This is a genomic window from Burkholderia sp. NRF60-BP8, from assembly GCF_001522585.2.
Lineage (GTDB): Bacteria > Pseudomonadota > Gammaproteobacteria > Burkholderiales > Burkholderiaceae > Burkholderia.
In genome coordinates this window covers 2,727,614-2,838,772 of sequence record NZ_CP013373.1, presented here as the reverse complement: position 1 = coordinate 2,838,772, position 111,159 = coordinate 2,727,614, and the positions used below count along the sequence as shown (strand labels likewise).

Below are 111,159 nucleotides of genomic sequence, written 5' to 3'. Positions count from 1 at the left end.
CACCTGATCGAAGCGGCGGTCGAATCGTATCCGCACATTCCGGTCGTGATGCACCAGGATCACGGCCAGTCGCCGGCGGTCTGCACGGCCGCGATCCGCAGCGGCTTCACCAGCGTGATGATGGACGGTTCGCTCGAAGCCGACGGCAAGACGGTCGCGTCGTACGAGTACAACGTCGACGTGTCGCGCAAGGTCGTCGAGATGGCGCACTCGATCGGCGTGACGGTCGAAGCCGAGCTCGGCGTGCTGGGCTCGCTCGAGACGATGAAGGGCGACAAGGAAGACGGCCACGGCGCGGAAGGCACGATGACCCGCGAGCAGCTGCTGACCGATCCGGAGCAAGCCGCCGACTTCGTGAAGCTCACGCAGTGCGATGCGCTCGCGATCGCGATCGGCACGTCGCACGGCGCGTACAAGTTCTCGAAGAAGCCGACGGGCGACATCCTGTCGATCCAGCGCATCAAGGAAATCCACGCGCGCATCCCGAACACGCACCTCGTGATGCACGGTTCGTCGTCGGTGCCGCAGGAACTGCTGGCCGAGATCCGCGAATTCGGCGGCGACATGAAGGAAACCTACGGCGTGCCGGTCGAGGAAATCCAGGAAGGCATCAAGCACGGCGTGCGCAAGATCAACATCGACACCGACTTGCGTCTCGCGATCACCGGCGCGATCCGCCGCTACCTGTTCGAGAATCCGGGCAAGTTCGATCCGCGCGACTACCTGAAGCCCGCGCGCGAAGCCGCGAAGAAGGTCTGCGTCGACCGTTACCTCGCGTTCGGCTGCGAAGGCCAGGCCGGCAAGATCAAGCCGGTGTCGCTCGACAAGATCGCCGAGCAGTACAAGTCGGGCGCGCTCGCACAGGTCGTGCGCTGAGACTGTAGTACGATTGCCCCGCCCGGTTCTGCCGCCGGGCATGGGCGGGCCGCCAGGCCGGCCGGATCCGGTCCGGCCCCGGCGGCCGTTCCGTCCGGCCGAACGAGGGCCGGCCGGCAGCCGTCCGGGCGCTGCGCCCGCCGGTTCGCCGACGCATTGCAAGACCGCCGTTCCCGCCTGCCGCGGGGAACGGCGTTTCCCTTTTTGTTTGGCTCCTTATCTGCGAAAAGACGATGTCTACCCTTTACGAATCCACGCTCCGCTCGCTGCCGCTCCTCGGTCGCGGCAAGGTTCGCGATAACTACGCGGTCGGCAACGACAAGCTCCTGATCGTCACGACCGATCGCCTGTCGGCCTTCGACGTGGTGATGGGCGAGCCGATTCCGAACAAGGGCCGCGTGCTGAACCAGATGGCGAACTTCTGGTTCGACAAGCTCGCGCACATCGTGCCGAATCACCTGACGGGCGACGCGCCGGAAGCGGTCGTCGCGGCTGACGAGGTCGAGCAGGTGAAGGGCCGCGGCGTGGTCGTCAAGCGTCTCGAGCCGATCATGATCGAAGCGGTCGTGCGCGGCTACCTGGCCGGCAGCGGCTGGAAGGAATACCAGGCGTCGGGCGCCGTGTGCGGCGTGCAGCTGCCGGAAGGCCTGCAGAACGCGCAGAAGCTGCCCGAGCCGATCTTCACGCCGGCCGCGAAGGCCGAGATGGGCGAGCACGACGAGAACATCACGTTCGAGGAAACCGAGCGCCGCATCGGCACCGAGCTGGCCGCGACGATCCGCGACATCTCGATTCGCCTGTACAAGGAAGCGGCCGATTACGCGGCGACGCGCGGCATCATCATCGCCGACACGAAGTTCGAATTCGGCCTCGACAACCACGGCAAGCTGTACCTGATGGACGAAGTGCTGACCGCCGATTCGTCGCGCTTCTGGCCCGCCGATCAGTACGAAGTCGGCACGAACCCGCCGTCGTTCGACAAGCAGTTCGTGCGCGACTGGCTCGAGGCGCAGCCGTGGGGCAAGACGGCGCCGGCGCCGGCTCTGCCGGCCGACGTCGTCGAGAAGACGGCCGCGAAGTACCAGGAAGCGCTCGAGCGCATCACGGGCCAGGCGCTCGCCTGACGGAGCTTTGCATGGGACCGGAGTCAGTGCTGAAGCACTCGCTCCGGTCGACAGGAACACACGAAATGAATGAAAAGCAAACTGCCCACACGCACAGCGCGCCGCTCGTCGGCGTGCTGATGGGTTCGAGTTCCGACTGGGACGTGATGAAGAACGCGGTTGCGATCCTGCAGGAATTCGGCGTGCCGTACGAAGCGAAGGTCGTGTCCGCGCACCGGATGCCCGACGAGATGTTCGACTATGCGGAGAAGGCGCGCGAGCGCGGGCTGCGCGCGATCATCGCGGGCGCCGGCGGCGCCGCGCACCTGCCCGGCATGCTGGCCGCGAAGACCACGGTGCCGGTGCTCGGCGTGCCGGTCGCGAGCAAGTACCTGAAGGGCGTCGATTCGCTGCACTCGATCGTGCAGATGCCGAAGGGCGTGCCCGTCGCGACGTTCGCGATCGGCGAGGCCGGCGCCGCGAACGCCGCGCTGTTCGCGGTGTCGATCCTGTCCGGCAACTCGGTCGACTACGCGAACCGGCTCGCGGCGTTCCGCGTGCGCCAGAACGAAGCCGCGCACGCGATGGTGCTGCCGCCGCTGGCATGACGGCATGGCGCGCGGCCGCACGATGCGGCCGGCGCCGGATTTTCCTACTGCGGCGGGCATTTCCGCGTTCCGCCGCGACCGACCACTGACATGACCGCAACTCCTGATTCCGTTTCCCCGATCCTGCCCGGCGCGTGGCTGGGCATGGTCGGCGGTGGCCAGCTCGGCCGCATGTTCTGCTTTGCCGCCCAGTCGATGGGCTATCGCGTCGCCGTGCTCGATCCCGATCCGGCGAGCCCCGCCGGCGCGGTCGCCGATCGCCATCTGCGCGCGGCGTACGACGACGAAGCCGCACTCGCCGAACTGGCGGACCTGTGCGAGGCCGTATCGACGGAATTCGAGAACGTGCCGGCCGCGAGCCTCGATTTCCTCGCGCGCACGACGTTCGTCGCGCCGGCCGGCCGCTGCGTCGCGGTCGCGCAGGACCGGATCGCGGAGAAGCGTTTCATCGAGGCGTCGGGCGTGCCGGTCGCGCCGCACGTCGTGATCGAATCGGCGGCGGCGCTCGCCGCGCTCGACGATGCCGCGCTCGACGCGGTGCTGCCGGGCATCCTGAAGACGGCCCGCCTCGGCTACGACGGCAAGGGCCAGGTGCGCGTCGCCACCGCGCAGGAAGCACGCGACGCGCATGCCGCGCTCGGCGGCGTGCCGTGCGTGCTGGAGAAGCGCCTGCCGCTGAAATACGAGGTGTCGGCGCTGATCGCGCGCGGCGCGGACGGCCGCTCGGCCGCCTTCCCGCTCGCGCAGAACGTGCATCACGACGGCATCCTCGCGCTGACGGTCGTGCCGGCGCCGGCGGCCGATGCCGCGCGCGTCGAAGAGGCGCAGCAGGCGGCCGTGCGGATCGCCGATACGCTCGGCTACGTCGGCGTGCTGTGCGTCGAGTTCTTCGTGCTGGAGGACGGCTCGTTCGTCGCGAACGAAATGGCGCCGCGCCCGCACAACTCCGGCCACTACACGGTCGATGCGTGCGCAACGAGCCAGTTCGAGCAGCAGGTGCGCGCGATGACGCGCATGCCGCTCGGCAACCCGCGCCAGCATTCGCCGGCCGCGATGCTGAACATCCTTGGCGACGTGTGGTTTCCCGACGGCGCGGCAGCCGATGCCGTCACGCCGCCGTGGGACGCGGTCGCCGCGATGCCGGCCGCGCACCTGCACCTGTACGGCAAGGAAGAAGCGCGCGTCGGCCGCAAGATGGGCCACGTGAACTTCACGGCCGAGACGCGCGACGAAGCCGTCGCTGCCGCCAACGCGTGCGCGCAACTGCTGCGCGTGCCGCTCGACTGAGGCGCGGGCCGATGTCCATCGATCTCCCGAAGCACGTGACGCCCGCGCAGATCGACGCGGCCGCCGCGTTGCTCGACGCGGGCCAGCTCGTCGCGTTTCCGACCGAAACCGTCTACGGGCTCGGCGGCGACGCGGCGAATCCCGAGGCCGTCGCGCGCATCTATGCGGCGAAAGGGCGGCCCGCGAACCATCCGGTGATCGTGCATCTGCCGCCCGGCGGCGATCCGGGCTACTGGGCCGACGATCTGCCGGCCGACGCGCACGCGCTGATCGATGCGTTCTGGCCGGGGCCGCTCACGCTGATTCTGAAGCGTCATGCGCGTATTCCGGATGCCGTGAGCGGCGGGCAGGATTCGGTCGGGCTGCGCTGTCCGTCGCATCCGGTCGCGCAGGCGTTGCTGGCCGCGTTTAGCGCGCGGCGCGGCGGCCACGGCGGCGTGGCCGCGCCGTCCGCGAACCGGTTCGGCCACGTGAGCCCGACGACCGCGCAACACGTGCGCGACGAATTCGGCGATACCGTGCACGTGCTCGACGGCGGCGCATCGGAAGTCGGCATCGAGTCGACGATCCTCGATCTGTCGCGCGGCTTCCCGGCGCTGCTGCGCCCGGGCCACGTGACGCCTCGGCAGATCGCCGACGTGCTCGGCCGCGCGCCGAAGCTGCCGGACGGCAGCGACGCGACCGCGCCGCGCGCGTCGGGCACGCTGAAAGCGCATTACGCGCCGCGCACGCCGCTCGCGCTGCTGCCGTTCGACGCACTCGAGCCGCTGCTCGCGGCCGCGCAAACCGACGGCGAGCGCGTCGCGCTCGTCGCCCGCGCGTCGCGGGCGGGGCGCTGGGCGCAGGCCGACGGCGTGCATTTCGTCGCGGCACCGGAAGACCCGCAGGCCTATGCACGCGACCTGTACGGGATGCTGCGGGCGCTCGATCGCGCGCAGGTCGCGCGCATCCTCGTCGAAAAGCTGCCCGAGACCGTCGAATGGATCGCGGTCAACGATCGCCTCGGCCGCGCGGCGGCGGCATTCGAAGCGCGCGACTGACGCGCGCAGGCGCCTGCCGAATGAAAAACGCCCGACCGGCGAACCGGTCGGGCGTTTTCGTTTGGGTGCGTGGCCGGCGGCTTACTTGCCGACGCCGGATTTCGCGATCTGCTGTTGGACGTATTGCGCGAACAGCGCGTGCAGGTGCGTCGTCGGGTGGACCGTGTCGGCGAACATGTAGGTCTGGTCCGCGTTCGCGACCGTGTACGTCTGCGGCGAGCAGAACAGCGACGAGCCGAACGCGGTCGCATTCGCGACGCCGTACTGCGTGGCGGCCTGCACCATCGCCTTCAGGTTGCACGCGGTGTCCGTATTCGACACGCTGAAGCCGTTCGCCTGGTAGTTGGCCGCGATGCCGTCCTGCCACGTGAACGAATCGACCACCACGTACTTCGTCGGGTCGACCTTCAGCGCGGCGAGCGTGCCGACGAGCGTCTTGTTGAACAGCCCCGACAGTTGCGTGAACGCGGCCTGCGTGCTCGCGCCGCCTTGCAGCGCGAGCGGCGTGCCGCCGATGTCCGGCACGTTCGCGACGAACACGTGCGTCGCGCCCGCCGCGACGATCTGCTGGACGATCCCGCCCAGCTGCTGCGCGGCCAGGCCGATCGCCTGCGCCGCCGCGAGTTGCGCGGCCGGCGTGTTGCCTTGCGCCTGCGCGACCTGGGCCTGGTAGAAGATGTCGTTCGCGCCGCCGTTGATCAGCACGATCTGGCCGGCGTTGAAGCTGCCGTGCTGCGTCAGGTACTGCTTGACCTGGTCGGCGATCGGCGTCGTCGTCGCCTGGGCGTAGTCGGGGTTCGGCACGCTGGCGTCCGCATGGCCGATGCCCGGCTGCAGCGTCACGCGCGAGCCGCCTTGCGCGTAGCCGAGGCCGCCCGTCGCCTGCAGCGGAATGCCGAAGCCGCCCTGGTTCGCGGGCTGCAGCGTGTCGCCGTAGTACTGGGCGACGTCCTGCGTCCAGACCTGGCCCGGGTTGGTCGTGAAGCGGCCGCCGCCGAAGCCGAGCTTGATCTGCGAGTAGGTGCCGACGTCGGACAGGCTGTCGCCGAACGACACGATCTGCATCTTCACGCCCGACGGCGGCGTGTTCGACGCGCTGCTGCCGTTGTTGTCGTCGCCGCCGCCGCATGCGGCGAGCAGCGCGAGCGCGGCGCCGGCGATCGCGACTTGCGCGGTGCGCAGCATGCGCCGGCGCGTGCGGGAAGGTGCGTGTTGTTGTGTCTGCATCGTTCGATCTCCTCGTAGATATGGCCCTGATGTGTTTCTCATCTGCCGCGTGCCTGCTCGGTTCCGGGCTGCGCGGCGGCCGTTGGCTGAAACGGTTTATCGGTCGCGCGCAACCGCTTGCGGCACGGTGCGCGGATCCGGGTTCGCGGCCTCGGCGACCTGCGCATGATAAGCGCTCGCCCATTCGGGCGGGCCGAAAATCGCGCGCAGCTTGTTGCGCCATCCGCCGACGCGCCACGCGTCGGACGCCATCGCCGCCCACTCGTGGAACGTCGCGACGAGCGGGTTGTTCGAGCCGAGCCGCTCGACGATTCCGTAACGCGGCGGATCGTCGGGCGTTTCCTCGACATAGCTGCCGAACAGGCGATCCCAGATCACGAGGACGCCTGCGTAATTGCGGTCGATGTAGCGCGCGTTGCGTGCATGGTGCGCGCGGTGGATCGACGGCGTGTTCAGCACGTATTCGAGCCAGCCGAGCTTGCCGATCGCCTGCGTGTGCACGAAGAACTGGAACGCGAGGTTGATCAGCACGATGCCGACGATCTGTTGCGGCGGAAAGCCGACGAACGCGAGCGGCAGCCAGAACAGCCACATGCCCGCGATCGGGTACATCAGGCTCTGGCGGAACGCGGTCGAGAAATTCATCCGTTCGGACGAGTGGTGCACGACGTGCGCGGCCCACAGCCAGCGCACGCGATGGCTCGCGCGATGAAACACGTAGTAGAGGAAGTCCTGCGCGACGAACAGCACCGCGAACGACAGCCAGCCGTCGTGCCACGTGTAGACGCGATAGTGGCGGTAGCAGTACGCATAGACGGGAATCACGAACAACCAGGCGATCTTGTCGGCGCCCTGGTGCATCAGCGCGAGCGCCGCGTTGCACAGCGTGTCGCGCCACGCATAGATGCGGTCCTGCGCGCGGGTGCGGGCGAAGTGCCAGGCCTCCCACGCGATGCAGAGCAGGAAGACGGGCGCCAGCGCGAGCAGAAGCAATTCGACGTCGAATCGCATGGGCGTGTCTCCTTCGTTCCCCTGCAAGCCATGAGGCCGGGCGTGTGGCCCGTTGTAGATATCGGTCAGGCCAACAGCCTACGCAATCGCCACGCGCTAGGCGAGGGGGCAGCGTAGAGGGTTCCCTCAGAGGATAGGGTTTCTACGGAACCCGTACTGCACGGGGCCGGGCGGTGCGGCCCCGTTTTGCGGGCGCGGCGCGCGCACGGGGCGTCGCGCGACGGTGGCGCGGGCGTTTCAAACCGCGCGGCGCGAGATTTTCGCGGGCGACGCGGTGCGTGGGGCGCGTAGGCCGCCCTGTCGCGACGGCCCGCTGCGCGCTGCATGCCGCACGTTGCACGCCGCACGTTGCACGCCGCACGGATCGTCAGTGCGCGCCCGCGTAGATCCACTCGAGCAGCGTGTCGTGCGCGGCGCGCGCGCCTTCCGCGTGATCGTTGTTGATGAAGCTGACGACGACGTAGCTCTGCCCGTCCGCCCCGGCGACGTAGCCGGCGATCGCGCGCACGTCGCGCAGCGTGCCGGTCTTGATGTGCGCGTTGCCGAGCACGCCCGCGTTGGTGAGGCGGTTCTTCATCGTGCCGTCGATGCCTGCGATCGGCAGCGAATCGACGAACGCCTGCGCGACGGGGCTCGCGTTCGCGGCCTGCAGCAGCGCGGCGAGCGACAGCGCGCTCACGTGCTCTTCGCGCGACAGCCCCGAGCCGTTCTCGAGCACGAGGTCGGGCATCGCGATGCCGTTTTTCTGCAGAAACGCCTGGATCGCGCGGCTCGACTGCTCGGGCGTCGCGGGCGGCTTGCCGCTGACCGCGCCGATCGTGAGGAACAGGTTGCGCGCCATCACGTTGTTGCTGAACTTGTTGATGTCGTAGACGATGCTGCCGAGCACCGGGCTGTGATGCACGGCGAGCGGCCGCGCGGTGGCGGGCACTTTGCCCTCGCTCACGGGCCCCGCGATCGTGCCGCCGTCCTGTTGCCACAGCGCGAGGAAGCCGCGGGCGAAGAACGTCGTGTGATCGAGGATCGCGAGGTTGGTCGTGTGCGCGCCGCAGCGCAGCGGGTAGTCGCCGGCGAACGATGCGGTCATGATCCCGCCGCCGGCCGTCAGCGTCGGGCGCGCAGCCGCGGCGGCCGCGCTGCACGAACCCGAGCCTTCGACGAGCTGGTTGTCGATCGACAGGTTCGCGAGCGGCGGCAGCACGTCGACGGCGACCTTGCCGTCATCGCCCGGCGTGACCGTGAACGACACGGCCTTGAATGCATACAGCAACGGATCGGGGCCGACGTTGTACGGCGCGCTGACATCGTCGTCGAACGACGGCAGGTCGCGCGTCGACGCAGCGAAATAGCTCTTGTCGAGGACGAGGCCGCCGGCCACGCGCTTGACGCCCGCCTTGCGCAGCTTGTCGACGAGGTCGATCAGTTCTTCGGGCACGAGCTTCGGATCGCCGGTGCCCTTGATGTACAGGTTGCCTTGCAGCGTGCCGTCGGGGTCGACCGTGCCGTCCGTGTACGCGGTCGTGCGCCAGCGGTAGTCGGGGCCGAGGATCGACAGGCCCGCGAAGGTCGTCACGAGCTTCATCGTCGAGGCCGGCAGCATCGGCCGGCTCGCATTCCATGCGATCAGCGGTTGCGGATCGCCGACGCGCTCGACGACGACGCTCATCGCCGACGCCGGCACCTTCGCGCGCTGCAGCGCGACGAGCACGGTTGCCGGCAGGCCGGCCGCGCGCGCGGCCGGCGACACGACGGCGGTCTTGCGCGCTTCCTTGTGGGACTTCTTGCGGGCCTGCGCGGACGGCGCGAACGCGAGGGCCGTGCACGTGGCGACGACGGCGGCCGCCCGCAGACAGACGCGGGCGCGGGGGACGAACCGGGCGGAAAGATCGGAAATCGGCATGGGCGAATACGGGAAAAGCAGGGGGCTCGGGCAGGACGCGCGGGGGCGCCGAAGCGCACATTGTAGAGACAAGTCGGGGCTGGCCCCTTGCAATCCGCCTTACTGTTGCATTGCACGGTGCCGCGCACGCGATGCGCGGCGCTACAATGGTCGCCGTGTTTGACTCGCCCATGGATGCCTGTCCCGATGCGGATTCTGCTTGTCGAAGATGATCGAATGATTGCCGAGGGCGTGCGCAAGGCGCTGCGCTCGGACGGCTTCGCGGTCGACTGGGTGCAGGACGGCGACGCCGCGCTCACGGCGCTCGGCGGCGAGACGTACGATCTGCTGCTGCTCGATCTCGGCCTGCCGAAGCGCGACGGCATCGACGTGCTGCGCACGCTGCGCGGGCGCGGGCTGGCGTTGCCGGTGCTGATCGTCACCGCGCGCGACGCGGTCGCCGATCGCGTGAAGGGGCTCGACGCCGGCGCCGACGATTACCTCGTCAAGCCGTTCGATCTCGACGAGCTGGGCGCGCGCATGCGCGCGCTGATCCGCCGCCAGGCCGGGCGCAGCGAGTCGCTGATCCGCCACGGCGCGCTCACGCTCGATCCCGCGTCGCACCAGGTGACGCTCGACGGCACGCCCGTCGCGCTGTCCGCGCGCGAGTTCGCGCTGCTCGAGGCGCTGCTCGCGCGGCCGGGCGCGGTGCTGTCGAAGAGCCAGCTCGAGGAGAAGATGTACGGCTGGGGCGAGGAGATCGGCAGCAACACGGTCGAGGTCTATATCCACGCGCTGCGCAAGAAGCTCGGCTCGGACCTGATTCGCAACGTGCGCGGGCTCGGCTACATGGTCGTCAAGGAAAGCTGACGCGTGCGGTCGATTCGTCATCAATTGCTGATCTGGCTGCTCGCGATCGTCGTCGCGGGCGTGGGCATGGCGGGCTGGCTCATCTACCGGCAGGCGCTCGCCGAAGCGAACGAGCTGTTCGACTACCAGTTGCAGGAAATCGCCGCGGCGCTGCCGTCGGAGCCGTTCTCGCAGGTATTCGGCTCGCGCACCAACGGCGACGAAGGCATCGTGATCCAGATCTGGAATCGCAACGGCGTGCTGATGTACTTCTCGCATCCGCGCGCGCCGATCGCGCCGCGCGCGGAGCTCGGCTTCTCGACCGAGCGCACCGATCGCGGCGAGTGGCGCGTGTACGGCGCGATCGTCGGCGACAACGTCGTGCAGCTCGCGCAGCCGTTGTCGGTGCGCAACCGGCTGGCGGCGAACGTCGCGCTGCGCACGCTGTGGCCGCTGATCGTGCTGCTGCCGTTCCTCGGCGCGGCCGTGTGGGGGATCGTCGGGCGCGGGCTCGCGCCGCTCGCGCGCGTGACGCGCGCGGTCGAGGCGCGCCGGCCGGAAGCGCTCGATGCGCTGCCCGACGCGCGCCTGCCGCTCGAGGTGCAGCCGCTCGTGCGGGCGCTGAACGGGCTGCTCGCGCGGCTGTCGGCGGCGCTCGACACGCAGAAGGCGTTCGTCGCCGACGCCGCGCACGAATTGCGCACGCCGCTCGCGGCCGTGCAGATCCAGGCGCAGCTCGTCGCCCGTGCGAAGGACGATGCGTCGCGCCGCGAGGCGATCGCGGATCTCCAGGACGGCGTGTCGCGCGCGACACGTCTCACCGAGCAACTGCTCGCGCTCGCGCGCGCCGAGCCGGACGGCGCGACGATGCGCGAACCGGTCGACCTGCAGGCGCTGCTCGCCGAATGCGTGGCCGCGCATGCGCCGCTCGCGCAGCGGCACGACATCGATCTCGGCTTCGAGGAAACGTGTGCGGCGAGCGTCGTCGCGGACGTCGGCGCGCTGCGCGTGATGTTCGGCAACCTGCTCGACAACGCGGTGAAGTACACGCCGGACGGCGGCCGCATCGACGTGTCGCTGACGCGCGACGCGGCCGGCCGCGCCTGCGTGCAGATCGCCGACAGCGGGCCGGGCATTCCGGCGGCCGAGCGCGAGCGCGTGTTCGACCGCTTCTATCGCGACAGCACGGCGCGCGCGCGCACCGACGTGTCGGGCAGCGGGCTCGGGCTCGCGATCGTCAAGCGTGTGGCCGCGCAGCAGGGCGCGACGGTGTCGCTCGGCGATGCGGCCGCGGGCGGCCTGCTCGTCAGCGTCGTGTTCCGCGATGCCGAGATGCCGGCCCCGGCGCCGCAGCCTTCCGAATCCGTCTGAAGGGGGCGTCCGGCGAGGGCGGCGCGGGCCGGGTGCCGGCAGCCGCTTAAGCCCCGCTTAAGGCTGATTAAGCCTCCTTTAAGTCAGGGTCGTTACGCTGCGTCCTAACAAAGAGGAGGTCCTACGATGAACACCCGATTCCTTGCGCGCGGCACCGTCGCGGTCGCCGTGGCGGCTGCCCTGTCGGCCGGCTATTTCGCCGGCACCCGCCGCGCCGATCCGCAGATCATCACGCCCGCGCAGGCGGCCGCATTGATGCCGGCCGAAGCCGCGGCCAAGACCGGCATTCCCGATTTCTCCGGGCTCGTCGAGACCTACGGCCCGGCGGTCGTGAACATCAGCGCGAAGCATGTCGTGAAGCAGGTGTCGCGGCGCGCGCCGCAACCGCAACTGCCGATCGATCCGAGCGACCCGTTCTACCAGTTCTTCAAGCACTTCTACGGCCAGGTGCCGGGCATGGGCGGCGACGCGCAGCCGGACGACCAGCCGAGCGCGAGTCTCGGGTCGGGCTTCATCGTCAGTTCCGACGGATACATTCTCACCAATGCACACGTGATCGACGGCGCGAACGTCGTCACGGTCAAGCTGACCGACAAGCGCGAATACAAGGCGAAGGTCGTCGGCTCCGACAAGCAGTCCGACGTCGCCGTGCTGAAAATCGACGCGAGCGGCCTGCCGACCGTGAAGATCGGCGACCCGGCGCAGAGCAAGGTTGGCCAGTGGGTCGTCGCGATCGGCTCGCCGTACGGCTTCGACAACACGGTCACGTCGGGCATCATCAGCGCGAAGTCGCGTGCGCTGCCGGACGAGAACTACACGCCGTTCATTCAGACCGACGTGCCGGTGAACCCCGGCAACTCCGGCGGCCCGTTGTTCAACCTGCAGGGCGAGGTGATCGGCATCAACTCGATGATCTACTCGCAGACGGGCGGCTTCCAGGGCCTGTCGTTCGCGATCCCGATCAACGAGGCGATCAAGGTGAAGGACGAGCTCGTGAAGACGGGCCACGTGAGCCGCGGCCGCCTCGGCGTCGCCGTGCAGGGGCTGAACCAGACGCTCGCGAGTTCGTTCGGACTGCAGAAGCCGGACGGCGCGCTCGTCAGCTCGGTCGACGCCAACGGTCCGGCGGCGAAGGCCGGCCTGCAACCGGGCGACGTGATTCTGTCGGTCAACGGTTCGCCGGTCGCCGATTCGACGTCGCTGCCCGCGCAGATCGCGAACCTGAAGCCGGGTTCGAAGGCCGACCTGCAGATCTGGCGCGACAAGTCGAAGAAGTCGATCAGCGTGACGCTCGGCGCGATGTCCGATGCGAAGCTCGCGTCGAACGACGGCGGGCCGGTCGAACAGGGCCGCCTGGGTGTCGCGGTGCGTCCGCTGTCGCCGCAGGAGCGCAGCGCCAGCAACCTGTCGCACGGGCTGATCGTGCAGCAGGCCGGCGGGCCGGCCGCCAACGCGGGCATCCAGCCGGGCGACGTGATCCTCGCGGTCAACGGCCGCCCGGTCACGAGCCCCGAGCAGTTGCGCGACGCGGTGAAGGGCGCGGGCAACAGTCTTGCTCTGCTGATCCAGCGCGATAATGCACAGATCTTCGTGCCGGTCGACCTGAGCTGACCGGCCACGGCCGACGGCCGGTGTGGCCGGCCGCGGCGGGCGCCGTCGCCGTGCGACCGCGTGACGCTGCGCCCGTATGTGTTCCGACCCCAAGGAGAGAGCCATGCAATATCTACGCAACGTGTCCCGATTTGCCGTCGCCGCGGCGCTGACCGCCGGCCTCGCGACCGGCGCGTACGCGCAGTCGGACGGTCTGCCCGCCGCGAGCCAGCAAGGCGATGTCAGCTACGTGTCGGGCGGTATCGGCAAGGACCAGTCGACGGCATTCCAGCGTAACGAGGCGTCGTGGCCGCTGGCGCTGCGCTTCACCGGCAAGGGCGGCGAATTCCTGGCCGACGTCCATGTGCGGATCGTCGACGGCAAGGGCACCGAGGTGCTGGCGACCGACGCGCGCGGGCCGTACATGCTGGTGAAGCTGCCGCCGGGGCGCTATACGGTGCATGCGTCGTACCAGGGCAGCGACGAATCGCGCGCCGTCACGGTCGGCGCGAAGGGCGGCGCGAAAGCCGCGTTCCAGTGGAGTGCGCAGTAGCCCGCCGCGCGCGGCCCGGGGCCCGGGCGCGCACTCGGACGAAGTTTCGCCCATAATGAAAGCCACGGCATGCGTGCCGTGGCTTTTTCGTTTCCTGCCCCGGCCTGGCGGCCGCCCGAAGGAGAAACGATGTCCGATGCAGCCGACCCTCGACTCGAAATCGTGCCGAACCGCCATCGCGTGCGCGTGATTCATCGCGGCATCACCTATGCCGATTCGCACGGCGCGCTGACCGTGCGTGAAGCGGGGCTCCCGGACATCCATTACCTGCCGCGCAGCGACGTCAACATGCGCCGGCTCGTGAAATCGGGCGTCACGTCGGCCTGCCCGTTCAGGGGGCAGGCCGTGCATTTCGACTTGCAGACGGAAGACGGCGTGATCGAGAACGCCGCATGGAGTTACGAAGAACCGAACGAGGCGGCGGCCGTGCTGGCGCACTACGTCGCCTTCGATGTCGCACGGGTCGACAGTCTCGTCGAGACGTCCTGATGCGGCGTGCGTTCATCGGGGAGGCGTCATGGAACTGAACGACACGTTACGCGTACCGCTCGCGCCGCCTGTCGTGCGGGATGCGCTGGAGGATCTCGCGCTGTTGCGGGCGAGCTTCGATCATTGCGAATCGTTCGTGAAACTCGCGCACGGCGAGTTCGCGCTGACGATCACGGTGCCGCTCGGTCCGCTGCGCGCCCGCTACGACGTGCGCGCGCATGCGGCCGCCGAGCAGGGCGACGCGGAAGGGCGGCCGCGCCGCGTGCTCAACTTCAAGGCGCGGGCCGACGGCCTCGGCGCACTGCGCGGCCAGGTCGAACTCGCACTGATGCCGGATGACGATGCGAGCGCCACGCGAATCGAGTACGTGGTCTGGGCGACGGCGAGCGGGCCGCTCGCCGAACTGCCGGGGCGGCAGATCGACAATGCGCTGCGCGAATGGACCGACACGTTCTTCCGCGAGTTCGGGGCGGTCGTGCAGGCGAAGCACGGCCTCGCGCCGAATCGCGCGAACTCATCCGCGCAGCGACGCCAGCACGTATTTCTGCGGCCGGCATCGCTGGTGGCCGCGACGAAGCGTGCGCTGCCGCCGCATCTCGGCGGCGCGCTGAGCGGGCGGGCGGCGAGCGCGCTCCGGCATCGCGATTCCGGCACGATACCCGTGTGGGCCTGGGCGGCGATGATCGTGTTCGTCGCGCTGCTGCTTTACGCGGCACGCTGGTTCAACGGCGGCTGACCGGCCGCCCGGCGCCGCGTCGCGGCCTGCCCGCCGCCCGCGCGGCGGGCGTCACCGTCCGGCGCCGGCTCCGGCGCCGCGAAATTCCCTTCGATACGCAGACGGCGACGTGCCGAGCGCGCCCGCGAAATGCTGGCGCAGCGACACGCTCGAGCCGTAGCCGGCCGCCTGCGCGATCGCGTCGATCGATTGTCCGGTGGTTTCGAGCAGATGCCGCGCGCGCGCGAGCCGCTCGGCCTGCAGCCACGCGGTGACGGTCGTGCCCGTCGCCTGGCGGAAGTGGCGCGTGAACGTGCGCCGGCTCATCAGCACGCGCTCGGCGAGCGAATCGACGCTGTGCGCGGCGTCGAGATGGGCGCGCACCCAGTCGAGCAGGCCCGCGAGCCGCGCATCGCGCGGATGTGCGGCGACCGGCTGCGGCACGTACTGGGCCTGGCCGCCCTGCCGGTGCGGCGGGATCACGAGGCGGCGCGCGATCCGGTTCGCGGCGTCCGAGCCGAAACGCCGCCGCACGACGTGCAGGCAGCAGTCGAGCCCCGCGGCGGTGCCGGCCGACGTCGTCAGGTTGCCGTCGTCCACGTACAGCACGTCGGGATCGAGTTTCACGCGCGGAAAGCGCCGGGCGAAATCGTCGGCCCACGCCCAGTGCGTGGTGGCCGGGCGGCCGTCGAGCAGGCCGGCCGCGGCGAGCACGTAAGCGCCGAGACACAGGCCGACGAGTTCGGCGCCGCGCGCGGCGACCGCGCGCACGGCATCGAGCAGCGCGTCGGGCGGCGCTTCGTCGGGGTCGCGCCAGGAGGGCACGATGACGATGTCCGCATCGTCGAGCGCATCGAGCCCGTACGGCGCGGCGATCGTGAAGCCGCCCGTCGTCGCGAGCGGGCCGCGCTCGGCCGAGCAGACGCGGAACGCGAACGCGGGCGACGCGTCCGCGTCGCGCTCCTTGCCGAACACGACCGACGGCACCGACAGGTGGAACGGGCTGATGCCGTCGTACGCGATCACGGCGACGACGGTCGGAACGGATGGGGCGGGCGACGCGGCGGCGAGCATGGCGGCTCCGGAAAAGCGATGGCCCGATTTTATCGAAGAATGGCTATCGGGCCACTATCGGCGCCCGCCACGCGGCCCGACAATGCGTCGCATCGCACTGCTGGCCGCCCCGCTCCGGGGCGGGGCAGCGCCGCCGATCAGGAGCCCGCCATGTCGAACGCCGTCCCGCATTCCGCTTCCCGTCCCGCTTTCCGCCGCGCACTGATCGTGATCGACGTGCAGAACGAATACGTGACGGGCAACCTGCCGATCGAATATCCGCCGCTCGACGTGTCGCTCGCGAACATCGGCCGCGCGATCGACGCCGCGCACGCGGCCGGCGTGCCGGTGATCGTGGTTCAGCACGTCGCGCCGGCCGGCGCGCCGATCTTCGCGCCCGGCACCGACGGCGTCGCGCTGCACGCGGTGGTCGCCAGCCGGCCGTACGCGCATCGGATCGAGAAGGCGCAGGCCAGCTCGTTCGCCGGCACCGATCTCGCCGCGTGGCTCGACGCGCACGGCATCGACACGCTCGCGGTGGCCGGCTACATGACGCACAACTGCAATGCGTCGACGGTCTATCACGCGGCGCATGCGGGGCTGAAGGTCGAGTACCTGGACGATGCGACGGGCGCGCTGCCTTACGAGAACGAAGCGGGCGCGGCGAGCGCCGAGGAGATTCACCGCGCATACGCGGTGGTGTTCCAGTCGAATTTCGCGGCCGTGATGTCGACCGACGCGTGGATCGCGGGGCTGGCCGGCGCGCCGATGCCGGCGCGCGATTCGGTGGCCGCGTCGAACCGGCGGGCTCGCGCGCATCGCGCGAAGGCGGCCTGACCCGGCACGGCGACGGGGCGCGCCCTACGCCACGGTCAGTCGCGGTCCTTCAGCATCGCCGGGCTGTAGCGCAGCATGTCGAAGCAGCCGTCGACGAGCTTTTCCGCATGCTGCTCGGCGTCGATTTCGTCGGGCAGCATCAGCATGTCGCGCACGAACCCGCTGACGAGCGTGTGCAGCATCAGCGCCGCGCGCCACGTATCGAGCCGCTCCGGCAGCAGCTTGCGCTCCACGGCCACCGCGAGATCGGCGTCGATCATGTGCAGCGCCTCGCTCATCCCCGCGCGGTTGCGTTGCAGCAGCGGCTCCATGTCCGCGACGTACTCGCACTTCATGAACAGGATGCTGAACACGCGCCGCAGCTGCGGGTCGCGCTGCACGCCGAGCAGGCACCAGATCAGGATCTGGCGCACCTTGTCGAGCGGATTGCCGCCCGGCGCGTCGAGCGGTATCCGCTTCAGTTCGTCGATCGGCAGGAGCACGCGGTCGAACATCGCATCGAACAGTTCGCTCTTGTTCGCGAAATGCCAGTAGATCGCGCCGCGCGTCACGCCGGCGTGCTGGGCGATGTCCGCGAGCGACGTATGCGATACGCCTTTCTCGAAGAACACGTGTTCGGCGGCGTCGAGAATGCGATTGCGCGTCTCGAGCGCCTCCTCCTTGGTACGTCTGACCATGTGCAGGCCTGATTGGATCGATCGTCGGTGAATATAGGGTCCGCAACCCCTCGTCGCCGTCATGCAGACCGGCTATGCTTGCTGCTGGTAACAATCTGTAAGACGGGGCAGCCGGCGGAGTACAAACGGGCTTTTTACATACATTCGTGAATGTATATACAATACCACCCTACGATCGAATGACCCAAGTGGCAATCAGTTAATATCCCACTCTGCTGATTCCCGCCCTAGTATCAGTCCGCAGTTCGCGGCATCCCCGTCGGCACGGAGGTCTCGTGCCGACGTGCTGTATCTAGCAGTCCAGTAATTCAGGTGTTCGATCTGCGCCGCGAGGCGCATCCGTGTTGCGCTCCTGGCGGGCGCGTCACTTATTCCATTGGTTATACACAGAGGTCGCTCCATGCGCGTCGAACGGGTTCCATACCGCTTAATCACTGTCGCGACGGCCGCCGTTTTCCTGGCCGCGTGCGGGAAAAAAGAATCGGCACCGCCGCCGCAAACGCCGGAAGTCGGCGTCGTCACCGTCCAACCGCAAGCCGTGCCGGTCTTCACCGACCTGCCGGGCCGTACCAGTGCATTCCTCGTCGCGCAAGTGCGTGCGCGGGTCGACGGCATCGTGCTGCGCCGTGAATTCACCGAAGGCACCGACGTCAAGGCCGGCCAGCGCCTCTACAAGATCGATCCGGCGCCGTACATCGCCGCGCTGAACAGTGCGAAGGCGACACTGGCGAAGGCGCAGGCGAACCTCGTCACGCAGAACGCGCTGGTCGCGCGCTACAAGGTGCTGGTTGCCGCGAACGCGGTCAGCAAGCAGGACTACGACAACGCGGTCGCCACGCAAGGGCAGGCCGCGGCGGACGTCGCGGCCGGCAAGGCGGCGGTCGACACCGCGCAGATCAACCTCGGCTATACGGATGTCGTGTCGCCGATCAGCGGCCGCGTCGGCATCTCGCAGGTGACGCCGGGCGCATACGTGCAGGCGAGCCAGGCGACGCTGATGTCGACGGTGCAGCAGCTCGATCCGGTGTACGTCGACCTCACGCAATCGAGCCTCGAGGGGCTGAAGCTGCGTCAGGACGTGCAGAGCGGGCGTCTGAAGACGAGCGGCCCGGGCGCGGCGAAGGTGTCGCTGATCCTGGAAGACGGCAAGACCTACTCGGAGCCGGGCAAGCTGCAGTTCTCGGACGTGACGGTCGACCAGACCACCGGCTCGGTGACGATCCGCGCGGTCTTCCCGAACCCGGGCCGCGTGTTGCTGCCGGGGATGTTCGTGCGTGCACGGATCGAGGAAGGCGTGAACGAGAACGCGTTCCTGGTGCCGCAGATCGGCGTCACGCACGACCAGAAGGGCCAGGCGATCGCGATGGTGGTGAACGCCAGCAACAAGGTCGAGCCGCGTCCGTTGAAGACCACCGGCATGCAAGGGCAGAACTGGATCGTCGAAGGCGGTCTGCAGGCGGGCGATCACGTGATCGTGCAAGGCGTCGACAAGGTGCGCCCGGGCGCGACCGTGAAGACGGTCCCCGCGCAGCTCGCTCCGGCGGCCGATGCCGCCTCGGGTGCCGCTGCCCCCGCCGCGCCGGCCGCCGCCGGATCCGGCGCCGCTGCCGCTTCCGGTGCCGCCGCATCGGGCGCCGCGCCGGCGAGTGCTGCCGCTGCCTCGAGCGCGCAATAACAGGGAGCCTGTTTCATGGCAAAGTTTTTTATCGATCGCCCGATCTTCGCGTGGGTGATCGCCATCATCCTGATGCTGGCCGGGGTTGCGGCGATCTTCACGCTGCCGATCGCGCAGTATCCGACGATCGCGCCGCCATCGATCCAGATCACCGCGAACTACCCGGGCGCTTCCGCGAAGACGGTGGAAGACACGGTGACGCAGGTGATCGAGCAGCAGATGAGCGGTCTCGACAACTTCCTGTACATGTCGTCGACGAGTGACGACTCGGGCAACGCGACGATCACGCTGACCTTCGCGCCGGGCACCAACGCCGACATCGCGCAGGTCCAGGTGCAGAACAAGCTGTCGCTCGCGACGCCGGTTCTGCCGCAGGTCGTGCAGCAGCTCGGTCTGTCGGTCACGAAGTCGAGCAGCAGCTTCCTGCTGGTGCTCGCCTTCAACTCCGAAGACGGCAGCATGAACAAGTACGACCTCGCGAACTTCGTGGCGTCGCACGTGAAGGATCCGATCAGCCGGCTGAACGGCGTCGGTACCGTCACGCTGTTCGGCTCGCAGTACGCGATGCGGATCTGGCTCGACCCGAACCGCCTGACCAACTACGGGCTCACGCCGGTCGACGTCAGCTCCGCGATCACCGCGCAGAACGTGCAGATCGCGGGCGGCCAGATCGGCGGCACGCCGGCGAAGCCGGGCACCATGCTGCAGGCGACGATCACCGAATCGACGCTGCTGCAGACGCCCGAGCAGTTCGGCAACATCCTGTTGAAGGTCAACCAGGACGGCTCGCAGGTTCGCCTGAAGGACGTCGCGCAGATCGGCCTCGGCGGCGAAAACTACAACTTCGACACGAAGTACAACGGTCAGCCGACCGCGGCGCTCGGTATCCAGCTCGCGACCAATGCGAACGCGCTCGCGACCGCGAAGGCCGTGCGCGCGAAGATCGACGAGCTCGCACCGTTCTTCCCGCACGGCCTCGTCGTGAAGTACCCGTACGACACGACGCCGTTCGTGAAGCTGTCGATCGAGGAAGTGGTCAAGACGCTGCTCGAAGGTATCGTGCTCGTGTTCCTCGTGATGTATCTGTTCCTGCAGAACCTGCGGGCGACGATCATCCCGACGATCGCGGTGCCGGTCGTGCTGCTCGGCACGTTCGCGATCATGTCGATGGTCGGCTTCTCGATCAATACGCTGTCGATGTTCGGCCTCGTGCTCGCGATCGGCCTGCTGGTCGACGATGCGATCGTGGTGGTCGAGAACGTCGAGCGCGTGATGGCCGAGGAGGGGCTGTCGCCGAAGGAGGCGACCCGCAAGGCGATGGGCCAGATCACCGGCGCACTCGTCGGCGTGGCGCTCGTGCTGTCGGCGGTGTTCGTGCCGGTGGCGTTCTCCGGCGGTTCGGTCGGCGCGATCTATCGTCAGTTCTCGCTGACGATCGTGTCGGCGATGGTGCTGTCGGTGCTGGTCGCGTTGATTCTGACGCCGGCGCTGTGCGCGACGATCCTCAAGCCGATCCCGCAGGGCCATCACGAAGAGAAGAAGGGCTTCTTCGGCTGGTTCAACCGCACGTTCAACAACAGCCGCGACAAATACCACGTCGGCGTGCACCACGTGATCAAGCGCTCGGGCCGCTGGCTCATCATCTATCTGGTCGTGATCGTCGCGGTCGGGCTGCTGTTCGTGCGCCTGCCGAAGTCGTTCCTGCCCGATGAGGACCAGGGCCTGATGTTCGTGATCGTGCAGACGCCGTCGGGCTCGACGCAGGAAACGACCGCGAAGACGCTCGCGAACATTTCGGACTACCTGCTGAAGGACGAGAAGGACATCGTCGAATCGGCGTTCACGGTCAACGGCTTCAGCTTCGCGGGCCGTGGTCAGAACTCGGGTCTCGTGTTCGTGCGCCTGAAGGACTACTCGCAGCGTCAGCATGCGAACCAGAAGGTGCAGGCGCTGATCGGCCGGATGTTCGGGCGCTACGGGAGCTACAAGGACGCGCTCGTGATTCCGTTCAACCCGCCGTCGATTCCCGAACTCGGTACCGCCGCCGGCTTCGACTTCGAGCTGACGGACAACGCCGGTCTCGGCCACGACGCACTGATGGCCGCACGTAACCAGTTGCTCGGGATGGCGTCGAAGGATCCGACGCTGCAGGGTGTCCGTCCGAACGGCCTGAACGATACGCCGCAGTACAAGGTCGACATCGACCGCGAGAAGGCGAATGCACTGGGCGTGACGGCGGATGCGATCGACCAGACGTTCTCGATCGCGTGGGCGTCGAAGTACGTGAACAACTTCCTCGACACCGACGGCCGGATCAAGAAGGTGTACGTGCAGGCCGACGCGCCGTTCCGGATGACGCCGGAAGACATGAACATCTGGTACGTGCGCAACGGGTCGGGCGGGATGGTGCCGTTCAGCGCGTTCGCGACCGGTCACTGGACGTACGGTTCGCCGAAGCTCGAGCGCTACAACGGCGTGTCGGCGATGGAAATCCAGGGTCAGGCCGCACCGGGCAAGTCGACCGGCCAGGCGATGGCCGCGATGGAAACGCTCGCGAAGAAACTGCCGGTCGGTATCGGCTATTCGTGGACGGGGCTGTCGTTCCAGGAAATCCAGTCCGGCTCGCAGGCGCCGATCCTGTACGCGATCTCGATCCTCGTCGTGTTCCTGTGTCTCGCGGCGCTGTATGAAAGCTGGTCGATCCCGTTCTCGGTGATCATGGTCGTGCCGCTCGGCGTGATCGGTGCGCTGCTCGCGGCCACGATGCGCGGCCTCGAGAACGACGTGTTCTTCCAGGTCGGCCTGCTGACGACCGTGGGCTTGTCCGCGAAGAACGCGATCCTGATCGTCGAGTTCGCGCGCGAACTGCAACTGACGGAGAAGATGGGGCCGATCGAGGCCGCGCTGGAAGCCGCGCGCCTGCGGCTGCGTCCGATCCTGATGACGTCGCTCGCGTTCATTCTCGGCGTGATGCCGCTCGCGATCAGCAACGGCGCGGGCTCGGCGAGCCAGCACGCGATCGGCACGGGCGTGATCGGCGGGATGATCACGGCGACGTTCCTCGCGATCTTCATGATCCCGATGTTCTTCGTGAAGATCCGCGCGATCTTCAGCGGCGAGAAGGAAGACGTCGACGAGGCGCTGCGCCTGGCTCAGGAGCACTCGCACCACGAAGAGAAGCCGGGCAACGGCGACGAAGGCAACAAGGGACAGTGATGATGCAAAAACACGCTTTGACTGCAATCGCAGTCGCGCTCCTTGCCACGGGGTGCACGATGGCGCCGCATTACAAGCGGCCCGACGCGCCCGTCGCGCAGGCGTACCCGGCCGGCGGCGTCTACGCGACGCAGCCGGGCGCGGCCGGCGCGCGCAGCGCGAACGGCCAGGCGGCGACCGCCATCGGCTGGCGCGAGTTCTTCGTCGATCCGCGCCTGCAGCGGCTGATCGAGATCGCGCTGAAAAACAACCGCGACCTGCGCGTGTCGGTGCTGAACATCGAGGCGGCGCGTGCGCAGTACCAGATCACGCGCGCGGGGCTGTTCCCGACGCTCGACGGTACGGGCACGGGCAACATCCAGCGCTATCCGGCCGGGGTGTCGCAGACGGGCCAGCCGCTGATCTCGCGCGTGTACAACGTCGGGCTGTCGGCGTCGTGGGAACTCGACCTGTTCGGCCGCGTGCAGAGCCTGAAGGATCAGGCGCTCGCGCAGTACCTGTCGACGTCGTACGCGCGGCAGGCGTCGGAGATCTCGCTGGTGTCGCAGGTGGCGGATCAATACCTGACGCTGCTGTCGACCGACGATCTGCTGAAGGTCACGGAAAACACGCTGAAGACCGCGCAGGCGTCGTACGACCTGACCAAGCTGCAGTTCGACAACGGCACGGGCTCCGAGCTCGAGTTGCGTCAGGCGCAGACGGTGGTCGAGACGGCGCTCGCGAACCAGCAGGCGCAGGCACGTGCGCGCGCGCAGGCGCTGAACGCGCTGGTGCTGCTGATCGGCGAGCCGCTGCCGGACGATCTGCCGGCGGGCCTGCCGCTCGATGCGCAGAACCTGCTGACGGACGTGCCGGCCGGGCTGCCGTCGGATCTGCTCACGCGTCGTCCGGACGTGATGCAGGCCGAGCAGACGCTGCTGGCCGCGAACGCGAACATCGGCGCGGCCCGCGCGGCGTTCTTCCCGAAGATCTCGCTGACGGCCGCGTTCGGCACCGCGAGCCCGACGCTGGGCGGCCTGTTCAAGGCCGGCACGGCGGCGTGGTCGTTCGCGCCGAACATCGCGCTGCCGATCTTCGAGGGCGGCCAGAACATCGCGAACCTCGATCTCGCGAACGTGCAGAAGCGCATCGAGATCGCGAACTACGAGAAGGCGATCCAGTCGGCATTCCGCGAAGTGTCGGACGGCCTGGCCGCACGCGGCACGTACGACCAGCAGATCGCGGCGCTCGAGCGCAACGAGCACGCGCAGCAGCGTCGCTTCGACCTGTCGGACCTGCGTTACAAGAACGGTGTGGACAGCTACCTGTCGGTGCTGACCGCGCAGACGGATCTGTACTCGGCGCAGCAGTCGCTGATCAGCGCGCGTCTGGCGCGCTGGACGAATCTGGTCGATCTGTACCGCGCACTGGGCGGAGGCTGGATCCAGCGCGCGGGCGAAGCGCCGCGCGCGCCGGATGCGCCGGTCGATTACGACAAGGCGGCCGCTCCGGCGCCTGCGTCGGCAACGGCGACGAACGGCTAAGCACGGAGAAGGGCGGGCGCGGTATGCCGCGCCTCGCTTCGAAGTGGCCGTATGCGAAAACGAAAACGCTGCGGACGAAAGTCCGCGGCGTTTTCTTTTGCGCGATCGAATCGTGCGGGAAGAATGGCGTCGACGTCGTGACGATGCGTGCGTCGCGTCGCATTGCGTTCGTGCCATCACACCGATCACGTCGATCACACCGATCACACCGTCAGTCGGCATGGCGCATCGTGCATCCGGCGACTTGCCTGCCCGCGTGAAGTGCGATCGCCCGGCACCGTGTCGGGTCCTGCACCCCGAAACAAAAACGCCACGGCATGCCGTGGCGTTCGTCGTTACCGCTTCGCGCCGTCGTCCGGCGCGGCGCGATCAGTGGTGCGCGTCGGCGGGACGCCCATCGAAGTCGTGTCCGGCGCGCCGAATTTCGCAGCGTGCATCCTTTTCGCCTTTCACGCCGTTGAACACGATGTTCAGGATCACGGCCGTGGCCGATGCGAGCAGGATGCCGCTGTGCAGGATCGGCGCGAGCGCCGGCGGCAGCTTCGAGAAGAAGTGCGGCGACACGACCGGCACGAGGCCCATGCCGACGCTCACGGCGACGATGAACAGGTTGTGCGAGTTGTTCACGAAGTCGACCTTCGACAGCACCTTGATGCCGTTCGCGGCGACCATCCCGAACATCACGATGCCTGCGCCGCCGAGCACGAACGGCGGCACCGACGCGACGACCTGCGCCATCTTCGGGAACAGGCCGAGCAGCACGAGGATCACGCCGCCCGTCGCACACACGAAGCGGCTCTTCACACCCGTCACGCCGATCAGGCCGACGTTCTGCGAGAACGACGTATGCGGGAACGAGTTGAAGATGCCGCCGATCAGCGTGCCGAGGCCGTCGACACGCAGGCCGCGCACGAGGCGCTCCTGATTGACCGGGCGATCGACCATGTCGCCGACCGCGAGGAACATGCCGGTCGATTCGATGAACGTGACGAACATCACCGTGACCATCGTCACGATCGACAGCGGATCGAAGTGCGGCAGGCCGAAGTGGAACGGCATCACGAAGCCGACCCACGGCGCATGCGCCACGCCGTCGGTGTTCACGCGGCCGATCGCGAACGCGATCACGAAGCCGGCGATGATGCCGAGCAGCACCGAGATGTTCGCGATGAAGCCGCGGCCGAACTTGTTGATCAGCAGAATCAGCGTGAGCACGAGCAGGGACAGGCCGAGATAGACCGGGCTGCCGTACTCGGGGTTGCCGACGCCGCCGGCCGCCCAGTTGATGCCCACTTCCATCAGCGACAGCCCGATCACGGCGATCACCGTGCCGACGACCACGGGCGGGAAGAACCGCAACAGCTTGCCGATCATCGGCGCGAGCACGATGCCGATGATGCCGGCGGCGATGGTCGAGCCGAAGATGTCGAGAATGCCGAGGCCGGGGTTCGTGCCGATCGCGATCATCGGGCCGACCGCCGCGAACGTGCAGCCCATGATGACGGGCAGGCGGATGCCGAAGATCCACAGGCCGAGCGTCTGGATCAGCGTGGCGATGCCGCACGAAAACAGATCGGCGCTGATCAGGAACGCGATCTGGTCTTTCGGCAGCTTGAGCGCCGCGCCGACGATAAGCGGCACGGCGACGGCGCCGGCGTACATGACGAGGACGTGCTGCAGGCCGAGCGTTACCAGCTTGCCGGTCGGCAGCACCTCATCGCACGGATGGACCGTGTTCGATTGCATCTGTCTCACTCCATGATCTTGTTTTCGGGGTGATACGAAGTTATTCGGAATGAGTCCATGCAACAAGAGCACTGGGTTCTATTCCGCTCTTTGCTGGTTCGATATGCCATTTCGGCATGGAGCAGGGGATCGATCATCGGGAAACTGCCGCGGGAGTGAGGTGTACCGGTTTTATAGCGCTTCAAAATAGCGCCGGCCCCCATGTCAAATATGGGTCGCTTTATGGTGTGTATCGGGCGGGCCGCATAGTGGCAAAAAGCGGGGTGCGGAAATCGCGCCGGGTTAACCCGCGAACGGCCGCTTTCGCGTGCAAGGTGCAGCCCGGTGGAACGCCGCGACCCGACCGCATTTTCGATGCGTCGAAGCGACGGCCAAAAACGGGGCGCGCGTCGCGATCCCGTTATCATCGATATCCGTTCATACGACTCCCCTTCACGTCATGCGCCTGCTCGGAATCGACCTCGGCACCGGCTCCATCAAACTCGTCACGCTCGATGCCGACGGCGTCGAGCGGGCGGTGGCGAGCGAGCCTTATGAGTTGTCGTCGCCGCAGCCCGGCTGGGCGGAAATCGCGCCCGACACGTGGTGGCAGGCGCTCGTGCGCGCGGCCGCGCGGCTGCCGGCCGACGAGCGTGCGCAGGTGGCGGCGATCGGGTTTTCGGGACAGATGCATGGCGTCGTGCTGATCGACGCGGCCGGCCAGCCGGTGCGGCCCGCGCTGCTGTGGCCCGACACGCGCGCGGCGCGCGAGGCGGATGCGGCCGGCTGGCCGGCGTCCGGATCGTCCGTCGCATCGAACCCCGTGGCGCCCGGCATGGCGGGCCCGCTGTTGCGCTGGCTGGCGACGCACGCACCCGATGCGCTGCATGCCGCGCGCTGGGCCGTGCAGCCGAAGGACTGGCTGCGCATCGCACTCGGCGGCGACGTGGCGGCCGATCCGAGCGACGCGTGCGCCACCGCGCTCGCCACGCCCGACGGTGCGTGGGATATCGCGTTGATCGACGCGCTCGGCCTGCCGGCCGACCGCTTCGCGCCGGTTCGTGCGTCCACCGCGCGCGGCGGCGTGCTCGGCGCGCAGGCCGCCGCCGCGCTCGGCCTGCCGGCCGGCGTGCCGTTGGCGACGGGCGCGGCCGATACCGCGTGCGCGGCGCTCGGCAGCGGGCTGGCCACGGCAGGCGATGCGCTGCTGACGACCGGCAGCGGCGGGCAGATCGTCGTGCTCGCGGATGCGCTGCCGCCCGCGCGGCGCGGCTTGCATCGCTATCGTGCGGCGGCGGGCGGCGGCTATTACACGATGGCGGCGATGCAGAACGTCGGGCTCGCGCTCGAAGCCGTGCGCGGCTGGCTCGGTTACGCGCGATGGGCCGATGCGTATGACGACGCGTTCGCGCAGCCGGCGTCCGAACGGCTGTGCTTCCTGCCGTACCTGACCGGCGAGCGCTCGCCGTGGATGAACCCCGATGCGCGCGGCGGCTGGCTCGGCCTCGGGCTCGGCGATACGCGCGGCGCGATGATGCGCGCCGCATTCGAAGGCGTCGCGTTCGCGTTGCGCGCGGGGCTCGATGCGATCCGCGACGCCGATCGCGGCGACGCGGTGACGACGCTGCGCCTCGCGGGCGGCGGCTCGGTCGATCCGCGCTGGCGGCAGTTGCTCGCCGACGCGCTCGGCGCATCGCTGCAGGCGATCGACTGCCCGAACGCCGCGACGCGCGGCGCCGCGCTGCTCGCAGGCGTCGCGATCGGGCATTGGCGCGAGGATGCGTTGCACACGCTGGCGCCGAGCGCGTCGCCGGTTGCCGCGCCGCATGACGACCGCCTGCTGGCTGCACGCCACGCGCGCTTCGTCGATCTGTACGCGCGCACGGATGCATGGTTCACGACGGGCGTTTAAACTCGGGCACTTGTTCTTTTGCGCCAGCGATGACGCATCCTGGCAAGCCGGCGACCGTTTCTCGCACGCGACGCGCGGCGGGAGCAGCCATCATGGCGAGCACGAGATTCTTGCGCCGTGCCACGCGCGGCACGGCTTCGACCGCTTTGCACGAAACCCCGGCAGGCGCCGGCACGCCGGCTCGGGCCGATCTCACAGACACACAGGAGTGACACGATGAAAACGAAAGCCGCGATTGCATGGAAGGCCGGTGCGCCGCTGACGATCGAGGAAGTCGATCTCGAAGGGCCGCGCGCCGGCGAAGTGCTGATCGAGGTGAAGGCGACGGGCATCTGCCACACCGACTACTACACGCTGTCGGGCGCCGATCCGGAAGGGATCTTCCCGGCGATTCTCGGCCACGAAGGCGCGGGCGTCGTGGTCGACGTCGGCCCCGGCGTCGGCACCGTGCGCAAGGGCGACCACGTGATTCCGCTCTACACGCCCGAATGCCGCGAATGCAAGTTCTGCCTGTCGCGCAAGACCAACCTGTGCCAGAAGATCCGCGCGACGCAGGGCAAGGGGCTGATGCCGGACGCGACGTCGCGCTTCTCGCTCGACGGCAAGCCGCTGTTCCACTACATGGGCACGTCGACGTTCTCGAACTACATCGTCGTGCCGGAGATCGCCGTCGCGAAGGTGCGCGAGGACGCGCCGTTCGACAAGATCTGCTACATCGGCTGCGGCGTGACGACGGGCGTCGGCGCGGTCGTGTACTCGGCGAAGGTCGAGGCCGGCGCGAACGTCGTCGTGTTCGGCCTCGGCGGGATCGGCCTGAACGTGATCCAGGGCGCGAAGATGGTCGGCGCGGACAAGATCATCGGCGTCGACATCAACCCGAAGCGCGTCGAGCTCGCGAAGAAGTTCGGGATGACGCACTTCATCAACCCGAACGAAGTCGAGAACGTCGTCGACCACATCGTGCAGTTGACCGACGGCGGCGCCGACTACTCGTTCGAATGCGTCGGCAACGTGAAGCTGATGCGTCAGGCGCTCGAGTGCACGCACAAGGGTTGGGGCCAGTCGTTCATCATCGGCGTGGCCGCGGCCGGCGAGGAAATCAGCACGCGTCCGTTCCAGCTGGTGACGGGCCGCGAATGGAAGGGCTCGGCGTTCGGCGGCGCGCGCGGGCGCACCGACGTGCCGAAGATCGTCGACTGGTACATGGAAGGCAAGATCAACATCGACGACCTGATCACGCACACGCTGCCGCTCGAGCGGATCAACGAAGGCTTCGACCTGATGAAGGCCGGCGAGTCGATCCGCTCGGTCGTGCTGTACTGACCGGGGGCATACCGCCATGCTCGAACTCGTTTCCTCGCATGCGTGCCACGGCGGCGAGCAGCGTTTCTACCGTCACGATTCGGCGGCCATCGGCCTGCCGATGAAGTTCTCGGTGTATCTGCCGCCGCAGGCTGTGCACGGGCGCGTGCCAGCGCTGTTCTATCTCGCGGGGCTCACGAGCACCGACGAGACGTTCGCGATCAAGGGCGGCGCGCAGCAGTACGCGGCGCAGCACGGCATCGCGCTCGTGATGCCCGACACGAGCCCGCGCGGCGCGGGCGTGCCGGGCGAGACCGATGCGTGGGACTTCGGCGTCGGCGCGGGCTTCTACGTCGATGCGACCGAAGCGCCGTGGTCGACGCATTACCGGATGGAGTCGTACGTGACGGGCGAGCTGCACGAGCTCGTCGCGGCCGAGCTGCCGATCGACGGCGCGCGGCTCGGGATCTTCGGCCACTCGATGGGCGGCCACGGGGCGCTGACGCTCGCGTTGCGTCATCCGGGCCTGTACCGGTCGGTGTCGGCGTTCGCGCCGATCGCCGCGCCGACGCGCTGCCCGTGGGGCGAGAAGGCGTTCACGGGCTACCTGGGCGCCGATCGCGAAGCGTGGAAGGCGCACGACGCGAGCGAGCTGGTCGCGCGCGCCGATGCACCGAAGTTCGCGGACGGCATCCTGGTCGATCAGGGGCTCGCCGATCAGTTCCTCGCGAACCAGTTGAACCCCGACGTGTTCGAAGCCGCGTGCGCGAAGGCCGGCCAGCCGCTGACGCTGCGCCGCCATCCGGGCTACGACCACGGTTACTACTTCATCTCGACGTTCATCGCGGATCACCTCGCGCATCACGCGCGCGTGCTGGCGCGGTGAGTATCGGCGCAAGCCGGTCACGCATCCGGTTCGCATGAAAAAACGCCGGCGCTGCCCTCGGGCACGCCGGCGTTTTCATTGGAATCGGGCGGCGAGCGCCGCGCCGCGATCAGTTGCGCCGCAACAGGCTCGCGCCGTACACGAGCGCCGACAGCGCGGTGATCCAGAAGCTCGTCGGCCAGTCGGTGTGATACGCGAGCACGATGCCGACCCACGCTTCGAACAGCGCGAACAGCGCGGCGAGCAGCACGCCCGTCGACAGGCGCGTCGACACGTTCTGCGCGGCCGCCGCCGGCCCCACCAGCAGCGTGAACACGAGCAGCACGCCGACGATCTGCGTCGCCGCCGCCACCGCGAGCGCGCACACCGCGAGGAACAGCATCGACACCGTGCGCAGCGACACGCCCTTGGCTTCGGCCAGCTCGGGCTGCAGCGACGCGAACAACAGCGGCCGCGCGATCAGCGCGAGCGCGACGAGGCTCACCGCGCCGATGCCGGCGAGCACCGCGAGCGTGTCGCGGCTGACCGCGAGCACGTTGCCGAACAGCAGCGCGGTGACCTGCGTCGCGAACGACGTGTAGAAGTGCAGGAACAGCAGGCCGAAGCCGAGCGCGCCGGACAGGATCACGCCGATCGCGACGTCGCGGCCCGCGAGCCGTTCGCCGAGCGCGCCCATGCCGATCCCGGCCGCGAGCGTGAAGCCGACCATCCCCCAGATCGGCGAGAGGCCGAGCAGCACCGCGCCCGTCGCGCCGGTGAAGCCGACGTGCGACAGCGCGTGGCCGGCGAAGGTCTGCCCGCGCAGCACCAGGAAATAGCCGACGATGCCCGCGAGCACCGCGACGATTCCCGACGCCGCGAAGGCGTTGATCATGAAGTCGTATTCAAACATCGTGCGAATGCCCGGGATGGGCGTGTCCATGGTGATGATGGCCGTGGCCGCCGCCACCGCCGTGCGAATGATCGTCGTCCTCGTGTTCGTGATCGTGCTTCTCGATCTCGACGTCGCCCGACATCACGAAGATCTTGCCGTTCACGCGCATCACGTCGATCGGCGATCCGTAGAGCCGCGACAGCACGGGCTTCGTGATCACCTCGTCGACGGTACCGAGCGCCGCGACGCCGTTGCCGAGATACAGCACGCGGTCGAGCGCGTTCAGCAGCGGATTCAGTTCGTGCGCGGAGAACAGCACGGTGATGCCGAGCTCGCGCTGCACGTTGCGCACGAGTTCGACGACGCCGCGCTGGTGGTTCGGATCGAGGCTGATCAGCGGCTCGTCGAGCAGCAGCAGCTTCGGGTTGCCGAGCAGGCATTGCGCGAGCAGCAGCCGCTGCCGTTCGCCGCCGGACAGTTCGGACAGCGGCCGGCGCGCGAGCGACGCGCCGCCGACGAGGTCGAGCACGCGATCGACGTCGCGGCGCGTGGCCGCGTTCGTGTGCGGCAGGCCCCAGCGGTGGCCGTCGGCGGCCATCGCGACGAAGTCGTAGCCGCGCATCCGTCGATTCGCGAGGCCGCTCCTGATCTGCGGCATGTAGCCGATCGACGCGTTGCCGCGCACGACCGGCACGCCGCCGACCGACAGCGTGCCGGCCGACACGGGGATGAGGCCGAGCACCGCGCGCATCAGTGTCGTCTTGCCGGCACCGTTCGGCCCGAGCACGCCGACGAATTCGCCGGGCTCGATCGAGAAACTCACGTCGCGCAGGATCGTGCGGCCGCCCAGTTCGAGCGTGACGCGATCGACGGCGAGGGCGTGGGGAGTGACGGTCATGTCGTTACGGTCGTCCGTTACTTGCCGGCCGAAAGCGCGTTGCCGAGCGCGTCGAGCTGGCCGGCCATCCATTGCTGGAAGGTCTTGCCGGCCGGCTGCGTCTCGGTGACGCTGACGGTCGGCACGCCGCCGTCGCGCGCGATTTTCAGCATGCGCTTGGTCATCGGTTCTTCGGCCTGGCTGTTGTAGATCAGCACGCGCACCTGCTTCTTGCGCAGGTCGCCCTCGAACGCGGCGACGTCCTGCGCGCTCGCCTCGGTGTCGTTCATCGTCGCGAGCTGGAAGCGCTGGTTGCGCATGTCGAGGCCGATCGCGTCCGACATGTAGCCGAACACGGGCTCGGTGGCCGTCACGGGCACGCCCTTGTACTGCGCGCGCAGCGCGGCGACCTTGTCGTCGACGGGCTTCAGCGACGCGACGAACTTCTGCAGGTTCGCGTCGTACTCGGCCTTGTTCGCCGGGTCGGCACGGCCGAGCTCGGCCGCGATCGCGCGTGCGGCCACGGGCATCGTCGCCGGGTCGTACCACAGGTGCGGGTTGTCGCCGGCCTTCTTGCCGACGAGATCGGCGACGACGATCGTCGCGCGCTTCGCCTGCTTCGACGCGCCGAGCAGCTTGGCCATCCACGGATCGTAGTTCGCGCCGTTGTAGATCACGACCTGCGCGTGCTGGAGCGCGCGGGCGGTCTTCGGGCTCGCTTCGAACAGGTGCGGATCCTGGTCGGGATTGCTGAGGATGCTCGTGACCGCGACGTGGCGGCCGCCGATCTGCGAGGCGACGTCGCCGTAGAAATTCTCGGCGGCGACGACGTTGACGGTCGCGGCCTGCGCAAGCACGGGCGCGGCGAACGACAGCGTGGCGACGGCGGCGGCCAGCCAGCGGACAGGCGACAGGGCGCGCCGCGGCGCGCGCTTCAGGGCAATGGACATGGAACTCCTCGTTGGAAGGGCGGCGCGTGCGCCGCGCGAGTCGGCGTCAGCGCTGCGCGGGCTTGCGCTTGCAGTGCCCGCACAGGCCGCTCAGCTCGACGACTTGGTGGTGGACTTCGAAACCGTGCGCGGGCCCGCTCGCGGACAACTGCTTCGCGAGGTCGCCGCCGGGAATCTCGACGGTGTCGCCGCACGCATCGCAGATCAGGAACTGGCCTTCGTGCGGCACGCCGATCTCGCAGCAGGCGAAGAACGCGTTCTTCGATTCGATCCGGTGGATGAAGCCGTGCTCGACGAGGAAATCCAGTGCGCGATAGACGGTCGTCGGCGGCACGCGGCCGCGCTGCGGTTCGAGTTCCGCGAGCAGGTCGTACGCGCCGATCGGGCGCTGCGCGGCCAGCACGCGTTCGTAGACCTGGCGGCGCAGCGGCGTCCACGCGAGCCCGTGCTCGGCGGCGAATGCGTCGGCCCGGGACAGCCGGGCGTCAATGGACGATGAGGTAGCCATGGCGTGAAGCAGGCGCTGAAACAAAGTACAGCGATGATATAACGTATCGCCGCGCCATGCAGCGCGAATTCCGTTTGACGCCCTTGCTTCCCGCCGTCGCTGCGTCCCCTTCACCGTCGACGCCACTGCGCCGCACCGTGCGCCTCCGCGCCTTGCCGTGCGGGCGCGGCGGGGCATCGCCGTGCGCGGCCGTGCCGCAGCGCGTCATAGAAAGCCGTCGCGTCGTCTTGACAGCGCGTATCGCGTATCCGATCATTCGATCACCGCTAGAGCAATTGATCGGTCCGCGAGCGTTCGCTCACCTCGCGGCCGTCGTGCAACAGAACGAACCGGAGACAACCAGTGAGACTGGCAGACAAGGTCGCGATCCTGACGGGCGCCGCAAGCGGCATCGGCGAGGCGGTCGCGCAACGCTATCTGGACGAGGGCGCGCGCTGCGTGCTGGTGGACCTGAAGCCTGCGAGCGGCTCGCTCGCACGGCTGATCGAGGCCAGCCCCGGCCGCGCGGTGGCCGTCACGGCCGACGTCACGCGCCGCGACGACATCGCGCGGATCGTCGCGACGGCGGTCGAGCGCTTCGGCGGCGTCGACATCCTGTTCAACAACGCGGCGCTGTTCGACATGCGCCCGATCCTCGACGAATCGTGGGACGTGTTCGACCGGCTGTTCTCGGTCAACGTGAAAGGGCTGTTCTTCCTGATGCAGGCCGTCGCGCAGCGGATGGTCGAGCAAGGGCGCGGCGGCAAGATCGTCAACATGTCGTCGCAGGCCGGCCGTCGCGGCGAGGCGCTCGTGTCGCACTACTGCGCGACCAAGGCCGCGGTGATCAGCTATACGCAGTCGGCCGCGCTCGCGCTCGCGCCGCACCGGATCAACGTGAACGGCATCGCGCCGGGCGTCGTCGACACGCCGATGTGGGAGCAGGTCGATGCGCTGTTCGCGCGTTACGAGAACCGGCCGCTCGGCGAGAAGAAGCGGCTCGTGGGCGAAGCCGTGCCGCTCGGCCGCATGGGCGTGCCGGGCGACCTGACGGGCGCTGCGCTGTTCCTCGCGTCGGCCGACGCCGACTACATCACCGCCCAGACGTTGAACGTCGACGGCGGCAACTGGATGAGCTGACATGCCGCCGCTCGCACGCGCAACCCCGGCGGCTTCGCTGCACGCGGCCGCCGCCGCACGAGGACACGCCTGATGGCCGAGATCGTCGTCGCCGGCGAGCTGCTGGCCGAATTCGTCGCCGCCGAGCGCGGCCAGGGCTTCGATACGCCGGGCCTGTTCGCCGGACCGTTCCCGAGCGGCGCGCCGGCGATCTTCGCCGATCAGGCCGCGCGGCTCGGCGCGCGCGTCGCGTATGCGGGCTGCGTCGGGCGCGACGCGTTCGGCGACGCGATCGTCGCGCGGCTCTCACGCGACGGCGTCGACGTCGCGCGCATCCGCCGCGTCGCCCGTCCGACCGGCACCGCGTTCGTCGCGTATCGCGACGACGGCTCGCGCAGTTTCGTCTTCACGTTGTCGACCAGCGCGGCCGCGTGCGTCGATGCGTCCGACGTCGACACCGCGATGTTCGACGGCTGCCGCTATTTCCACGTGATGGGCTCGTCGCTGACGAGCGAATCGGCGATCGCGGCGGTGCAGCGCGGCGTGATCGAGGCCGCGCGCGCCGGCGCGAAGGTGTCGTTCGATCCGAACGTGCGGCCCGAGATGCTGAGTTTCCGGCCGATGCGCGCGGCGCTCGACGAGATGCTCGCCGCGTGCCACCTGTTCCTGCCGAGCGAAGCCGATTTGCCGTTCTTCTGCGGGCCGCAGCCGGCCGAGCGCGCGATCGCGGGCCTGCTCGCGACGCATCCGCTGCTCGAGCGCGTCGTGCTCAAACGCGGCGCGGCCGGCAGTGTCGCGTTCGACCGTGCGAGCCGCATCGACGCGCAGGCTTATCCCGTCGACGAGCTCGATCCGACCGGCGCCGGCGACTGTTTCGGCGGCACGCTGGTCGCGAGCCTCGTCGCGGGCCTGCCGATCGATGTCGCGTTGCGCCGCGCGAACGCGGCGGGCGCGATCGCGGTCACGCGGCGCGGCCCGATGGAAGGCAACAGCAGCGCGACCGAGATCGACCGTTTCCTGACCGAACGAGGTATCGCATGTCCGGCCTGACGACCGTTGCCGAACGCACGCGCACCGCGCACGCGGACACCGTGCTGCGGATGATCTTCGACGCGAACCGCGCCGACGCGCAGCGCGGCATCTATTCGATCTGCAGCGCGCACCGGCTCGTGCTGGAGGCCGCGTGCGAAACCGCGCGCACCGACGGCTCGCCGCTGCTGATCGAGGCGACCTGCAATCAAGTGAACCATCTCGGCGGCTACACGGGCATGACGCCGGCCGATTTTCGCCGCGACGTCGATGCGATCGCCGCGCGCTGCGGGCTCGCGCCGTCGGCGCTCGTGCTCGGCGGCGATCATCTCGGCCCGAACCCCTGGCGGCATCGCCGCGCGGCCGACGCGATGCGCGAGGCCGGTGCGATGGTCGCCGCGTATGTCGAAGCCGGGTTCGAAAAGATCCATCTCGATGCGAGCATGGCGTGCGCGGACGACCCGGCGCGGCTCGACGATCGCACGATCGCCGCGCGCGCGGCCGAGCTGTGCCGCGTCGCGGAAGACGCGGCGGCGCGCGCCGGGATCGCGCCCGTCTACGTGATCGGCACCGAGGTGCCGACGCCGGGCGGCGAAGTGGCCGGCGACGGCGATGCGGACGGCGCCGCGATCGCGCGGATCGCGGTCACGCGCAGCGACAGCATCGCGGCGACGCTCGACGCGCATCGCCGTGCATTCTCGGTGGCCGGGCTCGACGACGCGTGGACGCGCGTCGTCGCCGTCGTCGCGCAGCCGGGCGTCGACTTCGACGATCGCCACGTGCTCGACTACGACAGCGCCAAGGCCGCGTCATTGGGCGCGAGTATCCTGCAGACGCCGCGCCTCGTGTTCGAAGCGCATTCGACCGACTACCAGACCGAAGCCTCGCTCGCCGCGCTGGTGCGCGACCACTTCGCGGTGCTGAAGGTCGGCCCCGCACTGACGTTCGCGCTGCGCGAGGCGCTGTTCGCGCTGACGTTCATCGAGGACGCGCTGATCGACGACGTCGCGCAGCGCTCGCGCCTGCGCGACGTCGTCGACGCCGCGATGCGCGCGCAGCCCGAGCACTGGGCGCCGTACTACCGCGGCGACGAGACCGCGCAGCGGCTCGCGCGCCAGTTCAGCTACAGCGACCGCATCCGCTATTACTGGCTGCAGCCGGCCGTCGCGGCCGCGGTCGAGCAACTGTTCGACAACCTCGCGCGGCAGCCGGTGCCGGAGACGCTCGTCGCGCAATGGCTGCCGGACGTGTACGCGGCGTGCCGTGCGGGCGGCCTCGCGAAGGAACCGCGCGCATGGGTGCGCCACCGGATACGCGACGTGATCGCGCACTATGCGCGCGCGTGCGGGATGCAGCGGCCGGCATGACGGGCCGCGAAGGAAACGATGCAACACCGACGCAAGACCGACGACATTTCGAACAATCCCAGGAGACATGCCATGCAACGAAAGATGCTCGACGCCGCCGCACGCTGTTTCGCCGGAGCCGCGCTCGCGACGGCGGCCTGCGCGGCGTCCGCCGGCACGCTGACGATCGCGACGCTGAACAACCCCGACATGATCGAGTTGAAGAAGCTGTCGCCGGCGTTCGAGAAGGCGAACCCCGACATCAAGCTGAACTGGGTGATCCTCGAGGAGAACGTGCTGCGCCAGCGCGCGACCACCGACATCACGACCGGCAGCGGCCAGTTCGACGTGATGGCGATCGGCACCTATGAAACGCCGCAGTGGGGCAAGCGCGGCTGGCTCGCGCCGATCACGGGGCTGCCGGCCGACTACGACCTGAACGACATCGTGAAGACCGCGCGCGACAGCCTGTCGTACAACGGCCAGCTCTACGCGCTGCCGTTCTACGTGGAAAGCTCGATGACGTTCTACCGCAAGGACCTGTTCGCGGCGAAGGGGCTGAAGATGCCCGACCAGCCGACCTACGACCAGATCGCCGAATTCGCGGACAAGCTCACCGACAAGTCGAAGGGCACCTACGGGATCTGCCTGCGCGGCAAGGCCGGCTGGGGCGAGAACATGGCGTACGTGTCGACGGTCGTGAACACGTTCGGCGGGCGCTGGTTCGACGAGAACTGGAACGCGCAGCTGACGTCGCCCGAATGGAAGAAGGCGATCAATTTCTACGTGAACCTGCTGAAGAAGAACGGCCCGCCGGGCGCGAGCTCGAACGGCTTCAACGAGAACCTGACGCTGACCGCGTCCGGCAAGTGCGCGATGTGGATCGACGCGACGGTCGCGGCCGGGATGCTCTACAACAAGCAGCAGTCGCAGGTGGCCGACAAGATCGGCTTCGCGGCCGCGCCGGTCGCCGTCACGCCGAAGGGCTCGCACTGGCTGTGGGCGTGGGCGCTGGCCGTGCCGAAGACGTCGAAGCAGCAGGACGCCGCGCGCAAGTTCGTCGCGTGGGCGACGTCCAAGCAGTACATCGAGATGGTCGGCAAGGACGAGGGCTGGGCCTCGGTGCCGCCGGGCACGCGCGCGTCGACGTATCAGCGCGCCGAGTACAAGGCCGCCGCGCCGTTCTCGGATTTCGTGCTGAAGGCGATCGAGACGGCCGACCCGAACGATCCGTCGCTGAAGAAGGTGCCGTACACGGGCGTGCAGTACGTCGGGATTCCTGAATTCCAGTCGTTCGGCACGGTGGTCGGCCAGTCGATCGCGGGCGCGGTCGCGGGCCAGATGTCGGTCGACCTGGCGCTCGCCGCCGGGCAGGCTGCCGCCGACCGCGCGGTGCGGCAGGCCGGCTACAAGAAGTAACGCGCAAGCCGTCGCGCGGCTCGCATCGTGCGCCGTGGCGCACGGCGCGAGCCGGCGCAGCCGACAGGCGGGCAGGCCGTTCGCGCCCGCGCATCAACCGGAGGGACTCCGATCATGCGTCACCTGCGTCTTCCCCTGAGTCACGCGCCGTCGGTCGGCGACGCGTCGTCGCCGCCCGGTGCGCCGCGCCGGGCGCGCGGCGGCGCGAGCTGGCTCGTGTCGCCGTCCGTCGCGGTGCTGCTGCTGTGGATGTCGATTCCGCTCGCGATGACGATCTTGTATTCGTTCTCGCGCTACAACCTGCTGAACCCGGACGTGAAGGGCTTCGCCGGGCTCGACAACTACCGTTTCCTCGCGACCGATCCGTCGTTCCTGCCCGCGATCTGGCACACGCTCGTGCTGATCGGCGCGGTGCTCGCGATCACCGTGGTCGGCGGCGTGCTGATGGCCGTGCTGTTCGACCGCAAGTTCTACGGGCAGGGCATCGCGCGCCTGCTCGCGATCGCGCCGTTCTTCGTGATGCCGACGGTGTCCGCGCTGATCTGGAAGAACATGATCCTGCATCCGGTGTACGGGCTCGTCGCGAACGCGATGCGCGCGCTCGGGATGACGCCGATCGACTGGTTCGCCGACTACCCGTTGACGGCCGTGATCATCATCGTCGCGTGGCAGTGGCTGCCGTTCGCGTTCCTGATCCTGTTCACCGCGATCCAGTCGCTCGACCAGGAACAGAAGGAAGCCGCGCGCATCGACGGCGCCGGCCCGGTCGCGATGTTCTTCTACATCACGCTGCCGCACCTGAAGCGCGCGATCGCCGTGGTCGTGATGATGGAGACGATCTTCCTGCTGTCGATCTTCGCGGAAATCTATACGACGACGGGCGGCGGCCCCGGCGACGCGACGACCAACCTGTCTTACCTGATCTATGCGCTCGGCCTGCAGCAGTTCGACGTCGGCCTCGCGTCCGCGGGCGGCATCATCGCCGTCGTGGTCGCGAACGTCGTGTCGTTCTTCCTCGTGCGGATGCTCGCGCGCAACCTGAAGGGGGAGTACGAGAAATGAGCGACCTGACCTTCGAAGGCCGGCGCACGCCGGCCGTGTTCGACCTCGTGCGGCGCGCGCTGCCCGGCACGCTCGCATGGCTGATCGCGCTGCTGCTGTTCTTCCCGATCTTCTGGATGGCGATCACCGCGTTCAAGACCGAGCAGCAGGCGTATGCGTCGACGCTGTGGTTCATGCCGACGCTCGACAGCTTCCGCGAGGTGTTCGCGCGCAGCAACTATTTCGCGTTCGCGTGGAACTCGGTGCTGATCTCGGCCGGCGTCACGGTGATCTCGCTGCTGTTCGCGGTGCCGGCCGCGTATGCGATGGCGTTCTTCCCGAACCATCGCACGCAGAAGGTGCTGCTGTGGATGCTGTCGACGAAGATGATGCCGTCGGTCGGCGTGCTGGTGCCGATCTACCTGCTGTGGAAGAACTCCGGGCTGCTCGACACGGTGTCGGGGCTCGTGATCGTCTACACGCTGATCAACCTGCCGATCGCGGTATGGATGACCTTCACGTACTTCAACGAGATCCCGAAGGACATCCTCGAAGCCGGACGCATCGACGGCGCGTCGACGTGGCAGGAGATCGTCTACCTGCTGATGCCGATGGCGCTGCCGGGGCTCGCGTCCACCGCGCTGCTGCTCGTGATCCTGTCGTGGAACGAGGCGTTCTGGAGCATCAACCTGTCGAGCTCGAACGCCGCGCCGCTGACCGTGTTCATCGCGTCGTACTCGAGCCCCGAAGGGCTGTTCTGGGCGAAGCTGTCCGCCGCCTCGCTGCTCGCGGTCGCGCCGATCCTGATCGTCGGCTGGCTGTCGCAGAAGCAGCTCGTGCGGGGGCTCACGTTCGGGGCGGTCAAATGAGCGGTGCGAGTGCAGGGACGAACGTGCTGATCTGCGATTGCGACGGCGTGCTGATCGACAGCGAGGCCGTGGCCGCCGACGTGATCGTGCGCGAGCTCGACGCGCGCTGGCCGGGCGTCGATGCGCGGCCGGCCGTGATGCCGCTGCTCGGGCTGCGCATCGAGCGCGTGCTGGCGGGCGCGAGCGACGCGGTGGGGCGCGCGCTGTCGGCCGCCGACGTCGACGCGATCCGCCGTGCGGTCGAGGCGGCCGCCGTCAACGCGCCGATGGTCGACGGCATCGATGTGGCACTCGCGGCGATCGAGCTGACGACCGCCTGCGCGAGCAACAGCTATCGCGCATACGTCGAAGCGGCGCTCGCGCGCACCGGCCTCGCGCGCTTTTTCGGCGACCGGCTGTTCTGCGCGGATTCGGTCGCGCGGCCGAAGCCGGCGCCGGACGTGTATCTGGCGGCCGCGCGCACGCTCGGCGTGGCGCCCGCGAACTGCCTCGTCGTCGAGGACAGCGCGACGGGCATCACCGCGGCGGCCGCGGCCGGCATGACCGTGCTCGGCTTCGTCGGCGGCGGGCACGCATCGGCCGCGCAGATCGACGCGCTGCGCGGTATCGGCGCGCGTCACGTATTCGACGACATGCACGAGCTGCCCGGCTACGTCGCGCGCTGGCAGGCGACGGGCGCGGTGCTGCCGAACTAGCAACGATCACGCGCCGCCGGTCAGGCGACGCATCACGAACGAACGGAGACAGATCATGGCAAGCGTGCTCCTGCGCAACATCGCGAAGCGCTACGACGACACCGAAGTGCTGCGCAACGTGAACCTCGACATCGCCGACGGCGAATTCGTCGTATTCGTCGGGCCGAGCGGCTGCGGCAAATCCACGCTGATGCGGATGATCGCCGGCCTCGAAGACATTTCGAGCGGCGACCTGCTGATCGACGGCGCGAAGGTCAACGACGTGCCGAGCGCGAAGCGCGGCATCGCGATGGTGTTCCAGTCGTATGCGCTGTACCCGCACATGACGCTGTACGACAACATGGCGTTCGGCCTGAAGCTCGCGGGCGCGAAGAAGCCCGAGATCGACCAGGCCGTGAAGCAGGCCGCGAAGATCCTGCACATCGATCACCTGCTCGACCGCAAGCCGAAGCAGCTGTCCGGCGGCCAGCGCCAGCGCGTCGCGATCGGCCGTGCGATCACGCGCAAGCCGAAGGTGTTCCTGTTCGACGAACCGCTGTCGAACCTCGACGCCGCGCTGCGCGTGAAGATGCGGCTGGAATTCGCGCGGCTGCACGACGAGCTGAAGACGACGATGATCTACGTGACGCACGACCAGGTCGAGGCGATGACGCTCGCCGACAAGATCGTCGTGCTGTCGGGCGGCGCGGTGCAGCAGGTCGGCACGCCGAACACGCTGTATCACGCGCCGGCGAACCAGTTCGTCGCGGGCTTCATCGGCTCGCCGAAGATGAACTTCCTGAAGGGCACGGTCGAATCGGCCGATGCGACCGGCGTGCTCGTGCGGTTCGACAGCGGCGAGACGCAGCGTGTCGCGGTCGACGCGGCCGGGCTGCAGCGCGGTGCGGCCGTGACCGTCGGCGTGCGGCCGGAACACCTGCTGGTCGATGCGGCGACGCCCGGCGTCGCCGCGCGGACGATGGCCGTCGAATCGCTCGGCGACGCCGCGTATCTGTATGCGGAGTCGGCCGTCGCGCCGGACGGGCTGATCGCGCGGATCCCGCCGCTCGACACGTATCGCACCGGCGAGGCGCTGCGCGTGCATGCGCTGCCCGAGCACTGCCATCTGTTCGACGAGCACGGGCAGGCGTTTCGGCGGCTGAGCGCGCACGCGAAGGCGGCTTGACCGCTGCGCGCCGGTTACAGCCGCAAATGCTCGGCCATGTAATCGACGAACGCGCGCTGCTTGGGCATCGGATGGCGGCCTGACGGCCACAGTACGTAGAACGGCGTGCGGCTCGCGACGTGGTCGTCGAGCACCGCGCGCAGCCTGCCGTCGGCGAGCGTGTCGCGTACGAAGAACTCGGGCAGGCATGCGATGCCGAGCCCGCGCAGCGCGAAGCACAGGCGCGTCTCGGCATTGTTGCTGACCATCGAGACGGGTACTTCCGGCGGCGTGCCGGCGCGCGGCGCGCGCAGCGGCCAGATCTCGAGCTTGCCGCTGCTCGGGAAGCGGTAATGCAGGCAGCGGTGCTGCGCGAGATCGGCCGGCGTGCGCGGCGTGCCGTGCCGGTCGAGATAGTCGGGCGACGCGACCAGGTGCTGGCGGAAGTGGCCGAGCAGCCGCGACGACAGTCGCGAATCGGTCGGACGGCCGGTGCGCAGGACCACGTCGAAGCCTTCGTCGATCACGTCGACGATCCGGTCGCTGAAATCGATGTCGAGCTCGATCGCCGGATACGCGGCCATGAAATCGGCGAGCACCGGCAGCAGCAGCGTGCCGATCGTCGGCAGGCTCACGCGCAGCCGCCCGCGCGGCGCCTCGACGCTCTGCGTCAATTCCCGCTCGGCCGCGTCGATTTCGGCGATCACGCGCCGGCACCGTTCGAGAAAGCGCGCGCCTTCGGCCGTCAGCGTGATGCTGCGCGTGCTGCGGTGAAAGAGCCGCACGTTCAGGCGCGCCTCGAGGCGCGCGATGCGCTTGCCGACCGCCGACGCCGACAATCCGAGCGCGCGGCCGGCCGCGACGAAGCTGCGCGTTTCCGCGACCTGGACGAACACGACGAAACCGCCAAGATTTTCCATGCAGGGCCTCGATTACGGACATCGATGTCCGGAGTGTCCGGAACTCTAACCCGGTTTTTCTTCCGGCGCCGGCTCCTTACGATGGGCGTTCCTTCACTGTTCGAGGTCACGCCATGTCGTCACTGCCTGTCACCACGCACCGCAGGGAACCGGACGCCGCGCTGCGCGCGCGGCTCGACGCCGTGCTCGATCGCGCGCTGGCCGACGCGCGCGTGGTCGGCACGGTCGTGCTGGTCGCGCGCGACGGCGAATTGCGTTATGCACGTGCGGCCGGGCTGGCCGACCGCGAAGCCGGCACGCCGATGCGCGAGGACACGCTGTTCCGGCTCGCGTCGGTATCCAAGCCGATCGTGACGGCCGCCGCGATGCGGTTGGTCGCGGCATCGAAGATCGGCCTCGACGAGCCGGTCGCGCGCTGGCTGCCCGCGTTCGCGCCGACGCTCGCGGACGGCACGCCTGCCGACATCACGCTGCGCCATCTGCTGTCGCACACGGCCGGGCTCGGCTATCGCTTTCTCGAAGCGGACGCCGACGGGCCGTATGCGCGCGCGGGCGTGTCCGACGGCATGGACGGCGCCGGACCGTCGCTCGCGGAGAACGTGCGGCGCATCGCCGGCGTGCCGCTGCGGTTCGCGCCCGGCACGTCGTGGCACTACTCGCTCGCGACCGACGTGGTCGGTGCGCTGATCGAGGCGGTCGACGGCCGACCGCTCGCCGACGCCGTGGCGGCGCTCGTGACGACGCCGCTCGGGATGACCGACACGGCGCTTTTCACGCATGACGCGGCGCGCCTGGCGACGCCTTACGTCAGTACGCCCGGCGTGCCGCGCCGGATGACCGACGACGATCTCGTCCCGGTGTACGAGGGTACGGTCGGCATCCGTTTCGCACCGGCGCGCGCGTTCGATGCGGCCGCGTGGCCGTCGGGCGGCGCAGGGATGATCGCTACGGCGGGCGACTGCATGACGCTGCTCGATACGTTGCGCACCGGGCGCGACAATTGGCTCGCACGCCGCTGGATCGACGAGATGTCGCGCATTCAGCCGGGCGCGCACGACCTGCCGGACGCGCCGGGGTTCGGCTTCGGACTCGGCTTTTCCGTGCTGCATGACCCGGCGGCCGCGCAATCGCCGGAATCGGTCGGCACGTGGCGCTGGGGCGGCGCGTACGGGCATGCGTGGTTCGTCGACCGGGCGGCCGGGCTGACGGTGGTGGCGTTGACCAATACGTTGTACGAAGGGATGCACGGGCGTATTGTCACCGACGTGCGCGATGCGGTGTATGGCGTCGACGACCGGAGTGCGCAATGAGCGAGTGCGTATCCGTCTCCGAGCGCGCCGTCGATCGCGCGGCAGATCCGTCCACGCCGGCCCGTGCCCACCTGCCCGTCGCGAACCTGCTCGCGCTGGCCACCGCCGGCTTCATCACGGTGCTCACCGAAGCGCTGCCGGCCGGCCTGCTGCCGCCGATGAGCGCCGACCTGCGCGTGACCGAGGCGCTGATCGGTCAACTGGTGACCGCCTACGCGCTCGGCTCGATCGTCGCGGCGATTCCGCTCGTCGCCGCGACGCGCGCGATGCGCCGGCGCCGCCTGCTGCTCGCCGCGCTGGCCGGTTTCGTCGTGTCGAACGCGCTGACGGCCGCGTCGCCGTATTACGCGCTCACGCTTGCGGCGCGGTTCGTCGCGGGGATGTCGGCCGGGCTGCTGTGGGCGCTGCTGGCCGGGTATGCGAGCCGGATGGTCGACCCGGCGCTGCGCGGCCGCGCGATCGCGGTCGCGATGCTCGGCATACCGGCGGCGATGTCGATCGGCATTCCGGCCGGCACCGCGCTCGGCGCGACGTTCGGCTGGCGCCTCGCGTTCGCCGGTATTTCGGCCGCGGCGCTCGCGCTGATCGGCTGGATCCGCATGCGCGTACCCGACTTTCCGGGCCAGCTGGCCGGCGCGCGCGAGCCGGTGCTCGGCGTGATGACGCTGCCCGGCGTGCGCCCGGTGCTGACGGTGATGTTCGCGTACGTGCTCGCGCACAACATGCTGTACACGTACGTCGCGCCGTTCCTCGCGGGCGTGCGGATGGGGGCGCGGGTCGACGTGGTGCTGTTCGTGTTCGGCGTCGCGTCGCTCGTCGGCATCGCGCTGACGGGCGCGTGGATCGGCGCCGCGCAGCGACGCCTCACGCTCGCGAGCATCGCGCTGTTCGCGCTGGCGGCGGCGATGCTCGGCGCCGGTTCCGGGATGGCGACCGTCTATGCGGGCGTCGTGCTGTGGGGGCTCGCGTTCGGCGGCGCGCCGACGCTGTTCCAGACGGCCACCGCGAACGCGGCGGGCGAATCGGCCGACGTCGCGCAGTCGATGCTCGTGACGGTGTGGAATCTGGCGATCGCCGGCGGCGGCATCGCGGGCGGGATGCTGCTCGGCGCGACGGGCGCCGGCGCGATTCCGTGGGTGCTCGTCGCGCTGCTGGCGCTGGCGTGGGTCGGCGCGTGGCGCGCACGCCGGCATGCGTTTCCGGCGCGCGCGGCCTGAGCCGGCGGGGCGACGGCGGCGTCAGGCCGCCTTCGCGGCGAGCGCGGCGCGCGCGCAGGTTTCGTCGGTGACGAGCCCCGACAGCCAGCCGCCGCGCAGCGCGGCAATCACCGCGTCGTGTTTCTTCGGGCCGCCGGCGAACGCGATCGTCGGCCGCTTCGGCGGCGTGGCGAGCGCGACGCTCGTCACCCGCGCGCTCGTCGACACGGTGATCTGCGTGCCCTGCGCGTCGATCGGCACGCCGAGCAGTTCGGCCACCGCGCCGAGCGCGGTCATCTCGTCGCGCTCCTGTTCGGTGATGAAGCCGTCTTCGTAGAGCGGGCAGTGCGGACCGATGTTGCCGATCCCGACGAACGCGACGTCGGCCTCGCCCGACAGCGCCTCGACGATCCGGTACAGCCGGTGATTGCACCACTGCGCGCGCTCGGCGTCGCTGTCGGCGAACAGCGGCGCGGGCAGCAGGAAATGCTTGCTGCCGGTTTTCTCGGAGATGTACTGCGCGACGTCGTAGCGGTTCGACGAGCCGTCGGCCGCGATCGCGCCGACCATCGACACGAGCCGGTGCTGCGGGCGGTCGATCTGCGCGATCTGCGCGACCGCGGCCTTCAGCGTCCGGCCGCTGCTGACCGCGATCACCATCGGCCGCGTTTCGTTCAGGTAGCGCTCCATCACCTGCGCGCCGGCGACCGCGAGCTTGCGGTCGATCGCGTCGGGCGCATCGGCGTCGACGGGCACGACTTCGCACATCGCGAGGCCGTAGCGTTTCGACAGCTGCGCGCCGAGATCGAGACAGTCGGCGAGCCGATGGTCGACGCGCACGCGGATCAGGTTCTTCTCGACCGCGAACGCGACGAGGCGCTGCGCGACGGGGCGCGACACCTGCAGCTTTTCGGCGATTTCGTTCTGCGTGTCGCCCGCGACGTAATAGAGCCATGCGGCGCGCGTGGCGAGATCGAGTTTTTCTGAGGACTTGGACACGATAGCGATTCGGTTCGGATCTGGGGGGCCGCCCCGCGGACCGGCCGGCGGGCCGCATGACGGCATCCACTGTACCGCATGTCGCGCGCACGGCCGGCGGCCGGCCGCGCGAGCGCGGCGCCTACGCGAGCCGTGCGCGCGACGGTTCGTACAACGGCTGCACGTGACGATACAGCGTGCGGAATGCATCGAGGCGTTCGCGCAGCCGCGCGTGGCGGTCGGCGTCCGGTGCGTATTCGGCGCGCACCGGCGGCTTGGTCAGCACCGTCTGCGGATCGCCGCCGACGGCCAGCCAGCCGAGCCGTGCCGCGCCGAGCGCCGCGCCCGTTTCGCCGCCGCCGATCTGGCGCGTGCGCACGTTCAGCGCGTCCGCGATCAGTTGCGCCCAGAACGCGCTGCGCGCGCCGCCGCCGATCAGCGACAACCCGTCGGTTTCGACGCCGGCCGCATGCAGCGCGTCGAGGCCGTCGGCGAGGCCGAGCGTCACGCCTTCGAGCACCGCGTAGCCGAGGTGCGCGCGCTCGGTCGCGTGGGTCATCCCGAAGAACACGCCCTGCGCGTACGGATCGTTGTGCGGCGTGCGTTCGCCCGACAGGTAGGGCAGGAACAGCGGCGCCGCGGCGAGCGCGTCGGCGTCGAGCGCCGCGACTTCGGCGAGCAGCGCGGGCTCGTCGGTGCCGGTCAGCTTGCAGACCCAGCGCAGGCAGCTCGCGGCCGACAGCACGACGCTCATCAGTTGCCAGCGATCGGGAATCGCATGGCAGAACGCATGCACGGCCGACGCGGGATTCGGCATGAAGCGGTCGCCGACCACGCTCAGCACACCGGACGTGCCGAGCGACACGAAGCCGTCGCCCGCGTGGATCGCACCGATGCCGAGCGCGCTCGTCGCGTTGTCGCCGCCGCCGCCCGCGACCGGGACGGCCTCCGACAGCCCGAGCTCGCGTGCGACGTCCGCACGCAGCGTGCCGGACGGCGCGTTGCCCTCGACGATGCGCGGCATCTGCGCGCGCGTCATCCCGCACGCGGCGAGCAGCGCATCGGACCAGTCGCGGCGGGCAACGTCGAGCCACAGCGTGCCGGCCGCGTCCGACGGGTCCGACACTTTCGCGCCGGTCAGCCGGAATCGCAGGTAGTCCTTCGGCATCAGCACGCACGCGGTTGCCGCGAACACGTCGGGTTCGTGCCTGGCGACCCACAGCAGTTTCGGCGCGGTGAAGCCGGGCATCGCGAGGTTGCCGGCCAGCGCGTGGAGATCGGGCGCGCGCTCGGTGAGCAGCGCGCATTCGTCGGCGCTGCGCATGTCGTTCCACAGGATCGCCGGGCGCAGCACGCGATCGTCGCGGCCGAGCAGCACCGCGCCGTGCATCTGGCCCGACAGGCCGATGCCGCGCACCTGCGCGAACGCGTGGGGGTGCCGCTCGCGCAGCGTCGCGAGCGCCGCGAGCGTGCCTCGCCACCAGTCGTCCGGATGCTGTTCGGCCCAGCGCGGATGCGGCCGCGACACCGTGAACGGCGAGCCGGCGGTGCCGACGACCGCGCCGTCCGGGGCGAGCAGCAGCACCTTCACTTCCGAGGTGCCGAGGTCGATGCCGAGATACATGAGCGATCCGTTCCGTCAGAGAGGAGCCGCTACTTTAGCCGTGCCGCACGGCATGTGCCAAGCGGGTTCGCCCGGCTGCGCGGCCGGGCGCCGGCACGCGCGTGGTCAGCGCGCCGCGAGCCATGCGTCGACGCGCGCGAGCCCGGCGCGCAACGCGTCGAGCAGCGCCGCGTTGCCGGCCAGCGAGCCCCACAGCGCGCGGTTGGCGCACAGCGCGACGACCGGGTCGTCGGCGTCGACGATCGCACGCGCGACGCTGTCGTCCATCACGCCGTCCTGGTACGCATACGGCAGCGTGCCGCGCGCCCAGCGTTCGAGAAAGCGCAGGAACAGCGCGGGCAGCACGGCGGTGGCGACCGGCGCGGCGCCGCGCGCGAACGATTCGACGAGCGTCGGCGCGATGAAGCCGGGGATCTTCGAGAAGCCGTCGGCCGCGACGCGCTGGTTCGTGTCGAGCACGTACGGGTTGCCGAAGCGCTCGAGCACGACGTCGCGGTAGCGCGCGAGATCGAGCGGGCTCGGCGTGAGGCACGGGATCACGTCCTGCGTCACGTAGTCGTGCGCGAAGCGGCGGATCGCCGCGTCGTGCGTGCCTTCGTGGATATACGCATGGCCCGCGAGCGTGCCGGCCCACGCGATGCAGCTGTGCGTCGCGTTGAGGATGCGGATCTTCGCTTCCTCGTACGGATGGACGTCGTCGACGAGTTCCGCGCCGGCCAGCTCCCAGCGCGGCCGGCCGGCCGCGAAGCGGTCCTCGATCACCCACTGGATGAACGATTCGCCCATCACCGGGCACGCGTCGTCGACGCCGGTGGCCGCGCGCACGCGCTCGCGCACGTCGGCGGTCGGACGCGGCGTGATGCGGTCGACCATCGCGCTGGGCGTCGCGACGTTCGCATCGAACCACGCGATGAGGTCCGTTTCGCCGCGTCGCTCGAGGAATTCGCGCATCCCCGCGCGAAAGCGGGCGCCGTTGTTGCGCAGGTTGTCGCAGCTTTGCAGCGTGAGCGGGCCGGCGCCGCGCCGCACGCGTTCGGCGAGCAGCGCCGCGAGCGCACCGTACAGCGTCGTGCGCGCGCCCTGCAGGTCGGCGCCGAGATCGGCGTTCGCGAGGTCGAGCCGGTCGTGTTCGTCGAGGTAGTAGCCGCCTTCGGTGACGGTGAATGACACGATCCGGCACGCCGGATCGGCGCCGGCGTCGATCAGCGCGGCGAGATCGATCGACCACGGCAGCACGCGCGTGATCGAACGGATCGTCTCGTAGGCGCGTTCACCTTGTGGCGTGACGGTTTCGAGCGTGTACGCGCCATGTTGCGCAGCGAGCGCATCCATCGTCGCGCGCATGTCGTCGCGGATGTTGCCGACGGTCAGCGACCAGCGTTCGTCGGCCGGCACGGCCGCGTTCACGCGATGCAGATACCACGCCTGGTGCGCGCGGTGAAACGAGCCCGCGCCGATGTGCAGCAGCACGGGCGCGCGGGCGGAGGGCGAGTCGCTCATCCGGTGTCTCCTGTTCCTGCCTGTCTATCCTGTCGAATACGATCATTTGCTCTTTGTGTGAGCGAATGATCGTATTCGGGCGAACGAAAGTCAAGGCGGGGACACGGCATTTCGATGGTGCGCTGCGGCGCGGGCGGGGAGGGCGGGGAGGGCACGCGGGCAGGCAGGCGGGTAGGCGGGCAGGCGCGACGCAGCCGGCGAAAAGAGCGTCAGCACCCCTCGCGCGTGAGTGCGACGAGTTCGTCGAGCAGCTTGCCGGCCGGCCCCGGCAGGATCCCGTGGCGGCGCCGGAATGCGGTGAGCGTGCGCACCGCGACGACTTCGCGCACGGGCAGCGTGTCGATCGTGCCGGCGCGCCGTTCGGCGCCGTACATCGGCTCGGCCATCCAGCAGAGGAATCCCGCATGTGCGACCAAGCTTTTCAGCGTCGTGACCGAGCGCGTCTCGACCGCGATGTCGGGCAGCGGGAGGCCGTGTGCGTCGAAGGTCGCGCGCATGTGGTCGAACGGCGCGGTGCCCCGCGGCGGAATCGCCCAGCGCGCGTGCAGCGTATCGGCGAGCGTCGGTGCGCGGCCGAGCGCGCGCAGCGGATGGTGCGGCGCCGCAACGATATGGCTGCGGTCCTCCCAGCGGCATTCGGGAATCGCGACGATCTCGTCGGTATCGGGCCCGTGCGCGGACAGCGCAAGGTCGATCTCGTGCTTGATCAGCCCTTGCGCGAGCCGGTCCCACACGCCCTCGATGATTTCGACGCGCAGGTTCGGCCAGCGGTCGAGCACGCGGCCGACCGCGACCGGCAGCACGAGGCTCGCGATGCTGCCCACCGTGCCGACCTTGATCGTGCCCTTCGCGAATCCGCGCATCGCGTCGAGCTCCTCGCGCGCATGTTCGGCCTCGTGCTGCAGCAGCGTCGCGTGCGGCAGCAACGCCTCGCCGAACGCGGTGAGCTGCACGCCCTTCGAATGGCGCTCGAACAGCGGCGCGCCGACCTGCTCCTCGAGCCGCTTCAGGATCCGGCTCAGCGCCGGCTGCGTGACGTGCAGCGCATCGGCCGCGCGGCCGAGGCTGCCGCACGCGACGATCGTCGTGAAGGCACGCAGTTGTCGGAGATCGAAAGTCATGCCGGAACGTAATGGCTTTTCGCAGAAAATACAGTATCGGTGAATGGCTTGCGCTTCGATACTGTGGAAACCGCCAAGCCATCGAGGAGCGCCGAGCATGTCCGGCCATTCACCCCTTTCCGCCGCATCGATCACCGTTCGCGATGCGGTGATCGACTTGCTCCGCCAGTTCGGCATCGACCGCGTGTTCGGCAATCCCGGCTCGACCGAGCTGCCGATGTTCCGCGACTTTCCCGACGATTTCCGCTACGTGCTCGGCCTGCACGAAGCCGTCGTGGTCGGGATGGCCGACGGCCATGCGCAGGCCACCGGCAATGCGGCGGTCGTCAACCTGCATTCGGCGGCGGGCGTCGGCAACGCGATGGGCAATCTGTTTACCGCGTTCAAGAACCGCACGCCGCTGATCGTCACCGCGGGCCAGCAGGCGCGCGCGATTCTGCCGTTCGATCCGTTCCTCGGCGCGACGCAGGCCGCCGAACTGCCGAAGCCGTACGTGAAATGGAGCATCGAGCCCGCTCGCGCGCAGGACGTGCCGGCCGCGATCGCGCGTGCGTACCGCATCGCGATGCAGGAGCCGCGTGGCCCCGTGTTCGTGTCGATCCCGGTCGACGACTGGGACCAGCCGGCCGAACGGCTGCCGCGGCGCGACGTCAGCCGCATCGTGCGGCCCGATCCCGACGCGCTCGCGCGGCTCGGCGACGCGCTCGACGCCGCGCGGCGCCCGGCGTTCGTGGTCGGCGCGGCCGTCGATCGCGCGGGGGCGTGGGACGACGCCGTGCGTCTCGCCGAGCGGCACCGTGCGCGCGTGTACGTCGCGCCGATGTCGGGGCGCTGCAGCTTTCCCGAGGACCATCCTCTGTTCGCCGGCTTCCTGCCCGCGATCCGCGAGAAGATCGTCGCGCGGCTCGCCGGGCACGATCTCGTGTTCGCGTTCGGCGCGCCCGCGTTCACGTACCACATCGAAGGCTTCGGTCCGCACGTGCCGCCGGGCGCGACGCTCGTGCAGCTCGTCGACGATCCCGGCGTCGCCGCGTGGACGCCGTCGGGCGATGCGGTCGTCGGCAACCTGCGGCTCGCCGCGCGCGATCTGCTCGCGCGGCCCGCGCCGCCCGAGCGGCCGATGCCCGCGCCGCGCCCGGCGCACGTCCGTGTCGACACGCCCGCCGCCGGCGAGCGCATGTCGGCCGCATTCGCGCTGCAGACGCTCGCCGACGTGCGCGACGCGCAGGACATCGTCGTCGAGGAGGCGCCGAGCGCGCGGTCGGTGATGCAGGAACATCTGCCGTTCACGCGCAGCGGCACGTTCTACACGATGGACAGCGGCGGCCTGGGTTACGGGATGCCGGCCGCCGTCGGCGTCGCGCTCGCGCAGCCGGGCCGGCGCGTGATCGGGCTGATCGGCGACGGCTCGAGCCTGTATTCGATCCAGGCGCTGTGGAGCGCCGCGCAACTGAAGCTGCCGATCACGTTCGTGATCCTGAACAACCGGCGTTACGCGGCGCTGCAGGATTTCGCGCCAGTGTTCGGCTTCGGCCCGGGCGACCCGGTGCAGGGCACCGATCTGCCCGACCTGGATTTCGTCGCGCTCGCGCAAGGGATGGGCTGCCGCGGCGTGCGCGTCGCCGATGCCGCACGCCTGCGCGACACGCTGACCGATGCGCTGCGGGACGCGACGCCGGTCGTCGTCGAAGTCGAGATTGCCTGACGCGCCGCGCGCGTCTTTCCGGAGATGCCATGCAAACCGTAGCGATGCTGATCGGCGGCGAACGCCGCCACTCGTCCAGCGGCGCGACCTTCGTGCGCCGCAACCCGCTCGACGGCGAAATCGCGTCGGCCGCGCCCGCGGGCACCGTCGACGATGCGCGCGCGGCGGCCGACGCGGCCGCGCGTGCGTTTCCCGAATGGGCCGCGCTCGGCCCCGGCGCGCGACGCGCATGGCTGCTGAAGGCGGCCGCCGCGCTCGAAGCGAAACACGAGCAGTTCGTCGCCGCGATGGCGGCCGAGACGGGCGCCTCCGCGCTGTGGGCCGGCTTCAACGTGAAGCTCGCGGCGAGCGGTCTCGTCGAGGCCGCGTCGCTCACCACGCAGGTCGGCGGCGCGCTGATCCCGTCCGACGTGCCCGGCTCGCTCGCGATGGGCGTGCGGCAGCCGGCCGGCGTCGTGCTCGGCATCGCGCCGTGGAATGCGCCGGTGATTCTCGCGACGCGCGCGCTCGCGCTGCCGCTCGCATGCGGCAACACGGTCGTGCTGAAAGGCTCGGAACTGTGCCCCGTCACGCACGGGCTGGTCGTCGAGGCGCTGCAGGAGGCCGGGCTGCCGCCGGGCGTCGTCAACTTCGTGACGAACGCGCCCGACGACGCGGGCGCCGTCGTCGACGCGTTGATCGCGCATCCGGCCGTGCGCCGCGTGAATTTCACCGGCTCGACGCGAGTCGGACGGATCGTCGCCGAAGCCTGCGCGCGCCATCTGAAACCGTCGGTGCTGGAACTCGGCGGCAAGGCGCCGTTCGTCGTGCTCGACGATGCCGATCTCGACGCGGCGGTCGCCGCGGCCGCATTCGGCGCATTCGCGAATTCCGGACAGATCTGCATGTCGACCGAGCGCATCGTCGTCGACGCATCGATCGCCGATGCATTCGTCGCGAAGCTCGCCGCCAAGGCTGCATCGCTGCCGCTCGGCGACCCGCGCCACGGGCCCGTCGTGCTCGGCTCGCTGATCGACGCGAAGGCCGTCGAGCGCTGCAACGCGCTGATCGACGACGCGCTCGGGCACGGCGCGACGCTGCTGTGCGGCGGCAAGGCCGACGGCACGCTGTTTCCCGCGACGCTGCTCGATCGCGTGACGCCGGCGATGCGCATCTATGCGGAAGAATCGTTCGGCCCGGTGAAGGGCATCGTGCGCGTCGACGGCGAGGACGCCGCGATCCGCTGCGCGAACGACAACGCGTTCGGGCTGGCGTCGGCCGTGTTCAGCCGCGACGTCGCGCGGGCGCTGCGTGTCGCCGCGCGCATCGAATCGGGCATCTGTCACGTGAACGGCCCGACCGTGCACGACGAAGCACAGATGCCGTTCGGCGGCGTGAAGGACAGCGGCTTCGGCCACTTCGGCGGCCAGGCCGGCATCGCCGCGTTCACCGACCTGCGCTGGATCACCGTGCAGACGGCGGCGCGCCACTATCCGTTCTGACGAGGCCGCCGACGATGAGAATCGCGATTCTGGGCGCGGGCGCGATGGGCTCGCTGTTCGGCGGGCGGCTCGCCGAAAGCGGCGAAGCCGTCACGCTGATCGACGTGAACGATACGCATCTCGATACCATCCGTCGCGACGGGCTGCGCATCGACGACGATCGCGGCGAGCGGCGCATCCGCTCGCTGCAGGCCGTGCGGCCGGAGGCCGCGAATGCGCACGCGGCTGTCGCGCCCGACACACCGTTCGACCTGCTGATCGTTTTCACGAAATCGCTGCACACGCGGGCGGCGCTCGACGGCGTGCGCGCGCTGCTGACGGCGGGCACGTTCGTGCTGACGCTGCAGAACGGGCTCGGCAACGTCGAGACGCTGAATGCGTTCGTCCCGGTCGAGCGCATCCTGGTCGGCGTGACGACGTGGCCGGCCGATGCGGCCGGTCCCGCGCACGTGCGCTCGCACGGCGCCGGCACGATCCGCATGATGACGGCCGACGGCGTGGCGCGCCCGTTCGCGACGGCCGTGGCCGACGCGCTGTCGCGCGCGGGGCTCGCGTGCACGCTCGATCCTGACGTGTGGGCCGCGATCTGGGAGAAGGTCGCGTTCAATGCGGCGCTCAACCCGCTGTGCGCGGCGACGGGCTGCACCGTCGACCAGCTCGGCCATCGTCACGACGGTCCGCGGCTCGCGCTGGCGATCGCGGCCGAGACCGCCGCCGTCGCGCGCGCGAAGGGCATCGCGGTCGACGGCGAACGCATTGCGCGCAACGTCGAGCATGCGATCCGCGAACATCGCGGCCATCGCCCGTCGATGCTGCAGGACGTGCTCGCGGGCCGCCGCACCGAGATCGACGCGATCAACGGCAAGGTCGTCGCGGCCGCGCGCGAAGCGGGCGTCGCGGTGCCGCATGCCGAGACGCTGCTCGCGCTCGTCCGGCTGATCGACGCACGGACGAACTGAGCAGCAGGCCGGCGGCCGGCTGGCGCCGCGTGACGATACGGATGCCGCGCACGCGGGACGACGGCGTCGGATCGTGAAGGGCAGGACAGGACGCCGGCGCCGATGCATGCGCGCCGGCCGACTGCGCAGCACGAGATCCGGGCACGCGTGTGCGCCAGCCCGGACAACAGGAGACGCCATGAAAGCTATCGAATACCGTTGTCTTGCCGCGCGCCGTTCGCGCACGTTGCCGCCGACGTGCGGCGCCCGGGAGGTCGCATGAGCACGCGCGACCCACTGGACGGACGGCTGCCGCCGTCGGTCGACGTCGGCACGACGCTCGACGACGGGCCGTTCACGGCGATGCAGCGCGGCGTGGTGCTGCTCGCCGCGCTCGCGATCGTGCTCGACGGCTTCGACGGCCAACTGATCGGTTTCGCGATTCCCGTGCTGATCCGCGAATGGGGCATCACGCGCGGCGCGTTCGCGCCGGCCGTCGCGGCGGGGCTGATCGGAATGGGTATCGGCAGCGCGTGCGCGGGGATCGTCGCGGATCGCTTCGGCCGCCGCCAGGCCGTGATCGGCAGCGTGTTCCTGTTCGGCATCGCGACCTGCGCGATCGGGTTCGCGCCCGACGTCGCGACGATCGCGATGCTGCGCTTCTGTGCCGGGCTCGGGATCGGCGGCGCGCTGCCGACGGCCACCACGATGACCGCCGAATACACGCCCGCGCGGCGCCGCACGATGATGGTGACCGCGACGATCGTCTGCGTGCCGCTCGGCGGCATGCTGGCCGGCCTGTTCGCGCACGAGGTGTTGCCGCGCTACGGTTGGCGCGGGCTGTTCTTCGCGGGCGGTGCGCTGCCGCTCGTGTTCGGCTTCGTGCTCGTGCGCGCGTTGCCCGAATCGCCGCGCTATCTCGCGCGACGCCCCGCACGCTGGCCGGAACTCGGCGCGCTGCTCGCGCGGATGCAGCGGCCGGTCGCGCCCGGCACCGTGTTCACCGATACGAAGGACGCCCGCGCGCCCGGCAGCCGCGGCGGCTTCGGCGCACTGTTCGCGAGCGGCCACGCGCGCGACACGATCGCGCTGTGGTGCGCGTTCTTCATGTGCCTGCTCGCCGTGTACGCCGCATTCAGCTGGCTGCCGACGATGCTCGCGGCGAGCGGGTTGAGCGTGTCGGTCGCGGGCTCGGGACTCACCGCGTACAACCTCGGCGGCGTGGTCGGTGCGCTGCTGTGCGCGTGGGCGATCGCGCATGCGGGGTCGCGCTGGCCGCTCGCGCTGTGCAGCATCGGCGGTGCGGCGAGCGCGGTATGGCTGATGGGCGTCGATGCGAGCCGCCATACGGGCTGGCTGATCGTCGGGCTCGGCTTGCACGGGCTGTTCGTCAACGCGGTGCAGTCGACGATGTATGCGCTGTGCGCGTACATCTACCCGACGGCCGTGCGCGCGACGGGCACCGCGAGTGCGCTCGCGTTCGGCCGGCTCGGTGCGATCTTCAGCGCGTTCGCGGGCGCGATCGTGATCACGGCGGGCGGCGCGGGTGCCTACCTGACGATGCTGGCCGTTGCGATGGGCGTGGTCTGCGTCGCGCTGCTCGCGGTGCGGCGGCACATTCCGCGGCTGTCGCGCGCGCATGCGCCGCCGTGCGAAGGGGAGGAGCTCGCGCGGACGTCGTCGTGACGGCGCCCGCGCGACGGGCGTTACAGCGTGGTGCGCACGTGCCAGAGTTCGGGGAACAGCACGACGTCGAGCATCTTGCGCAGGTACGGCGCGCCGCTCGTGCCGCCGGTGCCCTGCTTGAAGCCGATGATGCGTTCCACCGTCGTCACGTGACGGAAGCGCCACTGGCGGAACGCGTCCTCGAGATCGACCAGTTCCTCGGCCATCTCGTACAGTTCCCAGTGCTGCTGCGGATGACGATAGACCTCGAGCCACGCGGCTTCGACCGTTTCGTCGTGACGCATCGGCTGCGTCCAGTCGCGATCGAGCCGCTCCGGCGCGATCGAAAACCCGCGCCGCGCGAGCAGGCGCACGACCTCGTCGTAGAACGACGGCGCCTCGAGCGTCGCGCGCACCTGTTCGAGGATATCGGGCCGGTGCGCATGCGGCTGCAGCATCTGCGCGTTCTTGTTGCCGAGCAGGAATTCGAGCTGGCGATACTGATACGACTGGAAGCCCGACGACTGGCCGAGATACGGCCGCATCGCCGAATACTCGGACGGCGTCATCGTCGACAGCACGTTCCACGCCTGCACCAGTTGCTCGAGGATGCGCGACACGCGCGCGAGCATCTTGAACGCGGGCGGCAGCGCGTCGGTGCGCACCGCATCGAGCGCGCCGCGCAGCTCGAACAGCGCGAGCTTCATCCACAGCTCGCTCGTCTGATGCTGGATGATGAACAGCATCTCGTTGTGATCGGGCGACAGCGGATGCTGCGCGTCGAGGATCGCATTCAGCGACAGGTAGTCGCCGTAGCTCATCGACTTCGAGAAATCGAGCTGCGCGTCGTGCCAGCCGCCTTCGGCGGCGTTGCCCGGCACGTGCGGCGCTTCGTGCGCGGCTTGCGCCGGCTGGGCGGCGCGTGCGCCCGAGAACGGACAGCCAGCCGGCGCGTCGCCGCCGGGGGGCTGCATATGACCAGAATTCACGACTTTCTCCAGATTTGAATGACGAACGCGCGGCGCGCGCGCCGCATGCAACTGCGGCGCGCCGCGCAGAACCGCTCAGGTCACCGCGCCGCGTTCGGCGAACTCGGGCGCCTTCCACGCGTCGGTGGCGAGGATGTCGCGCAGCGTCTCGACCGCATCCCATACGTCGGCGAAGCGCGTATAGAGCGGCGTGAAGCCGAAGCGCAGCACGTACGGCTCGCGGTAGTCGCCGATCACGCCGCGCGCGATCAGCGCCTGCATCACTTCGTAGCCGTGCGGATGCTCGAAGCTCGCCTGCGAGCCGCGCTGGTGATGCGCGCGCGGCGTGACGAGCTTCAGCGACAGGCCCGCGCAGCGTTCCTCGACGAGCGCGATGAACGCGTCGGTCAGCGCGAGCGACTTGCGGCGGATCGTCTGCATGTCGGTCTGCAGGAACACGTCGAGCCCGCATTCGACCATCGACATCGACACGATCGGCTGCGTGCCGCACAGGAAGCGCGCGATGCCCGGATCGGGCGCGAAGCCCGGCTGCATCGCGAACGGCGCGCGATGGCCCCACCAGCCCGACAGCGGCTGCGAGAAATGCGCGAGATGGCGTTGCGGCACCCACACGAACGCGGGCGAGCCGGGGCCGCCGTTCAGGTACTTGTACGTGCAGCCGACCGCGCCGTCCGCGCGTGCGCCGTTCAGGTCGACCGGCACCGCGCCGGCCGAGTGCGCGAGATCCCACAGCATCAGCGCGCCCGCGTCGTGGACGAGCTGCGTGACGGCCGGCATGTCGTGCATGTAGCCGGTGCGGTAGTTCACGTGCGTGATCATCGCGACGGCCGTGTCGGCGCCGAGCGCGTCGGGCAGGTCGGCCGGATCGTCGATCAGGCGCAGCTCGTAATGGCCGCCGAGCTGCTCGATCAGTCCTTGCGCGATGTACAGATCGGTCGGGAAGTTCGAGCGTTCCGACACGATCACGCGGCGCTCGGGCGCACGCTCGGCCTGATGGCGCAGCATCGCCGACAGCAGCTTGAACAGGTTGATCGAGATGGTGTCGGTGACGACCGTCTCGCCGGGCGCGCCGCCGATCAGCGTCGCGAGCTTGTCGCCGAGGCGGCGCGGCAGCGCGAACCAGCCGGCCGTGTTCCAGCTGCGGATCAGGCCTTCGCCCCATTCGGCGCCGATTACCTGCTGCGCACGGGAAGCCGACGCGCGCGGCTGCGCGCCGAGCGAGTTGCCGTCGAGGTAGATCACGCCGTCGGGCAGCGAGAACTGGTCGCGCAGCGGGGCCAGCGGGTCGTCGCGGTCGAGCGCGAGCGCGTCTTCACGGGTCTTGATCATCATGATGTGAGGTCGTAAGTCGGGTAATCAGGAAGCCCGCGCGGGCAGCGCGCGCAGCACCGCGCGCACGGGGCTCGCGTCGAGCGTCGCGAATTTCAGCGGCAGCGCGATCAGTTCGTAGTCGCCGGCCGGCACGTCGTCGAGCACGATCCCTTCGAGGATCGCCATCCGGTGCGCGCGCACGCGGCGATGCGCATCCATCGTCTTCGATTCCTGCGGGTCGAGCGACGGCGTATCGATGCCGATCAGCTTCACGCCGTGCGCGGCGAGCAGGTCGACGGTGTCGGGCGCGACCGCGCAGAAGTCGCTGTCCCATTGCTCGACGCTGGCGTGCGCGTACGTACGCAGCAGCACGCGCGGCGGCACGCCGTCGAGCGCGGCCGCGACGTCGGCCGGCCGCACGACCGGCGATGCGCCGATGCAATGGATCACGCGGCACGGGCCGAGATAGGTGTCGAGCGGCACCGCGCCGATCGGCGCGCCGTCGGCGTCGTAGTGCAGCGGCGCGTCGCAGTGCGCGCCCGTGTGCGGCGACAGCGTCAGGCGTGCGACGTTGACCGGCGAACCGGCCTCCATCCGCCACACGCGTTCGACGGAAACCGGCGTATCGCCCGGCCACACGGGGGTGGCGGGGCTGACGGGCGGCGAGATGTCCCAGAGTGTGTCCATGGCATGACGAATCGTGAGTCGATCCTTCGAATGATAGGTGGACGCTCGCAGAAAGTGCTTGCGAAATAAACATGGACAATCCGCCGGATTGGCAGATAATTCGACTCAGAGGGAAAACGGGGACCAAAAATGCACGCGATCACGCTCGATGCCACCGACTGCCGGATTCTGGCGGTACTGCAGGAGGAGGGCAGAATCAGCAATCTCGACCTGGCCGAACGCATCTCGCTTTCGCCATCCGCCTGCCTGCGCCGCATGCGTCTGCTCGAGGAGCAGGGCGTGATCGAGCACTATCGCGCGTGCCTGAGCCGCGAGAAGCTCGGCTTCGAGCTCGAGGCGTTCGTGCAGGTGTCGATGCGCAACGAAGAGAATCAATGGCACGAGCGCTTCGCGGAAGCGCTGCGCGAATGGCCGGAGGTGGTCGGCGCGTTCGTCGTGACGGGCGAGAGCCACTATCTGCTGCGCGTGCTCGCGCACAACCTCAAGCACTATTCGGATTTCGTGCTGAACCGGCTCTACAAGGCGCCGGGCGTGATGGACATCCGTTCGAACATCGTGCTGCAGACGCTGAAGGACGAAGCCGGCGCGCCGGTCGGCCTGGCGCGCACGGGGGCGATCAAAGCGGTGTGAGGCCGTGGAAGCCGCCGCCGTGGAACACGAGCGGCGGTGCCGTTTCCGATACCGCGCGCACGCCGCAGCGTTCCACTTCGCCGACGAAGATTACGTGGTCGCCTTCGTCGTAGCGGCTGCGGTTGTGGCATTCGAACCACGCGAGCGCGCCGTCGAGCACGGGCATTCCCGAGTTGCCGGCCGCGTGCGCGATTCCTTCGAAGCGGTCGCCCTTGTAGGTCGAGAAGCGTTTGCACAGGTCGAGTTGCGACGCCGCGAGCACGTTCACCACGTAATGGCTGTTGCCGCGGAACACGGGCGTCGACGCCGATTTGTGCGCGAGGCTCCACAGCACGAGCGGCGGATCGAGCGACACCGAATTGAACGAGCTGGCGGTGATGCCGATCAGCTGGCCGGACGGCGCCTGCGTGGTGATCACCGTCACGCCCGTCGCGAACTGGCCGAGCGCCTGCCGGAAGGCGGCCGAGTCGAAATCCGGCGGATTGGCGTGGCTCATCGGGCGGCCATCCGGAACGGGACGGGCGGGCGCGACACGCCACGGGTGTGACGGGCGCGGCGGACGAAAGGCGACGAAGCGGTCGATGAAGAAGGGGTGCGCATGGCCCGATTTTAGCGGAATCGGGGCCGCCGGGCCCGCTCGGGCGGCGCGGCGCGACGGGAGGGTGACGTAGCGAACACTGCGGCGCGCGGCCGGCGGCGCCGTTCTGTCGCGTTTTTCAGCGGTGCTGCCGCTCATGCCGACGCCGTGCCGTCCCGCCCGGCATCGCCGCCCGTGCTATCGCGCCGCCGCCAGCCCGAGCGACAACGCGCCCGTCACGATCAGGCTCGACGCCCATACCGCATCCAGATTGAACCAGCTCCGCGACACGAACTTCAGCCCGAGATAGCGGTACACGAGCCACGCGAGCCCGCCGCCGGCGGCGATCATCGCGGCCGCGTGCACGGCCGCGACGACGAGCGCCATGCCGAGATGCGCATCGACGAGCGCCGCGGCCGCGCGATGGCCGGCATCCCGGTCGAGCCCGCACAGGCCGAGGTAGATCGGCACCAGCATCAGCCCCGCGCCGTGCGCGAGTGCGACCGCGAACGACCACAGGCCGAGCCGCGCCGGCGGAATCCGCGCGAGCGCCCGCGGATGCCGGCGCCGGATCAGCAGCCCTGCGCCGAAGCCGATCACGAGTGCGCTCGCGCCGATCCGGATCGCCGACTGCCAGGCGAGCAGCGCCGCAAGCAGCCCGAACGGCAGCATCACCGCGAAGACGGCGAGCGCATGACCGAGCGCGAGATAGCCGAGCGCGGCGACGAGCGCGGCGCCGCGGCGCGTCATCAGCGCGTTCGACACCGCGAGCGGCCAGCCCATCGCCGGGTTCAGCCCGTGATAGACGCCGCTCGCGAGCACGGCCGCCCACCACGCGAACGGCACGTGAAGGCCGGCGCTCAACGCTTGACCGACGGATAGCAGAACGAATCGGTCGAGCAGTCGCCGCCTTCGAGCCGGATCTGGTGCGCGCGGTAACCGTCGGGGAATTCGACCCAGTAGTCGTCGGCGAGCGTCAGCCCGCCGTCCGGCCCCGCGTGCGCGAGCACCTGCGCGGCCGGCACGCCGTCCGGATAGAACTGATCGTCCCACGTCGAATAGAGCGAGTTGGTCCAGTACACGCGCCGGCCGTCGCGGCTGATCTCGACCATCTGCGGGCCGCCCGCGAACGTGCGGCCGTTCGGGTGCGGCGCACGGCGCGCGATGCCGCCGATGCGTACCGACCCGGCCAGCACCGGGTGGTGCGGATCCGACACGTCGTACTGGCGCATTTCGCCGGTGCCCCAGCACGACACGTACAGGAACCGGTCGTCGAGCGACAGATCGATGTCGGTCACGAGCGGCGGCACCGCGCCGAATCCTTGCAGCAGCGGCGGCAATGCGTCGGCGGCGGCCGGCTCGGCCGGGATCGTCGCGGTCTTCTTCGCATGGAACTTGCCGCCTTCGCGCCACCAGGTCCAGATCGAGCCTTCGAGATTGGTCGTATCGACCACGACGCCGACGAATCCGTATTCGCGCACCGGGTCGTGCGCGGGCCGCACCTCCAGCGCCATCTGGTGCTGCGCGCCGAGATCGATCGTCTGCACGTTGCGGCGCGCGCGCAGGTCCCAGAAATGCAGCCGGTGCCCGTACTTGTTCGCGAGCAGATCCTCGGGGACGATCCCGTTCTCGAATTGCGGCGGCAGCGCCCATTCGCTCGACACCATGTAGTCGCGCGGCAGGTTCCACCAGAAGTCGTAATGCTTGTCCTGCGGGCCGCGGTCGATCTCCCAGCGGCCGAGCACGTCGAAGGTCTCGCAATCCATGATGAAGATGCCGGGCGCGCCGTCGGTGCCGTCCTTGCCCGCGCCGCCGAGCGTGCTCACGTAGATGCCCTCGGGGCCGCAATGCACGGTGTGCGGCCGCGAGTAGCCGGTCTTCGCGAAGATCTCGTCGGGCTCGATGATCTTGTGGATGCGTGCCTGCGTCGGATGCGGCTTCGTGTCGATCACGTAGATGCGCGACGAGCGCAGGCCGGGGATGATCAGGAAGCGGCGCTCGAGGAACGCATGGCCGGTGAGCGGCGACAGCGACGACGAACACGCGTTCCAGCCGAAGTGGTGAAACTCGTCGCCGGTGTTCGGCATCGTCACCGTATGCACGATCTTGCCGTACGTCGACGAACCGGGCTTCACGTCGATCACGGCGAGCGCGTCGGGTCTGGAAAAATCGGGGCTCAGCAACAACGTATATGCGAATGCTTCGGCCGGCGCCTGCATCGCGAGCTCGGGCGAAGCGTGAAACGTCGGGTCGGGCCGCATGCTCATGGTGATGTCCTCTCGATGGTGTCGGATCGTGGGCGCACGGCCGTCGTCCGTTGCGTGCGTGCGGGCTGCGATTGCCGCGCGACGCGCATCATGCCGGCGGAGCGCTCGGCGAGCAGGCACGCGTCGGCGGCGCGCGCGATGCCGTGCATCAGGTCGTGAAAGCGGGAAAAGGCGAAAGGCTGGCGCGCGGCGCCCGCGGTGAAACGGGTACGCGCGATCGCGATGGCGCGATCGACGTATCGGCGACCGGGCCCGCGACGCAGGCGATGTCTGTTAAGGCGTGCATATCGATGTTCCGGCAGATGGGGTTGGCATCGGGGGCGGGCATGCATCGGACGCTGCGCGTTCGCGACAGGTTGGCCGTCGCGTGCGCGTGCCTAAGTGTAGACGAGAAATCCGCGGCGGGTCGCGTGCGGCGCCTGGCCGATCTGCCAGGTTCGCGCGCGAGTGAGATACTTGACGAAGTGCCGTTGCCGTCCGCGTCGCGGGCGGGCGACGGCGACGCGAAACGGTGGCGCCGGCGCCTGCGCGCCGGCTGCCGTCATCCACGAGGGACTGATTTCATGGGGAACGAGATGCTTGAAACCGCGACGCTCGGAGGCGGGTGTTTCTGGTGCACGGAGGCCGTGTTTCTCGACGTCGACGGCGTGACGGCCGTCCAGTCGGGTTACGCGGGCGGCCATACGCGCAATCCCGGCTATCGCGACATCTGCGAGGGCGACACGGGGCACGCGGAAGTCGTCAACGTGACGTTCGATCCGGCGCGCATCGGCTATCGCGAGATCCTCGAGATCTTCTTCGCGACGCACGATCCGACCCAGTTGAACCGGCAGGGCAACGACGTCGGCACGCAGTACCGGTCGGTCGTGTTCACGCATTCGGATGCGCAGCGCGACACGGCGCTCGACGTGATCCGCGAACTCGAGCGCGAACAGGTGTTCGGTCAGCCGATCGTCACGCAGGTCGTGCCGCTCGACGGCAACTACTGGCCGGCGGAGGACTATCACCAGAACTATTACGCGCGCAACCCGGGGCAGGGTTATTGCTCGGTCGTGATCGGGCCGAAGCTCGCGAAGTTCCGGCAGAAGTTCTCGCACCGGCTGAAGTCGCTGCGCGGCGCGTAAGCGCGGGCATGGCCGGCGCAAACCGGCGTCACGCCGCCTCGTTGCGCCACTGCGCGCACGCGGCGGCGATTTCGCGTGCGAGCGCGATGCACGACAGCGGCGCGGAGCCTTCCGCCTTGTTGTTGATCGTGATGATCACCGGCTGCCCGGCCAGCGCATAGCGCGCAGCCAGTTCGGCGAGTGCCGAGCGCGTGGCCGGATCTTCGTCGACGAGCTTGTCGAACGGCTCGTATTTCGCTTTCGCCTGTTCGTACTTGAAGCCGCCGTGCAGGCTCCAGCGCACGATCAGCGGGCCCGGCGCGTCGCCGTCGAGCAGCGCGAGCGCGGCGGCCTGGCGCAGCGGGTCGGGCATCCGCGCGTGCAGGCCGACGCAGTAGCGCACGCCGAGCGCGGCCAGCGCACGGATGAAGCGCGGCGTGAGCAGGCTCGCGTCGCGGATCTCGATCGCGTAGCGCGTGCCGTCGGCGTCCGGCGGCAGCGGCGGCAGCGCCGCGAAGAACGCGGTGAGCCGGTCGATCAGTGCGGCCGGCTCCGCGAGCAGTTGATCGGGCAGCGGCGAGAACTGGAACACGAGCACGCCGGCTTTGCGGCCGAGCCCGTCGAGACAGGGCTGGACGAATTCGCGGGTCGCGAGCGGCGCATCGAGGAAGGTCGGGTTCGGCCCGGACGGCTCGCCGCGCCGGCCGCGGATCACCGCGTCGGTCACCGCGGCCGGCGCTTTCACGACGAAGCGGAAATCGTCGGGCACCTGTTGCGCGTAGCGCAGATAGTCGGCCACCGACAGCGGCCCGTAGAACGACCGGTCGAGGCTCACGCTCCTGAGCAGCGGATGGGCGCCATACGCTTCGAGCCCTTCGCGCGACAGCTTCGTCTGCGCGAAATCGCCGTCGTAGACGATGCCGTTCCAGCCGGGGAAATACCACGACGACGTGCCGAGCCGCACGTTCGGCGGCAAGCCGGCCGCGACGTCGGCCACGTCCGCCGAGACCGGCGCGGGCGGCACGCCGCGCTGGCGGCGGCCTTTTTTCGGCGCGGCGGCCGGCGGGGACGGTTCGTCCCACAGCAGGCCGGACGACGGGGCAGGCGTGTCGTCGGTCGCGGGGCGGGAAGTCGTGCGGGCGGGCGGCGCCCGTGGCGCGTCCTTTGGTGCGCCCGGCGTCACGTGCTCATTGGGGCCGGCGGGGCGAGCGCCGTCCGCGGGCGATGCGCGTGGGGCGTGCGTCGGCACGCCGAACAGGTCGAATTGTCCGTCGGCGTGCGACTCGTTGGCGTCGTCGTGCTGCTGTCGTTGCGGCGGCGCCTTGCGCCGCGTCCTGCCGTCACCCATGCATGCCCAGCGTGAGGCGCCGCCTAGCGCGGCAGCGCGTGTTCGTACATGTAGCGCCGCGACCACGGCAGCGTTTTCGCGCTGCGTCCGGCCTTGCGGCACACGATCTGGAAGATCGACACGTCGTCGTGCTCGAACGCATACGCGCAGCCGGCAAGATACACGCGCCAGATCCGGAATTTCTCGTCGTCGACGAGCTTTCTCGCTTCTTCGGCTTTCGCTTCGAAGTTTTCCGTCCAGATATCGAGCGTGCGCGCATAGTGCCGGCGCAGGCTTTCGACGTCAACCGCCTCGAGCCCGCCGCGCTGCGCCGCTTCGAGCGCCAGGCTGATGTGCGGCAGCTCGCCGTCCGGGAACACGTAGCGATCGATGAATTCGCCGCCGCCGAGCGCCGTTTCGCCGCTTTCCGCGTCGGTCGACGTGATCCCGTGGTTCATCGCGATGCCGTCGTCGGTCAGCAGCTCGCGGATGCGCGAGAAATAGAGCGGCAGGTTCTTGCGGCCCACGTGCTCGAACATCCCGACGCTCGTGATGCGGTCGAACTGGCCTTCGATCTCGCGGTAATCCTGCAGACGAATCTCGATCCGGTCTTCGAGTCCCGCGGCCTTCACGCGCGCGGTCGCGAGGTCGAACTGGTTCTGCGACAGCGTCACGCCGAGACACGTCGCGCCGAACTTCTGCGCGGCGCGCAGCACGAGCGCGCCCCAGCCGCAGCCGATGTCGAGCAGACGCTGCCCGGGCTCGAGCCGGATCTTCGTCAGGATGTGGTCGATCTTCTTGATCTGCGCGGTGGCGAGATCCTCGTCGCCGTTCTCGAAGTACGCGCACGAGTACACCATGTTCTCGTCGAGCCACAGCTGGTAGAACTCGTTCGAGACGTCGTAGTGATACTGGATCGCCTTCTTGTCGGTGCTCTTCGTGTGATTGAAGTAGCGCTTCACGCGGGCGAGCTTGCTCGCGCTCGTCACGGTGCTGCGCGCGAGCGAGTAGCCGATGTTGATGATGTCCGACAGCTTGCCTTCGATGTCGATCTTGCCCTTCACGTACGCCTCGCCGAGATTGTCGAGACTCGGTTCGAGCAGCAGCGGCAACGCCGATGCGCTGTTTACCTTCAGCGTGACCTGCGGCGCGCTGAAGGTGCCGAAATCGAGTTGTTCGCCGTTCCACAGCACGAGGCGCGCCGGTATGTTCGCCTTCGCCCGTACTTCGTCCGCCCACTGTGCCAGCTTCTTTTCCCAGAACATTTGGATTCTCCGTTTGTTCGTTGAATCGAATACAGCCAAGTATCTTGACCGGCGTCCGCCGCTTGCCGCGCGGGCGCCCGGATGCAACACGAGACACGGCCGGCACGCGCCGGCGGCGCGCTTACGGCGACAGGCGCGAGATCGTCCAGCCCGACGCCGCCGCGGCGTCGCGCGTATAGAGCAGGCGGTCGTGCAGCCGCGACGGGCGCCCCTGCCAGAACTCGATCGAGTCGGGCACGAGGCGGTAGCCGCCCCAGTGCGGCGGGCGCGGCGGGTCGTCGCCGTAGCGCTCGCTGACGGCCCGTTCGCGCGCTTCGAGCGTCGCGCGGCTGTCGATCACGGTGCTCTGCTCCGACGCCCATGCGCCGATGCGCGAGCCGAGCGGGCGCGACGCGAAATAGCGGTCGCTTTCTTCCGCGCTGGTTTTCTCGATCCGGCCTTCGATGCGCACCTGGCGTTCGAGCTCGATCCAGTAGAACAGCAGCGCGGCTTGCGGATGCACGGCGAGATCGTGGCCCTTGCGGCTTTCGTAATTGGTGAAGAAGACGAACCCGCGTTCGTCGACGCCCTTGATGAGCACGATCCGGGCCGACGGCCGGCCGTCGGCGCCGACGGTCGCGAGCGTCATCGTGTTCGGCTCGGGCAGCTTGGCGGCGAGCGCCTCCTTGAACCAGCGATCGAACTGGGCGAAGGGGTCGGGGGCGGCATCGGCCTCGTCGAGCGAAGCACGCGAATAGTTGATGCGGAGATCGGCGAGAGTCGTCATGTTATGCAAACGCTTCAATCGAGGGCCAGTATAGCGAACGCACGAGAATCGTGCGTGCACAGTGGCGCGTGCGAGCGGGGAGTTCAGGCAAAATAGAGGGCTGCACGACTTACGTTTTCCTTGCTGCCATGTCCTCCGCCGATGCTGTCCCGCCCAGTTCTTCCGATCTTACCCCGACCCCGGAAATCCGGCTTGACGTGGATCGCGCGCGGCGTTTCGGCGGCGTCGCGCGCCTGTACGGCGCGCCGGCCGCCGCTGCGTTCGAGCGGGCGCACGTCGCGGTGATCGGGATCGGCGGCGTCGGGTCGTGGGCGGCCGAGGCGCTCGCGCGCAACGCGGTCGGCACGCTGACGCTGATCGATCTCGACAACGTCGCGGAAAGCAACACGAACCGGCAGGTCCATGCGCTCGACGGCAATTACGGCAAGCCGAAGGTCGACGCGATGGCCGAGCGGATCGCGCTGATCGACCCCGCGTGCCGCGTGAACCGCATCGAGGATTTCGTCGAGCCCGACAACTTCGACGCGCTGCTCGGCGGCGGTTTCGACTACGTGATCGACGCGATCGACAGCGTGCGCACGAAGGTCGCGCTGATCGCATGGTGCGTCGCGAAGCGGCAGCCGTTGATCGTCGTCGGCGGCGCGGGCGGCCAGCTCGATCCGACGCGCATCCGCATCGACGATCTCGCGCTGACGATCCAGGATCCGCTGTTGTCGAAGGTGCGCGCGCAGTTGCGCAAGCAGCACGGTTTTCCGCGCGGGCCAAAGGCGCGTTTCAAGGTCAGCGCCGTGTATTCGGACGAGCCGCTGATCTATCCGGAAGCGGCGGCCTGCGACATCGAGGACGGCGCGGAGCCGTCCGCGGCCGCGCACGTCGCGGGGCTCAACTGCGCGGGCTTCGGTTCGAGCGTGTGCGTGACCGCGAGCTTCGGGTTCGCGGCCGCCGCGCATGCGCTGCGGGCGATCGCGGCACAGGCGGCCGGCTGAGCGCGCGGCGCGCGGGCAGGGCAAGACGATGCCGCGGCGCGGGTGACGTGCCGCGCGCGATACGGCGATACGGCCGGGCCATCGCGGCCCGGCCGGGCGCGCATCAGTTGAGCGCCATGCTCAGCTTGCGTCGCCACGCGGCGACGAGGTCGGGGCGATCGCCGGCCAGTTCGAACACCGAGATCATCGTGCGGCGGCCGAGGTCGTCGCCGTAGGCGCGATCGCGCGTCACGATTTCCAGTAACTGTTCCAGCGCGCCTTCGTACGCGCGTCGCGCGATCAGGCTCTGCGCGAGGTCGAAGCGCGCGTCGAGATCGGCCGGGTTCGCCGCGATGCGCGCTTCGAGCGCGTCGGTCGGCGGCAGGTCGGCCGTGGCGTCGAGCGCGTCGAAACGGGTCTTGATCGCCTGGTAGCGCGGGTCGCCGTTCTGCACGGTTTGCGGCGACAGGCGTTCGGTTTCCGCGCGCGCGGCGTCCACCTCGTTGCGCGCGAGCTGCAGCTCGATCAGGTCGAGGCGCGCGTCGTCGTAGCCGGGGTTCAGCGCGAGCGCCGCTTCGAGGTGCGCGCGCGCATCGTCGAAGCGCTGTTCGGCCATCGCGTACTGCGCGGCGCGGCGCTCGGCTTCCTCGGCGGCCGGCAGCAGCCGGTCGAGGAACGCGCGTAACTGGCCTTCGGGCAGCACGCCGACGAACTGGTCGACCGGACGCCCGTCGGCGAACGCGATCACGTGCGGGATGCTGCGCGTCTGGAAGTGCGCCGCGAGTTCCTGGTTCTCGTCGACGTTGACCTTCACGAGCTTCCAGCGGCCTGCGTAGTCGGCTTCGAGCTTTTCCAGCAGCGGGCCGAGCGTCTTGCAGGGGCCGCACCACGGCGCCCAGAAGTCGACCAGCACGGGCATGTCCAGCGACGCCTCGATGACGTCTTTCTCGAATGTGGCAAGCGTGGTGTCCATGGCGTTCTCTTCCGTTCGAATATCGTCAGGATGGGGGTGGCGCGCCGCTTTTTCAACGCGGCTTCGATTCGGGCAGCGGAATCCACTCGGTTTCGCCCGGCACCTTGCCCATCTCCTGGCGCGTCCAGGCCGCTTTCGCACGCTCGATCGCGTCGCGGCTGCTCGCGACGAAATTCCACTCGATGAAGCGTTCGCCGTCGATCCGGTCGCCGCCGAGCAGCATCGCGCGTGCGCCGCGGCCGCTCGTCAGCGTGACCGTCGCGCCCGGTGCGAGCACGGCCATCCGTTCGGCCGGCACCGGCGTACCGTCGATCGCGAGCTCGCCGTCGACCACGTAGACCGCGCGCTCCTCGTGCGACGCATCGAGTTCGAGCCGGCCGCCGGCCGCGAATTCGGCCGCGACGTACAGCGTGCGCGAGAACGTCGTCACGGGCGAGCGCAGCCCGAACGCGTCGCCGGCGATCACCGTCAGCGACACGCCGTGTTCGTCGCGCTTGGGCAGCGTGTCGGCCGCATGGTGCTCGAACGACGGCTCGGTCGTCTCGTGCGCTTGCGGCAGCGCGACCCAGGTCTGGATCCCGTGCACGGTGTGGCCGCTGGCGCGCTGCGCGTCCGGCGTGCGCTCCGAGTGGACGATCCCGCGGCCGGCCGTCATCCAGTTCACGTCGCCCGGCACGATTTCCTGCCGCGAGCCGAGGCTGTCGCGGTGCAGGATCGCACCGTCGAACAGGTAGGTGACCGTCGCGAGCCCGATGTGCGGATGCGGGCGCACGTCGAGCCCCGTGCCGGCCGGCAGCACGGCGGGACCCATGTGATCGAAGAAGATGAACGGGCCGACGAGGCGTGCGGCGAGCGCGGGCAGCGTGCGGCGCACCTGCAGGTTGCCGATGTCGCGCACGTGCGGCTTGAGCAGGGCTTTGATCGAGTCGGTCATGGCGGGCCTCGTGGGAACGGCTGGATTGCCGGTCATTGTACTGGCGGCGCGGCGGCGCGCGTGACGGGAACGCGAAACGCGCGCGGTGCGATGCGGCCGCGGCAGGCATGCGTCGTGCGGTATCCACCGCGTTGCACAAGCCGCTGCACGGGCCGATGCGCGCGTCGCTGCGCGCGCCGCTGCGCATGCCGCTGCGCACGCCGCCGATTCCATGCGCGCCGCGCGGGTATCGGGCCGGACCGCGAAACCCGGTAGACTGACCGGCTTCACGACAACGATTCGACAATCGAAGGAGACGCCGATGATGGCCCCCAAGGACTTGCTGCTCGCACTGGTCGTGATCCTGGCGTGGGGCGTGAACTTCGTCGTGATCAAGGTCGGCCTGCACGGCATGCCGCCGATGCTGCTCGGCGCGCTGCGCTTCACGCTCGCGGCCGTGCCCGCGGTGTTCTTCGTGCGCCGGCCGCAGATTTCGTGGCGGCTGCTGATACTGTACGGCGCGACGATCCAGCTCGGCCAATTCGTGTTCCTGTTCACCGGCATGTACGTCGGCATGCCGGCCGGCCTCGCGTCGCTCGTGCTGCAGTCGCAGGCGTTCTTCACGCTGGTGTTCGCGATGCTGTTTCTCGGCGAGCGGCTGCGCGTGCAGAACCTGATCGGGCTCGCGATCGCCGCGGGCGGGCTCGTCGTGATCGCCGCGCAGGGCGGCCGCACGATGACGCTCGCGGGCTTCCTGCTGACGATCTGCTCGGCCGCGATGTGGGCCGTCGGCAATATCGTCACGAAGAAGGTCGGGCGGGCGAACCTCGTGTCGCTCGTCGTGTGGGCGAGCCTCGTGCCGCCCGTGCCGTTCTTTCTGCTGTCGCTGTGGTTCGAAGGGCCGCAGCGGATCGCGACCGCGCTCGCGGGCCTGGACGGCGCGTCGATTTTCGCGGTCGTCTATCTCGCGTTCGTCGCGACGCTGCTCGGTTACGGGTTGTGGAGCCGCCTGATGTCGCGCTACCCGGCCGCGCAGGTCGCGCAATTTTCGCTGCTGGTGCCGATCGTCGGGCTCGCGTCGTCGGCGCTGCTGCTCGACGAGCATCTGACGCAAGCGCAGCTGATCGGCGCCGCGCTCGTGATGGGCGGGCTCGCGGTGAACGTGTTCGGCGGGAAACTGCTGAGCCGCGTCGCGGCGTCGTGACGCGCCGGCACGCGCTGCGTGCCGGCGGCAGGGAGCGGGCGGCGCTCAGGCCATCCGGTTCTTCGCGAGCGGCGGATTCGCGGCGAAATAACGCTTGATGCCGCGGAAGATCGCGTCGGCCATCTCGTCGCGATAACTGTCGTCGTTGAGCCGGCGTTCTTCGTCCGGGTTGCTGATGAATGCGGTTTCGACGAGGATCGACGGAATGTCGGGCGCCTTCAGCACCGCGAACCCGGCCTGCTCGACCGAGCCCTTGTGCAGCTTGTTGATCCCGCCCACTTCCTTCAGCACGTAGTTGCCGTAGCGCAGCGAGTCGCGGATCTGCGCGGTCGTCGACATGTCGAACAGCGCGCGGTTCACTGCCGCGTCCGCCGTCTTGATGTTGATGCCGCCGATCAGGTCCGACGAATTTTCCTTGTTCGCCATCCAGCGCGCCGCGGCGCTCGTCGCGCCGTGGTCGGACAGCGCGAACACCGACGAGCCGCGCGCGGACGGCGTCGTGAACGCGTCCGCGTGGATCGACACGAAGAGATCCGCGCCGACGCGACGCGCCTTCTGCACGCGCACGTTCAGCGGCACGAAGAAATCGGCGTCGCGCGTCATCATCGCGCGCATGTTCGGTGCGGCGTCGATCTTCGCGCGCAGCTTCTTCGCGATGTCGAGCGCGATGTGCTTCTCGTACGTGCCGGCGCCGCCGATAGCGCCCGGATCCTCGCCGCCGTGGCCCGGGTCGATCGCGACCGTCAGCAGGCGCACGGTGCCGCCCTTGCCGGATTTCGGCGCGGTGAACTTGTAGGTGTCGCCGTCGTCGTCGCTGTCGTCGCGGCGCGCGATGACGGGCGGCGGCTTGACGGCCGGCTTCGCGGGCGTCGACGGCGTGCCGGCGGCCGGCGGCGCATGCGGCGTGGCCGGCGTGTTCTGCGCGAAACGCTGGAAGAATGCGTCGCTGTTGTCGCCCGTGGCGGGCGGCGGCGTGCCCGGGCCGGCCAGCGCCGGCGGCGGCTGCATCTGCTGCGCGCGCGCGGTGTCGTTGAGCGCCTGTTCCTTGCGTTCCGTCTGCGCGATCAGGTCGGACAGCGGATCGGGCGCGACGGCCGGATACAGGTCGAACACGAGCCGGTACTTGTACGTGCCGACGGGCGGCAGCGTGAACACCTGCGGCTTCACCGAGCCTTTCAGGTCGAACACCATCCGCACGACGTGCGGCTGATACTGGCCGACGCGCACCGACTGGATCTGCGGATCGTTCGGCGCGATCTTCGATACGAGGTCGCGCAGCGCCTGGTCCAGGTCGAGGCCGCTCAGGTCGACGACGAGCCGGTCGGGACCCTGCAGCAACTGTTGGCTATTCTGCAGCGGCTGGTCGGATTCGATCGTGACGCGCGTGTAATCGCGCGCGGGCCACACGCGCACGCCGAGCACCGACGACGCGTGCGCGAGTCGCGGCGCGACGAGACCGAGCACCAGCGTCGACGCCCCCGCGCGCAGAATTTGACGGCGCCGCCAGTTGTGCGTCGCGGTGGCCGCCGATTCGATCGAGCGGAACGGTTTGATCAACATCTTTCGAGACATGCCTTTCCTGAAGCGCTGTACGCACGGACGGTGAGGGCGCGGCCGTCGCCGTCCACGTCGAGCGAGAAAACCAGATCGGGCACGCCGAGCAGGGCGCCCGCCCGTTGTGGCCATTCGACGAGGCAGATCGCGCTGGAATTGAAATATTCGCGAAAACCTGCATCGGACCATTCGGCCGGATCGTTGAATCGATACAGATCGAAGTGATAGACCTCGAGTTCCCCATCGCTGCGTTCGAGCGCGTACGGCTCGACGAGCGTATAGGTCGGGCTGCGCACGCGCCCCGAGTGGCCGAGGCCGCGCAGGATCGCGCGCACGAGGGTCGTCTTGCCCGCGCCGAGATCGCCGACCAGCTGGACCTGCAGCCCGTCGAACGCATGGGCGCGGTCGAGCTCGATGCGTGCAGCGTCGAGCGCGTGCGCGAAACGCGTGCCGAAGGCCTCGGTTGCCGCTTCGTCGGCGAGCGCGATCACGCGTTCCGCGAGCGGGGCGGGCAACGTGGGCTGAGGCGGTTGGCTGGACGTGGCTGGCATTCTCGTAAAATAGTGCGATGAACCGACTACCGGAACGCGCCGCATCCGACAGGCCTTCGACTCGTGACGAAGGCGCGGCGCCGTGCGCGCTCGACGATGCGGCGTTGACTGCGCTCGCCGCTCGCATCAGGGCGTGGGGGCGCGAATTGGGTTTCGGGGCGATCGGCATCAGCGATACCGATCTCTCGGATGCCGAAGCAGGCCTCGCCGCCTGGCTGGAAGCCGGATACCACGGCGAAATGGATTATATGGCCAAACATGGGATGAAACGCGCGCGGCCGGTCGAACTTGTGGCCGGTACGCGACGCGTGATCTCCGTGCGGCTCGCCTATTTGCCGGCCCAGACGCGCGCCGACGGGGCGTCCGGCGGCGCGCCCGGTGCGCTCGTCGCGCACGACTGGCGCGCGCGCGAACGGGCGCGGCTCGACGATCCGCAGGCGGCCGTCGTGTCGATCTATGCGCGCGGCCGCGACTATCACAAGGTGCTGCGCAACCGGCTGCAGACGCTCGCGGAGCGCATCGAACACGAGATCGGCGGGTTCGGCTACCGCGTGTTCACCGATTCGGCGCCCGTGCTCGAAGTCGAGCTCGCGCAGAAGGCCGGGGTCGGCTGGCGCGGCAAGCACACGCTGCTGCTGCAGCGCGATGCCGGCTCGCTGTTCTTTCTCGGCGAGATCTACGTCGACCTGCCGCTGCCGACCGATGCGCACACGTCGCCCGACACCGCGCCCGAGACGCCCGGCGCGCATTGCGGCAGTTGCACGCGCTGCCTCGACGCGTGCCCGACCGGCGCGATCGTCGAGCCGTACCGCGTCGATGCGCGCCGCTGCATTTCGTATCTGACGATCGAACTGAAAGGCAGCATCCCCGAGCCGCTGCGGCCGATGATCGGCAATCGCGTGTACGGCTGCGACGACTGCCAGCTCGTGTGCCCGTGGAACAAGTTCGCGCAGGCCGCGCCCGTCGCCGATTTCGACGTGCGGCACGGCCTCGACCGCGCGACGCTCGTCGAGCTGTTCGCGTGGGACGCCGACGCGTTCGATACGCGGATGCAGGGCAGCGCGATCCGGCGCATCGGCTACGAAAGCTGGCTGCGCAATCTCGCGGTCGGGCTCGGCAATGCGCTGCGCGCCGGCACGGACCGGCTCGACCGGCCCGCGCGCGACGCGATCGTCGCCGCGCTGCGCGCGCGGGCCGACGATCCGTCGCCGGTCGTGCGCGAGCATGTCGAATGGGCGCTGCGAGCCGCGTGAAGGCGGCGTAAAGTGTCGTCGGCGCGCGGTCAGGGCCGCGCGCATCCCCCGGTCAGGAGAAGGCAATGTTCAACGCAGTCATCGACGCGCCGTTCGGCAAGGTCGGCATCCGCACCGATGCCGCGGTGGTGCGCGAGATCGTCTATCTGCCCGAGTCGATGAAGTCGGTCGAGCCGGATTCGGCGCTCGCGAAACGCGCGGTCGAGCAGATCGAACGTTATTTCGAGCGCGCGTCCGCCCGCTTCGACCTGCCGCTCGCCGACGTCGGCAGCGCATTCCAGCACCGCGTGTGGGACGTGATCAGCGCTATCCCGCCCGGTACGGTGCTGACCTACGGCCAGGTCGCGAAGCAGATCGGCAGCGCGCCGCGCGCGGTCGGCCAGGCGTGCGGCGCGAACTACTTCCCGCTCGTGATTCCGTGCCATCGCGTCGTCGCGGCGGGCGGCCTCGGCGGGTTCGCGAACCACGACGACAATGGTTATTACCAGCAAGTGAAGCGCTGGCTGCTGACGCACGAGGGCGTGCCGTACCGATGAGCGAACCGCTGATTTCCCCCGAAGCCGACGGCGATGCCGTCGCGGCGTCGCCCGCGCTGCGCGCGAGCCGCGCGTCGATCGACGTGTTCTGCGATGCGCTGTGGCTCGAACACGGGCTCGCGCGCAACACGCTCGATGCGTACCGGCGCGACCTGGCGCTGTTTTCCCAATGGCTGGCCGCGACGCACGACGCGCCGCTCGACTCGGCCGACGAGGCGATGGTGACGGGCTACATCGCCGCGCGCAGCGACGGCAAGGCGACGTCGTCGAACCGGCGCCTGTCCGTGTTCCGCCGCTATTACGGCTGGGCCGTGCGCGAGCATCGCGCGAGCGCCGACCCGACGCTGCGGATCACGTCCGCGAAACAGGCGGCCCGGTTTCCGTCGACGCTGTCCGAGGCGCAGGTCGAGGCGCTGCTCGGCGCGCCCGACATCGGCACGCCGCTCGGCCTGCGCGATCGCACGATGCTCGAGCTGATGTATGCGAGCGGGTTGCGCGTGAGCGAGCTCGTGACGCTGAAGACGGTCGAGGTCGGCCTCAACGAAGGCGTCGTGCGCGTGATGGGCAAGGGTGCGAAGGAGCGGCTCGTGCCGTTCGGCGAAGTCGCGCACGGCTGGATTGAACGCTACCTGCGCGACGCGCGGCCGGCGCTGCTCGGCGCGCGCGCGGCCGACGCGCTGTTCGTGACCGCACGCGGCGACGGGATGACGCGCCAGCAGTTCTGGAACATCATCAAGCGGCACGCGCAGCAGGCCGACGTGCGCGCGCACCTGTCGCCGCACACGCTGCGGCATGCGTTCGCGACGCACCTGCTGAACCACGGCGCCGACCTGCGCGTCGTGCAGCTACTGCTCGGCCACAGCGACATCTCGACCACGCAGATCTATACGCACGTCGCGCGCGAGCGGCTCAAGACGCTGCATGCGCAGCACCACCCGCGCGGCTGACGCGCGACGCGTGCATGCGACGCGACGCGGCACGCGCGCCGATGCGGGCTCACCCGTGTGCGGTGGCCGCGTCAGACCAGTTCGCGCAGCCGGTGCTTGAGCACCTTGCCGGTCGACGCGGCCGGCAGGGCAGCGAGTACGCGGATATGCGCAGGGCGTTTGTAAGCCGCGAGCCGGTCCGCGCACCATGCGTGCAATGCCGCGTCGTTCGCCGTCGCGCCCGGCACCAGCTCGACGAACGCGAGCACTTCCTCGTTGCCTTCGATCGCGCGGCCGATCACGGCCGCCTGCACGACGTCCGGATGCGCGTTCAGCACCTGTTCGACCTCGACCGGATACACGTTGAAGCCCGAGCGGATGATCAGCTCCTTGCTGCGGCCCGCGATCGTCACCGCGCCGTCCGCGTCCTGCCGCGCGAGATCGCCGGTGCTCAGCCAGCCGTCCGGCGACACGGCCGCGCGCGTCGCGTCCGCGTCGCGGTAGTAGCCGAGCATCACGTTCGGCCCGCGCACGCGGATCTCGCCGACTTCGCCGCGCGGCACGTCGGCGCCGTCCGGCGCGACGATCCGCAGGTCGACGCCCGGAATCGGCACGCCGACCGAACTGTCCGTGCGCGGCGCGTCGAGCGGCGTCTGCGTGATCGTCGGGCTGCTTTCGGTCATCCCGTATCCGTTGTGCAGCGGCACGCCGTACAGGCGCTCGACGCGCGCCTTCAGGTTCGCGTCGAGCGGCGAGCCGCCCGAATACGCGAAGCGCAGCCGCGGCGCGCGCCATGCGTGACCGTGCGTGTGCAGGTGTTCGAGCAGCTTCGCGTGCATCGCGGGCACGCCCTGGAAGATCGTGACGCCTTCGTCGGCGAGCGCGACGCGGACGGCTTCCGGCGAGAAGCGCGGCGCGAGCCGTAGCGTCGCGCCCGCGTACAGGCTGCCCAGGCACACCGACGCGAGCCCGTATACGTGGGACACGGGCAGCACCGTGTAGGCGACGTCGTCGGGCGACACGCGGCGCAGCGTGCTCGACGTCGCCGCGATGAACAACAGGTTGCGGTGCGACAGCATCACGCCTTTCGGCATGCCGGTCGTGCCCGTCGTGTAGATCAACGCCGCGCATTGCTCGGCGCCGTCGGCGGCCACCGGTTCGGCGGGCGCGCCCGCATCGACCCGATACGACCACGCGCCGATGTCGACCGGCAGCGCGCCGGCGGGTGTGGCGCCGAGCCGCTCGGCATGGGCGCGCGCATCGGGGGAGACGTCCGTCGTGAACGCGACCAGCTTCGGGCGCGCGTGCGCGGCGATCGCGTCGAGCTCGGCGGCCGACAGCCGCGCGTTCGACAGGAGCGCCCACGCGTCGAGGCGCGCGGCCGCGAACATCAGCACGATCTGCGCGACGCAGTTTTCCGCGACGATCATCACGCGGTCGCCGCCTTGCACGCCGAGGCTCGCCAGCCGTGCCGCCGCCGCTTCGATGGCCCGCGCCAGCTCGCCGTACGACAGGCGGCGCGCATCTTCGATCAGCGCCGGATGCGCAGGCGCTTGCGCGGCCCGATGGGCGGGCACGTCGGCGATGCGACGCGGCAGCGCGGCGAGCAGCGCATCGACGTCGAGCGATTCGGATGAGCGGCGAGGCGAGGACATGGCGTCTCCAGAAGAGGGGCCGGCGGCGGCCGACGATATTTGCGAACGATCGTGCCATGGCTGAGCGCGCGCCACAATCGGCCAATCGGGCAATAGCGCTTCGCGATGTCCGCAACGATGACGCGTGCGATCGTCGTCGCGATGCGGCGGGCCGCCGGCGGGAAAACGGGCCGCGAGTATAGCGTCGGCGCGGGCATGCCATCGCGCGCGCCGATCGTTCGCCATTAAAATGCCGCCATGAGCAAATCCAGACACGTGTCCGAAACCCCCGCGACCCAGTTGCTGCGCCGCCACGGCGTCGCATTCGGCGAGCATCCGTACGAATACGTCGAGCACGGCGGCACCGGCGAATCGGCGCGCCAGCTCGGCGTCGACGAGCATCGCGTCGTGAAGACGCTCGTGATGGAAGACGAACACGCGAAGCCGTTGATCGTGCTGATGCACGGCGACCGCACCGTGTCGACGAAGAATCTCGCGCGGCAGATCGGCGCGAAGCGGGTCGAGCCGTGCAAGCCCGAGGTCGCGAACCGCCATTCGGGCTATCTCGTCGGCGGCACGTCGCCGTTCGGCACACGCAAGGCGATGCCCGTCTACGTCGAGGCGACGATCCTCGAATTGCCGACGATCTACCTGAACGGCGGCCGGCGCGGCTACCTCGTCAGCCTCGCGCCGGCGGTGCTCACGTCGCTGCTCGGCGCGCAGCCCGTGCAGTGCGCGAGCGTCGACTGAGGGTTTCACCTTCGTGGCAGTCCGCGCCCGTTCGGTAGAATGGGCGCCGTTTCGGCGTGCCGGCTTGCCGCGCACCGCCGTCCCTTTCCCGATACGTTGAAAGAAGAGTTCCCCGCATGCAGATCCTGCTCGCCGCCCTCGTTGCCTACCTGATCGGTTCGGTGTCGTTCGCCGTCATCGTCAGTTCCGTGATGGGCCTGGCCGACCCGCGCTCGTATGGATCGAAGAATCCCGGCGCGACCAACGTGCTGCGCAGCGGCAACAAGAAGGCCGCGATCCTGACGCTCGTCGGCGACGCGTTCAAGGGCTGGATCGCCGTCTGGCTCGCCCGGCGCTTCGGCCTGCCCGACGTCGCGGTCGCGTGGGTCGCGATCGCGGTGTTCCTCGGCCATCTGTACCCGGTGTTCTTCCGCTTCCAGGGCGGCAAGGGCGTCGCGACCGCGGCCGGCGTGCTGCTCGCCGTGCACCCGGTGCTCGGGCTCGCGACCGCGCTGACCTGGCTGATCGTCGCGTTCTTCTTCCGCTATTCGTCGCTCGCGGCGCTGGTGGCGGCTGTGTTCGCGCCGGTGTTCGACGTGTTCCAGTTCGGCACCGGCCATAACCCGATCGCCTGGGCCGTGCTCGCGATGAGCGTGCTGCTCGTGTGGCGTCACCGCGGCAACATTTCGAAGCTGCTGGCGGGGCAGGAGAGCCGGATCGGCGACAAGAAGAAGGCGGCCGCGGACGGCGGCGCGCAGGACGGCGGAAAAGCCTGAGAACGCGCGGCGCTTGCCGCGCGCCGCGCGCGCCGCGTAGGCGGGGCCCGGCCGGACGACGCGACGGGCCGGCGGTCGGTCAGTCGCGGAAGTTGTTGAAGTCGAGCGGCGTGTCGGTCACGTCCTTGCGCAGCATCGCGATCGTGCTTTGCAGGTCGTCGCGTTTCGCGCCCGAGATGCGCACCGCGTCGCCCTGGATGCTCGCCTGCACCTTGATCTTGCTGTCCTTCACGAGGCGCACGATCTTCTTCGCGAGGTCGCCCGTCACGCCTTTCTTCACGGTGACGATCTGCTTGACCTTGTCGCCGCCGATCTTCTCGACCTTGCCGTAGTCGAGGAAGCGCACGTCGACGTTGCGCTTGGCCAGCTTGCCGATCAGCACGTCCTTGACCTGGCCGAGCTTGAAATCGTCGTCGGCGAACAGCGTCAGTTCGCGTTCCTTCTGCTCGACGCGTGCGTCGGAGCCCTTGAAGTCGAAGCGCGTCGAGATTTCCTTGTTCGACTGCTCGATGGCGTTCTTCACTTCGATCATGTTCGCTTCGGAAACGACGTCGAACGATGGCATGGCATTCTCCCTTGAGATGCGGGCGCCCGGCTCGCGCGCGGGCACTCGCTATAATTGCGGACTGTTTGCCATTTTACCGATGCCCCTCCGTTTGCCCAAGGCCGGCCATGCGCCGCCCGGGCCGACGTGACCGCGAATGCCGATGCCTCCTGACGATTCCGCCCTGTCGCTGCTTCCCGACCATCCGCTCGCCGCGCACAACACGTTCGGCATCGCCGCGCGCGCGCGTTTCGCCGCGCGCATCACCCGGGCGGCCCAGTTCGAGGCGCTGCATCGCGACCCGCGGGTCGCGAACCTGCCGCAGCTCGTGCTCGGCGGCGGCAGCAATATCGTGTTCACGCGCGATTTCGACGGCGTCGTGCTGCTCGACGAGATCGCGGGCCGCGGCGTCGTGCGCGAGGACGACGACGCGTGGTACGTCGAGGCCGGCGGCGGCGAGAACTGGCACGCGTTCGTCGCGTGGACGCTCGAGCACGGGATGCCGGGCCTCGAGAATCTCGCGCTGATCCCGGGCACCGTCGGCGCCGCGCCGATCCAGAACATCGGCGCGTACGGCCTCGAGATGAAGGCGTATTTCGATTCCCTGGTCGCGGTCGAGCTGGCGACGGGGCGCCGCGAGCGTTTCGACGCCGCGCGCTGCGCGTTCGGCTATCGCGACAGTTTCTTCAAGCGGGAAGGGCGCGGCCGGTTCGCGATCGTCGCGGTGACGTTCCGGCTGCCGAAGCAATGGGCGCCGCGGCTCGGCTATGCGGACGTCACGCGCGAACTCGACGCGCGCGGCATCGCGCCCGATGCGGCGACGCCGCGCGACGTGTTCGACGCGGTCGTCGCGATCCGACGCGCGAAGCTGCCCGACCCGCTGGTGCTCGGCAATGCGGGCAGCTTCTTCAAGAATCCGGTGATCGACGCCGCGCAGTTCGATGCATTGCGCGCCCGCGCGCCGGAGATCGTGTCGTATCCGCAGCCGGACGGGCACGTGAAGCTCGCGGCCGGCTGGCTGATCGACCGCTGCGGCTGGAAGGGTCGCGCGCTCGGGGCGGCGGCCGTGCACGACCGCCAGGCGCTCGTGCTCGTCAATCGCGGCGGCGCGACCGGCGCCGACGTGCTCGCGCTGGCGCGGGCGATCCAGGCCGACGTGCGCGCGCGGTTCGGCGTCGAGCTGGAGGCGGAGCCGGTCTGTCTGTAACGCAGTGCGCGCGCCGGTTCGGGTGCATCCAAACGAAAAGCGCCGATCGTCGACCGGCGCTTTTTTACGCGTGCGCGTTGCGGCGCGTCAGTGCTTGAGGCGGCCGAGCAGCAGGAACTCCATCAGCGCCTTCTGCACGTGCAGGCGGTTTTCCGCTTCATCCCACACGACGCTTTGCGGGCCGTCGATCACGCCGGCCGTCACTTCCTCGCCGCGGTGCGCGGGCAGGCAGTGCATGAAGAGGGCATCCGGATTCGCATGGCCCATCATTTCCTCGTCGACGCACCAGTCGGCGAATGCCTGCTTGCGCGCCTCGTTCTCGGCCTCGAAACCCATGCTCGTCCATACGTCGGTCGTCACGAGATCGGCGCCCTTGCACGCTTCGTTCGGATCGTCGAACACCTCGTAGAACGGCGCGCTGTCGGGCGACACGAGCTTCATGTCGAGCGCGTAGCCGGGCGGCGTCGACAGGCGCAGCTTGAAGCCGAGGATCTGCGCGGCTTCGATCCACGTGTACAGCATGTTGTTCGCGTCGCCGACCCACGCGACGGTCTTGCCGGCGATCGGGCCGCGGTGCTCGTAGTACGTGAAGATGTCGGCGAGCACCTGGCACGGGTGATATTCGTTGGTCAGGCCGTTGATCACCGGCACGCGGGAGTTCTGCGCGAAGCGCGTGATCACGTCCTGCTCGAACGTGCGGATCATGATGATGTCGACCATTCGCGAGATGACCTGCGCGGAATCCTCGACGGGTTCGCCGCGGCCGAGCTGCGTGTCGCGCGTGCTCATGAAGACGGCGTGGCCGCCGAGCTGGAAGATCCCGGCCTCGAACGACAGGCGCGTGCGCGTCGAGCTCTTCTCGAAGATCATCGCGAGCGTGCGGTCGTGCAGCGGGTGATAGGTCTCGTAGTTCTTGAACTTGCGCTTCAGGATACCCGTGCGTTCGAGCACGTACTCGTAGTCTTCCAGCGAGAAATCCTTGAACTGCAGGTAGTGACGAATGGTTTTGGCGGTCATGAAACGAAATACGGCGGGTCTCACCCGGCAGCGAGGCCGGACGGCGCCGCCGTCGGGTGTGGATAACTCAAAGCAGCATAAAGGATTTTCCGTGCTTTGACGAGCCGTGGCGCGACGCGACGCGGGATCGCCGCGTACGGCCGGCGGCGCGGGAGCGGGGGTGTCGGGACGACGCGCGATGGCGCGCTGCGGTATAATCCGAAAGTTTTCTCCAGCCCGGCAGGCAAGGCTTTTCGCGCTCTGCCGGACACAAGCCGTGCGCTGCACACATCCGGTGCAGTCCACCGGCGGCGCGCCTCGACGCCCCGTTTTCGGGATATCGATCGGCTCGTGCCGCCGACCCTCCAGCTTTGTGTTCGCGTACCCAGGCGCCGTTGCCTGGGCATCGCCGGGCCGTCACTTGGGTAACCACATGGCTGAAACCCCTCCGACCGAATTTTTCATCCAGGGCATCACGAAAGACGGGAAAAAGTTTCGCCCGAGCGACTGGTCGGAACGCCTGGCCGGTGTGATGGCCTGCTTCGGGCCGGGGGCGAGCGGGCCGAATGCGCGTCTCAAGTATTCGCTGTACGTGCGCCCGACGATGCTCGGCGACCTGAAATGCGTGATCCTCGATTCGCGGTTGCGCGACATCGAGCCGATGGCGTTCGATTTCGTGCTGAATTTCGCGAAGGACAACAACCTCGTCGTGACCGAGGCGTGCGAGCTGCCGGACTACAACACGAAGAAGTGAGTGATGTCGACGGGCGAGGGCGCGTGCCGCGCCCGCCCGGACGAATGCCGCCGCCGTGCGTGATGCGCAGGCGACAGGCAACAAAAAAACCCGCATTCGCGGGTTTTTTTGCGATCGCAGGAAACAGGAGCGCCCGCGCTAGCGGGCGCACCAGATTTACGCTGCTGCCTGCAGGCCCTTGACGGCTGCGGCCAGGCGGCTCTTGCTGCGAGCGGCCTTGTTCTTGTGAACGATCTTCTTGTCGGCGATCGTGTCGATCGTCTTCACGGCAGCCTTGAACAGTTCGGCAGCCTTTGCCTGGTCGCCGGCTTCAACGGCCTTGCGAACCGACTTGATCGCGGTACGGAATTTCGAGCGCAGCGCCGAGTTGTGCGAATTTGCCTTCGCGGCTTGGCGGGCGCGCTTGCGTGCTTGTGCGGAGTTAGCCATGACGGTTCCTTATCCTGTCCTGTTTCCAGAGCTTGGAGCCTAGACGGCCAAGCGCTGCTTTTCGATCCGTCCCCTGAGAGCGATTGCCCAGGGGCGCATAAAAAACGGTGATTTTACCGGAGCCGACCCATGGAAACGTCAGGCGCAACGCATGTGGCAAGCCCAGAAACGGCGGATTATAGCAACAAAATCAAGCGCGTGGCAAGTTTGGCGTCGCCCACGCATGCCGGGCAGGTGCGGCGGGTGCGCTTTTCGGCATCCGGCCATGCCGTGCCGCGCAACGTCCGTATAATAAGCGCCCCATGAATCTATTCCGAGCCCTGCTGACGGTCAGCGGCTTCACGCTGCTGTCGCGCGTGACCGGACTGGCCCGCGAGACGCTGATCGCCCGTGCGTTCGGCGCCAGTCAATACACCGACGCGTTCTACGTCGCCTTCCGTATTCCGAACCTGCTGCGCCGCCTGTCCGCCGAAGGCGCGTTCTCGCAGGCGTTCGTGCCGATCCTCGCCGAATTCAAGAACCAGCAGGGGCACGATGCGACGAAGGCGCTCGTCGACGCGATGTCCACCGTGCTCGCGTGGGCGCTGGCCGCGCTGTCGGTCGTCGGGATCGCCGGCGCGTCGTGGGTCGTGTTCGCGGTCGCGTCCGGCCTGCACGGCGACGGCCAGGCGTTCCCGCTCGCGGTCACGATGACGCGGATCATGTTCCCGTACATCGTGTTCATTTCGCTGACCACGCTCGCGTCGGGCGTGCTGAACACGTACAAGAGCTTCTCGCTGCCCGCGTTCGCGCCGGTGCTGCTCAACGTCGCATTCATCGCCGCGGCCGTGTTCGTCGCGCCGCACCTGAAGGTGCCGGTCTACGCGCTCGCGTGGGCCGTCATCGTCGGCGGCGTGCTGCAGTTTCTCGTGCAGTTGCCGGGCCTGAAGAAGATCGACATGGTGCCGCTGATCGGCCTCAACCCGCTGCGTGCGCTGCGTCATCCGGGCGTGAAGCGCGTGCTCGCGAAGATGGTGCCCGCGACGTTCGCGGTGTCCGTCGCGCAACTGTCGCTGATCATCAACACCAACATCGCGTCGCGGCTCGGGCAGGGCGCCGTGTCGTGGATCAATTACGCCGACCGCCTGATGGAATTCCCGACGGCGCTGCTCGGCGTCGCGCTCGGCACGATCCTGCTGCCGAGCCTGTCGAAGGCGCACGTCGACGCCGATTCGCACGAATATTCGGCGCTGCTCGACTGGGGGCTGCGCGTCACGTTCCTGCTCGCGGCGCCGAGCGCGCTCGCGCTGTTCTTCTTCGCGACGCCGCTCACCGCGACGCTGTTCAACTACGGCAAGTTCGACGCGCATACCGTCACGATGGTCGCGCGCGCGCTCGCCACCTACGGGATCGGCCTCGTCGGCATCATCCTGATCAAGATCCTCGCGCCGGGCTTCTATGCGAAGCAGGACATCAAGACGCCCGTGAAGATCGCGATCGGCGTGCTGATCGTCACGCAGCTGTCGAACTACGTGTTCGTGCCGCTGATCGGCCACGCGGGCCTCACGCTGAGCATCGGTGTCGGCGCATGCCTGAACTCGCTGCTGCTGTTCCTCGGGCTGCGCAAGCGCGGCATCTACCAGCCGTCGCCGGGCTGGCTGCGCTTCTTCGTGCAGCTCGTTGGCGCGGCGCTCGTGCTCGCGGGCCTGATGCACTGGTGCGCGATCAGTTTCGACTGGACCGGGATGCGCGCGCAGCCGCTCGATCGCATTGCGCTGATGGCTGCGTGCCTCGTGCTGTTTGCTGCACTATATTTCGGTATGTTGTGGGTGATGGGCTTCAAATACGCTTACTTCAGAAGGCGCGCCAAGTGACGACCGCAATGACCCGCGTCCTCGACTACTTCAGCACGCTCGTGGCGGACGACGACAGTCTGCCCGTGACGGAAGCCGCGCTGTCGTTGGCGCAGGACGCGTATCCCGACCTCGACCTGCAGGGCACGCTGGCCGAACTCGACATGCTGGCCGCGCGGCTGCGCCGGCGGCTGGCCGACGATACGGACCTGAAGGGCCGCGTCGCCGCGCTGAACGACTTTTTCTTCCGCGAGCTCGGCTTCGCGTGCAATCACAACGATTACTACGACCCCGATAACAGCCACCTGAACGCCGTGCTGAAACGGCGGCGCGGGATCCCGATCTCGCTGTCGGTGCTGTACCTGGAGCTCGCCGAGCAGATCGGCGTGCCGGCGCGCGGCGTGTCGTTCCCCGGTCATTTCCTGCTGCGCGTGACGCTGCCGGACGGCGACCTGATCATCGATCCGACCAACGGCCATTCGCTGTCCGAAGCCGAGATGGTCGAGATGCTCGAGCCGTACGTCGCGCGCGCGGCCGGTGCGGTCGACAGCGCGTTGCGCGCGCTGCTGCAGCCCGCGACGAGCCGCGAGATCATCGCGCGGATGTTGCGCAACCTGAAGACGATCTACTTGCAGACGGAACGCTGGCAGCGGCTGCTCGCGGTGCAGCAGCGGCTCGTGATCCTGTTGCCCGAGCAGCTCGACGAAGTGCGCGACCGCGGCTTCGCATATGCGCGGCTCGACTACCTGCGTCCCGCGCTCGAGGATCTCGAGCAGTATCTCGGCGAGCGGCCGGAGGCGGAAGACGCGACCGTCGTCGAGTCGCAGGTCAGCGAATTGCGGCAGCGGATGCAGCGCGACGGCGAAGATTGAGGCGCTCGCGCGCCGCCGCCGGCACACGGAAAAAACGCCCGCATCGCGGGCGTTTTTTTCTTGCGCGCGTGCGGCGACGTCGGCCGCATCCGGATCGCGCCGTCGGCACGACCCGCGCGTTCGCCGATCGTACGGGGTGCCACAGCGCAGCGGCGACACGTACGCGGTCGTGCACGTCGCAGTAGCCAAAAAAAACCGCCCGGAACGGGCGGCTTGCGGGTGCGCGACGCGCGGCTTACTTCAGTGCGGCAAACGCGCGCTCGCGGATTTCGTCGACGGTGCCGAGGCCCGAGATCTTGCGATACTGCGGCGCCTTCAGGCCGTTCTCCTCGCCGCGCTGCGCCCAGTCGCCGTAGTACGTGATCAGCGGCTTGGTTTGCGCTTCGTACACTTCGAGACGCTTCTTGACGGTTTCTTCCTTGTCGTCGTCGCGCTGGATCAGCGGTTCGCCCGTCACGTCGTCGTGGCCTTCGACCTTCGGCGGGTTGAACTTGACGTGGTACGTGCGGCCCGATGCCGGGTGCGTGCGGCGGCCGCTCATGCGTTCGATGATTTCCGAGAACGGGACGTCGATCTCGAGCACGTAGTCGATCGCGACGCCGGCTTCCTTCATCGCGTCAGCCTGCGCGAGCGTGCGCGGGAAACCGTCGAACAGATAGCCGTTCGCGCAGTCGGATTCCTTCAGGCGTTCCTTGACGAGGCCGATGATCAGCGCGTCCGGCACGAGCTTGCCGGCGTCCATGTAGCCCTTCGCCTCGACGCCGAGCGGCGTGCCGGCCTTCACGGCCGCACGCAGCATGTCGCCCGTCGAGATTTGCGGGATGCCGAATTTTTCCTTGATGAAGTTTGCCTGGGTGCCCTTTCCCGCGCCGGGCGCGCCCAACAGGATCAAACGCATGGTGATATCTCCAAGTATGTAGATTCGTGTGGCGAGACACGAAGGCGTCGGCGACGGCGGGCGCGGGGCTTGCCCGGCGCGCGGCGGATCGGTCTGATGCGGCGCGTCGGCCAGGGCGACGCGCGGCTGCCGGCAAGGCCACGGGCGGGGTCAAGCGAGGACGCGCTGGTCGCGGACGGCTCGCACAATCGCCTGATTATGCCACGGGTTATTTTGAACCCGGCTGAAAAAGGGCCTGCACGCGCGCGAGATCGGCGGGCGTGTCGATGCCGGCTTCGGGCGCGGACTCGGTGATCAGCACCGCGATGCGCTCGCCGTGCCACAGCGCGCGCAGCTGTTCGAGCTGCTCGGCCTGTTCGATCGGCGCCTGCGCGAGTGACGGATAGGTGCGCAGGAAACGCGCGCGATACGCATAGAGGCCGATGTGTCGATAGACCGGGAAAGCCGCTGCCGGCATGGCCGCGACGTTCGGCCAGTGCGGCTGATAGGCGTCGCGGCTCCACGGAATCGGCGCGCGCGAGAAGTACAGCGCGACGCTCTGCGCGTCGAGCGCGACCTTCACGACGTTCGGGTTGAATACGTCGGCCGCGTCGTGGATCGGGTGAGCCGCGGTCGCGATCGCGCACGCCGGATGCGCGGCCAGGTGCGACGCTACGTCGCGCACGAGCACGGGGTCGATCAGCGGCTCGTCGCCCTGTACGTTGACGACGACGGTGTCGTCGCGCCAGCCGAAGGCCGCCGCGACTTCCGCGAGCCGGTCGGTGCCGGACGGGTGATCGGCGCGGGTGAGCACCGCTTCGAAGCCGTGATCGCGCGCCGCGTCGAGCACGCTTTGCGCGTCGGAGGCGACGAGCACCTGCTGCGCGCCCGCCTCGCGCGCACGCTCGGCGACACGCACGACCATCGGCTTGCCGCCGAGATCGGCGAGCGGCTTGTTCGGGAGCCGCGTCGACGCGAGCCGGGCGGGAATGACGGCGATGAAGGGTTGCGGGTGAGTCATCGGGAGCGTTGGGAAGAACGGGGCGGGCGACGCCGGAAGCCGGTCGCCCGGCGGACTGCGGCGACCCGGCCGGGGCCGGGCCGCCGGTTTCGAATCGGTGCGCCGGGCGAGCGGCGCGGCGGTTCAGCGGCCGGCCGGGTCGACCGGCGTGCCTTCGACGGTCTGGCGCGCTTCGTCGACGAGCATCACCGGGATGCCGTCGCGAATCGGGTAGGCGAGCTTGTCCGCGTTGCAGATCAGCTCCTGCGCGGCACGGTCGTAGTGGAGCGGGCCTTTGCAGATAGGGCACACAATGATTTCAAGCAGGCGAGCGTCCACGGAGTTTCTCCACAACGAGGGCAATGAGGCGAGGGTCGAGCGCGGCTTCGACGGGGACCACCCACAGTCGGGCGTCGCGCCAGGAAGCGCCCAATTTTACTGCATCCTTCTCGGTGATCAGGATCGCATCGACGGCGTCGTCGACGAACGGATTGTCGGCGAACGCGTAATGGTCGGGCAGCGCGCGGGTCGCCGGCGCGAGGCCGGCCGCGCGCAGCGTCGCGAAGAAGCGTTCCGGCGCGCCGATGCCGGCTGCGGCGAGCACGCGTTCGTTCGCGAATTGCGACAGCGGGCGGCGCAGCGCGGGCTGGTCGAGGTGCCACGCGGCGCCGGGCGTCAGCGCGAGCGCGTAGGTGTCGGGCCACGGCGGCAGCGCGCCGCTGTACGGATCGTTGACGAGCGTCGCGTCGCGGTGCCGCGACAGCGGCTCGCGCAGCGGGCCGGCCGGCAGCAGGAAGCCGTTGCCGCCGAGCCGGTGGTCGAATACGACGAGTTCGACGGTGCGCGCGAGACGGTAATGCTGCAGGCCGTCGTCGCTGACGATCACGTCGACGTCCGGGTGCGCGGCGCGCAGTGCCTGCGCGGCCGCGACGCGGTCCGGGCACACCCATACGGGCGCGCCGGTGCGGCGCGCGATCAAGAGCGGTTCGTCGCCGGCCGCGCCCGCGCGCGACGCCGGCGTGACGGCGGTCGGCGCCTTCACGTTCGCGCCATAGCCGCGCGACACGACGCCGGGCGTGAAGCCGGCCGCGCGCAGCGCGTCGACGAGCGCGATCACGGTCGGCGTCTTGCCGGTGCCGCCGACGGTCACGTTGCCGACCACGACCACCGGCACGCCGACGTCGACCGGCTGCTTCCAGCCTTGCGCGTAAGCGGTGCGCCGCAACGCCGCGCACAGGCCGAACACGCATGCGAACGGCGTGAGCGCCCACGCGAGCGCGCCGCGCCGCTGCCATTCGCGTGTCAGACGCGCTTCGAGTCGCGCGAGCGGGCCGCCGGGCGCGCTCATCGGGCCGGGCGCGGCGCGTCGTGCGCCGCGGCGAGGGACGGATTCGTCAAGGCGGATTCTCCGTTGGGCGGCGCATGCCGCAGGGTCCGTGGAAGGCGGCACTCTAGCGCGCCGCACGCGGGGGCGGCAAGCGCGATGGGCCGCTGTAGCGTGCGGGGCCGGATCGGGTCGGGCTGTGGATAACTCTGTGAAAAACTCCCCGGTCGATTGCCTCAAACGCCCGTCCGGCGGGCATCGAATCGGATGAGAATCATTCTGAAAGCTTTAAAAAATTATAAAAATCAACGTGTTACAAAGAATTGTCTGGCTTTTTTAGCGGTTTCCGAGCGTTTTACGCGGACGAATGCCAGAGTGTGGACACCTTTGCCGTGCCCGGCGGCGAATGCGGCGGCGCTGGACGTCGCGTGCATGTCGGACTATCGTGACGCCGCCAGCATTCATCCGACCGCCCATGCTTTCCGATTCTCCTTTTTCCGCACCCGGCGCCACGCGCGGCGGCGACGAAGTGATTCCCGTTTCGGCGCTCAATCGTGCGATTTCGACGATGCTCGAGCGTTCGTTTCCGCTGCTGTGGATTTCCGGCGAAGTGTCGAATTTCACGCGCGCCGCGAGCGGCCACTGGTATTTCTCGATCAAGGACCAGCAGGCGCAGATGCGCTGCGTGATGTTCCGCGGCCGCGCGCAATACGCGGAATTCACGCCGCGCGAAGGCGACCGCATCGAGGTGCGCGCGGTCGTCACGATGTACGAGCCGCGCGGCGAAGTGCAGCTCAATGTCGAAGCGGTGCGGCGCACCGGGCAGGGGCGCCTGTACGAGGCGTTCCTGCGGCTGAAGGCGCAGCTCGAAGGCGAGGGCCTGTTCGCCCCCGAGCGCAAGCGGCCGTTGCCGGCGCACCCGCGCGCGATCGGCATCGTCACGTCGCTGCAGGCCGCTGCGCTGCGCGACGTGCTGACCACGCTCGCGCGGCGCGCGCCGCACATTCCGGTGATCGTCTATCCGGCCCCCGTGCAGGGCGCCGGTTCCGCCGAAAAGCTCGTCGCGGCCGTCGCGACCGCGAATGCGCGGCGCGAGGTCGACGTGCTGCTGGTCTGTCGCGGCGGCGGCTCGATCGAGGATTTGTGGTCGTTCAACGACGAAGCGCTGGCGCGCGCGATCGCGGCGAGCGAGTTGCCGGTGGTGAGCGGCGTCGGGCACGAAACCGACTTCACGATCGCGGACTTCGCGGCCGACCTGCGCGCGCCGACGCCGACCGGTGCGGCCGAACTCGCGAGCCCGCAGCGCGCGCTGCTGCTGCGCGAGGTCGACGACCGCCGGCGTGCGCTCGCGCGCGGCATGGCGCGCCGGCTCGAGCAGCGTGCGCAGCAGCTCGACTGGCTCGCGCGCCGGCTCGTGAGCCCGGCCGAGCGGCTGCAGCGGCAGCGCACGCACGTCGAGCAGCTCGCGGTGCGGCTGGCGTCGGCCGCAGCGCGGCCGGTGCGCGATGCACGGGCGCGTTTCGCGCTCGCGCAGCTGCGCTGGCAGCGCGCGCGGCCCGATCCGTCACAGGCGCGCCACGCGCTCGCGGGACTGTCGCAACGGCTCGCGACCGCATTGCAGCGCCGTCATGAACGCGACACGGCGCGTGTGTCAGCCTGTGCGGCGCGGCTCGAGGTGCTGAGCCCGCAGCGCACGCTCGAGCGCGGCTATGCGGCGCTGATCGATGCGCAGACGGGCCGCGCGGTGCGTGCGCCGAACGCGCTGAAGCCGCAGCGGCGCCTGACCGTGCATCTCGCCGAGGGCTCGGCCGACGTGTCGCTCGCCGACGTGCAGCCGCGCCTGACCGATACGATCTGACGTAAGCGGCGCGAGCGAAACGCGACGAACGCCGCAACGCGGGTCGCGCGACCGGGCACGAATGCTGCGCATCGTCGGGTTCGTCCTGCCGGACGTTGCGCCAGCATCGCTTTTCCGCATACCGCGGATAAATGGCCCGTGAGTTTGCGGGGATATTCGTCCTCGCCTACAATCGGACGCTCGGCAGCATTCAACACAGCCTCCCTACATACTCAACGAAGGAATCGCCATGGCTCATACGCTCCCGCCGCTCCCGTACGCTGAAGACGCACTCGCGCCGACCATCTCGAAAGAGACGATCGAGTACCACTACGGCAAGCATCATCAGGCTTATGTGACGAACCTGAACAATCTGATCCCGGGCACGGAATTCGAGAACCTGCCGCTGGAAGAGATCATCAAGAAGTCGTCGGGCGGCATCTTCAACAACGCCGCGCAAATCTGGAACCACACGTTCTTCTGGAACAGCCTGTCGCCGAACGGCGGCGGCGCACCGACGGGCGCGCTGGGCGATGCGATCAACGCGAAGTGGGGTTCGTACGACGCATTCAAGGAAGCGTTCTCGAAGGCGGCAGTCGGCACGTTCGGTTCGGGCTGGGCATGGCTCGTGAAGAAGGCCGACGGTTCGCTCGACATCGTGTCGACGAGCAACGCAGCCACGCCGCTGACGACCGCCGACAAGCCGCTGCTGACGATCGACGTGTGGGAACACGCGTACTACATCGACTACCGCAACGCACGTCCGAAGTTCGTCGAAGCGTTCTGGAACATCGTGAACTGGGACTTCGCCGCGAAGAACTTCGCGTAAGTCCGGCGCTTGCGCGCCGTCGCGGCGCGCGGCATCGAAAAAGCCCTCGTTTCGAGGGCTTTTTGTTTTTTTGTCCCGCCCGAACGCGGCGCGTGGGCCGGATCAGCCGGCCATGCCGAGCAGCCAGCCGAGCGCCGCGCTCGCGACCACGACGGCCCACGGCGGCACGCGCCAGAACACCAGCGCGACGAAGGCGACCAGCGCGGCGGCCAGGTCGCGCGGCGCGACGATCGTGTCGGTCCAGACCGGGTGATAGAGCGCGGCGAGCAGCAGCCCGACGACGGCCGCGTTCACGCCGGCGAGTGCGGCCTGCATCCGCGCGCTGCGGCGCAGACGCTCCCAGTACGGCGCGGTGCCGGCGATGAGCAGGAACGACGGCGCGAAGATCGACACGAGTGCGATCGTGCCGCCGAGCCAGCCGTTCGGCGCATCGCGCAGCGACGCACCGAGGAATGCCGAGAACGTGAACAGCGGCCCCGGCACGGCCTGCGCGACCCCATACCCGGCGAGAAACGCCGAATCGCCGACCCAGCCGGGCGCGACCACAGCCGCCTGCAGCAGCGGCAGCACCACGTGGCCGCCGCCGAACACGAGCGCACCCGTGCGGAAGAACGCGTCGACGACGGCGAGCGTATCGGAGCGCAGCGCGCGGACCGCGAACGGCAGGGCGACGAGCAGCGCCGCGAACACGGCGAGCCACAGTACGCCCGCCCGCGGCGACACGTGCAGCGGCAACGGTTCATGCGCGTCGCGCGCCAGTTGCGGCAGCAGCACGAGCCCGGCCGCTGCCGCCACGACGATCACCGCGACTTGCGTCCAGGCGGCCGGCGCGAGCAGCGCGACGCACGCGGCCGCGGCCATCAGCGTGACGCGCCGCGCATCCGGGCACAGCGTACGCGCCATGCCCCATACGGCTTGCGCGATCACCGCGACCGACACGATGCGCAGCCCGTGCAGTGCGCCCGCTTCGATCGGCGCGCCCGATGCGTGAACGCCGAGCGCGAACAGCATCATCAGCAGCGCCGATGGCAGCGTGAAGCCGAGCCACGCGGCGAACATGCCCGCATAGCCGGCACGCGCGAGACCGATCGCCATCCCGACCTGGCTGCTCGCCGGCCCCGGCAGGAACTGGCACAGCCCGACGAGATCCGCATAAGTGCGCTCGGTGAGCCAGCCGCGCCGCGTGACGAATTCCGCGCGAAAGTAGCCGAGATGCGCGACCGGCCCGCCGAACGACGTGAGGCCGAGCCGCAGGAACGCGACGAATACGGGCCACGGATGGCGCGCGGGGGCGGGAAGGGTCGACGTGTTCAAGACGGTGCGGGCGGCGGACGGAACGAGCCGCCACGATAGCGCAACTCGGCGGCCGCGGGCAGCGCATCGAGGCCGATCGAGGCCGAATGGCGGCCGTTGTGCGGCGTTCAGTGCGTGCCGTCGCCGAGCCCGCTCGCGCGGCGCAACGCGTCGATGTCCACGAGCTCGATCTCGCCGACGTGCAGCCGTACGACGCCGTCGGCCTGCAGCGCCTTCAGCAGCTGGTTGGTGGTCTGCCGCGTCAGCGACAGCATCGACGCGAGCGTCTCCTGCGACAGCCGGACGTGCGTGCGCCCGGCGCTGATGCCGCCGTAGCCTTCGGCGATCATCAGCAGTCGCGCGGCGAGCCGCTGCGCGGCCGGCATCACGCTCATCGACTCGACGGTCAGGAAGCTCAGGCGCAGCTTTTGCGCCATCAGCAGCGCGAACTGCCGCCAGTACTGCGGCGTCGCATCGAGGATCGCGAGCAGCGCGGCCTGCGGCACGTGCAGCAGCAGCGCGTCGTCGAGCGCGATGGCGTCGTGCGTGCGCGGCTGGCCGTCGAACAACGCGATCTCGCCGAACCACGTGACCGGCTCGGCCACCGTCAGCAGCGTTTCCTTGCCCTGCGGATCGACCGCACCTATCGTGAGTGAACCGGCCAGCACCGCGTACAGCCCGCACGGCGGATCGCCGCGCCGGAACAGCGCGTGGCCGGACGGCAGACGGCGCAGCGTCGCGCGGGCGATCAGTTCGGTGCGCAGCGCGGGCGGCAGCGCGGCGAACCACGGGTTCGCTTCGATCTGCGGCAGGTATGGGGCGAGCGAGGAAGGCATGGGCACGCGATGTCGGGTAGCTGACAGAGGTTCTCGGGCGTGACGCGCATCATAGCGCTCGATAACCGATCAGGAGACGCCATGAAAACCCTCGAAGACCATCTTTCCCAGTATGCGGCCTACCATCGCGACGCGCGCAACATCGCGACGCATCTGGTCGGCATCCCGATGATCGTGTTCGCGGTCGAGGTGTTGCTGTCGCGGCCGGCGATCGGCGCGCCGGCCGGCATTGCGTTGTCGCCGGCGTTGCTGCTCGCCGTCGTGTCCGCGGCGTTCTACCTGCGTCTCGACCTGCGGTTCGGGATCGTGATGACCGTGCTGCTCGCGCTCGGCCTGTGGGCCGCGCAGGCGCTGGCGCTGCTGCCGACCGCGCAATGGCTCGCGATCGGCGTCGGCGCGTTCGTGGTCGGCTGGATCGTGCAGTTCGTCGGGCATTGGTTCGAAGGCCGCAAACCCGCGTTCGTCGACGATCTGGTCGGTCTGATCGTCGGGCCGCTGTTCGTCGTCGCCGAGATCGCATTCTTCGCGGGGCTGCGCGGCGACGTGCGCCGCGAAGTCGAGCGGCGCGCGGGCCCGGTGCACGGCGGCGCGCATTCGCATGTCTGACGGGCCGGCCGGGCCGGTCTGCGTGTTCGGCGCAGGCGCGGTCGGCTGCTATCTCGGCGGCCGCCTTGCGGCGGCCGGCGCGAACGTGACGCTCGTCGGCCGTGCACGGATCGGCGACGCGATTCGTCGACACGGGCTCACGCTGACCGATCGGCGCGGCTATCGCGCGGCGCTCGCGCCGGCAGATGTCGGATTCGCGACCGATCCGGCTGCGGCGGCCGACGCGCGGCTCGTGCTCGTCACGGTGAAGTCTGCCGCCACGCGCGAGGCCGCCGCGCAACTGACCGGCGTGCTGCGGCCCGGCACGATCGTGATCAGCTTCCAGAACGGCCTGCACCACGCCGGCACGCTGCGCGACGCGTTGCCGCAAGCGACCGTGCTGGCCGGCATGGTGCCGTTCAACGTGATCGAGCGCGGGCCCGGCGCGTTTCACCAGGGTTCGGCCGGCACGCTCGCGGCCGACGCGGCGCCGGCGCTGCAGCCGTTCGCCAGCATGTTCGCGCGCGCCGGATTGTCGCTCGTGCTGCATCGCGACATGCGCGCCGTGCAGTGGGCGAAGCTGCTGCTCAACCTGAACAACGCGATCAACGCGCTCGCGAACCTGCCGCTGCGCGACGAACTCGCGCAACGCCCGTACCGGCGCTGCGTCGCATTGGCCCAGCGCGAGGCGCTGCACTGGCTGGCGCGGGCCGCGATCCGGCCGGAGCGGCTGACGCCGTTGCCGGCTGCATGGATTCCGGCCGTGCTCGATCTGCCCGATGCGGCGTTTCGCGTGCTCGGCGGCCGGATGCTCGCGATCGATCCGTTGGCGCGGTCGTCGATGTCCGACGATCTCGCGGCCGGCCGCGCGACCGAAGTCGACTGGATCAACGGTGAAATCGTGCGGCTGGCCGGCCGCTTCGGTGCGCCGGCGCCGGTCAATGCGCGACTCTGCGCGCTCGTCCACGACGCGGAAAGCGCGGCGGCGCGCCCGGCGTGGCGCGGCGATGCACTGTGGGCCGACCTGTCCGCGCAGGCGCCGCGCGCGGGCCGCGTGCCGGCCGCGTAGGCCGGCGTCGCCCCATTCGCTGCCGGCGCGGTCCGTGCGCAACGGCTAAGATGCGGAGTGCGTCATCCGACGCTTTTGCGGAGCAATCGCCATGGTGGATCGCCCGACTCTCGATGCCTACGACGCCCATGCCGCGCAATACGCGCAGGACTGGCTCGACCAGGCGGCGCCCGACGACATGTACGCGCTGCTCGAACAGCATTTCTCGCCGGGGCTGACCGCTGACGTCGGCTGCGGCGCGGGGCGCGACACGGCCTGGCTCGCGTCGCGCGGGTTCGACGTGCGCGGCTACGACGCGAGCGCCGCGCTGCTCGACGAGGCGCGACGGCACCATCCGGGTCTGGTGTTCGAGTTGGCCGCGCTGCCGGCGCTGGCCGGCGTGCCGTCCGGCGCGTTTCGCAACGTGCTGTGCGAAACGGTCGTCATGCATCTCGAACAGGCGGACGCGGCGGCGGCCGCCGCGCGGCTGGCCGATCTGCTGATGCCGGGCGGCACGTTGTACCTGAGCTGGCGGGTGGCCGGAAACGGCGTGTTGCGCGACGAGCGCGGCCGCCTCTATACGCCGCTCGACTCGGCGCGGATGCGTGCGGCGCTGGGCGCCGGCGTGCACGTGATCGACGAACACGAGGTCGTCAGCGCGTCGTCCAGCAAGCGCGTGCACCGGCTGATCGTGCGCAAGGCCGGCGGCGACGCGTGAACGCGGCCGCCATCGGGCTCATTCGCGGCTGAGCGCCGCTTCCCAGTTGATGTCGACGCAGAGCACCTGCATGCCCGTCGCGGCCGGTGCGGCGATCGACGCGGTCACGCACAGGTGCGCCTCGTTGATCGACAGGTAGGGCGCCGTCAGGTGCACCCCGCCCGGCGCGCGCATCGCGTCGATGAAATACGGGCGGCGTTCCCAGCTCGCGCCTTCGGAATGCAGCAGCGGCCGGAAGCGCTTCGCGCGTTGCGACACGCTGCCGCGCGCGAGCACGTTGTCGCCGATCTGGCGGCCCGACGCGTCGAGCAGGAAGCAGCGCGCGGTCTCGGGCAGCCCGAGCACGGCGGCGGCGGCGTCGGTGAGCGATTCGCCCGCGCCGAGCTTGCGGCTCGCTTCCTCGAGCGCGGCGACGTACGGCGCGAGCCGTTCCGCCTGCGTGCGCTCGCGCTGCGCGACGCGCAGCCGCAGCGCGGCCGACAGCGTGTCCATGCAGCCCGCGGCGGCCTGCGGCTGCACGGGATCGACGCTCGGCCCCGCGAAGTACTGGCCCTGCACGAAATCGACGTCGCATTCGAGCGCGATCAGCGCGTCGCGTTCGGTCGCGAGCCCGCCCATCAGCACGAGCTGGCCGGATTCGTGCAGCAGCGACACGAGCCCCGGCAGCACGCGTTCGAGGTGCGAGTGCTCGCTCGCCTGCGCGAGGATGCCGCGGTCGAGCGTGACGATGTCCGGATGCAAATGCCACACGCGATCGATGTTCGAGTGCTTCGCGCCGAAGCCGACGAGGGCGATCAGGAAGCCGGCCTTGCGCAGCCCGTCGATGATCGCCGCATAGCGCGGCGTCTCGCCGCCGGCCTGCTCGGGCACCTCGAGCACCACGCGGTGCGGCGGCAGCCCGAGCGCCTTCAGGTTCGCGAGCAGCGCGTCGCCGTAGATGGTGTCCATCAGCGCGGCCGGATGCAGGCTCAGGAAGAGCCATTCGTCGTGGCTGTCGAACGCGTGGAAGTTACCGAGGTGCAACGATTCGGCGAGCCGGCCGAGCTCCAGCAGGTCGCCGCGCCGCGCCGCCTGCGTGAATACCTCGTGCGACGCCACCTGGCGGCTTTCCTCGTCGTGCGCGCGCAGCGACGCGTGATAGCCGATCGCGCGCCGGTGCGACACCGAGAAAACGGGCTGGAACACGCTGAACACGGTGTAGCCGCCGTACAGCACGGTGCGCCGGTTCCCGTCGTCGCCGGCGACCGGGCGGGGCGGCTGAAAGCCGGGGGGATCGATTTCGATCATGCTCATGATGTCGGCCGAAGGAAGACTGCCAGTTTACCTACAGAATAGGCGAGCAAGAAGCATGCACGGCAGCGCGCCGCGCGCGGCCGCCATTCGCGGCCGGTACGCGCACGCGTGCCCGGCCGCGTTGCACCGCGATGGTGCGCGCGAGCCCGATTCGGCGCGCGCCGCGCGTCACGCGCGCTCGGACGGGTCGGTCTTGCGCGCGGTGCTGCGGATCTCGGGCGCGAGCTGCGCGAAGATCCACGCGGACGCGGCCGTGATGATCCCGACGCAGATGAACGTCGCATGGAACGCCGGCAGCGTGTTGCTCGGCGTTACGGTGCGCAGCATGCCGGTGAACGTCGCGAGCAGCGCGCCGGCGACCGTGACGCCGAGGCTCATCGACAGCATCTGCACGAGCGAGAACAGGCTGTTGCCGCTGCTCGCGCCGCCGGTGCCGAGATCCTTCAGCGTCAGCGTGTTCATCGCGGTGAACTGCATCGAGTTGAAGCCGCCGAACAGCGCGAGATGCACGACCTTCACCCACACCGGCACCGTGTCGCGCATCAGCGCGAAGCTCGCCATCATCACGCCGACCATGATCGTGTTCGCGAGCAGTACCTTGCGGTAGCCGTGCCGCGTGATCAGGCGCGTGATGATCCGCTTCGAGAACATGCCGGCCGCCGCGACCGGCAGCATCATCAGCCCGGCCTCGAACGCCGAGTAGCCGAGGCTCACCTGCAGCAGCAGCGGGATCAGGTACGGCATCGCGCCGCTGCCGATCCGCGCGAACAGGTTGCCGAGCAGCCCGACGCTGAACGTGTGGATCTTGAACAACTCCAGCGAGAAGATCGGCTGCGGCGCGCGCACCGCGTACAGCCCGTACGCGACGAAGCATGCGAGGCTCAGGATCAGCAGCACCAGCACGGCCGCGTGCTGCATGCCGAGATCGGCGAGCCCGTCGAGCGACAGCGAGATCGCGACCATCCCGATCGTCAGCAGCAGATAGCCCTTCAGGTCGAAGCGGCCGGCGGCCGGGTTGCGCGAATCGGGCATCGAATAGAAGGTCGCGATGCAGCCCGCGACGCCGACCGGCACGTTGATCAGGAAGATCCAGTGCCACGACGCGATCTTCACGAGCCAGCCGCCGAGCGTCGGCCCGATCAACGGGCCGATCAGCCCCGGAATCGCGACGAACGACAGCGCGGGCAGGTAGCGCTCGGCGGGGAACGTGCGCAGCACCGCGAGCCGCCCGACCGGCAGGAGCATCGCGCCGCCGACACCCTGCACGACGCGGAACGCGACGAGCTGCGTCAGCGTATGGGCGTTCGCGCACAGCAGCGAGCCGAGCGAGAACACCAGGATCGCGCTGAAGAACACGCGCCGCGTGCCGAACGTGTCGGCAAGCCAGCCCGACACGGGGATCATCACCGCCATCGTCAGCGAGTACGCGATCACGACCGATTGCATCCGCAGCGGCGATTCACCGAGGCTCGCGGCCATCGACGGCAGCGCCGTGTTGACGATCGTCGCGTCGAGCGTCTGCATGAAGAAGCCCGTCGCAACGAGCCAGAGCATCACGGTGAGGTTCTTTTCGCCGGGAGCGGCGGCGGGCGGGCGTTGGAACATGACGGCGGGGACGGTGGCGCGGGACAGCCGACATTGTAGGGAAAGCCGCCGCGCCGTGCAGTTCGGGGTGCTGTGTCGGGCGGCCCGCCCGGCTCGGCCGCCGGGTGCCTGTCTCCGTCGGGCGGCCAGTACAGTTCAGCCGAAAGCGTCTGCGGCCGTATCTGTCCGTGTGCCGCCGCTATCCGAAATACTGGCGGCATCGACCCCGTGCGACCAGGAGGCTGCCATGCGCGAACTGCGACTTTACGTGATGGACGGCGACGAGCCGGCCGGACGGTGGCGGATCGTCGATCGCACGCTGCTCGAGGTGGCCGCAGGCGACGTGTGGGTGACCGTCGAGGGCCGGCCCGACGATCACTGGCTGGGTGCGGGCGCATCGCTGACGTTGCTGCCCGGCACGCGCGCGTGGGTCAGCGCCGGGCCGCGCGGCGCGACGTTCGCGTTCGGCCCGCTCCCGGCGCCGGCCGAGCGCCGCGCGCCGGCATGGTGGCGCCCGTTCGCCGCATGGCGCGGCGGCCGGCGTCACGCGGCCGCGTCGCTGCCGACGTAGCGCGCCCGCGGCCGGATCAGCTTCGCGTCCGCGTACTGTTCGAGCGCATGCGCGATCCAGCCGGCCGTGCGGCCGGCCGCGAACAGCGTGAACGCCGCGCCGTCGGGCAGCGCGAGCGTGCGCTCCAGCACCGCGAGCGCGAAATCGATCGTCGGCCGCAGGCCCGTCGCCGCTTCGACGCGCGAAGCGAGCGCGCGCGCCCTGCGCAGCGCCGGCCGCTCGGGTGTCGCCGCGTGCAGCGCATCGAGGAGCGCCCGCGCGCGCGGGTCGCCGTCGGGGTACAGCGGGTGCGCGAAGCCGGACAGGGCCGTGCGCCCGCCGTCCGCGCGTTCGTCGTGCGCCAGCCGCAGCGCGAGGTAGCGATCGAGATCGGCGGCGCGGGCGGCTTCGTCGAGCAGCGTGCCGGCGCGGAACGTCTCGCCGCCGTGGCGCGGCCCCGACAGCGCCGCGAGCCCGCCCGAGATCGCGCCGAACAGATGGGTGCCGGTCGATGCGATGCAGCGCACCGCGAAGGTCGACGGATTCAGTTCGTGATCGGCGCACAGCACGAGCGCACGCCGCAGCAGGTCGGCTTCGTCGCGCCGCCGCACGCGCCACGCGGCCGCGAGCTGGCGGTGCACGGGTGCGTCGCCCGGCGCGATGCCGGCGAGCGCGGCCGTCGCGACGCGCAGCAGCAGCGCCGCGGAATCGAGCTGCGCGTTGCGCCCCTGCGCCCATAGGCGCGGCAGCGATGCGGCCGCGGCCGGCAGCAGCACCAGCGCCCGTTCGAGCGGTGCGAGATGCGCCCAGCGACGCGCCCAGTCGTCCCACTGCGCCGCATCGAAACCGGTCGATGCGAGCGACGTGGCGGCCAGCCGCGCGGGCGGACAGTCCCACAGCCGCGCGGCCGTTTCTTCGAGCGTCGCAGCGTCGGCCAGCGCGATCGCATCGGCGCCGCGGTACCGCAGGCGGCCGTCGGCGATCTGCGTGATGCGCGATTCCAATACCGGCACGCCCCAGTCGAGCGAACGTTCGGCGACGCCGCCCGCGCGCTTCGCGTCGGCGCGGCGGCGCGCGAGCAGGCGCACCTCGTTCGCGTCGTAGCGGCGGCGCTTGGTCGCGCCGTCGGGCAGCGAGCGCAGCAGGCCGCGGCTCACGTATGCGTAGAGGGTGCTCACGCTGACGCCGAGCATGCCGGCGGCTTCCTGTGCGCTGACGGATGTCATGCCGCTCGCTCCTGTCGCCGCGCATGAAACGCGGGTCCGCTACAACTATTCGTTATGTATTGATTCGCACAATCAAGATTGATCGTGCCCGTCGCGAATTCTAGACTCGATTCCGTCTCCCCAACGGCGTCTCCTTCACCATGACACCCGAATTCGCATTGGCGCATCTTTGGCAACTCGCAGACGGCGCGCGCGACGCGCTGGCCCGGACGACCGTGACCGGGCAGGACCCGGCGCTGCCGTCGACGTTTCATGTCGGCACGCTTGCCGCCACGACGATCGCCGCAGCCGGGCTCGCGGCGGCCGAATGCCATCGGCTGCGAACGGGCGTGACGCAAACGGTCGACGTGTCGGTGCGCGACGCGCTCGTGGCGTTCCGCAGCGAACGCTACCTGCGCGTGGACGACGGGCCGCCGCCGGAGTTGCGCCATCCGGTGACCGGCTTCTTCGAGACGGGCGACGGACGCTGGATTCAACTGCATGCGAATTTTCCGCATCACCTGCACGGCATTCTCGACGTGCTCGGCTGCGGCTCGCAGCCCGCCGACGTGGCCGCGGCGATCCGTACGTGGGACGGCGCGGCACTCGACACGGCGCTGGCCGATGCCGGCCTCTGCGCGGCATTGATCAGAACCCCTGAAGAATGGGCGGCTCACGAGCAGGCGCGCGCGATCGCGTCGCTGCCGCTGTTCGAGATCGAGCGGATCGGCGACGCGCCGGCCGAGCCGATCGGCCGCGGCGACGCCGACCAGCCGCTGGCGGGCGTGCGCGTGCTCGATCTCACGCGCATCATCGCGGGGCCGGTCGCGGGCCGCACGCTGGCGTCGCATGGCGCGCAGACGCTGCTCGTCAACGGTCCGCACCTGCCGAACATTGCGCCGCTCGTGATCGACAACGGGCGCGGCAAGCGTTCGACGTGGATCGATCTGCGCGACGCGGCGGGCGTCGATACGCTGCACGCCCTGGCGCGCGATGCGGACGTGTTTCTGCAGTCGTACCGGCCCGGCGCGCTCGCGGCGCGCGGCTTCGCGCCGCAGGCGCTGGCGGCGCGGCGGCCCGGCATCGTCTACGTGTCGGTGTCGGCGTACGGGCATGCAGGACCGTGGGCGGCGCGGCGCGGGTTCGACAGCCTCGTGCAGTCGGCGAGCGGGATCGCGTGGCAGGAGCAGCAGGCCGCGCAGGCGAGCGGGCCGCGCCATCTGCCGTGCCAGGCGCTCGATCATGCAACGGGGTATCTCGCGGCGTTCGGCGCGATGATCGCGCTCGCACGGCGGGCGCGCGAAGGGGGAAGCTGGCACGTACGGATGTCGCTCGCGCAGACGGGGCGCTGGCTGCAGTCGTTCGGCGTCGTGCCGGACGGGTTGCACGCGCCCGATCTCGCGCTTGCCGACGTGCGGGACCGGATCGACCGCATCGCGTCGCCGTTCGGCGTGCTCGACACCGTGCGGCCGGCCGAGCGGTTGTCGGCGACGCCGCCGTCGTTCGCGCGGCCGCCCGTGCCGCTCGGCACCGACGACGCACGCTGGCTGTGAGGGCCGGCGACGTGCGCTCGCGTTACTTGCGCAGTTCGACGACGAAATCGTAGTAGTCGTTGCGGCAGTAGGTATCGGTCAGTTCGATCGCACGCTGGTCGGACGTATAGCCGATCCGCGTGATCAGCAGGAGGGCGTCGTGCGGGGCGATGCCCATCTGCTCGGCGATCTCGTCGGTCGCGTTGACCGCGCGGAAATGCTGCAGCGCGCGCACGATCGGCGTGCCGCGCGCTTCGAGATAGCTGTACAGCGAGCCGACGATCGCCTGCGGATCGGGAATCAGCGTGGCGGGGAACGTCGAGTTCTCGACGGCCATCACGATGCCGTCGGCGAGACGCAGGCGTTTCAGGCGTGTAACCGAGGCGGCCGGCGACAGCCCGAGCTGGATCACTTCGTCGCGGTTCGCGGGCTGAATTTCGCGCGCGAGCCACTGCGAGCTCGGCTTGAAGCCGCGGCGCTCGAGCATTTCGCTGAAGCTCGACAGCCGCGACAGCGGATCCTCGTAGCGCGGCTGGATGAAGTTGCCCGCGCCCTGCGTGCGGCGGATCAAGCCTTGCTCGACGAGCAGCGCGATCGCCTTGCGCGCGGTGATGCGCGACACGCCGAGCGCTTCGGACAGCACACGCTCGGAGGGCAGCGCTTCGCCGGCCGTCCAGCGGTTGTCGTGGATCGCGTCGCCGAGCTTGCGGGCGAGCTGCAGGTAGAGCGGCGTATCGTTGTCGGGGTCGGGGCGCAGGTCCTGCCAGCGGTCGTCCGTGGGTGCCTTCATACAATGGGTATCGATCAGGTTGCGGCCATTCTAAGTCATCATGCCGCGCCGTTATAGCCGGTTTTTGCCGTGTAATAGGCCAGCGGCGCACCGATTGACTACACTGATGCGTCGTATCCGATGCTTCGGCCGCGGTGTGCGGCCACGAATCCGCAACGAGGAACGCATGACAGACACGATCGCCACGGTCGCCTTGCCGAACGGCGAGTCGATTCCGAAGCTGGGCCTGGGCACCTGGGAAATGGGCGAGCGGCCGGCGCGGCGCGCGGACGAGATCGCCGCGCTGCGCGAGGGTGTCGAACTCGGCATGACGCTGGTCGATACGGCCGAGATGTATGGCGACGGCGCGACCGAGGAACTGGTCGGCGACGCGCTCGCGGGCCTGCGCGACGACGTGTTTCTCGTCAGCAAGGTCTATCCGCACCATGCGAGCCGGCGCGGGGTCGTCGCCGCGTGCGACGCGAGCCTCAAGCGCCTGCGTACCGACCGCCTCGATCTGTACCTGCTGCACTGGCGCGGTTCGGTGCCGCTCGAGGAAACCGTCGAAGGTTTCGACGCGTTGCAACGTGCGGGCAAGATCCGCCACTGGGGCGTGAGCAATTTCGATACGGCCGACATGGCCGAACTCGTCGACGAGGCGGGCGGCGGTGCGTGCGCAACCAACCAGATTCTCTACAACATCGCGCGACGCGGCCCGGAATTCGACCTGCTGCCGTGGCTGGCCGACCATCGGATTCCGGCGATGGCGTACAGCCCGGTCGATCACGGGCGGCTGCCCAAACGCTCGCCGCTCGACGAAATCGCGCGGCTGCGCGGCGTGTCGGTGATGCGCGTCGCACTGGCATGGGTGCTCGCGCAGCCGGGCGTATTCGCGATTCCGAAGGCGTCGCGGATCGAACACGTGCGCGACAACCGTGCCGCGCTCGATTTCGTGTTGAGCGATGACGAGCGCGCGCAGCTTGACGCGTATTTCCGTCCGCCGCGCAGCAAGCGCGCGCTCGAGATGCTCTGACCGTATTCGGTCGGGCAACGCTTCGGGTCAGTGGTTGCCGCCGGACGATCCGCCGTTGCCGTGACCGCCGCCGTTGCCGTTGCCGGTGCCACGGCCGTTGCCGACGCCGTTGGCCCCGCCGTTGCCGGCGCCGCCACTGCCGTTGCCGTTACCGTTGCCGCCGCCATTGCCGTGGCCGCCGGTGCCATTGGCGCCGCCGCTCTCGCCGCCGTTACCCGCGCCTCCACCGCCGTTACCGTTTCCGCCACCGTTGCCCGCACCGCCGCCGGCACTGCCGCTATTGCCACCATTACCACCATTACCACCATTACCACCATTACCACGGCCGTTGCCGACACCGTTAGCGCCGCCATTGCCGGCTCCGCCACTGCCGTTGCCATTGCCGTTGCCGCCACCATTGCCGTGACCGCCGCCGCCGTTGCCACCGCCGTTGCCATGGCCGCCACCGCCGTTGCCATGGCCGCCACCGCCGTCACCATGGCCTCCGCCGTTGCCGTGACCACCACCGCCATTGCCATTGCCGCCGCCATTGCCGCCGCCATTGCCGTGACCGCCGCCGCCATCGCCATGGCCGCCACCGTGACCGCCGCCATTACCGTCGCCATCGCCATGGCCGCCACCGTGGCCGTGACCGCCCCCATTACCGTCGCCGTCGCCATGGCCGCCACCGTGGCCGTGACCGCCGCCATTACCGTCGCCGTCGCCATGGCCACCACCGTGGCCGTGACCGCCGCCGTTACCGTCGCCGTCGCCATGGCCACCACCGTGGCCGTGACCGCCGCCATCACCGTCGCCATCACCATGGCCGCCACCGTGACCGTGACCGCCGCCGTTACCGTCGCCGTCGCCATGGCCACCACCGTGGCCGTGACCGCCGCCATCACCGTCGCCATCACCATGGCCGCCACCATGACCGTGGCCGCCGCCGTCACCATCGCCACCACCACCACCGTGGCCGCCACCCGAGGTACCGCCACCTGAAGTGCCGCCACCCGAGCTACCGCCGCCCGAAGTACCGCCACCCGAAGTACCGCCACCCGAAGTACCGCCACCCGAAGTACCGCCACCCGAAGTACCGCCGCCCGAAGTACCGCCACCCGAAGTACCGCCGCCCGAGGTGCCGCCACCCGAAGTACCGCCACCGGAGGTGCCGCCACCCGAGGTGCCGCCACCCGAAGTACCGCCACCGGAGGTGCCGCCACCCGAGGTGCCGGCACCCGAAGTACCGCCACCCGAAGTGCCTCCGCCCGAAGTGCCTCCGCCCGAAGTGCCACCACCCGAGCTACCACCACCCGAACCACCGTTACCCGACGCATTGCCTCCCCGGCCCGTGCCGCTCGTACTGCCTGAAGTTCCGCCTGTCGTTCCACCGACACCGGCCGGTCCGACGGCCCCGTTCCCGTTATTTCCGCCGCTACCGTTGCCACCGCCGCTACCGGTGCCACTGCCGTTTCCATTCCCATTGCCGCTGCCGCTGCCGCTGCCGCTGCCGCTCGCACCGGCACCGCCATTACCGACGCCCCGGCCGGCATAAACGTGCACCGCGCACGCAGCCGGATTGGCGGCGCACGGCGATGCGTTCTCGACCAGCGTCATGATGGTGTCCGCGCTGGCCTTCGCGTCGGGCGCGGCGTCAGGCGTCGTGTTCTGTGCGACGGCATACGAGCAGCAGCACGCAAACGCGGCCGCGGCCAGCAAGGTTGCACGAGGGCGCCGTCCCGCTGCGCGGAACGGTTGTTTCGTCTTATGCATCATGGCCTCCCCATGCGCGCGATGCCTCGTTGCCGCGCGACGATCTACGTGTGGTGCAGGGGGGGCGTAAAAGATTCGTTGTCCTATCGTGATCCGATCGCGTCCGGGCCGACGCTCGACGCCAGCCGCGAACACGGATCGGCACGCGGGCCCGCCGTGCGAATCCCTATCTGCGAGATTCGTGCCATCGGCCGCTCGGGCCCGTGGCGAAAGGCGGTCGCCGTCGCGTGACCACGCCTGCAACGTCGCAGGGGAGCGTTTTGTTTCCGGAATGAAACGTCGGGAGCGTCGTTCAGCGCGCTGGCGCGTCGGCCGCGCGTTGCCAGCGGTGGAACAGGATCGACGCGATCCAGCAGACGAGGAACAGCGCGACGATGCCGTAGCCGATCGACCCGAAGCGTTCGCCGAGTGCATCGAGCGTGTCGCGCACGGGGCCCGTCAGCGCCAGCTTGTCGGCCAGCAGGCCGGCCGCCTCGATCCCGCCGATCGCCAGCGCGACGGCCGCGGACACGAACGTGATGCTCGCGTTGTAGAGCAGCTTGCGCTGCGGATCGTCCATTGCCCAGCCGTATGCGTGAATCATCAGCACGTTGTCGGTGGAGTCGATCAGCGTCATGCCGGCGGTGAAAAGCGCGGGGAACAGCATGATCGTATAGACCGGCAGCCCCTGGCTCGCCTGCGCGGCGGCGATCGCGAGCAGGCCGATTTCGGTTGCAGTATCGAAACCGAGCCCGAACAGCACGCCCACCGGATACATGTGCCAGCTCTTCGACACGAACCGGAACAGCGGGCGCAGCATCCGCGATACGAGTCCGGCGGGACGATGGTCATGCGCGCCGTCGTGCGTGTGCGCGGATTTGCCGCGATAGCGTCGCCACACGTCGCGCAGGATCATCAGGTTCACGCACGCGAGCACGAGCAGGAACGTGGCCGATACCGCCGTGCCGATCGTGCCGCCGATCTCGCGGAACGCATCGAACCGGTCGCGCAGCGCGTACGCGGTCAGCGCGATGCCGAGCGTCGCGGCGATCACGATCGTCGAATGGCCGAGCGAGAAGAACAGGCCGACGCTCACCGGACGCTGGCCGTCCTGCATCAGCTTGCGCGTCGCGACGTCGATCGCGGCGATGTGATCCGCGTCGACCGCATGACGCAGCCCGAGCCCGTACGCGATCGCCGCGGTGCCGAGCAGCAGCGGATGGTCGCGCAGCACCGCGAGCGCCCACAGCCAGACGGCGACGTTCGCGGCGATCAGGCCGGCATAGAGGGTCAGCAGGCGGCGCAGGGCGGGGGTGGGCGGCATCGGGCGGGTTCCATCTGACGATTCGCCATCCATTGTGGCACGCGAAAAAAAGCTCGGCGCGCCGATCAATACGCCGCGAGCGCGAGGCGCCGCGCCGGATGAAAAAAAGCCCGTCCGGAACCGGACGGGCTTCGCGTGCATGCGCCGGGGCGCGCGCGGCGCTTACTTCGTCTTAGCGTTGATCACGGCTTCCGACACGTTCGCCGGCGTTTCCGCGTAATGCTTGAACTCCATCGTGTACGTCGCACGACCTTGCGTCGCCGAGCGCAGCGACGTCGAATAGCCGAACATCTCCGCGAGCGGCACCTCGGCACGCACCAGCTTGCCGCCGCCGCCCGCGATGTCCTCCATCCCCTGCACGATGCCGCGCCGACTCGACAGGTCGCCCATCACGTTGCCCATGAAGTCCTCGGGCGTCTCGACCTCGACGGCCATCATCGGCTCGAGCAGCACGGGCTTGGCCTTGCGCATCGCTTCCTTGAACGCCATCGAGCCGGCCATCCGGAACGCGTTTTCGTTCGAGTCGACGTCGTGATACGAGCCGAACGTCAGGTGCACCTTCACGTCGACGACCGGGTAGCCGGCGAGCACGCCGCTCTTCAGCGTGTCCTGGATGCCCTTGTCGACCGCCGGGATGTACTCGCGCGGAATCACGCCGCCCTTGATCTCGTCGAGGAACTCGTAGCCCTTGCCCGGGTTCGGCTCGAGCGTGATCACCGCATGGCCGTACTGGCCGCGACCGCCCGACTGCTTGACGAACTTCCCTTCGACGTCGGCGGCCGTCGTGCGCACCGTCTCGCGATACGCGACCTGCGGCTTGCCGACCGTCGCTTCGACGCCGAACTCGCGCTTCATCCGGTCGACCAGGATTTCGAGGTGCAGCTCGCCCATCCCCGAAATGATCGTCTGGCCGGACTCTTCGTCGGTCTGCACGCGGAACGACGGATCTTCCTGCGCGAGGCGGTTCAGCGCGAGGCCCATCTTTTCCTGGTCGGCCTTCGTCTTCGGCTCGACGGCCTGCGAGATCACCGGCTCGGGGAATTCCATCTTCTCGAGGATGATCGGCTTGGCCGGATCGCACAGCGTGTCGCCGGTGGTCGCTTCCTTCAGGCCGACGGCCGCCGCGATGTCGCCCGCGCGCACTTCCTTGATTTCCTTGCGCTCGTTCGCGTGCATCTGCAGGATCCGGCCGAGCCGCTCCTTCTTGTCCTTCGTCGCGTTGAGCACCGTGTCGCCCGACTCGACGACGCCCGAATACACGCGGAAGAAGATCAACTGGCCGACGAACGGGTCGGTCATGATCTTGAACGCGAGCGACGAGAACGGCTCGTCGTCGCTCGGGTGGCGTTCCGCCGGCTTTTCCGGATCGGCGAAATCGTGACCGAGGATCGCGGGCACGTCGACCGGCGACGGCAGGTAGTCGATCACCGCGTCGAGCATCGCCTGCACGCCCTTGTTCTTGAACGCGCTGCCGCACAGCATCGGCACGATCTCGTTCGCGATCGTGCGCTGGCGCAGCGCGGCCTTGATCTCGTCCTCGGTCAGCGATTCGTGGTCGTGCAGATACTTCTCGAGCAGCTCCTCGCTCGCTTCGGCCGCGGCCTCGACCATCTTCTCGCGCCATTCGTGCGCGACCTCGACGAGGTTCGCGGGGATGTCCTCGTACGTGAACTTCACGCCCTGGCTTTCGTCGTCCCACACGATCGCCTTCATCTTCACGAGATCGACGACGCCCTGGAAATGATCTTCCGCGCCGATCGGAATCTGGATCGGCACGGCGACGCCTTTCAGGCGCTCGCCGATCTGCTTCTGCACGCGGAAGAAGTCGGCGCCGATCCGGTCCATCTTGTTGACGAACGCGATGCGCGGCACCTTGTACTTGTTCGCCTGGCGCCACACGGTTTCCGATTGCGGCTGCACGCCGCCGACCGAGTCGTAGACCATGCACGCGCCGTCGAGCACGCGCATCGAGCGCTCGACTTCGATCGTGAAGTCGACGTGCCCGGGCGTGTCGATGATGTTGATCCGGTGTTCCGGATAGTTGCCGGCCATGCCCTTCCAGAAGGCCGTGGTCGCCGCCGACGTGATCGTGATGCCGCGTTCCTGCTCCTGCTCCATCCAGTCCATCGTGGCCGCGCCGTCGTGCACTTCACCGATCTTGTGGCTCACGCCGGTGTAAAACAGGATGCGCTCGGTCGTCGTGGTCTTGCCGGCATCGATGTGAGCGCTGATCCCGATATTTCGATAGCGCTCGATGGGGGTTTTGCGGGGCACGTGAACCTCCTGGTGGTTCGGATCGTAAGCGGGCCGGCTGATGGGTGCCGGCCCGGGCTGGAACTAGCAAGATTTAAAGGATAGCGCTTGTCCGTGGCTTTTGCAGATGCGGGCACCGTCGGCCGAATCAAGGCGGCCGCCGCCGGCGGGCGAAAAAAAGCCGGCGCGCTGCGGGCGGCCGGCTTCGGTCGATGCGCGGCGCCGCCGCGGCATTCGCCGTTACTGGGGCTTGGGCAGCCCGTCGAGCTTCATGCCGGGCTTGATGCCCTTCGCCGCGAACCAGCCCTTGCTCATTTCGAGCGCATAGACGCCGTTGTTGCGCGGACAGTGGTTGTCGGTCGTCTCGGCCTTCATCTCGTCGATGTCGGTGATCGTGCCGTCCGCGCGAATGAACGCGATCGACAGCGGAATCAGCGTGTTCTTCATCCAGAAACAGTGCACGGCGTTCTCGTTGAAGACGAACAGCATGCCTTCGTTCGGCGCGAGCTGCGAACGGTACATCAGCCCCTGTTCGCGATCGGCGTCGTTGGCGGCGACGGCCGCGTCGATCACGTACATGCCGGCGCGCAGCTTCACGCGCGGGAACTCGCTCGGCTGCTTGGCGCCGGACGGCACTTGCGCGCCGGCGGCCTGCATGCCGAGCGCGAGGACGGCGAGGGCGGCGGGAAACACGGCGGCGCGCGCAAGGCGGCCGAGCGACGGGCGCAGGGAGAATGGCACAGCGTGGCTCCTGTCTGGAAAACGAGACCCGCATGGTACGCGATGCGCGCCGGCGGGCACAAAAAAGAAAAAGGCAGATCGCCTTGCGGTGATCTGCCTTTCAACGCCGTAAGAACGGCAGAACTGCGTGTTCTTGACTGCGTTATTACAGCTTGCTTACTTAGTTCGAAGCAGCTGCCGGTGCTGCTGCGTCGCTTGCTGCAGCCTTCTTCGATGCCTTGTGGTGCTTCTTGGCAGCGTGGTGCTTCTTGGCAGCGTGCTTAGCCGGTGCCGAAGCAGCTTCTGCTGCTGCCGGAGCAGCTTCCGGAGCCGAAGCTTGTGCGAAAGCAGCCGTTGCGAAGAGGCCAGCGACCAGAGCGGCGATCAGTTTGTTCATGTTGTGTTCCTCAGCTTTAGTTAATTAACCAAATGACCCGGCAATAGGAGTCATGTCGTCTAACGGTGCCATCCACCTTTCGGTTGACAGACGCTTCGAGAAATTTCTCTTTGCGCTGCGGGCGCCGAATCGTATTCGAATAAAACGTCGCTTTCGTGACGCAAACACGGGTTCGGCTGCCAATGCCGGATAGCTAAGGTTGGCATCTGCGTGGTTTAACGCGCGATCTCCGCGGCCGGTTGACGAAAAAGATGACGAAAAAATTCGCGTGTCCCGGATGCGTCATCCGGCGGTCGCGAAACCGTCCCACGGCGCGCGTGGCGGCAGGGCGATCGTTTCGCCCGGTGCAATGCCGAGCGCGAATATATCCAGCGCGCCGATGCCGACGCGCACCAGGCGCAACGTCGGGAAGCCGACGGCCGCCGTCATCCGGCGCACCTGCCGGTTCTTGCCCTCGGTGATCGCCAGCTCGATCCACGTGGTCGGGATCGCGGCGCGGTAGCGGATCGGCGGATTGCGCGGCCACAGCGTGTCGGGCGGCTCGATGAATTCGGCGCGGCACGGGCGCGTCACGTAGTCGCCGAGGTCGACGCCGCGTGCGAGCGCCTTCAGGTCGGCGGGCCCCGGCGCGCCTTCGACTTGCGCCCAGTAGCGTTTCACCAGCTTGTGGCGCGGCTCGGCGATGCGGGCCTGCAGCGCACCGTCGTCGGTGAGCAGCAGCAGTCCCTCGCTGTCCGCGTCGAGCCGGCCGGCCGGATACACGCCGGGCGTTTTTACCCAGTCGCCGAGCGACGGCCGCGTCTCGTGCGCGGAAAACTGGCAAATCGTGCCGAACGGCTTGTTGAGGGCGATCAGGTTCATGGCGGGGGCCGCCCGGCGCCCCGCAGGAAGCCGGGGCGGGCGGTCTATGGCAAATGGCGGAATCTTAATGCATAATACGGAACGGCAAGTCCTCTGTCTTATATAAGACATAAGTGAGGTCTCGATGCGCAGTGCCGCGGTTCGCGCCGAAGTGCCCGGTTGGGGCGCTAGAATAGCGGCTCGCTGTTGCCGTCACGGGGTGGCCATGCCGCGCCCCCGCCGCGCGCGCAGTTTCGACCAGCATCACCTGCTCAGCCACGTCACTGGAGTCGATCATGCCGTATCAGCACATCAAGGT

Annotated in this window: 103 protein-coding genes (2 of these 103 only partly in view); 55 read left to right on the top strand and 48 right to left on the bottom strand. The window is 69.2% G+C overall.

The annotated features are described in order from the left end of the window. From fba to WS54_RS26705, 5 genes are all read left to right on the top strand, one after another. A protein-coding gene (gene fba / locus WS54_RS26725; RefSeq protein ID WP_006481730.1) for a class II fructose-bisphosphate aldolase crosses the window boundary here: on the top strand, nt 1-876 show its 3' portion. 189 nt of this gene lie to the left of the window's left edge; only the last 876 of its 1,065 coding nucleotides appear in the window; its start codon lies off the left edge, out of view; its stop codon occupies nt 874-876. A gap of 233 nt (nt 877-1,109) precedes the next feature. Next, nucleotides 1,110-2,000, top strand: a complete 891-nt coding sequence (locus tag WS54_RS26720; protein WP_034208282.1) for a phosphoribosylaminoimidazolesuccinocarboxamide synthase — start codon at nt 1,110-1,112, stop codon at nt 1,998-2,000. A 65-nt stretch (nt 2,001-2,065) separates the two neighbouring features. Continuing rightward, nucleotides 2,066-2,587, top strand: coding sequence for a 5-(carboxyamino)imidazole ribonucleotide mutase (purE, locus tag WS54_RS26715; RefSeq protein ID WP_034208281.1), 522 nt, complete (start codon nt 2,066-2,068; stop codon nt 2,585-2,587). Between the two features lie 90 nt (nt 2,588-2,677). After that, nucleotides 2,678-3,874: a 5-(carboxyamino)imidazole ribonucleotide synthase gene (locus WS54_RS26710; protein ID WP_059780559.1), complete on the top strand. Its 1,197-nt coding sequence runs from the start codon at nt 2,678-2,680 to the stop codon at nt 3,872-3,874. 11 nt (nt 3,875-3,885) lie between these two features. Next, complete coding sequence (locus WS54_RS26705; protein WP_059780560.1) at nt 3,886-4,914, top strand: L-threonylcarbamoyladenylate synthase; 1,029 nt, start codon at nt 3,886-3,888, stop codon at nt 4,912-4,914. An 81-nt stretch (nt 4,915-4,995) separates the two neighbouring features. Here WS54_RS26705 and WS54_RS26700 read toward each other — a convergent pair whose 3' ends face one another. From WS54_RS26700 to dacB, 3 genes are all read right to left on the bottom strand, one after another. Further along, a complete protein-coding gene (locus tag WS54_RS26700; RefSeq protein WP_034208278.1) occupies nt 4,996-6,141 on the bottom strand; it encodes an SGNH/GDSL hydrolase family protein in 1,146 nt (381 codons plus the stop codon). Between the two features lie 96 nt (nt 6,142-6,237). Further along, entirely contained in the window at nt 6,238-7,152 is a 915-nt protein-coding gene (locus WS54_RS26695) for a sterol desaturase family protein (protein WP_059780561.1), read from the bottom strand. Nucleotides 7,153-7,519: 367 nt separating this feature from the next. Further along, nucleotides 7,520-9,052: a D-alanyl-D-alanine carboxypeptidase/D-alanyl-D-alanine endopeptidase gene (gene dacB / locus WS54_RS26690; protein ID WP_059780562.1), complete on the bottom strand. Its 1,533-nt coding sequence runs from the start codon at nt 9,050-9,052 to the stop codon at nt 7,520-7,522. Nucleotides 9,053-9,238: 186 nt separating this feature from the next. Between dacB and WS54_RS26685 the strand changes: the two genes are divergently transcribed. The 6 genes from WS54_RS26685 to WS54_RS26660 all read left to right on the top strand — a co-directional run bounded on the left by WS54_RS26685 (nt 9,239) and on the right by WS54_RS26660 (nt 14,619). Continuing rightward, complete coding sequence (locus WS54_RS26685; protein WP_059780563.1) at nt 9,239-9,901, top strand: response regulator; 663 nt, start codon at nt 9,239-9,241, stop codon at nt 9,899-9,901. A 3-nt stretch (nt 9,902-9,904) separates the two neighbouring features. Further along, the gene (locus WS54_RS26680) at nt 9,905-11,251 is read left to right on the top strand and encodes an ATP-binding protein (RefSeq protein ID WP_034208275.1); all 1,347 of its coding nucleotides are present in this window, start codon (nt 9,905-9,907) and stop codon (nt 11,249-11,251) included. Nucleotides 11,252-11,377: 126 nt separating this feature from the next. Further along, entirely contained in the window at nt 11,378-12,862 is a 1,485-nt protein-coding gene (locus WS54_RS26675) for a DegQ family serine endoprotease (protein WP_034208274.1), read from the top strand. A gap of 103 nt (nt 12,863-12,965) precedes the next feature. Then, on the top strand, nt 12,966-13,394 hold the full coding sequence (locus WS54_RS26670; protein ID WP_059780564.1) for a carboxypeptidase-like regulatory domain-containing protein: 429 nt from the start codon (nt 12,966-12,968) through the stop codon (nt 13,392-13,394). Between the two features lie 129 nt (nt 13,395-13,523). Further along, a complete protein-coding gene (locus WS54_RS26665; RefSeq protein ID WP_059780565.1) occupies nt 13,524-13,883 on the top strand; it encodes a DUF427 domain-containing protein in 360 nt (119 codons plus the stop codon). 28 nt (nt 13,884-13,911) lie between these two features. Further along, nucleotides 13,912-14,619: a CoxG family protein gene (locus WS54_RS26660; protein ID WP_059780566.1), complete on the top strand. Its 708-nt coding sequence runs from the start codon at nt 13,912-13,914 to the stop codon at nt 14,617-14,619. A gap of 51 nt (nt 14,620-14,670) precedes the next feature. On the opposite strand, the gene WS54_RS26655 is transcribed toward WS54_RS26660, so the two are convergent. Then, complete coding sequence (locus WS54_RS26655; protein ID WP_034208270.1) at nt 14,671-15,672, bottom strand: helix-turn-helix domain-containing protein; 1,002 nt, start codon at nt 15,670-15,672, stop codon at nt 14,671-14,673. Between the two features lie 150 nt (nt 15,673-15,822). Between WS54_RS26655 and WS54_RS26650 the strand changes: the two genes are divergently transcribed. Then, nucleotides 15,823-16,488 carry a cysteine hydrolase family protein gene (locus WS54_RS26650; RefSeq protein ID WP_034208269.1) on the top strand — a complete coding sequence of 222 codons (666 nt, stop codon included), beginning with the start codon at nt 15,823-15,825 and terminating at the stop codon, nt 16,486-16,488. A gap of 35 nt (nt 16,489-16,523) precedes the next feature. Here WS54_RS26650 and WS54_RS26645 read toward each other — a convergent pair whose 3' ends face one another. Next, nucleotides 16,524-17,165 (bottom strand): TetR family transcriptional regulator, encoded by a 642-nt coding sequence (locus WS54_RS26645; RefSeq protein ID WP_059780567.1) that lies wholly within the window; start codon nt 17,163-17,165, stop codon nt 16,524-16,526. Between the two features lie 400 nt (nt 17,166-17,565). On the opposite strand from WS54_RS26645, the gene WS54_RS26640 reads away from it, so the two are divergent. From WS54_RS26640 to WS54_RS26630, 3 genes are read left to right on the top strand one after another with little or no spacing between them, the layout of a single operon-like run. After that, nucleotides 17,566-18,840: an efflux RND transporter periplasmic adaptor subunit gene (locus WS54_RS26640; RefSeq protein ID WP_012329143.1), complete on the top strand. Its 1,275-nt coding sequence runs from the start codon at nt 17,566-17,568 to the stop codon at nt 18,838-18,840. A gap of 15 nt (nt 18,841-18,855) precedes the next feature. After that, the gene (gene bpeB, locus WS54_RS26635) at nt 18,856-22,056 is read left to right on the top strand and encodes an efflux RND transporter permease BpeB (protein WP_034208267.1); all 3,201 of its coding nucleotides are present in this window, start codon (nt 18,856-18,858) and stop codon (nt 22,054-22,056) included. After that, nucleotides 22,056-23,579, top strand: coding sequence for an efflux transporter outer membrane subunit (locus WS54_RS26630; protein WP_108041974.1), 1,524 nt, complete (start codon nt 22,056-22,058; stop codon nt 23,577-23,579). Before bpeB ends, WS54_RS26630 begins: the two co-directional genes overlap by 1 nt. A gap of 369 nt (nt 23,580-23,948) precedes the next feature. Here the strand turns inward: WS54_RS26630 and WS54_RS26625 are convergent, their stop codons facing one another. Continuing rightward, nucleotides 23,949-25,325: a nucleobase:cation symporter-2 family protein gene (locus tag WS54_RS26625; RefSeq protein ID WP_034208265.1), complete on the bottom strand. Its 1,377-nt coding sequence runs from the start codon at nt 25,323-25,325 to the stop codon at nt 23,949-23,951. 439 nt (nt 25,326-25,764) lie between these two features. Between WS54_RS26625 and WS54_RS26620 the strand changes: the two genes are divergently transcribed. From WS54_RS26620 to fghA, 3 genes are all read left to right on the top strand, one after another. Then, nucleotides 25,765-27,216 (top strand): xylulokinase, encoded by a 1,452-nt coding sequence (locus WS54_RS26620; RefSeq protein WP_059782143.1) that lies wholly within the window; start codon nt 25,765-25,767, stop codon nt 27,214-27,216. Nucleotides 27,217-27,432: 216 nt separating this feature from the next. Then, entirely contained in the window at nt 27,433-28,539 is a 1,107-nt protein-coding gene (locus WS54_RS26615; protein ID WP_006483756.1) for an S-(hydroxymethyl)glutathione dehydrogenase/class III alcohol dehydrogenase, read from the top strand. 16 nt (nt 28,540-28,555) lie between these two features. Further along, entirely contained in the window at nt 28,556-29,404 is an 849-nt protein-coding gene (gene fghA, locus WS54_RS26610) for an S-formylglutathione hydrolase (RefSeq protein WP_059782145.1), read from the top strand. A gap of 109 nt (nt 29,405-29,513) precedes the next feature. Here fghA and WS54_RS26605 read toward each other — a convergent pair whose 3' ends face one another. From WS54_RS26605 to WS54_RS26590, 4 genes are read right to left on the bottom strand one after another with little or no spacing between them, the layout of a single operon-like run. Further along, on the bottom strand, nt 29,514-30,296 hold the full coding sequence (locus tag WS54_RS26605) for a metal ABC transporter permease (protein WP_059782334.1): 783 nt from the start codon (nt 30,294-30,296) through the stop codon (nt 29,514-29,516). Continuing rightward, the gene (locus tag WS54_RS26600; RefSeq protein WP_059782148.1) at nt 30,289-31,176 is read right to left on the bottom strand and encodes an ABC transporter ATP-binding protein; all 888 of its coding nucleotides are present in this window, start codon (nt 31,174-31,176) and stop codon (nt 30,289-30,291) included. The genes WS54_RS26605 and WS54_RS26600 overlap by 8 nt, the downstream gene beginning before the upstream one ends. Before the next feature lie 17 nt (nt 31,177-31,193). Next, nucleotides 31,194-32,105 (bottom strand): metal ABC transporter solute-binding protein, encoded by a 912-nt coding sequence (locus WS54_RS26595; protein WP_034208260.1) that lies wholly within the window; start codon nt 32,103-32,105, stop codon nt 31,194-31,196. Between the two features lie 46 nt (nt 32,106-32,151). After that, a complete protein-coding gene (locus WS54_RS26590; RefSeq protein ID WP_027785279.1) occupies nt 32,152-32,613 on the bottom strand; it encodes a Fur family transcriptional regulator in 462 nt (153 codons plus the stop codon). A 342-nt stretch (nt 32,614-32,955) separates the two neighbouring features. On the opposite strand from WS54_RS26590, the gene WS54_RS26585 reads away from it, so the two are divergent. The 8 genes from WS54_RS26585 (at nt 32,956) to WS54_RS26550 (ending at nt 41,275) form a co-directional block, all read left to right on the top strand. Continuing rightward, on the top strand, nt 32,956-33,732 hold the full coding sequence (locus WS54_RS26585) for an L-iditol 2-dehydrogenase (RefSeq protein WP_034208259.1): 777 nt from the start codon (nt 32,956-32,958) through the stop codon (nt 33,730-33,732). 72 nt (nt 33,733-33,804) lie between these two features. After that, nucleotides 33,805-34,761 carry a sugar kinase gene (locus tag WS54_RS26580; protein ID WP_059782150.1) on the top strand — a complete coding sequence of 319 codons (957 nt, stop codon included), beginning with the start codon at nt 33,805-33,807 and terminating at the stop codon, nt 34,759-34,761. Continuing rightward, nucleotides 34,749-36,107 carry a D-tagatose-bisphosphate aldolase, class II, non-catalytic subunit gene (locus tag WS54_RS26575; RefSeq protein WP_059782153.1) on the top strand — a complete coding sequence of 453 codons (1,359 nt, stop codon included), beginning with the start codon at nt 34,749-34,751 and terminating at the stop codon, nt 36,105-36,107. Before WS54_RS26580 ends, WS54_RS26575 begins: the two co-directional genes overlap by 13 nt. Nucleotides 36,108-36,179: 72 nt before the next feature. Then, nucleotides 36,180-37,505, top strand: coding sequence for an ABC transporter substrate-binding protein (locus WS54_RS26570; RefSeq protein ID WP_059782156.1), 1,326 nt, complete (start codon nt 36,180-36,182; stop codon nt 37,503-37,505). Nucleotides 37,506-37,619: 114 nt separating this feature from the next. Beyond that, nucleotides 37,620-38,567, top strand: coding sequence for a carbohydrate ABC transporter permease (locus tag WS54_RS26565; protein WP_059782157.1), 948 nt, complete (start codon nt 37,620-37,622; stop codon nt 38,565-38,567). Continuing rightward, nucleotides 38,564-39,415 (top strand): carbohydrate ABC transporter permease, encoded by an 852-nt coding sequence (locus tag WS54_RS26560; protein ID WP_059782159.1) that lies wholly within the window; start codon nt 38,564-38,566, stop codon nt 39,413-39,415. The genes WS54_RS26565 and WS54_RS26560 overlap by 4 nt, the downstream gene beginning before the upstream one ends. Further along, nucleotides 39,412-40,110: an HAD family hydrolase gene (locus tag WS54_RS26555; protein ID WP_059782161.1), complete on the top strand. Its 699-nt coding sequence runs from the start codon at nt 39,412-39,414 to the stop codon at nt 40,108-40,110. The genes WS54_RS26560 and WS54_RS26555 overlap by 4 nt, the downstream gene beginning before the upstream one ends. A 55-nt stretch (nt 40,111-40,165) precedes the next feature. Beyond that, complete coding sequence (locus tag WS54_RS26550) at nt 40,166-41,275, top strand: ABC transporter ATP-binding protein (RefSeq protein WP_059782163.1); 1,110 nt, start codon at nt 40,166-40,168, stop codon at nt 41,273-41,275. A gap of 14 nt (nt 41,276-41,289) precedes the next feature. Here WS54_RS26550 and WS54_RS26545 read toward each other — a convergent pair whose 3' ends face one another. Next, on the bottom strand, nt 41,290-42,174 hold the full coding sequence (locus WS54_RS26545; RefSeq protein ID WP_059782164.1) for a LysR family transcriptional regulator: 885 nt from the start codon (nt 42,172-42,174) through the stop codon (nt 41,290-41,292). 113 nt (nt 42,175-42,287) lie between these two features. On the opposite strand from WS54_RS26545, the gene WS54_RS26540 reads away from it, so the two are divergent. Both WS54_RS26540 and WS54_RS26535 read left to right on the top strand, forming a co-directional pair. Beyond that, a complete protein-coding gene (locus tag WS54_RS26540; RefSeq protein ID WP_059782166.1) occupies nt 42,288-43,484 on the top strand; it encodes a serine hydrolase domain-containing protein in 1,197 nt (398 codons plus the stop codon). Further along, nucleotides 43,481-44,701, top strand: coding sequence for an MFS transporter (locus WS54_RS26535; protein WP_059782168.1), 1,221 nt, complete (start codon nt 43,481-43,483; stop codon nt 44,699-44,701). Before WS54_RS26540 ends, WS54_RS26535 begins: the two co-directional genes overlap by 4 nt. Nucleotides 44,702-44,722: 21 nt before the next feature. Here WS54_RS26535 and WS54_RS26530 read toward each other — a convergent pair whose 3' ends face one another. From WS54_RS26530 to WS54_RS26515, 4 genes are all read right to left on the bottom strand, one after another. Then, complete coding sequence (locus WS54_RS26530) at nt 44,723-45,679, bottom strand: sugar-binding transcriptional regulator (RefSeq protein ID WP_034208249.1); 957 nt, start codon at nt 45,677-45,679, stop codon at nt 44,723-44,725. Between the two features lie 121 nt (nt 45,680-45,800). Continuing rightward, nucleotides 45,801-47,282: a xylulokinase gene (xylB, locus tag WS54_RS26525; protein ID WP_059782170.1), complete on the bottom strand. Its 1,482-nt coding sequence runs from the start codon at nt 47,280-47,282 to the stop codon at nt 45,801-45,803. Nucleotides 47,283-47,387: 105 nt separating this feature from the next. Continuing rightward, complete coding sequence (gene dalD, locus WS54_RS26520; protein WP_059782171.1) at nt 47,388-48,782, bottom strand: D-arabinitol 4-dehydrogenase; 1,395 nt, start codon at nt 48,780-48,782, stop codon at nt 47,388-47,390. Nucleotides 48,783-48,991: 209 nt separating this feature from the next. Next, nucleotides 48,992-49,903, bottom strand: coding sequence for a LysR family transcriptional regulator (locus WS54_RS26515; protein ID WP_059782173.1), 912 nt, complete (start codon nt 49,901-49,903; stop codon nt 48,992-48,994). A gap of 97 nt (nt 49,904-50,000) precedes the next feature. Here WS54_RS26515 and mdlC point away from each other — a divergent pair, with 97 nt between their 5' ends. The 4 genes from mdlC (at nt 50,001) to WS54_RS26495 (ending at nt 55,713) form a co-directional block, all read left to right on the top strand. Continuing rightward, nucleotides 50,001-51,608, top strand: coding sequence for a benzoylformate decarboxylase (mdlC, locus tag WS54_RS26510; RefSeq protein ID WP_059782175.1), 1,608 nt, complete (start codon nt 50,001-50,003; stop codon nt 51,606-51,608). 29 nt (nt 51,609-51,637) lie between these two features. Beyond that, nucleotides 51,638-53,089, top strand: a complete 1,452-nt coding sequence (locus tag WS54_RS26505; protein ID WP_059782177.1) for an aldehyde dehydrogenase family protein — start codon at nt 51,638-51,640, stop codon at nt 53,087-53,089. 14 nt (nt 53,090-53,103) lie between these two features. Then, nucleotides 53,104-54,048, top strand: coding sequence for a ketopantoate reductase family protein (locus WS54_RS26500; RefSeq protein WP_059782178.1), 945 nt, complete (start codon nt 53,104-53,106; stop codon nt 54,046-54,048). 258 nt (nt 54,049-54,306) lie between these two features. Further along, a complete protein-coding gene (locus WS54_RS26495; RefSeq protein WP_059782180.1) occupies nt 54,307-55,713 on the top strand; it encodes an MFS transporter in 1,407 nt (468 codons plus the stop codon). 20 nt (nt 55,714-55,733) lie between these two features. Here the strand turns inward: WS54_RS26495 and kynA are convergent, their stop codons facing one another. The 3 genes from kynA to kynB all read right to left on the bottom strand — a co-directional run bounded on the left by kynA (nt 55,734) and on the right by kynB (nt 58,679). Then, nucleotides 55,734-56,666, bottom strand: a complete 933-nt coding sequence (kynA, locus tag WS54_RS26490; RefSeq protein ID WP_059782181.1) for a tryptophan 2,3-dioxygenase — start codon at nt 56,664-56,666, stop codon at nt 55,734-55,736. A 90-nt stretch (nt 56,667-56,756) separates the two neighbouring features. Beyond that, nucleotides 56,757-58,010: a kynureninase gene (gene kynU / locus WS54_RS26485; protein WP_442861322.1), complete on the bottom strand. Its 1,254-nt coding sequence runs from the start codon at nt 58,008-58,010 to the stop codon at nt 56,757-56,759. Nucleotides 58,011-58,037: 27 nt separating this feature from the next. Further along, nucleotides 58,038-58,679, bottom strand: coding sequence for an arylformamidase (kynB, locus tag WS54_RS26480; protein WP_059782185.1), 642 nt, complete (start codon nt 58,677-58,679; stop codon nt 58,038-58,040). Nucleotides 58,680-58,808: 129 nt separating this feature from the next. Between kynB and WS54_RS26475 the strand changes: the two genes are divergently transcribed. After that, nucleotides 58,809-59,309, top strand: a complete 501-nt coding sequence (locus tag WS54_RS26475) for an Lrp/AsnC family transcriptional regulator (protein ID WP_006477992.1) — start codon at nt 58,809-58,811, stop codon at nt 59,307-59,309. Here the strand turns inward: WS54_RS26475 and WS54_RS26470 are convergent. From WS54_RS26470 to WS54_RS33780, 4 genes are all read right to left on the bottom strand, one after another. Then, nucleotides 59,296-59,805: a flavin reductase family protein gene (locus WS54_RS26470; protein ID WP_034208238.1), complete on the bottom strand. Its 510-nt coding sequence runs from the start codon at nt 59,803-59,805 to the stop codon at nt 59,296-59,298. The genes WS54_RS26475 and WS54_RS26470 overlap by 14 nt on opposite strands. 279 nt (nt 59,806-60,084) lie before the next feature. Then, nucleotides 60,085-60,750: a hypothetical protein gene (locus WS54_RS26465; RefSeq protein ID WP_059782186.1), complete on the bottom strand. Its 666-nt coding sequence runs from the start codon at nt 60,748-60,750 to the stop codon at nt 60,085-60,087. After that, complete coding sequence (locus tag WS54_RS26460; RefSeq protein ID WP_034208236.1) at nt 60,747-62,153, bottom strand: selenium-binding protein SBP56-related protein; 1,407 nt, start codon at nt 62,151-62,153, stop codon at nt 60,747-60,749. Before WS54_RS26460 ends, WS54_RS26465 begins: the two co-directional genes overlap by 4 nt. Next, nucleotides 62,150-62,485, bottom strand: coding sequence for a hypothetical protein (locus tag WS54_RS33780; RefSeq protein WP_159086706.1), 336 nt, complete (start codon nt 62,483-62,485; stop codon nt 62,150-62,152). Before WS54_RS33780 ends, WS54_RS26460 begins: the two co-directional genes overlap by 4 nt. A 231-nt stretch (nt 62,486-62,716) precedes the next feature. Between WS54_RS33780 and msrA the strand changes: the two genes are divergently transcribed. Next, nucleotides 62,717-63,277, top strand: a complete 561-nt coding sequence (gene msrA, locus WS54_RS26450) for a peptide-methionine (S)-S-oxide reductase MsrA (protein ID WP_059578436.1) — start codon at nt 62,717-62,719, stop codon at nt 63,275-63,277. 28 nt (nt 63,278-63,305) lie between these two features. Here the strand turns inward: msrA and WS54_RS26445 are convergent, their stop codons facing one another. The 3 genes from WS54_RS26445 to pdxH all read right to left on the bottom strand — a co-directional run bounded on the left by WS54_RS26445 (nt 63,306) and on the right by pdxH (nt 66,614). After that, nucleotides 63,306-64,604, bottom strand: a complete 1,299-nt coding sequence (locus WS54_RS26445; RefSeq protein WP_059782188.1) for a DUF72 domain-containing protein — start codon at nt 64,602-64,604, stop codon at nt 63,306-63,308. Between the two features lie 23 nt (nt 64,605-64,627). Beyond that, the gene (locus tag WS54_RS26440; protein ID WP_034208233.1) at nt 64,628-65,848 is read right to left on the bottom strand and encodes an SAM-dependent methyltransferase; all 1,221 of its coding nucleotides are present in this window, start codon (nt 65,846-65,848) and stop codon (nt 64,628-64,630) included. Between the two features lie 121 nt (nt 65,849-65,969). Continuing rightward, nucleotides 65,970-66,614, bottom strand: a complete 645-nt coding sequence (gene pdxH / locus WS54_RS26435) for a pyridoxamine 5'-phosphate oxidase (RefSeq protein ID WP_034208232.1) — start codon at nt 66,612-66,614, stop codon at nt 65,970-65,972. A 128-nt stretch (nt 66,615-66,742) separates the two neighbouring features. On the opposite strand from pdxH, the gene tcdA reads away from it, so the two are divergent. Beyond that, nucleotides 66,743-67,600 (top strand): tRNA cyclic N6-threonylcarbamoyladenosine(37) synthase TcdA, encoded by an 858-nt coding sequence (gene tcdA, locus WS54_RS26430; RefSeq protein WP_034208231.1) that lies wholly within the window; start codon nt 66,743-66,745, stop codon nt 67,598-67,600. 103 nt (nt 67,601-67,703) lie between these two features. On the opposite strand, the gene trxA is transcribed toward tcdA, so the two are convergent. Next, the gene (gene trxA, locus WS54_RS26425; protein WP_059782190.1) at nt 67,704-68,552 is read right to left on the bottom strand and encodes a thioredoxin; all 849 of its coding nucleotides are present in this window, start codon (nt 68,550-68,552) and stop codon (nt 67,704-67,706) included. Between the two features lie 52 nt (nt 68,553-68,604). Further along, nucleotides 68,605-69,486, bottom strand: a complete 882-nt coding sequence (locus WS54_RS26420) for a pirin family protein (protein ID WP_059782191.1) — start codon at nt 69,484-69,486, stop codon at nt 68,605-68,607. 304 nt (nt 69,487-69,790) lie between these two features. On the opposite strand from WS54_RS26420, the gene WS54_RS26410 reads away from it, so the two are divergent. Further along, nucleotides 69,791-70,669, top strand: a complete 879-nt coding sequence (locus WS54_RS26410; protein WP_179955228.1) for an EamA family transporter — start codon at nt 69,791-69,793, stop codon at nt 70,667-70,669. A 45-nt stretch (nt 70,670-70,714) separates the two neighbouring features. Here the strand turns inward: WS54_RS26410 and WS54_RS26405 are convergent, their stop codons facing one another. Beyond that, nucleotides 70,715-72,241 carry an N-acetylmuramoyl-L-alanine amidase gene (locus tag WS54_RS26405; RefSeq protein WP_034208227.1) on the bottom strand — a complete coding sequence of 509 codons (1,527 nt, stop codon included), beginning with the start codon at nt 72,239-72,241 and terminating at the stop codon, nt 70,715-70,717. Beyond that, nucleotides 72,223-72,774: a tRNA (adenosine(37)-N6)-threonylcarbamoyltransferase complex ATPase subunit type 1 TsaE gene (tsaE, locus tag WS54_RS26400; RefSeq protein WP_059782195.1), complete on the bottom strand. Its 552-nt coding sequence runs from the start codon at nt 72,772-72,774 to the stop codon at nt 72,223-72,225. The genes WS54_RS26405 and tsaE overlap by 19 nt, the downstream gene beginning before the upstream one ends. A 17-nt stretch (nt 72,775-72,791) precedes the next feature. Between tsaE and queG the strand changes: the two genes are divergently transcribed. From queG to xerD, 3 genes are all read left to right on the top strand, one after another. Beyond that, nucleotides 72,792-74,027 carry a tRNA epoxyqueuosine(34) reductase QueG gene (gene queG / locus WS54_RS26395; RefSeq protein WP_059782196.1) on the top strand — a complete coding sequence of 412 codons (1,236 nt, stop codon included), beginning with the start codon at nt 72,792-72,794 and terminating at the stop codon, nt 74,025-74,027. A 65-nt stretch (nt 74,028-74,092) separates the two neighbouring features. Continuing rightward, nucleotides 74,093-74,563: a methylated-DNA--[protein]-cysteine S-methyltransferase gene (locus WS54_RS26390; RefSeq protein WP_059782198.1), complete on the top strand. Its 471-nt coding sequence runs from the start codon at nt 74,093-74,095 to the stop codon at nt 74,561-74,563. Next, nucleotides 74,560-75,510: a site-specific tyrosine recombinase XerD gene (gene xerD, locus WS54_RS26385; protein WP_059782199.1), complete on the top strand. Its 951-nt coding sequence runs from the start codon at nt 74,560-74,562 to the stop codon at nt 75,508-75,510. The genes WS54_RS26390 and xerD overlap by 4 nt, the downstream gene beginning before the upstream one ends. A 71-nt stretch (nt 75,511-75,581) precedes the next feature. Here xerD and WS54_RS26380 read toward each other — a convergent pair whose 3' ends face one another. After that, nucleotides 75,582-77,144, bottom strand: coding sequence for a class I adenylate-forming enzyme family protein (locus WS54_RS26380; protein ID WP_059782201.1), 1,563 nt, complete (start codon nt 77,142-77,144; stop codon nt 75,582-75,584). Nucleotides 77,145-77,381: 237 nt separating this feature from the next. Between WS54_RS26380 and ybaK the strand changes: the two genes are divergently transcribed. Together ybaK and plsY are read left to right on the top strand one after the other, a co-directional pair. After that, a complete protein-coding gene (gene ybaK, locus WS54_RS26375; RefSeq protein ID WP_034208221.1) occupies nt 77,382-77,873 on the top strand; it encodes a Cys-tRNA(Pro) deacylase in 492 nt (163 codons plus the stop codon). A gap of 116 nt (nt 77,874-77,989) precedes the next feature. Continuing rightward, nucleotides 77,990-78,628, top strand: a complete 639-nt coding sequence (plsY, locus tag WS54_RS26370) for a glycerol-3-phosphate 1-O-acyltransferase PlsY (RefSeq protein ID WP_059782202.1) — start codon at nt 77,990-77,992, stop codon at nt 78,626-78,628. 79 nt (nt 78,629-78,707) lie between these two features. Here plsY and WS54_RS26365 read toward each other — a convergent pair whose 3' ends face one another. Next, entirely contained in the window at nt 78,708-79,193 is a 486-nt protein-coding gene (locus WS54_RS26365; protein WP_034208219.1) for a YajQ family cyclic di-GMP-binding protein, read from the bottom strand. A gap of 136 nt (nt 79,194-79,329) precedes the next feature. On the opposite strand from WS54_RS26365, the gene murB reads away from it, so the two are divergent. After that, complete coding sequence (gene murB, locus WS54_RS26360; protein WP_034208218.1) at nt 79,330-80,379, top strand: UDP-N-acetylmuramate dehydrogenase; 1,050 nt, start codon at nt 79,330-79,332, stop codon at nt 80,377-80,379. Nucleotides 80,380-80,466: 87 nt separating this feature from the next. On the opposite strand, the gene argF is transcribed toward murB, so the two are convergent. Continuing rightward, a complete protein-coding gene (gene argF, locus WS54_RS26355) occupies nt 80,467-81,396 on the bottom strand; it encodes an ornithine carbamoyltransferase (protein WP_006482207.1) in 930 nt (309 codons plus the stop codon). 412 nt (nt 81,397-81,808) lie between these two features. On the opposite strand from argF, the gene WS54_RS26345 reads away from it, so the two are divergent. After that, complete coding sequence (locus tag WS54_RS26345) at nt 81,809-82,129, top strand: DUF3579 domain-containing protein (RefSeq protein WP_011546046.1); 321 nt, start codon at nt 81,809-81,811, stop codon at nt 82,127-82,129. 156 nt (nt 82,130-82,285) lie between these two features. Here WS54_RS26345 and rpsT read toward each other — a convergent pair whose 3' ends face one another. Continuing rightward, complete coding sequence (gene rpsT / locus WS54_RS26340; RefSeq protein WP_006482211.1) at nt 82,286-82,558, bottom strand: 30S ribosomal protein S20; 273 nt, start codon at nt 82,556-82,558, stop codon at nt 82,286-82,288. A gap of 302 nt (nt 82,559-82,860) precedes the next feature. Here rpsT and murJ point away from each other — a divergent pair, with 302 nt between their 5' ends. Both murJ and WS54_RS26330 read left to right on the top strand, forming a co-directional pair. Further along, on the top strand, nt 82,861-84,411 hold the full coding sequence (gene murJ, locus WS54_RS26335) for a murein biosynthesis integral membrane protein MurJ (protein ID WP_059782205.1): 1,551 nt from the start codon (nt 82,861-82,863) through the stop codon (nt 84,409-84,411). Nucleotides 84,412-84,419: 8 nt separating this feature from the next. Continuing rightward, nucleotides 84,420-85,262 carry a SirB1 family protein gene (locus WS54_RS26330; RefSeq protein WP_011546044.1) on the top strand — a complete coding sequence of 281 codons (843 nt, stop codon included), beginning with the start codon at nt 84,420-84,422 and terminating at the stop codon, nt 85,260-85,262. Nucleotides 85,263-85,497: 235 nt separating this feature from the next. Here WS54_RS26330 and adk read toward each other — a convergent pair whose 3' ends face one another. The 4 genes from adk to lpxK form a co-directional block, all read right to left on the bottom strand. After that, nucleotides 85,498-86,160, bottom strand: a complete 663-nt coding sequence (gene adk, locus WS54_RS26325) for an adenylate kinase (RefSeq protein ID WP_059782207.1) — start codon at nt 86,158-86,160, stop codon at nt 85,498-85,500. Nucleotides 86,161-86,368: 208 nt separating this feature from the next. Beyond that, nucleotides 86,369-87,160, bottom strand: a complete 792-nt coding sequence (kdsB, locus tag WS54_RS26320) for a 3-deoxy-manno-octulosonate cytidylyltransferase (RefSeq protein ID WP_034208215.1) — start codon at nt 87,158-87,160, stop codon at nt 86,369-86,371. A gap of 123 nt (nt 87,161-87,283) precedes the next feature. After that, nucleotides 87,284-87,478 carry a Trm112 family protein gene (locus WS54_RS26315; RefSeq protein ID WP_006482216.1) on the bottom strand — a complete coding sequence of 65 codons (195 nt, stop codon included), beginning with the start codon at nt 87,476-87,478 and terminating at the stop codon, nt 87,284-87,286. Beyond that, nucleotides 87,459-88,487 carry a tetraacyldisaccharide 4'-kinase gene (gene lpxK, locus WS54_RS26310; protein WP_027812762.1) on the bottom strand — a complete coding sequence of 343 codons (1,029 nt, stop codon included), beginning with the start codon at nt 88,485-88,487 and terminating at the stop codon, nt 87,459-87,461. The genes WS54_RS26315 and lpxK overlap by 20 nt, the downstream gene beginning before the upstream one ends. 451 nt (nt 88,488-88,938) lie before the next feature. On the opposite strand from lpxK, the gene xseA reads away from it, so the two are divergent. Together xseA and sodB are read left to right on the top strand one after the other, a co-directional pair. Then, nucleotides 88,939-90,321 (top strand): exodeoxyribonuclease VII large subunit, encoded by a 1,383-nt coding sequence (gene xseA, locus WS54_RS26305; protein WP_034208213.1) that lies wholly within the window; start codon nt 88,939-88,941, stop codon nt 90,319-90,321. 229 nt (nt 90,322-90,550) lie between these two features. Continuing rightward, nucleotides 90,551-91,129: a superoxide dismutase [Fe] gene (gene sodB / locus WS54_RS26300; protein ID WP_034208212.1), complete on the top strand. Its 579-nt coding sequence runs from the start codon at nt 90,551-90,553 to the stop codon at nt 91,127-91,129. A 102-nt stretch (nt 91,130-91,231) separates the two neighbouring features. Here the strand turns inward: sodB and chrA are convergent, their stop codons facing one another. Both chrA and WS54_RS26290 read right to left on the bottom strand, forming a co-directional pair. Then, a complete protein-coding gene (gene chrA, locus WS54_RS26295) occupies nt 91,232-92,443 on the bottom strand; it encodes a chromate efflux transporter (protein ID WP_059782210.1) in 1,212 nt (403 codons plus the stop codon). 107 nt (nt 92,444-92,550) lie between these two features. Continuing rightward, nucleotides 92,551-93,258: a Crp/Fnr family transcriptional regulator gene (locus WS54_RS26290; protein WP_059782212.1), complete on the bottom strand. Its 708-nt coding sequence runs from the start codon at nt 93,256-93,258 to the stop codon at nt 92,551-92,553. Nucleotides 93,259-93,339: 81 nt separating this feature from the next. On the opposite strand from WS54_RS26290, the gene WS54_RS26285 reads away from it, so the two are divergent. The 3 genes from WS54_RS26285 (at nt 93,340) to WS54_RS26275 (ending at nt 95,609) form a co-directional block, all read left to right on the top strand. After that, the gene (locus WS54_RS26285; protein WP_059782214.1) at nt 93,340-93,864 is read left to right on the top strand and encodes an Mpo1 family 2-hydroxy fatty acid dioxygenase; all 525 of its coding nucleotides are present in this window, start codon (nt 93,340-93,342) and stop codon (nt 93,862-93,864) included. After that, nucleotides 93,857-94,912, top strand: coding sequence for a 2-dehydropantoate 2-reductase (locus WS54_RS26280; RefSeq protein ID WP_059782216.1), 1,056 nt, complete (start codon nt 93,857-93,859; stop codon nt 94,910-94,912). The genes WS54_RS26285 and WS54_RS26280 overlap by 8 nt, the downstream gene beginning before the upstream one ends. Nucleotides 94,913-95,003: 91 nt before the next feature. Then, nucleotides 95,004-95,609: a class I SAM-dependent methyltransferase gene (locus WS54_RS26275; RefSeq protein ID WP_059782218.1), complete on the top strand. Its 606-nt coding sequence runs from the start codon at nt 95,004-95,006 to the stop codon at nt 95,607-95,609. Between the two features lie 18 nt (nt 95,610-95,627). Here WS54_RS26275 and WS54_RS26270 read toward each other — a convergent pair whose 3' ends face one another. Both WS54_RS26270 and mdtD read right to left on the bottom strand, forming a co-directional pair. Beyond that, on the bottom strand, nt 95,628-96,902 hold the full coding sequence (locus WS54_RS26270) for an EAL domain-containing protein (protein ID WP_034208206.1): 1,275 nt from the start codon (nt 96,900-96,902) through the stop codon (nt 95,628-95,630). Nucleotides 96,903-97,070: 168 nt separating this feature from the next. Continuing rightward, nucleotides 97,071-98,507 (bottom strand): multidrug transporter subunit MdtD, encoded by a 1,437-nt coding sequence (gene mdtD, locus WS54_RS26265; protein WP_034208205.1) that lies wholly within the window; start codon nt 98,505-98,507, stop codon nt 97,071-97,073. A gap of 226 nt (nt 98,508-98,733) precedes the next feature. On the opposite strand from mdtD, the gene WS54_RS26255 reads away from it, so the two are divergent. Then, complete coding sequence (locus WS54_RS26255) at nt 98,734-99,057, top strand: DUF2917 domain-containing protein (RefSeq protein ID WP_059782220.1); 324 nt, start codon at nt 98,734-98,736, stop codon at nt 99,055-99,057. Here the strand turns inward: WS54_RS26255 and WS54_RS26250 are convergent. Beyond that, nucleotides 99,030-100,262, bottom strand: a complete 1,233-nt coding sequence (locus WS54_RS26250; RefSeq protein WP_059782222.1) for a citrate/2-methylcitrate synthase — start codon at nt 100,260-100,262, stop codon at nt 99,030-99,032. The genes WS54_RS26255 and WS54_RS26250 overlap by 28 nt on opposite strands. Before the next feature lie 140 nt (nt 100,263-100,402). Between WS54_RS26250 and WS54_RS26245 the strand changes: the two genes are divergently transcribed. Continuing rightward, nucleotides 100,403-101,794, top strand: a complete 1,392-nt coding sequence (locus tag WS54_RS26245) for a CoA transferase (RefSeq protein ID WP_059782225.1) — start codon at nt 100,403-100,405, stop codon at nt 101,792-101,794. Nucleotides 101,795-101,816: 22 nt separating this feature from the next. On the opposite strand, the gene WS54_RS26240 is transcribed toward WS54_RS26245, so the two are convergent. Then, nucleotides 101,817-102,563 (bottom strand): GntR family transcriptional regulator, encoded by a 747-nt coding sequence (locus WS54_RS26240; RefSeq protein ID WP_006489667.1) that lies wholly within the window; start codon nt 102,561-102,563, stop codon nt 101,817-101,819. Between the two features lie 166 nt (nt 102,564-102,729). On the opposite strand from WS54_RS26240, the gene WS54_RS26235 reads away from it, so the two are divergent. Together WS54_RS26235 and WS54_RS34035 are read left to right on the top strand one after the other, a co-directional pair. Next, nucleotides 102,730-103,575 carry an aldo/keto reductase gene (locus WS54_RS26235; protein ID WP_059782227.1) on the top strand — a complete coding sequence of 282 codons (846 nt, stop codon included), beginning with the start codon at nt 102,730-102,732 and terminating at the stop codon, nt 103,573-103,575. Between the two features lie 60 nt (nt 103,576-103,635). After that, on the top strand, nt 103,636-104,556 hold the full coding sequence (locus tag WS54_RS34035; RefSeq protein WP_059782230.1) for a hypothetical protein: 921 nt from the start codon (nt 103,636-103,638) through the stop codon (nt 104,554-104,556). Between the two features lie 1,063 nt (nt 104,557-105,619). On the opposite strand, the gene WS54_RS26210 is transcribed toward WS54_RS34035, so the two are convergent. The 5 genes from WS54_RS26210 to WS54_RS26190 form a co-directional block, all read right to left on the bottom strand. Then, nucleotides 105,620-106,630 carry a HoxN/HupN/NixA family nickel/cobalt transporter gene (locus WS54_RS26210; protein WP_034208199.1) on the bottom strand — a complete coding sequence of 337 codons (1,011 nt, stop codon included), beginning with the start codon at nt 106,628-106,630 and terminating at the stop codon, nt 105,620-105,622. A gap of 162 nt (nt 106,631-106,792) precedes the next feature. Next, a complete protein-coding gene (gene fusA, locus WS54_RS26205; RefSeq protein WP_059782232.1) occupies nt 106,793-108,904 on the bottom strand; it encodes an elongation factor G in 2,112 nt (703 codons plus the stop codon). A 219-nt stretch (nt 108,905-109,123) separates the two neighbouring features. Beyond that, entirely contained in the window at nt 109,124-109,624 is a 501-nt protein-coding gene (locus WS54_RS26200) for a DUF192 domain-containing protein (RefSeq protein ID WP_059782234.1), read from the bottom strand. A gap of 160 nt (nt 109,625-109,784) precedes the next feature. Beyond that, the gene (locus WS54_RS26195) at nt 109,785-110,000 is read right to left on the bottom strand and encodes a hypothetical protein (protein WP_011352970.1); all 216 of its coding nucleotides are present in this window, start codon (nt 109,998-110,000) and stop codon (nt 109,785-109,787) included. Between the two features lie 282 nt (nt 110,001-110,282). Then, nucleotides 110,283-110,861 carry a pseudouridine synthase gene (locus WS54_RS26190; protein ID WP_034208196.1) on the bottom strand — a complete coding sequence of 193 codons (579 nt, stop codon included), beginning with the start codon at nt 110,859-110,861 and terminating at the stop codon, nt 110,283-110,285. A 275-nt stretch (nt 110,862-111,136) separates the two neighbouring features. Here WS54_RS26190 and icd point away from each other — a divergent pair, with 275 nt between their 5' ends. Further along, nucleotides 111,137-111,159, top strand: partial view of an NADP-dependent isocitrate dehydrogenase gene (gene icd, locus WS54_RS26185; RefSeq protein ID WP_006478026.1) — the start only. Its footprint extends 1,234 nt past the window's final position; only the first 23 of its 1,257 coding nucleotides appear in the window; its start codon is at nt 111,137-111,139; its stop codon lies beyond the right edge, outside the window.

What these genes read in the sequence shown, in the direction of transcription:
- WS54_RS26195 (WP_011352970.1), bottom strand. Translation starts at nt 110,000, where the DNA reads ATGAACAAACTGATCGCCGCTCTGGTCGCTGGCCTCTTCGCAACGGCT.
- WS54_RS26580 (WP_059782150.1), top strand. Translation starts at nt 33,805, where the DNA reads ATGGCCGAGATCGTCGTCGCCGGCGAGCTGCTGGCCGAATTCGTCGCC.
- WS54_RS26420 (WP_059782191.1), bottom strand. Translation starts at nt 69,486, where the DNA reads ATGACCGACTCGATCAAAGCCCTGCTCAAGCCGCACGTGCGCGACATC.
- WS54_RS26570 (WP_059782156.1), top strand. Translation starts at nt 36,180, where the DNA reads ATGCAACGAAAGATGCTCGACGCCGCCGCACGCTGTTTCGCCGGAGCC.
- WS54_RS26255 (WP_059782220.1), top strand. Translation starts at nt 98,734, where the DNA reads ATGCGCGAACTGCGACTTTACGTGATGGACGGCGACGAGCCGGCCGGA.
- queG (WP_059782196.1), top strand. Translation starts at nt 72,792, where the DNA reads ATGAACCGACTACCGGAACGCGCCGCATCCGACAGGCCTTCGACTCGT.
- WS54_RS26460 (WP_034208236.1), bottom strand. Translation starts at nt 62,153, where the DNA reads ATGAGCATGCGGCCCGACCCGACGTTTCACGCTTCGCCCGAGCTCGCG.
- tcdA (WP_034208231.1), top strand. Translation starts at nt 66,743, where the DNA reads ATGTCCTCCGCCGATGCTGTCCCGCCCAGTTCTTCCGATCTTACCCCG.
- WS54_RS26595 (WP_034208260.1), bottom strand. Translation starts at nt 32,105, where the DNA reads ATGTCCATTGCCCTGAAGCGCGCGCCGCGGCGCGCCCTGTCGCCTGTC.
- WS54_RS26380 (WP_059782201.1), bottom strand. Translation starts at nt 77,144, where the DNA reads ATGTCCTCGCCTCGCCGCTCATCCGAATCGCTCGACGTCGATGCGCTG.
- plsY (WP_059782202.1), top strand. Translation starts at nt 77,990, where the DNA reads ATGCAGATCCTGCTCGCCGCCCTCGTTGCCTACCTGATCGGTTCGGTG.
- WS54_RS26285 (WP_059782214.1), top strand. Translation starts at nt 93,340, where the DNA reads ATGAAAACCCTCGAAGACCATCTTTCCCAGTATGCGGCCTACCATCGC.
- WS54_RS26535 (WP_059782168.1), top strand. Translation starts at nt 43,481, where the DNA reads ATGAGCGAGTGCGTATCCGTCTCCGAGCGCGCCGTCGATCGCGCGGCA.
- WS54_RS26565 (WP_059782157.1), top strand. Translation starts at nt 37,620, where the DNA reads ATGCGTCACCTGCGTCTTCCCCTGAGTCACGCGCCGTCGGTCGGCGAC.
- WS54_RS26650 (WP_034208269.1), top strand. Translation starts at nt 15,823, where the DNA reads ATGTCGAACGCCGTCCCGCATTCCGCTTCCCGTCCCGCTTTCCGCCGC.
- WS54_RS26190 (WP_034208196.1), bottom strand. Translation starts at nt 110,861, where the DNA reads ATGAACCTGATCGCCCTCAACAAGCCGTTCGGCACGATTTGCCAGTTT.
- WS54_RS26555 (WP_059782161.1), top strand. Translation starts at nt 39,412, where the DNA reads ATGAGCGGTGCGAGTGCAGGGACGAACGTGCTGATCTGCGATTGCGAC.
- WS54_RS26470 (WP_034208238.1), bottom strand. Translation starts at nt 59,805, where the DNA reads ATGAGCCACGCCAATCCGCCGGATTTCGACTCGGCCGCCTTCCGGCAG.
- WS54_RS26210 (WP_034208199.1), bottom strand. Translation starts at nt 106,630, where the DNA reads ATGCCGCCCACCCCCGCCCTGCGCCGCCTGCTGACCCTCTATGCCGGC.
- WS54_RS26500 (WP_059782178.1), top strand. Translation starts at nt 53,104, where the DNA reads ATGAGAATCGCGATTCTGGGCGCGGGCGCGATGGGCTCGCTGTTCGGC.
- WS54_RS26720 (WP_034208282.1), top strand. Translation starts at nt 1,110, where the DNA reads ATGTCTACCCTTTACGAATCCACGCTCCGCTCGCTGCCGCTCCTCGGT.
- WS54_RS26660 (WP_059780566.1), top strand. Translation starts at nt 13,912, where the DNA reads ATGGAACTGAACGACACGTTACGCGTACCGCTCGCGCCGCCTGTCGTG.
- WS54_RS26700 (WP_034208278.1), bottom strand. Translation starts at nt 6,141, where the DNA reads ATGCAGACACAACAACACGCACCTTCCCGCACGCGCCGGCGCATGCTG.
- rpsT (WP_006482211.1), bottom strand. Translation starts at nt 82,558, where the DNA reads ATGGCTAACTCCGCACAAGCACGCAAGCGCGCCCGCCAAGCCGCGAAG.
- xylB (WP_059782170.1), bottom strand. Translation starts at nt 47,282, where the DNA reads ATGTATCTCGGCATCGACCTCGGCACCTCGGAAGTGAAGGTGCTGCTG.
- lpxK (WP_027812762.1), bottom strand. Translation starts at nt 88,487, where the DNA reads ATGAGCGCGCCCGGCGGCCCGCTCGCGCGACTCGAAGCGCGTCTGACA.
- adk (WP_059782207.1), bottom strand. Translation starts at nt 86,160, where the DNA reads ATGCGTTTGATCCTGTTGGGCGCGCCCGGCGCGGGAAAGGGCACCCAG.
- dalD (WP_059782171.1), bottom strand. Translation starts at nt 48,782, where the DNA reads ATGAGCGACTCGCCCTCCGCCCGCGCGCCCGTGCTGCTGCACATCGGC.
- WS54_RS26640 (WP_012329143.1), top strand. Translation starts at nt 17,566, where the DNA reads ATGCGCGTCGAACGGGTTCCATACCGCTTAATCACTGTCGCGACGGCC.
- murB (WP_034208218.1), top strand. Translation starts at nt 79,330, where the DNA reads ATGCCGATGCCTCCTGACGATTCCGCCCTGTCGCTGCTTCCCGACCAT.
- WS54_RS26630 (WP_108041974.1), top strand. Translation starts at nt 22,056, where the DNA reads ATGATGCAAAAACACGCTTTGACTGCAATCGCAGTCGCGCTCCTTGCC.
- kynU (WP_442861322.1), bottom strand. Translation starts at nt 58,010, where the DNA reads ATGATCAAGACCCGTGAAGACGCGCTCGCGCTCGACCGCGACGACCCG.
- WS54_RS26270 (WP_034208206.1), bottom strand. Translation starts at nt 96,902, where the DNA reads ATGAGCATGATCGAAATCGATCCCCCCGGCTTTCAGCCGCCCCGCCCG.
- WS54_RS26250 (WP_059782222.1), bottom strand. Translation starts at nt 100,262, where the DNA reads ATGACATCCGTCAGCGCACAGGAAGCCGCCGGCATGCTCGGCGTCAGC.
- WS54_RS26550 (WP_059782163.1), top strand. Translation starts at nt 40,166, where the DNA reads ATGGCAAGCGTGCTCCTGCGCAACATCGCGAAGCGCTACGACGACACC.
- tsaE (WP_059782195.1), bottom strand. Translation starts at nt 72,774, where the DNA reads ATGCCAGCCACGTCCAGCCAACCGCCTCAGCCCACGTTGCCCGCCCCG.
- WS54_RS26505 (WP_059782177.1), top strand. Translation starts at nt 51,638, where the DNA reads ATGCAAACCGTAGCGATGCTGATCGGCGGCGAACGCCGCCACTCGTCC.
- WS54_RS26445 (WP_059782188.1), bottom strand. Translation starts at nt 64,604, where the DNA reads ATGGGTGACGGCAGGACGCGGCGCAAGGCGCCGCCGCAACGACAGCAG.
- WS54_RS26540 (WP_059782166.1), top strand. Translation starts at nt 42,288, where the DNA reads ATGTCGTCACTGCCTGTCACCACGCACCGCAGGGAACCGGACGCCGCG.
- trxA (WP_059782190.1), bottom strand. Translation starts at nt 68,552, where the DNA reads ATGGACACCACGCTTGCCACATTCGAGAAAGACGTCATCGAGGCGTCG.
- WS54_RS26345 (WP_011546046.1), top strand. Translation starts at nt 81,809, where the DNA reads ATGGCTGAAACCCCTCCGACCGAATTTTTCATCCAGGGCATCACGAAA.
- WS54_RS26625 (WP_034208265.1), bottom strand. Translation starts at nt 25,325, where the DNA reads ATGCAATCGAACACGGTCCATCCGTGCGATGAGGTGCTGCCGACCGGC.
- WS54_RS26685 (WP_059780563.1), top strand. Translation starts at nt 9,239, where the DNA reads ATGCGGATTCTGCTTGTCGAAGATGATCGAATGATTGCCGAGGGCGTG.
- WS54_RS26560 (WP_059782159.1), top strand. Translation starts at nt 38,564, where the DNA reads ATGAGCGACCTGACCTTCGAAGGCCGGCGCACGCCGGCCGTGTTCGAC.
- WS54_RS26670 (WP_059780564.1), top strand. Translation starts at nt 12,966, where the DNA reads ATGCAATATCTACGCAACGTGTCCCGATTTGCCGTCGCCGCGGCGCTG.
- fghA (WP_059782145.1), top strand. Translation starts at nt 28,556, where the DNA reads ATGCTCGAACTCGTTTCCTCGCATGCGTGCCACGGCGGCGAGCAGCGT.
- WS54_RS26675 (WP_034208274.1), top strand. Translation starts at nt 11,378, where the DNA reads ATGAACACCCGATTCCTTGCGCGCGGCACCGTCGCGGTCGCCGTGGCG.
- WS54_RS26275 (WP_059782218.1), top strand. Translation starts at nt 95,004, where the DNA reads ATGGTGGATCGCCCGACTCTCGATGCCTACGACGCCCATGCCGCGCAA.
- msrA (WP_059578436.1), top strand. Translation starts at nt 62,717, where the DNA reads ATGGGGAACGAGATGCTTGAAACCGCGACGCTCGGAGGCGGGTGTTTC.
- WS54_RS26290 (WP_059782212.1), bottom strand. Translation starts at nt 93,258, where the DNA reads ATGCCTTCCTCGCTCGCCCCATACCTGCCGCAGATCGAAGCGAACCCG.
- mdlC (WP_059782175.1), top strand. Translation starts at nt 50,001, where the DNA reads ATGTCCGGCCATTCACCCCTTTCCGCCGCATCGATCACCGTTCGCGAT.
- WS54_RS26495 (WP_059782180.1), top strand. Translation starts at nt 54,307, where the DNA reads ATGAGCACGCGCGACCCACTGGACGGACGGCTGCCGCCGTCGGTCGAC.
- WS54_RS26235 (WP_059782227.1), top strand. Translation starts at nt 102,730, where the DNA reads ATGACAGACACGATCGCCACGGTCGCCTTGCCGAACGGCGAGTCGATT.
- WS54_RS26620 (WP_059782143.1), top strand. Translation starts at nt 25,765, where the DNA reads ATGCGCCTGCTCGGAATCGACCTCGGCACCGGCTCCATCAAACTCGTC.
- murJ (WP_059782205.1), top strand. Translation starts at nt 82,861, where the DNA reads ATGAATCTATTCCGAGCCCTGCTGACGGTCAGCGGCTTCACGCTGCTG.
- xseA (WP_034208213.1), top strand. Translation starts at nt 88,939, where the DNA reads ATGCTTTCCGATTCTCCTTTTTCCGCACCCGGCGCCACGCGCGGCGGC.
- sodB (WP_034208212.1), top strand. Translation starts at nt 90,551, where the DNA reads ATGGCTCATACGCTCCCGCCGCTCCCGTACGCTGAAGACGCACTCGCG.
- dacB (WP_059780562.1), bottom strand. Translation starts at nt 9,052, where the DNA reads ATGCCGATTTCCGATCTTTCCGCCCGGTTCGTCCCCCGCGCCCGCGTC.
- WS54_RS33780 (WP_159086706.1), bottom strand. Translation starts at nt 62,485, where the DNA reads ATGCATGCCCGCCCCCGATGCCAACCCCATCTGCCGGAACATCGATAT.
- argF (WP_006482207.1), bottom strand. Translation starts at nt 81,396, where the DNA reads ATGACCGCCAAAACCATTCGTCACTACCTGCAGTTCAAGGATTTCTCG.
- bpeB (WP_034208267.1), top strand. Translation starts at nt 18,856, where the DNA reads ATGGCAAAGTTTTTTATCGATCGCCCGATCTTCGCGTGGGTGATCGCC.
- WS54_RS26710 (WP_059780559.1), top strand. Translation starts at nt 2,678, where the DNA reads ATGACCGCAACTCCTGATTCCGTTTCCCCGATCCTGCCCGGCGCGTGG.
- WS54_RS26475 (WP_006477992.1), top strand. Translation starts at nt 58,809, where the DNA reads ATGCACGCGATCACGCTCGATGCCACCGACTGCCGGATTCTGGCGGTA.
- WS54_RS26600 (WP_059782148.1), bottom strand. Translation starts at nt 31,176, where the DNA reads ATGACCGTCACTCCCCACGCCCTCGCCGTCGATCGCGTCACGCTCGAA.
- WS54_RS26575 (WP_059782153.1), top strand. Translation starts at nt 34,749, where the DNA reads ATGTCCGGCCTGACGACCGTTGCCGAACGCACGCGCACCGCGCACGCG.
- WS54_RS26390 (WP_059782198.1), top strand. Translation starts at nt 74,093, where the DNA reads ATGTTCAACGCAGTCATCGACGCGCCGTTCGGCAAGGTCGGCATCCGC.
- WS54_RS26545 (WP_059782164.1), bottom strand. Translation starts at nt 42,174, where the DNA reads ATGGAAAATCTTGGCGGTTTCGTCGTGTTCGTCCAGGTCGCGGAAACG.
- WS54_RS26645 (WP_059780567.1), bottom strand. Translation starts at nt 17,165, where the DNA reads ATGGTCAGACGTACCAAGGAGGAGGCGCTCGAGACGCGCAATCGCATT.
- kdsB (WP_034208215.1), bottom strand. Translation starts at nt 87,160, where the DNA reads ATGACTCACCCGCAACCCTTCATCGCCGTCATTCCCGCCCGGCTCGCG.
- WS54_RS26245 (WP_059782225.1), top strand. Translation starts at nt 100,403, where the DNA reads ATGACACCCGAATTCGCATTGGCGCATCTTTGGCAACTCGCAGACGGC.
- pdxH (WP_034208232.1), bottom strand. Translation starts at nt 66,614, where the DNA reads ATGACGACTCTCGCCGATCTCCGCATCAACTATTCGCGTGCTTCGCTC.
- kynA (WP_059782181.1), bottom strand. Translation starts at nt 56,666, where the DNA reads ATGCAGCCCCCCGGCGGCGACGCGCCGGCTGGCTGTCCGTTCTCGGGC.
- purE (WP_034208281.1), top strand. Translation starts at nt 2,066, where the DNA reads ATGAATGAAAAGCAAACTGCCCACACGCACAGCGCGCCGCTCGTCGGC.
- WS54_RS26590 (WP_027785279.1), bottom strand. Translation starts at nt 32,613, where the DNA reads ATGGCTACCTCATCGTCCATTGACGCCCGGCTGTCCCGGGCCGACGCA.
- WS54_RS26605 (WP_059782334.1), bottom strand. Translation starts at nt 30,296, where the DNA reads ATGTTTGAATACGACTTCATGATCAACGCCTTCGCGGCGTCGGGAATC.
- WS54_RS26280 (WP_059782216.1), top strand. Translation starts at nt 93,857, where the DNA reads ATGTCTGACGGGCCGGCCGGGCCGGTCTGCGTGTTCGGCGCAGGCGCG.
- kynB (WP_059782185.1), bottom strand. Translation starts at nt 58,679, where the DNA reads ATGGACACACTCTGGGACATCTCGCCGCCCGTCAGCCCCGCCACCCCC.
- WS54_RS26655 (WP_034208270.1), bottom strand. Translation starts at nt 15,672, where the DNA reads ATGCTCGCCGCCGCGTCGCCCGCCCCATCCGTTCCGACCGTCGTCGCC.
- WS54_RS26240 (WP_006489667.1), bottom strand. Translation starts at nt 102,563, where the DNA reads ATGAAGGCACCCACGGACGACCGCTGGCAGGACCTGCGCCCCGACCCC.
- WS54_RS26695 (WP_059780561.1), bottom strand. Translation starts at nt 7,152, where the DNA reads ATGCGATTCGACGTCGAATTGCTTCTGCTCGCGCTGGCGCCCGTCTTC.
- WS54_RS26405 (WP_034208227.1), bottom strand. Translation starts at nt 72,241, where the DNA reads ATGTCTCGAAAGATGTTGATCAAACCGTTCCGCTCGATCGAATCGGCG.
- mdtD (WP_034208205.1), bottom strand. Translation starts at nt 98,507, where the DNA reads ATGTTCCAACGCCCGCCCGCCGCCGCTCCCGGCGAAAAGAACCTCACC.
- ybaK (WP_034208221.1), top strand. Translation starts at nt 77,382, where the DNA reads ATGAGCAAATCCAGACACGTGTCCGAAACCCCCGCGACCCAGTTGCTG.
- WS54_RS26665 (WP_059780565.1), top strand. Translation starts at nt 13,524, where the DNA reads ATGTCCGATGCAGCCGACCCTCGACTCGAAATCGTGCCGAACCGCCAT.
- WS54_RS26615 (WP_006483756.1), top strand. Translation starts at nt 27,433, where the DNA reads ATGAAAACGAAAGCCGCGATTGCATGGAAGGCCGGTGCGCCGCTGACG.
- WS54_RS26705 (WP_059780560.1), top strand. Translation starts at nt 3,886, where the DNA reads ATGTCCATCGATCTCCCGAAGCACGTGACGCCCGCGCAGATCGACGCG.
- xerD (WP_059782199.1), top strand. Translation starts at nt 74,560, where the DNA reads ATGAGCGAACCGCTGATTTCCCCCGAAGCCGACGGCGATGCCGTCGCG.
- WS54_RS26440 (WP_034208233.1), bottom strand. Translation starts at nt 65,848, where the DNA reads ATGTTCTGGGAAAAGAAGCTGGCACAGTGGGCGGACGAAGTACGGGCG.
- WS54_RS26515 (WP_059782173.1), bottom strand. Translation starts at nt 49,903, where the DNA reads ATGACTTTCGATCTCCGACAACTGCGTGCCTTCACGACGATCGTCGCG.
- WS54_RS26365 (WP_034208219.1), bottom strand. Translation starts at nt 79,193, where the DNA reads ATGCCATCGTTCGACGTCGTTTCCGAAGCGAACATGATCGAAGTGAAG.
- WS54_RS26330 (WP_011546044.1), top strand. Translation starts at nt 84,420, where the DNA reads ATGACCCGCGTCCTCGACTACTTCAGCACGCTCGTGGCGGACGACGAC.
- WS54_RS26410 (WP_179955228.1), top strand. Translation starts at nt 69,791, where the DNA reads ATGGCCCCCAAGGACTTGCTGCTCGCACTGGTCGTGATCCTGGCGTGG.